The organism is Sphingomonas aliaeris, from assembly GCF_016743815.1.
GTDB classification, from domain to species: Bacteria; Pseudomonadota; Alphaproteobacteria; order Sphingomonadales; family Sphingomonadaceae; genus Sphingomonas; species Sphingomonas aliaeris.
This window is the reverse complement of the sequence record NZ_CP061035.1, coordinates 2,419,046-2,532,210: the sequence shown is the minus strand read 5'-3', so window position 1 is coordinate 2,532,210 and position 113,165 is coordinate 2,419,046. Positions and strand designations below refer to the sequence as shown.

The window sequence follows — 113,165 nt, the reverse complement described above, 5'->3', positions numbered from 1 at the left end:
AACCAGTTCGGGCTGCTCGGCTTCGGCGGAGATCGGAACGACGCGTATAAGGCAAAGTTCGAAGGGTCGGCCGGGATGCTGGTCAGGCGCAACCTGCTGGTGGGGGCGGAATATCGCACGCGGCCGAGCAATCTGGGTTTCGCGCGCGAACAGCGCGGGCTGGATGTGTTCGCCGCATGGTCGGCCTCGAAACACGTCGCGCTCACCGCCGCCTATGTCGATCTGGGCGATGTCGCGACCGTTCGGCGGCAGCGCGGGCTTTTCCTGTCGGTGCAGGGCAGTTTGTGAACATGGAGTGTGAGCAGTGATTTCGTTCTTCCTGGCATCTTTGCTCTCCATGCAGGCTGTTACGCCGCCGAATGAAGATCCGGTCGAACCCTATGAACATAGCAACGCCAATGCCGGCGCGCGCCAGTTCGAAGGCGAGGATATGTTCCGGGCATTTCATGGTAAGGAGGGCATCGCGCGGGTCGTCGACGGGATGGTCGATCGCAATATCGCCGATCCGCGCATCTCCGACATTTTCAAGGGGCAGGATGTCGTGCGGCTGCGCCGGACGCTGAAGGAGCAGTTCTGTTACATCCTGAACGGCGGGTGCGACTATAGTGGGCGCGAAATGAAGTCGTCGCACAAGGACCTCGGGCTGCAGGCCGCGGACTTCAACGCGCTGGTCGAGAATCTGCAAGCGTCGATGCGGGACGAGAAAGTTCCGTATCTCGCGCAGAACCGGATGCTGGCGAAGCTGGCGCCCATGAAGCGGGATACGGTCGTCCGCTGACGCCGATGCATTGCATCCGGGGATGGTTTGCGCTGTGATGCCCGGATGCAGCCACCACTTTCCGACATAGAGATCGAAACGATTGCCAAGGCGCTGATCGGTCTGGACATTCCCGCAGAATGCCTGCCCGGCGTTAGCGGCAATCTGGCCGTATTGCTGGAGCACGCGCGCAGGATTGCCGCCGATGTCGAGTGAATCCGCGCTGGATATCGCCGCGGACGTGCGGGCCGGACGGCGTACCGCGATCGATTTCGCAGAACGCAGCCTGGCGCGGATACGCGAGCGGGACGGAGCGATCGGCGCAATCACGCGCGTGCTGGCCGACCGTGCGCTGGATGAGGCGCGCGCGGTGGATGCGATCGTTGCGGGCGGTGGCGATCCTGGGCCGCTGGCGGGCGTGCCGTACGCAGTGAAGGACCTGTTCGACGTGGCGGGGCTGGCGACGACCGCAGGGGCGGGGATGCTGCGCGATGCGCCACCAGCGACGTGCGATGCGGAGGCCATCGTCCGCATGCGGGCGGCGGGGGCGGTACTGGTCGCGACCTGCAACATGGATGAGTATGCATACGGCTTCGCGACGATCAACGCGACATTCGGCACGACAAAAAATCCATGTGATATTAGCCGCTTGGCAGGGGGTTCTTCCGGCGGGTCTGCAGCGGCGGTGGCAGCGGGAATGGTCCCGGTCGCTTTGGGATCGGACACGAACGGGTCGATCCGCGTGCCGGCGGCCTTGTGCGGACTGTACGGGTACAAGCCCGCGCATGGCAGCCTGCCGATGGCGGGCGTCTATCCGTTCGTCGACAGCTTCGACGATATCGGGCCGTTCGCCGGATCGATCGATGAACTTTCCGCAGTATGTACAGTGCTGGCAGGCAGCACCTTTTCGATTGAGAACGAAAAGAAGATTGCTCGGCTAACTGACTGGTTTGCCGACAATCTTTCGGATGAAATGCAGGGCGCGCTGGCGGTGTTTGGGTCGCTGCCCGAGCTGTCATTGCCGAACGTCGAACAGGCGCGGTCGGCAGCTTTCCTGATGACTGCGGCGGAAGGCGGACGGCGGCATCTGCCGGAATTACGGTGCCGGGCGATGGCGTTCGATCCTGCTACGCGCGACCGGCTGATCGCGGGCGCGATGTTGCCGGCGGCGCATTATCTCGCGGCGCTGGAGGTACGCGAGCGTTTCCGCGCGACAGTCGAGCGGGTGTTCGAGACGTATGACGTGTTGGTAGCACCGTGCGTGGGGGAAGTCGCGCCGACGATCGCCGATCCGGTCGTGACGGTCGATGGCGAACGCGTTCCGGCGCGCGCGCATCTGGGGCGGCTGACGCAGCCGATCAGCTTTATCGGCCTGCCGGTGATCGCCGCGCCGCTCAGCCTCCCGAACGGATTGCCGCTGGGCGTCCAGCTGATCGGATGGCCGGGTCGCGAGGGCGCGCTGTTTGCTTATGCGAAGCGCCTGGAACGCGACGGCGTAATCGGATCAGTGCCCGTCTTTTAAAGGGCTTTCGCTTCGCTGACGGCATGATAGGCTGCGTCGTCGGACCGGCAACGACCGGTTCGACGGGAAGGATGTCTGGCACGATCGGGGGACGACCGCATGCCGACCGACCTACGCCTGACGCCGCCATCGTGCGCATCCGCCGTGCGGATTGCCGGGCGGCCGGGCGATGGGCATGAAGCGGAATGATCCACGACGTGACGAGCCTGAACGGCATGGTGACCGCGCCGCATCATCTGGCGGCGCAGGCAGGACTGAGCATCTTGCGCGACGGCGGGAATGCAGTGGAGGCGACGGTCGCGGTCGCCGCGACGCTGGCAGTGGTCTATCCGCACATGACCGGGATCGGCGGCGACGGGTTCTGGCTGATCGCCGAACCGGACGGGCGGATGCACGCGATCGACGCTTGTGGGGCGGCGGCGCGTTCGGCGGACCTCGGCCTGTATGCGGGACTGGATACGATACCGTGGCGGGGGCCTTTGGCTGCGAATACGGTCGCAGGGACGGTCTCCGGCTGGGCGGCGGCGCTCTCGGGCAGCGGCGGCTCTATGCCGCCCGCCCGATTGCTCCGCGATGCGATCCTCTATGCGGAGCGGGGTGTGCCGGTGACTCGCGGCGGCGCGGCGATCAGCGCTGCGAAGAGCGAGGAATTACGCGATCTTCCAGGGGCTTGGGCTTCGATATTCGAACCGGACGGTAAGCCGCTGAATGAGGGTGACATACTGCGTCAGCCATTGCTGGCGGGCGCTTTGACCTTGCTCGCGCGGGACGGTTTCGGTTCCTTTTACGACGGGCCTTTGGCACGGATGATCGAGGCGGATCTGAAGGCGATGGGCAGTCCGGTGACCGGGCAGGATTTGCGCCTGCATGCCGCCACCCGGCCGGACCCGCTGCACGTCCCGGTCTCCGGCGCGACCCTGTATAACACTGCGCCGCCGACACAGGGCGTGGCATCCCTGCTGATCCTCGCACTGTTCGACCGACTGGCGGCGGCGGAGGCCGAGGGGTTCGATCATATTCACGGTCTTGTCGAGGCGACCAAGCAGGCGTTCCTGTTCCGCGACGACCATGTCGGCGATCTCGCGCACATGACGGTCGATCCACAGCGTTGGCTGGACGATGCGGCGGGGCTGGATGCGATGGCGGTGCGGATCGATCCACGAACTGCCCTGCCCTGGCCGCGACCGGCAAGCGCGGGCGATACGTGCTGGTTCGGTGCGGCCGATCGCGACGGGCGGGTCGTATCCTGCATCCAGAGCACGTATTTCGAATATGGTTCGGGTATCGTTCTTCCGGGGACGGGGATCACATGGCAAAACCGGGGTAGCTCGTTCCGGTTGGCGGAAACGGGGTGGAACGCATTGAAACCCGGGCGAAAACCGTTTCACACGCTCAATCCCGCAATGGCGCGATTCGATGACGGGCGCGTAATGGCGTATGGCACGATGGGGGGTGAGGGACAGCCGCAGACGCAGGCGGCGATCTTCTCGCGCTACGCCCACTACGGCGTACCGTTGCAGGAGGCGATCACCCGGCCCCGTTGGCTGCTGGGCAAGACGTGGGGCGATGCCAGCACCAGCCTGAAAATCGAGGATCGCTTCCCGCCCGCGCTGTACGAGCAGTTGGTCGCGGCCGGGCATCAGGTGGAATTGCTCGACCCGTTCACCGCGACGATGGGGCATGCCGGGGCGATCGTCCGGCATCCATCCGGCGTGCTGGAAGGGGCGACCGACCCGCGCAGCGACGGTGCGGTCGCCGCGTGGTGACTATGGATCATCCGGGTGGCGCACGGGCGGTGGCGCGCTGCGATGCGCTGGGGGTGTCCCCCTATAGCGATGCGCCGGATATGCTGTTCCGCGCGTGGATGACGCCGGCCTTCGGCGCGACGCAGGGGCGCGTGGCGGAATGGATGGCGGAGGCCGGCATGACGGTGCGCATCGATGGGGCGACCAATCTGATCGGCCGCTATGACGCCACCACGCCGGATGCGCCTGCACTGCTGATCGGCAGCCATATCGACAGCGTCCGCGATGCTGGGCGGTATGATGGACCTTTGGGGGTCATGCTGGGAATAGAATGCGTCGCCGCACTGCACCGGTCCGGCCGTCGGATGCCGTTCGCGATCGAGGTGATCGCGTTCGGTGACGAGGAAGGGTCGCGCTTTCCGAGCGCGATGCTGACGAGCCGGGCATTGGTCGGCGATGTGACCGCCGAGGCACTGGCGGTCCGCGACGCGAACGGGGTTTCGGCGGCGGAGGCGCTGGCGGCTTTCTCCGCCGGCGATGTGTATACCGCACGACGCGATCCGGGATCGGTTTTCGCCTATCTGGAGGCGCATATCGAGCAGGGGCCCGCGCTGGATATCGAGGGACTGGCGGTCGGCATCGTCACGGGCATCGCGTCGCAACTGCGATACCGTGTGGTGATCGAGGGGATGGCCGGGCATGCGGGCACGACATCGATGGCCTTGCGCCGCGATGCGCTGGCTGCGGCGGCGGAGATCGTGCTGGCGGTCGAGCAGGCGGGACAGAACGGCCCGGCGGATCTGGTGGCGACGGTCGGGCGGATGATCGTCGCGCCCAATGCGACCAACGTCATCCCCGGGCGGGTAGGATTTTCGATCGATATCCGCGCGCTGGACGGCGCGGTGCGGGACGAAGCGGCGCGCGCGATCCGCGATGCGATCGGCCGGATCGGCGCGGCGCGCGGAATGGGCGTGACGATCGAGCGGACCAATGACCTGCCGGCCAGCCTGTGCGATCCGGTTCTGGTGGAGGCGATGGCCGAGGCGGCGCGGGCAGAGGGCCAGCCCGATCGGCGGCTGGCGAGCGGGGCCGGGCATGACGCCATGATCCTGGCGCGGCTTTGCCCGACGGCGATGTTGTTTATCGCCTGCGCAGGCGGCATCAGTCACAATCGAGCCGAGCAGGTCGCGGTGGGCGATGTCGAGATCGCGCTGCGCGTCATGCTTCGGTTCATAGAAGCATTGGGGTTCATCGAGACGCCGGAGCATCGTGGAATTGGAGCCGCAAGTGACGCCTGACTTGTTCGGAGAGATCGATCCGCCGCAGCGGCTGTTGATGGGGCCGGGGCCGGTCAACGCGCATCCCCGCGTGCTGCGCGCGATGTCCGCCGATCTGCTTGGCCAGTTCGACCCCGAAATGACGGCGTACATGAACCAGGTGATGGCGCTGTATCGGCCGGTGTTCGGGACGGCCAATCGCTGGACGTTCCTGATCGACGGCACGGCACGCTCGGCGATCGAGGCGAGCCTGATCTCGCTGGTCGCGCCGGGCGATACGGTGTTGGTGGTGGATTTCGGCCGGTTCGGGCTGTTGCTGACGGAAATACTCGAACGGATCGGCGCGGTGATCGAAACCGTGAGCGCGCCGTGGGGGCAGGTGGTGCCGCTGGCGGACATCGAAACGGCGATCGCGCGGACCCGTCCCAAGGTGGTCGCGACCGTTCACGGGGATACGTCGACGACGATGGCGCAACCTCTCGCGGGGCTGGGCGATCTGTGCCGCATTAGTGGTGCCTTGTCCTATGTCGATGCGACCGCGACGCTGGGCGGGATGGCGATGCAGGCGGACACCTGGGGTCTGGATGTCGTCACCGGAGGCTTGCAGAAGTGTCTCGGCGGGCCATCCGGCTCCGCGCCGATCACGATTTCGGACGCAGCGGCGGAGCGGATCTTCTCGCGCCGGCATGTCGAGAAGGGGATCCGGCGCGACGATATCGTGGACGGATCGGGCGTGCGGATCGGTTCGAACTATTTCGATCTGGCGATGATCATGGATTACTGGTCGGACAAGCGGCTGAACCACCACACCGAAGCGACGACGATGCTGTACGGCGCGCGGGAATGCGCCCGCGTCGCGCTCGGCGAGGGGCTGGAGGCGCGCTTCGCACGGCATGCGGCGGCGGGTCGCGCGGTCGTCGCGGGCGCGCGCGCGATGGGGCTGACGGTGTTCGGCGACGATGCGCACCGGATGACGAACGTGACCGGCATCCTGATCCCCGAGGGCGTGGACGGCGAACGCGTGCGGGCGCGGATGCGCGAGGATTTCGAGATCGAGATCGGCGCGGCGTTCGGGCCGTTGCAGGGCAAGATCTGGCGGATCGGCGCGATGGGATACAATGCGATGAAGCATAAGGTGTTGATCACGCTGGGCGCGCTGGAGAGCGTATTGCGCGCGGAGGGGTTTGCGGTGCCGGCGGGGGCGGGGGTAGACGCGGCGCTGGAGGCGTGGGGCGCGTGAGGGCGGGCGCCGTCTTGCTTTCCGCGCTGGAAGGGAGGGACCCCTTCTCGCTCCCCTCCCTGAAAGGGAGGGGCTGGGGGTGGGTCGCGTCCGGGCGATGCGTCTGGTCCGGGGGGGCGGCGCGTGTGTCGCCAAGCCTCTACCCACCCCCGACCCCTCCCTTTCAGGGAGGGGAGAATGAACGCTCGCGATCTTGCGGGCTACGGCCAGTCGCCACCGGACGCCGCTTGGCCAGGGGGCGCCCGGATCGCGGTGAACTTCGTCGTCAATTACGAGGAAGGCGCCGAGAACAGCGTCCTGAACGGCGATGCAGGATCCGAGGCGTTCCTGTCCGAAATGATCGGCGCATCGAGCCACAATGCGCGGGCGATGGCGATGGAAAGCCTGTACGAATACGGATCGCGCGCCGGCTTCTGGCGGCTGCACCGGCTGTTCACCGCGCGACGTGTGCCCGTCACGGTGTTCGGCGTAGCGGCGGCGCTGGAGATGAACCCCGAGGCGGTGGCGGCGATGCAGGCCGCGGACTGGGAGATCGCCAGCCACGGCTATCGCTGGATCGACTATCAGACCGTACCCGAAGAGGTCGAGCGCGCGCATATCGCGGAGGCGATCGCGCTGCATACGCGGTTGACGGGCGCGCGGCCGCTCGGCTGGTATCAGGGGCGGACATCGCCGAACACCGCACGGCTGATCGCGGAGGAAGGCGGGTTCCTCTACGATGCCGACAGCTATGCCGATGACCTGCCTTATTACGACCGGCGGCACGGACGCGCGCAATTGATCGTGCCCTATTCGCTGGATGCGAACGACATGAAGATGGTCGCGCTCAATGGTTTTACGGAAGGGGTGCAGTTCTTCCGCTATCTGGTCGATACGTTCGAGCAATTGCGTGAGGAAGGCGGGCGGATGATGTCTGTGGGGCTGCACGGGCGGATCGCCGGGCGGCCCGGACGCGCACTGGCAGTGGCGCAGTTCCTCGATCATGTGCTGGAAAGCGGCGATGCGTGGGTGGCGCGCCGGATCGATATCGCGCGGCACTGGATGCGGGTTCATCCGGCATGAAGGTCGACGATCCCGTGTTGCTGGCCGAGGTGACGGCGGCGTTCCACGAATACGAGCGCGCGCTGATGGCGGACGATATCCCGGCGATGGATGCGCTGTTCCACGATGCGCCGACGACCAACCGCTATGGCGTGGGCGAGGTGCTGTACGGGATCGAGGAAATCCGCGCGTTCCGGAAAGGGCGGGGCGGGTCACCGCAGCGGACCCTCGGACGCGTGGCGATCACCGTGTACGGCGACGTGTTTGCGACTGCCGATGCCGAGTTCCACCGGGCGGGCAGCGCGCGGCGCGGTCGGCAGACGCAGGCTTGGGTGAAGTTCGCGGACGGATGGAAAGTGGTGTCCGCGCATGTCTCGCTGGAGGGGGAGACGTCATGACCGCCGCGACCGATCCGGACGATTTCATTCGCCGCTATGGCGCGCTGTTCGAACACAGCCCGTGGGTGGTGCGACGCGCGGCGGCGCGGTTGCCGTTGGGCGATGCCTATGCCGGGATGATGCAGGTGGTAAACGAGGCGAGCGACGAGGAGCGGCTGTCGCTGATCCGCGCGCATCCCGAACTGGCGGGCAAGGCGGCGGTCGACGGATCGCTGACCGAGGCGTCGGCGGCGGAACAGGCGTCGGCTGGGCTGGACCGGCTGACGCAAGCCGAGTTCGACCGCTTCCATGCATTGAATACGGCATATCGCGCGCGGTTCGACTTCCCCTTCATCATCTGCGTGCGGATGACGGACAAAGCGGGCATCCTCGCGGCGATGGAGGCCCGGCTGGAGAATGATCGTGATACGGAGATCGCCACCGCGATCGCGGAGATCGGCAAGATCGTCCGGCTGCGGATGGATATGGTCGCGTGAGCCTGCACCATCTCGAAGCGCGCGTGACGCACGATCTGGCGATGCTGGATCATGACGCGCCCGATTGGGTGCGTCTGCGGGACGGGGTGATTGACGTCGTTATCGTCGGCGGCGGGCAGAGCGGGCTGGGCGCAGCCTTAGCCTTGCAGCGCGAACGCGTCTCGAACGTGCTGGTGATCGACGAAAATCCTGCCGGATACGAAGGGCCGTGGGATACCTATGCGCGGATGCGGACGCTGCGGACGCCGAAGCAGCTGACCGGGATCGACCTCGGCATCCCGTCGCTGACGTTCCGTGCGTGGTGGGAGGCGCAGCACGGCGCGGACGGCTGGTCGGCGCTTGGCAAGATCGCGCGGCGGGACTGGATGGCCTATCTGCGGTGGTATCGCCGCGTGCTGAAACTGCCGGTGCGGAACGGCGTACGGCTGGACCTGATCACCCCGCTGGCGGACGGGACGTACCGGCTGGACCTTAGCGACGGTTCGTCGTTGATCGCGCGCAAGGTGGTGTTGGCGACGGGCATACAGGGCGGCGGCGGGTGGCACGTGCCGCGCTTCGTCTCGGAGGCGCTGCCCCGCGAGCGCTATGCCCATACGTCGGAAGCGGTCGATTATACCGCGCTGGCGGGCAAGCGGGTCGCGATCCTGGGCGGCGGTGCATCGGCGTTCGACAATGCGGCGGCGGCGCTCGAAAGCGGCGTAGCGGCAGCGCACGTATTTATCCGGCGGGCGGAATTGCCCCGCGTCAACCCGATCCGCTTCATGGAGCGGGCCGGTGTCATGCCACGCTTTCCAGCGCTGGACGATGCGACCAAGTACGAGATCATGGCGAGCTTCTTCGATCGCAACCAGCCGCCGACGAGCGACATGTTCGATCATGCGGCGTCGTTCGCCGGGTTCGCGCTGCACACCGGAAGCGCCTGGACCGACGTCGCCGAGCGGGAAGGGGTGGTGAAGATCACGACGCCGAAGGGTATGTTCGATTACGACTTTCTCGTCCTGTCGACGGGATTGGTGACCGATCCGGCACTGCGGCCCGAACTCGCTCTGGTCGCGGACGGCATCGCGCGGTGGAGCGACCGGTATTCTGCGCCGGTCGGGATCGCCAACGCCGTGATCGACGCGCATCCCTATCTCGGCCCCGACTTCCGTTTTCAGGCGAAACAGGCGGGCGCGGCGGGGGCGTTGCACGGGCTGTTCGCGTTCAATTATTCGGCGCTGATCAGCCACGGACTGTCGGCCTCCGCGCTGTCGGGATTGAAGTTCGCATTGCCGCGACTGGCGCGCGGGGTGGCGGATCAACTGTTCCTCGACGATCGCGATGCGATCCTGTCCGACTATCACGCCTTCGATGAACGCGAATTCGTGTCCGAATGGCCGGCGGTTCAGGGGGTGGCGGCATGACGGGTTTGACGACGCATGTGCTGGACACCGCCAGCGGCCGGCCCGCGGCGGGCGTGGCGGTGCGGCTGTTCCATGCAGGCGAACTGATCGCGTCGGGCACGACCAACCGGGATGGGCGCTGCCCGGAACTGCTCGGCGCGGGCGCGGTGGGGGCCGGGCGCTATGCGCTGGAATTCGGGGTGGCGGACTATTACCGCGCGGCGGGCGTCGTGCTGGCCGACCCGCCGTTCCTAGATGTGGTGCGGATCGACTTCGGCATTGCGGAAACGGGCGGCCATTATCACGTCCCGCTGCTGGTCAGCCCCTATGGCTATTCGACCTACCGTGGCAGCTGAGACCGTGACCAATCCCGGCGGCGGAAACGTCAGCTTTTTGCTGGACGGCGAGATCGTATCGGTCACGGCCGGTGCGACCGACAGCGTGCTCGACCTGCTTCGCTACAAGTTGCGCCGGACGGGGACGAAGGAAGGCTGTGCCGAGGGTGACTGCGGCGCATGCACTGTCCTGCTTGGCGATCCGGACGGCGAGGCGGTAAACTGGCGTGCGGTGAATGCGTGCATCCTGTTCGTGCCGATGCTGGACGGGAAGGCGCTGAAGACGGTCGAGAGCCTGTCGGCCGGCGGTGACCTGCACCCGGTGCAGCGCGAGATGATCGATCGGCACGGCTCGCAATGCGGGTTCTGCACGCCGGGCTTCGTCATGTCGCTCTACGGACGGAGCGTCGGAGCCGCCGGGACGACGGGCGAGCCGGTGGCCGATGTCATCGCCGGCAATCTGTGCCGCTGCACGGGGTACGGCCCGATCCTGGAGGCAGGCGAGGCGGTGCCGGCGGGGCCGGGCGACGATGCCGGAATCGTTGCCGGTCTCCGCACGATCGCGCGGTCGAACGCCGGCCCCGGCTGGTTCGCCCCGGAGACGTCGGACGAACTGGCGGAACTGATGCTGGCGAATCCCGGTGCGCGGATCGTCGCCGGCGCGACCGATGTCGGGCTGTGGGTGACGAAGCAGCACCGTGATCTGGGCGCGGTGATCTTTATCGGCGACATCGCCGACCTGCGGACGATTGAGGAGACGCCGGACGGGCTGAGGATAGGCGCGGGGGTGCGCTATAACGAGACGCGCGCGGCGCTGGCGAGGCTGGACCCGCAGTTGGGCGAACTGGTGCGGCGGATCGGCGGCGTACAGGTGCGCAATTCGGGAACGATCGGCGGCAACATCGCCAACGGATCGCCGATCGGGGACATGCCGCCCGCGCTCATCGCGCTCGGCGCTGTGTTGACGCTGCGGCGCGGGGACGAGCGGCGATCGATGGCGCTGGAGGATTTCTTCCTATCCTACGGCAAGCAGGACCGGGCGGCGGATGAGTTCGTCGAAAGCGTGTTCGTGCCGCGCCCCGCGACCGGCACGATCGTGCGCGTGACCAAGCTGACCAAGAGGTTCGACAGCGATATCTCCGCCGTCTGCGGCGCGTTCGCGATCTCGATCGACCGGGGTGTGGTATCGGCGGCGCGCGTCGCGTTCGGCGGCATGGCGGGCATTCCGGCACGGGCTGCGCGTTGCGAGGCGGCTTTGTTCGGACAGGAATGGAGCGGGGCGACGGTGGAGCACGCGGCGCTGGCGCTGGCAGAGGATTTCCGTCCGCTGGACGATGCGCGTGGTTCCGCCGCATACCGATCGCTGGCGGCGGGCAACCTGTTGCGGCGGCTCTGGGCCGAGCAGTCCGGAGAGAAGGTCAGCGTGCTGGATCTGGTATCCGACCATGACTGAGCGCAGCGTCGGGGCCTCGCGGCGGCACGACAGCGCGGAGGCGCATGTCGCGGGGCGGGCCGTCTATATCGACGATATCGCCGAGCCGCCCGGGTTGCTCCACCTCGCCTTCGGGCTGGCGGCGGACGGGCATGCGCGCTTGCTCGGGATCGATCTGGACGCGGTGCGTGCGGTGCCGGGGGTGGTCGGCGTCTATACGGCGGCGGATATTCCGGGCGTCAACGACGTCAGCCCGGTGAAGGGCGACGACCGCCTGTTTGCGGATGGCGAGATACTCTATCCCGGCCAGCCCTTGTTCGTCGTCGCGGCGACCAGCGTGGAGATCGCCCGGCGTGCTGCGCGCAAGGCGGTGGTGGACGTGGAGCCGCTGCCGGCGCTGACAACGATCGCACAGGCGAAGGCGGCGGGTTCGGTGATCGAGGAGGCGCAGCGTATGGCACGCGGCGATGCCGCTGCCGCGCTGGACGCCGCCCCGCACCGCATTTCCGGCACGCTTGAGATGGGCGGGCAGGAGCATTTCTACCTGGAGGGGCAAGTCGCGCTGGCCGTGCCCGGAGAGGACGGGCAAGTGCACGTCCTGTCCTCCACCCAGCATCCGAGCGAAATCCAGCATCTGATCGCGAAGGTCCTGGGGTGCTCGCATGCCGATGTGACGGTCGAGGTGCGGCGGATGGGCGGTGCGTTCGGCGGGAAGGAGACACAGGCGGCGGCGTTCGCGGTGGCGGCGGCTCTGGTCGCGGCGAAGACCGGGCGTCCGGCGAAGATCCGCGCCGATCGCGACGACGACATGGCAATGACCGGCAAGCGGCACGAATTCTCCGCCGGGTACGATGTCGGTTTCACGCCGGACGGCCGGATTGCGGGAATACGGATCGAACTGGCGTCACGCTGCGGCGCGACGTGGGACCTGTCTTCGGCGATCAACGACCGCGCCATGTTCCATGCGGACAATTGCTATTGGCTGCCCGCGGTTGAGATCGTCAGCCACCGGTTGAAAACGCACACGGTATCGAACACCGCGTTTCGCGGGTTCGGCGGGCCACAGGGCATGTTGGCGATCGAACGCGTGATGGACGCGATCGCGGTGCATCTGGGCCTTGATCCGCTGTCGGTGCGGCAGGTGAACCTGTACGCGCCCGGCCGCGACGTGACGCCCTATCACATGACGGTGACCGATAATGTCGCGCCGGAGATCATCGCCGAACTGGCCGAGCAGGCAGAGTATGCGCGGCGGCAGGCGGCGGTCGCCGAGTTCAACGCGCGGAATACGGTGCTGAAGAAAGGGCTGGCGCTGACGCCGGTAAAGTTCGGCATCAGTTTCACCACGACGCATCTCAATCAGGCAGGCGCGCTAGTGCTCGTCTATGCCGATGGGTCGATCCAGATCAATCATGGCGGCACCGAGATGGGGCAGGGTCTGATGATCAAGGTGGCGCAGGTGGTCGCCGATGTCTTCGCGGTGCCGGTCGATCGTGTCCGCGTCACCTCCACGCGCACGGACAAGGTGCCCAATACGTCGGCCACGGCGGCGTCGTCGGGCGCGGACCTGAACGGCATGGCGGCATTCCGCGCGGCGGACACGGTGCGTGCGCGGCTGGCGGACTTCCTGGGCGACCGGTTCGGTTGTCAGGCGGGGGACGTGCGATTCACGGCGGACGGCGTCGTGGCGGGGGACGAACTTGTCCCGTTCGAGACCGTGTGCCGGATGGCGCATCTGGCGCGCGTATCGTTGTCGTCCACCGGCTTCTATGCGACGCCGCACATCCATTATGATCGCGCGACGCATTCGGGACGGCCGTTCCTGTACTTCGCGTATGGCGCGGCGCTGTCCGAGGTGGTGATCGATACGCTGACCGGCGAACATCGCGTGCTAGCGGTCGATATCCTCCACGATGTCGGCCGGTCGCTGAACCCGGCGATCGATCTCGGGCAGATCGAGGGCGCGTTCGTTCAGGGTATGGGCTGGCTGACGACGGAGGAGCTGGTCTATGACGATCGCGGGCGGCTGCTGACACACGCGCCCTCGACCTACAAGATTCCGACCGCGGGCGACCGGCCGGCGCGGATGGATATCCGTTTGTGGGCGGCAGGGCTTAACGTCGAGGCGACGATCCACCGGTCCAAGGCGGTCGGCGAACCGCCGTTCATGCTGGCCATCTCGGTCTTTTCCGCGCTGACCGCGGCGGTCGCGGCGACGGCTCCGGGGAAGGGCCTTCCCGCGCTGGACGCGCCCGCCACGCCGGAGCGGATCCTGATGGCGGTCGGCGAGCTTCGCGCGCGTGGCTGACTGGGGCGATCTCGTGCGGCGGGCGTTCGGTGCCGAGCCGGTCGCCCTTGTCACGATATTGGCGACGGAGGGTCCGCTCCGCGCGGGGCGGGAACGCGGATGGCGGTGACCGCGGATGCGCTGGGCGGGACGATCGGCGGCGGCGCGCTGGAGCACCGTGTGATCGATCAGGCGCGAGCGATCCTGTCGCATCCGGCCGGTGCGTGGCGCGTGCAGGATTATCCGCTGGGGCCGCTGCTGGGGCAATGCTGTGGCGGGCGGGTGCGCGTGCTGGTGGAGCGGTTGGCGACGGCGGACTGGATCGTCGTGGCCGAGGCGGGCGGCGATATCGTCGGCGAACTGGCGGCGGGCGAGGTGCGGCGAGTGGCTGGCGCGGATGGTGTGACGCCGGCGGCGCGGGGGCGTTGCCGGAGATTGGGTGTCGCTATGCCGAGCCGGTCGAGCGGTCGGGAACACCATTGTTGCTGTTCGGGGCGGGGCATGTCGGGCGAGCGATTGCGGGGATTATGCCCGGCCTGCCGCTGACGCTCGCGTGGTTCGACAGTCGCGCGGCGGAGGCGTCGCATCCGGGCGTGATGCTGGCTGACGAGGCGGGGTTGGTCGCGTGCGCCGCGTCGGCGGGGCCGGATGATGCGGTGGTGATCGTCACGCACGATCATGCGCTGGATTATCACCTGACGGCCGCGGCGTTACGGTCGCCGGCGCGGTTCGTCGGGTTGATCGGTTCGGCGACGAAGCGCGCGCGGTTTCTGACAAGGCTGGCGGCGGACGGGGTGGATGCGTCGCGGCTGGCCTGCCCGATCGGGCTGCCCGGGGTCGTCGGGAAGGAGCCGGGGGTGATCGCGGTGGCGGCTCTGGCGCAAATCTTGTCGTTGCGGCGGGCGGCGGCTTGAGGAGTGAGTTCGCGCGGAGACGCGGAGACGCGGAGGTGGCTCGCTTGCGGTGCGGGCAGGCCCTTCTCCCCTCCCTGGAAGGGAGGGGCACCTTCTTACTCCCCTCCCTGAAAGGGAGGGGCCGGGGGTGGGTCGATGCTCGCGACACCGTGAATGCATGGCGGGCGGCATCGGTACGCCCGGACGCGACCCACCCCCAACCCCTCCCTTTCAGGGAGGGGGAGCGAACAGTACCGACGCTATCCTGCCTACGAAGCCACGTTGATCCGCGACCGGACGGCCTCAGGCAATTCACCTCCGCGTTCCCCGCGTCTCCGCGCGAACAAACCTGCTCAAGCGAGTGCGGCTGAATGACGATCAAAGCCTATCGCGCCGAACTCCTCAGCGTACCGGAAGACCCGTTACAGGGCGGCACGGTCCGGCATCATGCCGACGGTCTGCTGTTGGTCGAAAACGGGCTGGTGATAGCGTTCGGCGATCACCCCGATCTGGCGCCCCGCTTCACCGACGTGCCGGTCGAGCGTATCGACGGCCTGATCGTACCGGGGTTCGTGGATTGCCACGTTCATTACCCGCAGACCGACCGGATCGCGGCGCATGGCGAACAGTTGCTGGAATGGCTGGAGCGGCACATCTTCCCCGCCGAAGCCGCGTTTGCGGACCGCGCGCATGCGGACGGCGTGGCGGCGTTCTTCCTCGACGAACTGCTCCGCAACGGCACGACCAGCGCGCTCGTCTTCGCGACGGTGCATGCCGGATCGGTCGATGCGCTGTTCGAAGCCGCGCTGAAGCGCAACATGCGGATCGTGTCGGGCAAGGTGCTGATGGACCGCGGGCCGGAGACCTTGCGAGACGACGTGGCGGACGGCCGGGCGGATAGCGAGGCGCTCATCGCGCGGTGGCGGGGGCGCGGGCGGTTGGGTTATGCGGTGACGCCGCGCTTTGCCTTGACGTCGTCCGATGCGCAGCTCGCCAGCGCGGGCGATCTGGTCGCGGCGCATCCCGACGTGCTGATGCACACGCATCTGGCGGAGAACGCTGGCGAATGCGCGGCAGTGGCCGAGCGGTTTCCGGACGCGCGGGACTATCTCGACGTCTATGATCGCTTCGGTCTGGTCGGGCCGCGATCGGTGTTCGCGCACTGCATCCATATGGACGATCCGGCGATGGCGCGGATGGCGGAGGCCGGGGCGGGCATCGCATTCTGCCCGACGAGCAACTTCTTCCTCGGCTCCGGCCTGTTCGATCTTGCGCGGGCGGGGGCGTGTGGCGTCAAGACGGGAATCGGCACCGATATCGGCGCGGGCACCAGCTTCTCGATCCTGTCGACGCTGGGGGAGGCGTACAAGGTCTGCCAGTTGCGCGGTACGAGCCTCGATCCGTTCCGCGCGTTGTATCTGGCGACCGCGGGCGGCGCGAAGGTGCTGGGGCTAAGCGACCGGATCGGCGGATTGCAGCCGGGGCAGGAGGCGGACTTCATCGTGCTGGACGGGAAAGCCACGCCGTTGCTCGCACGCCGGATGGCAGGCGCATCCCTGCACGACCGGTTGTTCGGGCTGCAGGTGCTGGGTGACGACCGGGCCATCGCGCGAACCTATGTCGCGGGTGAACTTGCCTGGTCGCGGGACGCCCCGATCCCGATTCTCCGCTTTTCCTGAGCATGTCGATGGGCGGGCACCGCGGACAGGTGCTTCGACAAGCTCAGCACGAACGGGAGGGGGTTGGTCGTACGGGGGTCACCTTAATCCTCACCCCCGCAGCCAGCTTGCCTCGCGGAACCACTTGGTGACGATGTACTTCGTGCCTTTCACGACCGGCATGCCTTCGTGCAGGGTCGCGACGTTGGGGCTGCCATCGGGGTTCATGTTGTTCCACGCGAGCAACAGCCCGCGCTTGGGCGCCACGCGCATGCCCGCCTGCGGAAACCAGGTCGCGCCGCCTTCGGGCACGTCGTTGAGGTAGATCATCGCGGTCCAGGTACGCTGTCCGCCGGCCTCTACCACTTTGTCGTAATAGCTTTCGCCGACATGGAAATAATCGTGATGCGCGCGGAAATGCTGGCCCGGCGCATAGCGTTGACCCTGCATCGTCTCCCCCGTGCTGGGATCGACGCCGAGCAGTTCGGCGATCTTCTCGTCCGTGGGGCGGACGTCGGGGGACCAGCGATCCATGTCGCAGCTTTCGCTGGTGCGGAACTGGGCATCCGCATTGGTGCTGAGCAATGTCGAGGGACGCCGGTTCGCGTCGATCATGCGGATCAGTGCCTGGCACTGCCCCGCGTCGAGGAAATCGGGATGCTGATAGATTTGCGCGACGTCGATCTTCGCGCGCTTGATCGCGGGGTTCGCCTCCAGCCGGCGTGATACGGTGTCGCCGATCTGGCGGCGGACGGGCGATGCTGCCCCGGCTTTTCGAACGGCGGTCATGACGCCGCGCAATGTGCCGCCGACGCCGCAAAGGCAAGGCCCGCCGGATATGATCCGACGGGCCCGACCCTGACGAAACCCCGTATATTACCAGAAAATATCGTACACCGTATCGACGACCTGGCCCGAATAGATATCGACCAGCAGCGCATCGTTATAATAGCGCACCCAGCGATAGGGGCCGTAAGCCTCCGGCAGGCCGTAATAATATGAATCCTCGATCCAGTAATTATTACCGAACAACGACGCGGTCAGCGTGAAGCCGATGTTCAGGCGGCGATAGCCGTCATTCCATCCGCGTGGTGCGTAATAGCGCGGCAGGTGGAAGGCGTTGCGGTTATACTGGCGACGGCTGTTCCAGTCGTAACGACCGTCCCGGCGCCAATCGCGGTTCCACGCGCCGCGATTGTTGTTGCGACCGCGATCGGCGAAGCGATTGTCGTTGCGTCCAGTGTTGCCCCGCCAGTCATTGCCGCGACCGTCATCACCGCGCCAGTCGTTGCGCCGGCCGTCGTTCCGCCGGTCCGCCGTGACGGACTGGCCATTGCCGCCGCGATCGCCGCGCCATTGGCCATTGCCGCCGCGACCATCCGGTCGGCCATCGCGGTTGCGATCGTTGCCGAGCTGCGGCTGCGGCTGCTGCGGAGGCGCAATTTGCTGAACGAAGGGCGGCTGGCGGTTCTGGCCGAAGTCGGTCTGACGACGGTCGCCGCGATCGTCCGGGCGGGCCCCACGGTTCCATCCGCCACCGCCATCCGGCCGGTTGCCACGATCTCGCGCCTGTTCCGCACGGGGCTGTTCGGCACGGGGCTGTTCGATGCGCGGCTGCTCGGCACGGGGCTGCTCGAAACGGGGTTGCTCCGCACGCGGCTGTTGCGCTCGTTCGGCACGGCGTTCCGCCCGCGCCTCGACCCGCGCCTGGCGATCGTCGCCGACGGCGCGCTCCATGCGCTGGGCGCTGGCGGCGGCAGGGATCAGGGCCGTTGCGGCCAACAGGGCCACCAAAAGAGGAGTACGCATCCACAATTCCTTCGACACGCCGGCGCTAAGATTGCCCGGTCGATAGACGGGGTGTGCATCATTGGCGATGAGCCGAGTCTGAACTGCGCTGTCAGCGATCAGAAAGGAATCCTTCTAACGGACCCGGCCTCGTCCCGGCGTAAGCGCGGGCACCTGACGCGCGGCGTCGGCGGGATCGATACCGGGGGCGCACCGGCCGCGATCGTTTCGTCGCCGCGCTGTACCCGCGCTGCCGCAAGCACCGCCTCCACGATCCGCGGATAGGTGCCGCAACGACACAGGTTCGTGATCCCGTCGCGTATATCGTCTTCCGAAGGATTGCGGTTCTTCTTCAGCAGGACGGATGCGGCCATGATCATACCGGGCACGCAGAACCCGCATTGCGGAACGTTGTGCGCGATCCAGGCGAGTTGCACCGGATGGTCACGCTCGCGCGAAAGCCCCTCGATCGTCGTGACGAAGCTGCCCTCGATCGCGCCGATCGCCGTCTGGCACGACAGGACGGCCTGCCCGTCGATATCGACCGTGCACGCGCCGCATTGCCCGTTGCCGCAGCCATATTTGGTACCCGTCAGGTTGGACGCATCGCGAAGTGCCCATAACAACGGGGTATTCGGATCCATGCGATACTGGACCGGCTGGTTGTTGACGGTGAAACGGGTCATCCCGAACAGCTTAGGCGAGGCGGGATGGATCGGGAAAGCGCTTTCGCCCGGACGGTCTGCCGCGCTGCTATTCGCCGCGCGAAACGACCCGTTTCCGTTGGGGTTATTGCCGACTGGGACGCTCGGCCTGATATCCCGGTCATGAAACTTCCCACGATGTTCATCCCGCATGGCGGTGGGCCCTGCTTCTTCATGGATCCGGCCGGTGGACCGCCGGCCCCGATGTGGCAGCCGATGCAAGCCTATCTGGCGGGGCTGATCGCGTCGCTGCCCGAACGACCGCGCGCGATCCTGATGATCTCGGGGCATTGGGAAACGCCGGACGTGACGCTGCATCTCGGCGACGGCCAACCGCTGACGTACGATTATGGAGGCTTCCCGCGGCACACGTATCGCTTGCAATGGCCGTCGCACGGTGATCCCGCGGTGGCGCGACGGGCGGCGGCGCTGCTGGAGGCGGCGGGGTTCGCCACCGTGGAGGACGCTTCGCGCGGATGGGACCACGGCGTGTTCATTCCGATGATGGTGGCGGTGCCCGATGCCGACATTCCGCTGGTGCAGATGTCGTTGCGCGCGGACCTCGATCCCGCGGCCCATATCGCGATGGGGCGTGCGCTGGCGCCGCTGCGCGACGAAGGCGTGCTGATCGTCGGATCGGGAATGAGCTTCCACAATCTTCGCCAGCGCGGCGACCACGTCACCGCGATGGCCGACGAATGGGATGCGGCGTTGACGGACGCGGTGACCGATCCCGACCCCGCCCGCCGCGCCGAGCGCGTGGCGTCATGGGATCGCTTGCCGCACGCCCGCTTCGCCCATCCCGAGGCGGAGCATCTGTTGCCGCTGATGGTCGCATTGGGAGCGGGCGCGGACGATGCCGCGATGCGCGATTACCGCGACGAGGTGATGGGCTGGGTGGTCAGCGGCTATCGGTTCGGCTGACCTGCCACGCAGCAAAAGGCCGCCACCCTTTCGGACGGCGGCTGATGCTGTCGTCGGTCGCGATCAGGCGAAGCGAACGCTGGTCTTGACCTTGCGCCTGCGGGCGGCCGCACCGATCATGCCGAAACCCAGGATCATCATCCCCCAGGTGGCCGGCTCGGGAACGGCCGGTGCTGCGCTGGTGGTGAAGTTGAGGCTCCAGCCGTTCGCGATCGATCCCGTGTCGGCAGGAACGGTATCGATCGCAATCAGCGTCCAAAGGCCGTTGACGTCGCCAGACAGAAAATCGGAGAACGATGTCGCATTACCGGCGCTGGTGAAGGAAAAGTCCAGGTAGTTGGACGGCAGATAGGTTCCAGAAACGAGCTCCGTGTTGCCGACGAAGGATCGGGGTGCCGGAAAGGCTGCGAAGTCGCTGAACGACAGGGTCACGTTGCTGATATCCGCGCGGCCGCCGACACCGCTGAAGAACACGAAGCCAAGATCCTGCGAGGCATTGTAAACGCCGAAAACGAGATCGTCCGGATAGGTGTGGGTCAAACCGTTCAACGACAGCGTAAGGCCGGTCACGTTGCCTGTCACACCGGTGACGTTGATGTCGCTGGTAGTCTCAGCGTCATCAATAATGTCGATCGTACCAGGATTGGTGAAATTCTGTGCAGTGGCTGGTGCCGCGGCGACGGCCGTCAAGACGGCGGCGGCGCACAGTGCACTTGTGTAAGCATTGGTCATTCGCATCGATTCAACCCCAGTGAGCACCTTACCATTGGGCACAAAGCATTAACCATGCCAAGCCCGTATTACCGCGACTTCCTTCACGCTGAAGGACAAAGGTGTAAGCGAGAGCGACGGTTCTCTTGCAGGATAGTCCTGTAATTGGCTGATCTTCAACGACTTTATCACGTACTTTTCCCAATCTCTCGCGAACCGTATGACAAGACCGGCATTTGCATTGGAATCAACCCAGCCGGGCGATCTCCTCCGGCGTAAAGCCCAGTTCCGAAAGAACGGCGCCGTTATCGCGTGGTGTCGTCGCCGGCACGACGGTGGGGCTGGCTGAATAGCGTGGTGCTGGCGCGGGTTGAGTCACTCCGGCGACCTCGACGAACGCCTTGCGCGCGACGTTGTGCGGATCGGCAACCGCTTCGTCGAAGCCCAGGACGGGCGCGAAACAGACTTCGTGTCCGGCAAATGCATCGCACCATTCGTCGCGGGTTTTCGTCCGGAATTGCTCCGTGAGCCGCGCCTTTAGGGTCGGCCAACCGCGCGGATCGAATTGCGCCGACCATTCGTCTCCGTCGAGCTGCATCACGCGGCGAAGGGCGGCGTAGAATTGTGGTTCGATCGCGCCGATCGAGACCCATTTGCTGTCCGCTGTCTCATACGTGTCGTAGAAGTGCGCACCGCCGTCCAGCAGGTTGGTGCCGCGCCGGTCGCTCCACCGTCCCGCGCCGCGAAAGCCCCAGATCATGCTCATCAGCACTGCCGACCCCTCGGTCATCGCGCAATCGACGACCTGTCCTTCGCCGGTGCGCTGCGCATGCAGGATCGCCGCGAGCATGCCGAACGCCAGCATCATCCCGCCGCCGCCGAAATCGCCGACCATGTTGATCGGGAATTGCGGCTTCCCGCCGGCCGCCCCGTAAGCGTGGAGCGCGCCCGACTGCGCGATATAGTTGATGTCGTGCCCCGGCTGCGGCGCCATAGGACCGGTCTGTCCCCATCCGGTCATGCGGCCGTAGACGAGCTTCGGATTGGCGGCGAGCAGGACGTCCGGCCCGAGCCCGAGCCGTTCCATCACGCCGGGCCGGAAACCCTCGATCAGCCCGTCCGCGGTCTCCACAATGCGCTTCACCGCGGCGATGGCGTCCGGGTTCTTCAGGTCCAGCGCAATCGTCCGACGGCTGCGCAACAGCGGATCGGCGGCGATGGCCGTGACCGTCGAGTCAGCGGGACGTTCGATCCGGATCACTTCCGCACCGTGATCCGCCAGCATCATGCCGCAGAAAGGGCCGGGGCCGATCCCGGCAATCTCGACGATGCGGATGCCGTGCAGGGGCGGGGTGGTCATGACGTCTCTCTCCCGTTCTATGTCGTGGCTTTGTGCCCGGCGGCCGGATCAGGGCCGCGGCGGGCTGGCCTTGTCGGATACCATGCGTACGCCGTCGATCACGATCGGGGAAGCGACGCCGGGAATGCCCGCATTGTCGATCGCAAGCCCGCGCGCGACGACCTGCGCATCGGCAAACACTTCGTCGACTCGGTTGATCGGGCCGGCGGGCACGCCCGCTTCCTCCAGCGCCCAGGCAAGATCCGCCTTGCGCCACGTCGCGATCGCGGTGGACAGGATCGGGATCATCTCGGCGCGGTTCTCGACGCGCGCCGGGTTGGTGGCGAAGCGCGCATCGTCCGCTAACGGCAGGTCGAGCACGGTACACAGTTTGCGGAACTGCCCGTCATTCCCGACCGCGATGATCAGGTCGCCATCCGACGCCGCGAACCCCTGATAGGGCGCGAGGTTGGCGTGGCCGTTCCCCATCCGGTGCGGCACCTTGCCCGATGCCATCCAGTTGAGCGCCTGGTTGGCGAGCACCGCGACCTGCGTGTCGAGCAACGCCATGTCGATATGCGCGCCAATCCCGTCCCGGTCGCGCGTGCGCAACGCGGCGAGGATCGCGACCGCGGAATAGACGCCGGTGAAGATATCGGCATAGGCAATGCCCGACTTCTGCGGCGCGCCGTCCGGCTCGCCAGTCAGCGACATGATCCCGCCCATCCCCTGGATGATGAAATCGTATCCCGCCCGGTGCGCATAGGGGCCGGTCTGCCCGAACCCGGTGATGGAACAGGTGATCAGCCGCGAGTTGATCGCGGACAGGCTGGCATGGTCGAGACCGTATTTGACCAGCCCGCCGACCTTGTAATTCTCGATCACGACATCCGCATCCGCCACCAGCGCGCGGATCTCGGACTGGCCCTCCGGCGTGGCAATGTCGATCGCACGGTTGGTCTTGCCGCGGTTGGTGGAGTGGTAATAGGCCGCGTCGAGGTTCTCGCCGTCCGGCCCGTGCATGAACGGCGGGCCCCAGTGCCGCGTATCGTCGCCCGCACCGGGACGCTCGATCTTGATCACATCCGCCCCGAGATCGGCGAGCAACTGCCCGCACCACGGCCCGGCAAGAATGCGTGCCAGCTCGACGACGCGGATCCCGGCGAGCGGCTTCATGCGCGCGCAATCTCCGCGTCACGGCCGATGTCGTAGATGACATGGACGACGGGCCCGTCGGCGAGGACGGCGGTGGATGTCCGATCGCTCAACACGCCGCCGATCTTTTCCATCGCTCGCCGTGACCTGATATTCGTTTCGCCGACATGGAACGTGGCGACATCGAACCATTGCAGGATGTGGCGGATCATCAGCGCTTTCATCTCGCGATTGGTGCCTGCGCCCCAATGATCACGGGCGAGAAACGTCCAGCCGATCTCGCATGCTTGCGGGTTGTCGGGATCGATGCGGTACCGGCTCGCGCCGATGACCCGCCCGGTCGCGCGGTGCCGGATCGTCAAGCCGCCGCCGCTCGCCAGCGCATCGTCGAAATAGCGGCGGAACACGGGTTCCTGCCAGCGATCGTGCGCCGGATGTATCGCCCAAATTCCCGGATCCGAGGCGACGGCGAACAACGCCGTCCAATCCCCGGATACGGTTGGGCGCAACTCGACCGTCTCGCCGATCAGTGTCGGTTGCAGGTCCGGCATGCTCAGAACGCAGCGATCCCGGTGATCGCGCGACCCAGGATAAGAGCGTGGACGTCGTGCGCGCCTTCATAGGTGTTCACGGTTTCAAGGTTCATCATGTGGCGCATGATCTGATATTCGCCGCTGATGCCGTTGCCGCCATGCATGTCGCGCGACATCCGGGCGATATCCAGCGCCTTGCCGACATTGTTGCGCTTCACGATCGAGATCATCTCGGGCGCGAACCGGCCCTCGTCCATCAGCCGACCGACGCGCAGGCTTGCCTGCAGACCGAGCGCGATCTCGGTCTGCATGTCGGCCAGCTTCTTCTGGTACAGCTGGTTCGCGGCGAGCGACTTGCCGAACTGCTTGCGGTCTAGCCCATATTGCCGGGCCGCGTGCATGCAGAATTCCGCCGCGCCCAGACTGCCCCAGGAAATGCCGTAACGCGCGCGATTAAGACAGCCGAACGGACCCTTCAGGCCCTGCACGTCGGGCAGCAGCGCATCGTCGCCGACCTCGACCTCGTCCATCATGATCATGCCGGTGATCGAGGCGCGCAACGACAGCTTGCCCTCGATCTTCGGCGTCGCAAGACCCTTCATGCCCTTTTCGAGGATGAAGCCGCGAATGCCGCCGCCATGCTCGTCGCTCTTTGCCCACACGACGAAGACGTCGGCAATCGGCGCATTGCTGATCCACGTCTTGGCGCCGGAAATGACATATCCGTTCGCGGTCTTCTTCGCGCGCGTCGTCATCCCGCCCGGATCCGATCCGGCATCCGGCTCGGTCAGCCCGAAACACCCGATATATTCGCCCGATGCGAGCTTCGGCAGATACTTCATCTTCTGCGCTTCGGAACCGTAAGCGTAGATCGGGTACATCACGAGGCTGGATTGCACGCTCATCATCGAGCGATACCCGGAATCGATCCGCTCCACCTCGCGCGCGACCAGGCCGTAGGCGACATAGCTGGCGCCGACCCCGCCATATTGTTCGGGCACCGTCGGGCCGAGCAGGCCGAGTTCCCCCATCTCGCGGAAGATCGACACGTCGGTGACCTCGTTCGCGAAGGCGTCGATGATGCGCGGCGCAAGCTTTTCCTGCGCATAGGCGCGCGCCGTATCGCGGATCATGCGTTCGTCGTCGTCCAGCTGGTCGTCCAGCAGGAAGGGATCAGCCCAGTCGAATTGGCCCATGCCGCTCATGATATTCTCCGGTATTTCAACGTGGCCGTTGCCAGCCGCAAGATCAAAGGTCCAGCACCCGGTCGTCGAACAGGCCGAATGCGAGCGTCGAGGCGTAGAAGGCGACGGCCCGATCGCGCGGCATGGTGCTGGCCCATTTTCGCATGTCGAACGCGGCATTCTGAAGCGCCATCAACGCCTGTGCGGCTACCAACGCATCGACTGGCCGGATCGACCCCTCCGCAATTCCGTCGCTCATCGTGCCGGCATAGCGGCGCGCGATGCGGTTCGATCGATCGATCATCGTATTGCGCACGCCGCCGGGCAGGCCGGACAAAGCGGTGGTGCGCAGCAACGGGCCGCGTTCGGAAAACTGGACGTCGAGCAATGTCGCGATGATGCTGGACAGGCGATGCCACTGGCTGCCGCCACGTTCGTCCGCCAGATGCTGGGCGTCGGCGATCGTGTCGAAACTGCGTTTATAGCAGGCGATGACCAGATCGTCCTTGGCATCCAGATGGTGGTAGAAGCTGCCCTTCGTCACGTTCAGTTCGGATGCGATCCGCTGCACCGATGCGCCGCGATAGCCGAGCTGGTTGATCAGGCGCGTGGCGGCGAGCAGGAACGCGGCGCGCCCCGGCTCAGACGTGCCGTGGTCGAGATCGATCAGGTCGGGGGCCCAATTCTCGCCCGGCGCGGCGATGCCGTGTTCGAACACCTCCATCAGCCGCGCCTCGATCCGGTCGAACTGATCGGGTTCGTACCGCGTCAGCCAGATCGGCAACCAAAACGTATTTTCCAGCAGCACGTGCGCGCGCGCGCCGCGCAGGTCGGTTTCGGCGCGGGTGCGGGCGGGGCCCCACAGCGTCCGCGTCTTGCGGAACACGTCGCGCCACCCGGCCATCAACTGGCTGAGCGCAGGCTCCTCCATCGCGCGCAGATCGGACAGGACGGCGAAGGCGGTGGCCTCGCCCTTCTGGATCGCGCCAAGCCGCTGCATGTTGATCGACAGATATTTCGCGACGCGCGCCTGCGGCGTGGCTTCCTTCAGCGCCTCGTCCAGCATCGCCTGCAGCCGTTCGAGCGTATTTTCGAAACAGGCGGTCGCAAGATCTTCCTTGCGCTTGAAGTAATAGGTCACGCTGGTCGTGTTCAGCCCGACGCGGCGCGCGACATCTGCGAAGGTCATGCCTTTCGCACTCTGTTCGTTGATCGCTTGTGCGGCGGCCGCCAGGATGGCGTCGCGCTTCGCGCGAAACCGCTTCGTGCCGCCTTCCTCGTCGATCAAATTCGCTTTGTTCGGCTCCATCGGACACAATCTAACAAGTTCCTTTAGAAGAAACAGTCTTTTCTCTGCGGCCACGCGAAGCCGCAAAATATGTCCTGCCAACGCTTTACCGAAAACGCGGTACGGTCTAACCAGCCTCAAAACCGGGCTGACGGAGAGAGAAGATGGACTTCACGCTGAGCGAGAGAGAATCGTACTTCCGGGATCGCGTTCGCGATTTCATCGATCAGAATATCCGTCCCCGCCAGCACGAATATGAAGAGCAGTCGCACACCGGCGAACGCTGGAAAGTGATCCAGGTGATCGAGGACATGAAGCTCAAGGCAAAGGAGGCTGGGCTGTGGAATTTCTTCATGCCGCCGCATTCCGGCCAGACGCATGTTGACGACACGTTCGAGTTCGAAGGCACGCAGCTCACCAATCTCGAATACGCCTTGTGCGCCGAGGAAATGGGCCGCGTCGGCTGGGCGTCGGAAGTGTTCAATTGCTCGGCGCCGGACACGGGCAATATGGAAGTGTTCCATCGCTACGGCACGCGCGAGCAGAAGGAGCGCTGGCTCCGTCCGCTGATGAACGGTGAGATCCGCTCCGCCTTCCTGATGACCGAGCCCGCGGTGGCGTCGTCGGATGCGACCAATATCGAGACGCGGATGGTGCGCGATGGCGACCATTACGTGATCAACGGCACGAAATGGTGGTCGTCGGGCGTGGGCGATCCGCGCTGCGCGATCGCCATCGTGATGGGCAAGACGAACACGGAAGGCTCGCGCCACAGTCAGCAGAGCCAGATCCTCGTCCCGATGGATACGCCGGGCGTGACGATCAAGCGCATGCTGTCGGTCTATGGCTATGATCATGCGCCGCACGGGCATGGCGAAGTCGTGCTGGAGAACGTCCGCGTTCCGGTCGAGAACGTGTTGCTCGGCGAAGGACGCGGGTTCGAAATCGCTCAGGGGCGTCTCGGGCCGGGCCGTATCCATCACTGCATGCGCACGATCGGCACCGCGGAGGAAGCGATCGAGGCGATGGCCAAGCGCCTCCTGACCCGCGTCGTCTTCGGCAAGCGCATCGCCGACCATTCGGTATGGGAGGAGCGGATCGCCCGCGCCCGCATCGATATCGAGATGACGCGTCTTCTCTGCCTGAAGGCTGCCGACATGATGGATCGTGCCGGCAACAAGAGCGCGCAGCAGGAAATCGCGATGATCAAGGTGCAGGCGCCGAGCATGGCGTTGAAGATCATCGACGATGCGATCCAGGCGCATGGCGGCGGCGGCGTATCGGGCGACTTCCGCCTGGCGCACGACTGGGCGGCGATGCGCACGCTGCGCTTCGCGGACGGCCCGGACGAGGTCCACAACCGTGCGATCGCCCGCAACGAGTTCGGTAAATATGCCGAGCTGCCGGCGGCGGTCGCGGCCAAGGATGCGGTCCGCCGGTAAGTGAAGCAGGCGGGGAGAGGGAAGAACAGTGAAAGCAGCGGTCCTTTACGAAGCGAAGACCGATCTCGTGATCGAGGATATCGCGGTGTCCGATCCCGGCCCGCGCGAGGTGCTCATCCGCACCGTCGCGTGCGGCGTATGCCGGTCGGACTTGCACTTCATCGACGGGGCCTTCCCGCACCCGGTGCCGACAGTGCCGGGGCACGAGGCGGCGGGGATCGTCGAGGCGGTCGGATCCGATGTCGCGCACCTGAAAGTTGGCGATCACGTCATCACCTTCTTCACTGTCTTTTGCGGTTCCTGCGAAATGTGCATCACCGGCCGCCCCAGCCTGTGTGTCGATCCCTCCACCCGCCGTGCAAAGGATGCGCCACCGCGGCTTAGCCTGAAGGACGGAACGCCACTGGCGCCGTTCCTCAACCTGTCGGCCTATGCCGAGATGATGCTGGTGCATGAAAATGCCTGCGTCGCTATCTCGAAAGAGATGCCGCTGGACCGGGCGGCGTTGCTTGGCTGCGCGGTGATCACAGGGGCCGGCGCGATCTTTAACGACAGCCGGTTGCGCCCCGGCGAAACCGTCGCGGTGATTGGCTGCGGCGGCATCGGGCTTGCGGCGATCAATGCGGCGAAGATTGCCGGCGCGGGTGCGATCATCGCGATCGACCCGGTGGCGGACAAGCTTGATCTCGCGAAGAAGCTTGGCGCGACGCACGGGCTGGACGCGTCGGACCCCGATCTGACCAAGAAAGTCATCGCGATGACCGAAGGCGGGGTGAATTACGCGATCGAGGCGGTCGGTCGGCCCAACACCGCCGAACTCGCCTGGAACATCCTCCGTCGCGGCGGCACGGCGACGATCCTCGGCATGATCGCGCCGGGGGGATCGGTGAGCATCGCCGGTCCAACCTTCCTGACGGGCAAGAAGCTCCAAGGCTCGCTGCTCGGCTCGACGCGTTTCCCGATCGACATGCCACGTCTGGTCGAGATGTATCTCGATGGTCGGCTGGACCTGGATACGATGGTCGCTGAGCGTATCAGGCTGGATGACGTCAATGCGGCGATGGCCAAACTGCGTACCGGCGATACGGTTCGCTCGGTGATCGAGTTCGCGTGATGACGATCGATTCCTCCCCGCAGACGATCGCCGTGCCCGAGAAGGACCGGCTCGACGAGGCGAAGCTGACCGCCTGGATGGAGGCGAATGTCGAGGGGTTCGAAGGGCCGCTGACCTATTCGAAATTCGCCGGCGGGCAGTCCAACCCGACCTTCAAGATCGACGCGCCGTCCGGTCAGTATGTCCTGCGCCGCAAGCCGTTCGGCCCGTTATTGCCGTCCGCGCATGCCGTGGATCGCGAGTATCGCGTCATTGCCGGCCTGTATCCGACCGGCTTCCCGGTCGCCAAGCCGTACGGCCTGTGTACCGATCAGGATATCGTCGGCACCGATTTCTACGTCATGGGGTTCGCCGATGGTCGCAACCTGTGGGACGGGACGCTGCCGGATTATACGCCGGATCAGCGGACCGGTGTCTACAATGCGATGTGCGATACACTGGCCGAGCTGCACAATACCGATCATGTCGCGGCGGGGCTCGGCGATTACGGGCGTCCGGGTAATTATTTCGAGCGGCAGGTCGCGCGCTGGACGAAGCAATATCGTGCGTCCGAGACGGAGCATATGGAATCGGTCGAGAAGCTGATCGACTATCTCGGCCGCACGGTGCCGGAACAGACGCGGACGTCCGTCGTCCACGGCGATTTTCGTATCGACAACATGATCTTCCACAAGACCGAGCCACGCGTGATCGCGTTGCTTGACTGGGAATTGTCGACGTTGGGCGATCCGCTGGCCGATTTTTCCTATTTCCTCATGAGCTGGGTGACCGAGCCGGAGGGCCGTTCGGGCGTCAGGGGCGAGACGGGGCCGGAGACGGGTATCCCGACGATCGAGGATATGGTTGTACGCTATTGCGCGGCGACCGGGCGGGACGGGGTCCCGGACCTCAACTGGTATTTCTCGTACAATCTGTTCCGCCTGACGGGCATCGTTCAGGGCATCAAGAAACGCATCGTCGAGGGTACGGCATCCAGCGCGCAGGCCGAAAAATCGGCGGAGGGCGTGTACCGGCTCGCCAATTCGGCATGGGATTTCGCGATGAAGGCCGGGGCTTAACTAAAGCCCTCTCCCCCTGGGGGAGAGGGTTGGGAGAGGGGCAGTCCATCACCAATAGATATAGGGCCGGCGAGGAGAGACTGCCCCTCTCCCCGGCCCTCTCCCCCGAAGGGGAGAGGGAGTTAACATGTCGCTATTCGATCTGACCGGCCAGGTGGCCATCATCACCGGATCCACCAAGGGGATCGGCAAGGCGAGCGCCTTCGAGATGGCGGAGCATGGCGCGAAAGTCGTGATCAGCAGTCGCAAGCAGGATGCGTGCGACGCGGTCGCGGCGGAAATCAACACGAAATTCGGCGAAGGGACCGCGATCGCGGTGGCGGCAAACATCTCCGACAAGGCCGGCCTGCAACATCTGGTCGACGAAACGCGCGCGGCGTTCGGCAAGATCGACGTCTTGGTCTGCAACGCCGCGTCCAACCCCTATTACGGCCCGCAATCGGGGATCAGCGACGAGCAGTTCCGCAAGATTCTCGACAACAATATCGTTAGCAATCATTGGCTGATCGCGATGGTCGCGCCCGAAATGCGCGAGCGGAAGAATGGATCGATCGTCATCGTATCCTCGATCGGCGGCTTGCGCGGGTCGACGATGATCGGCGCCTATTGCATCTCCAAAGCCGCCGACATGCAGTTGGCGCGCAACCTGGCGCACGAATTCGGCCCCGACAATGTCCGCATCAACTGCATCGCCCCCGGCCTGATCCGCACCGATTTCGCCAAGGCGCTATGGGAGGATCCGGAGCGGATCAAGGCGTCGAACGAAACCGTGCCGCTGCGCCGCATCGGCGTGGCGGAGGAAATAGCCGGCGCGGTGGTGTTCCTTGCCAGCCCGGCGAGCGCGTTCATGACCGGCCAGTCGATCGTGATCGACGGCGGCGTGACGATCTGAATTCGGCGAACGGAGAGAGATAATGGCGCGTTTCACGGACAAGTCGATCATCGTCACGGGCGCTGGATCGGGGATCGGGCGCGCTGCATCGCTGCTGTTCGCGGCCGAAGGCGGGCGCGTGCTGTGCGCCGACATATCTGACGCCGCCGAAGAAACCGCGGCGATGATTACCGATGCCGGCGGCACGGCGCGGCACATCAAGATCGACGCCGGCAAGGAGGAAGACGTGATCCGCGCCGTCGCGCTCGCCTGCGAAGCGCATGGCGGGCTGGACGTGATGTTCGCCAATGCCGGAATTTCGGGCGGGATGGCCAACATCTTCGATACCGACGTCGCACTGATCACCGAGGTGCTGCGCGTCAATTTGATCGGACCGTATCTGGCGATCAAGCATGCCGCGCCGAAGATCGCGGAGCGTGGCGGCGGAGCAATCGTATTGACCGCGAGCGTGGCGGGAATTCGGTCGGGCGCCGGGTCACCGGCCTATTCGGCGTCCAAGGCCGGTGTGATCAATCTCGCGATGGTATCGGCGCAGCAGCTTGCCGGATCGAACGTGCGCGTCAATGCGATCTGCCCCGGCCTGACCGAGACGGGCATGACGAAGCCGACCTTCGATTATGCGCGGGATGCAGGCAAGATGGACAAGGTCGGGCGGCTCAACCCGCTACGCCGCGGCGCGCAGCCTGAGGAACTGGCCAACGTTGCCGCCTTCCTGGCATCCGACGAGGCCAGCTATGTCAACGGGCAGGCGATCGCGGTCGATGGCGGATTGTCGTCGAGCCATCCGGTCACGCGTCAGGAATATGGCAAGACGGCAGTGTAACCCCGCAGCTTGGGTGGCACGAGACGGGACCGGACTTGATATACATCTAGGGCCGAATCGGCTGCGTTTTTAGTTGGTTAACCGTTTTCATCTATTCGAATCCCTGGGTTTGGGATTTTCGATGGTGAACGACAGCTTCCGTGATGGTCCGTTGTGGAGCGCGATCGACCAATCGCAAATGATCATCGAATTCCAGCCCGATGGCGTCATCGTCTCGGCGAACCGCAAATTCCTCAATGCGATGGGGTATCACCTTCACGACGTCGTCGGGCGGCATCACTGCATATTCTGCGATCCGGCCTATGCCGCATCGGCCGATTATGCCGCATTCTGGCGCAAGCTGGCGCGTGGCGAACATGATGCCGGGGAATATGTCCGGATGGGCCGGGGCGGTCGCATCGTGCGCCTGCAAGCGACCTACACGCCCATTCTCGATGGCGCGGGCAACGTGGTGCGCGTCGTGAAGTTCGCCAGCGACGTGGGCGACCGCGTCAAGCTGGCGGATGAGGTCGCGAAGCGGCTTAAGGAAAGCCAGCGCTATCAGGCAGAAGCCGATACGCGACGAGTGGTGATGGAAGCCCTCGTCTCGCAGTTGGCGGACGTGGTCGAATCGATTGCAGGTATAGCGGTTCAGACGAACCTGTTGGCGCTGAACGCGACGATCGAGGCTGCGCGGGCGGGCGATGCCGGCCGGGGCTTCGCGGTGGTCGCGAGCGAGGTGAAGAAGCTGGCGTCCGACACGCAGCTTGCCACGGCCAAGGCACGGCGGATGATTGCGGGGTAGGGGCGATGCCCGACTGGACGGAATCAGGACCTTTCAATCCCTACCGTTCGCGCTGAGCCTGTCGAAGCACCCGTCTCAAGTCCACGCCCCCACGACAAGCTCGGCACGAGCGGGTGGGAGGATTCTCGCGCCTCATTCGCGCAGGCGCATCAATCCTTCCTGCGCGACGCTGGCGACGAGCCGACCGTCGCGGCTGAAGATCTTGCCGCGGTTGAAACTGCGGGCATGGCCAGCCCAGGGGCTGTCGCAGGTATAGAGCAGCCAGTCGTCGGCACGGAAATCCTCATGCAGCCAAAGCGAGTGATCCAGGCTGGCGCTTTGCAACTTGTGCGTCATCCAGTTGACGCCGTGCGGCAGCGTGCCTGTGCCGAGCAGCGCCATGTCGGACGCATAGGCCAGGACTGCGCGATGCATCGCCGGATCGTCGCCGATCGGGGCGGAAATCCGGAACCAGCTATCCTGCCGTGGCTCGCTCTTTTCCGGATTGATGAAACTGCGCGGCGCGACTGGGCGGATCTCGATCGGCCGGGGCCGCGTGAAATGTGCACGGAAGCGTTCGGGAATCGAGTCGACCATCCCGGCGCGGACATCGACATCGGATTTCAGATCCTCCGGCGGGGGCACGTCCGGCATCGCATCCTGATGGCGCAGGCCATCCTCGGGCACCTGTAGCGAACAGGCCATGTTGAGGATCGGAAGACCTTTCTGCGTCGCGATCACGCGGCGGGTCGCGAAACTCTTGCCGTCGAAGTCGCGGACGACGCGGAACAGGATGGGATAGTCGTCATTGCCCGGCCGCATGAAATAGGCGTGAAGCGAATGCGCGACCTTCGGAGCGTCCGTCGATTGTTGTGCCGCCTGCAGCGCCTGCGCGATCACCTGGCCGCCGAACACGCGCCCGTGACCTTGGCCGTTGGCGATGCGCCGGCCGCGATACAGATCGGTGTCGATCTCCTCCACGGTCAGCAGGTCGCAAAGATCGGCCGCGAGAGCTTCGGGAGATGGGTTGGTCATGTCGATCATAGTGCTCCCTTAACCCAATCGTGCCGAGCTTGTCGAAGCATGTGCCACAAGCGGCAGCGCGTGTGATACGCCCTTCGACAGGCTCAGGACGAACGGGTTGGGGAGCATCGCGTCCTCAATACCCCGACAGCGTCGCCAGCTTGTGGGCGTGGAAATTCGCGTCGCCGAACATCTCGGCCAGCACGCGGGCGCGCTTCATGTAGAAGCCGATGTCATATTCGTCGGTCATGCCGATGCCGCCATGCATCTGCACGCCTTCCTGCACCGACAGCGTGGTGGCGAGCGCGGTCATCGCCTTGGCGACGGACACGGCGTGGTCGGCCCGGTCCGAACCCTGGTCGAGCAATTGCGCGGCCTTCAGCACGGCGGCGCGGGCGACTTCCATCTCGCTGTACAGATGCGCGGCACGATGTTGCAGCGCCTGGAAACTGCCGATCGTGACGCCGAACTGCTTGCGCTCCTTCAGATAGCCGACGGTCATGTCCATCGCGCCGCCACCCACGCCGAGCAACTCGGCCGAGGCACCGGTGCGCCCTGCGCGCAACAGACGGTCGAGCGGTGTGCGACCGGCATCGATTTCGCCGATCACCGCGTCGGCATCGACTTCCACGCCGTCGAATTCGATCCTCGCGGCAAGGCTGGAGTCGGTCAGGCGCTCCGGATTGGCGGTCAGGCCAGCCGCGTTGCGATCGACCGCGAACAGCGTAATCCCCTCCGCGTCGTCAGCCGAACCGGCGGTACGTGCCGCGACTATCAGCAGATCGGCGACGTGGCCATGCGTGACGAACTGCTTCTTGCCCGACAGCTTGAACCCGTTGCCTGATCGTTCGGCCTTCAGCGCGACCGTATCACGGTGCTTGGCCCCCTCGTCGATCGCGAGCGCAGCGACGGTGTCCCCCGACAGGATGCCTGGGAAATACTTGGCGGCGTGCGGGCTGCCCTTCAATGCCTCGACCGCGGCGACGGCGGTGGTCAGGAACGGGGAGGGGGACAGGTTGCGGCCGATTTCCTCCAGCACGATCCCGGCCTCGACATGGCCGAGCCCGAGCCCGCCTTCGTCTTCACCGATCAGGATGCCGGTGAAGCCCATTTCGGCAAAGGACTTCCACAGATCGCGCGAGAAGCCGGCTTCGTCCTTCTTGTCGCGCAGCGAGCGGAGGTGGCTGACGGGCGCGTGTTCGGCGACGAAATCCTTCGCGGTGTCGCGCAACATCGTCTGTTCGTCGTTCAGGTAGAGTGGCATTCGAAATCTCCCTCTCCCCCTTGGGGAGAGGGCCGGGGAGAGGGGCAGTCTCTCCTCGCCGGCCCGTATCTGTTGGTATTGGACTGCCCCTCTCCCAACCCTCTCCCCGCGGGGGAGAGGGCTTTGATCGCTCAGGCGCTCGGCAGATCCAGAATCCGCTTGGCGATGATGTTGAGCTGGACTTCGCTCGTCCCGCCTTCGATCGAGTTCGCCTTGGTACGCAGCCAGGCGCGCGGGGTGCTGCCGCCGTTCGAACGGTCGCTTTCCCATTCCAGCGCGTCCGACCCGCCCGATGCCATCATCAGTTCGTAGCGGCTCTTGTTCAGCTCGGTACCGTAATATTTCATCATCGAAGGCTGTGCGGGATGCGCGCGTCCGGCTTTCAGTTCGTCGATGAAGCGCTCGCTCATCATCCCGAACGCGTTGGAGCGCACTTCGAACATCGCGATGCTCGCGCGGAGCAGCGGATCGGCGAGCTTACCGTCATGATCGAGACCGACCGTGGCGATCGCGCCGTCGATCAGCGGGTTGCCACCGGTCGAGGCGAGGCCCATGCCGGAGATCATCTCGCGTTCGTGGCCGAGCAGGTACTTCGCGACATCCCAGCCCTTATTTTCCTCATATACGCGGTTCGCCTTGGGCACGCGGACATTGTCGAAGAAGGTTTCGCAGAAGGGCGAGTTGCCCGAAATCAGCAGGATCGGTTTGGTCGAGACACCGGGCGATGCCATGTCGAACAGCAGGAAGCTGATGCCGCCCTGCTTGCTGGTCTTGTCGGTGCGGACGAGACAGAAGATCCAGTCGGCCTTGTCGGCATAGCTGGTCCAGACCTTCTGGCCGTTGACGATATAATCGTCGCCGTCGCTCTCCGCGCTGGTCGCGAGGCTGGCGAGATCGGACCCCGCGTTCGGCTCGCTATAGCCCTGGCACCAACGGATTTCGCCCTTGGCGATCTTCGTCAGGTGGGTAAGCTTCTGTTCCTCGGTGCCGTATTTAAGCAGTGCCGGCCCGAGCATCGAGATGCCGAACGAATTGAGCGGATTGCGCGCGCGGATCGCGGCCATTTCCTCACGCAGGATCTTGGTTTCGGCCGGCGTTAGTCCGCCGCCGCCATACGCCTTGGGCCAGTCCGGAACGGTCCAGCCCTTCGACGCCATCGCGTCCATCCACGATTTCTGCGCCGGCGTCAGGTTGGACTGGTCGCGTCCTCCCCAGACGGCATCCTTTTCGGATCGCACCGGCTCGCGCATTTCGGGCGGGCAATTCTCGGCCAGCCAGGCGCGGGTTTCAGTGCGGAATTGGTCGAGGGTCGTGTCGGTCATGGTCTTTTCTCCACCGTTCGCCCTGAGCTTGTCGAAGGGCGTGTAACGGGCGATGCGCTTAGGTCATGTGCTTCGACAGGCTCAGCACGAACGGTCGAGGGCCGGCCCGGCCAGCCCCCGACCTTCCCGGTTATCTATTGAACTTGCCGCCGCTTTCCGCCTTGCTCTTGAGCAATTCGGCGACCTTGAAGCCATGCTTCTCCAGTCCGGCGACGATCTTGGGGAGGCCTTCGGTATCCGCCCAGAACATCGGGCCGCCGCGATAGACGGGCCAGCCATAGCCGTAGATCCACACGACATCGATATCGGACGCGCGCTGGGCCATCTTCTCTTCCAGGATCAGCGCACCTTCGTTGACCATCGTATACAGCGTCTTCTCGATGATCTCCTCGTCGCTGATCTCGCGCTTCTGCAGGTTCGACTTGCTGCGGAAATTCTCGATGATCTCGGCGACGCGCGGCGACGGGGTCGGGTTCCGCTTCTCGTCGTAATCGTAGAAGCCCTTCTGCGTTTTCTGGCCCCAGCGTCCTTCGGCGGCAAGCGCGTCGCGGATGCTTTCAATGCGGTTCGGGTCACGGTGCCAGCCGATGTCGACACCGGCAAGATCGCTCATCTGGAACGGACCCATCGGCATGCCGAAGGCGACATGGACCTTGTCGATCTGCTCGGGCGTGGCGCCTTCCATCAGCAGCTTCATCGCCTCGACCTGGCGTGGCTTGAGCATGCGATTGCCGATGAAGCCGTCGCACACGCCGGCAACGACCGCGACCTTCTTGATCTTCTTCGACAGCGCCATGACCGTGGCGAGCACGTCGTCCGCGGTCTTCGCACCGCGTACGACCTCCAGCAATTTCATGACGTTGGCGGGCGAGAAGAAGTGCATGCCGACGACATCCTGCGGCCGCTGCGTCGCGGTCGCGATCTCGTCCACGTCCAGATAGCTGGTGTTCGACGCCAGGATCGCGCCCGGCTTGCAGATGCTGTCCAGCTTCGCGAAGATTTCCTTCTTCACGTCCATATTCTCATACACCGCCTCGATGATGAGGTCGCAATCGGCCAGCGCGGAGAAATCGAGCGTCGGGGTCAGGGCGCCCATCGCGGCCTCGACCTGTTCTGGCTTCAGGCGGCCCTTGGCGGCGCTCGCCTCGTAATTCTTGCGGATAACGCCGGCGCCGCGATCGAGCGCTTCCTGCGCCATTTCGACGATCGTCACCGGAATCCCGGCAGACAGGAAGTTCATCGAGATACCGCCGCCCATCGTGCCCGCGCCGATCACGCCGACCTTGTTGATCGGACGCAGCGCGATATCGGACGCGATACCGTCGATCTTCGCCGCCTGACGCTCGGCAAAGAAGATGTGACGCTGTGCCGCGGACTGCGTGCCCATCATCAGCTTCATAAATTCCTGCCGTTCGAACGCGATTCCGTTTTCGAACGACGATCCGTCGGATGCCTTTTCGACGCACGCGATATTGGCAGCAGGCGCATCGAACCCACGGAATTTGCGCGCATTCTCTTTCTTGAACGCAGCGACTGCCTCGGGATCAGCCTGCGCAGTCTTTTTGCTGGCACGCGGAAGGTCGGTCGTCCCGGCCTTTTCACGGGCGAAAGCGATTGCGTCTTCGATCAGGCTGTCTTCACCCGCGATCTTGTCGATCAGCCCCGCCTCGAGCGCCTTCTTGGCGGAGATCGGATCGCCCTTTGCGGTCATTTCCAGGGCTAGCGGGACACCGGCGATGCGCGGAATACGCTGCGTGCCACCAGCGCCGGGCAACAGGCCGAGCTTCACCTCGGGCGTACCGATCTTCGCCGACGGAACGGCAATGCGATAGTGGCAGCCGAGCGTTACCTCGCAGCCGCCGCCGAGTGCGGTGCCGTGGATCGCGGCGATCACCGGCTTGGTAGATGCCTCGATCTGGTCGACCACGGCGGGCAGGCCGGGTTCGACGAAAGGCTTGCCAAATTCGGTGATGTCGGCGCCAGCGAAGAACGTACGGCCTTCGCACCGGATGACCATCGCCTTGATCGAATCGTCGGCAAGGCCTTCCTTGATCCCGGCTTCGAGACCCTGACGGACCGCGGCGCCGAGTGCGTTTACCGGCGGATTGTTCGAGATGATGACAAGAACGTCGTCATGGCGTTCGGTGGTGATCGGACCGGTCATATCTATCTCCTGAAGATTCGTTTCGTTTGCGGGCGCCGTGGCGACGCGCCGTCGGTTAGGTGAGCGCCGAGTAGATCAACGTCTTCAATTCCCGGCGGATAGGGTAGGTGGAACTGGGGGACATCTGGGTCATGAACACCATCGTCAACCGCTCGACCGGATCGACGAAAAACGCGGTCGAGAACATGCCGCCCCAATAATATTCGCCGACCGATCCCGGGATCAGAGAGCGTGCGACATCGATATTGACCGCAAAGCCCAGGCCGAAACCCGTGCCCGCATTCGCCGCTTCGCTGAACAGCGATTTGGACATGGTCGACAGGTCGGCATTCCCCGGCAGGTGGTTCATCGTCATCAGGTCGATCGTCTTGCGCCCGACGATGCGCGCGCCGTCCAGTTCGCCACCGTTCAACAGCATCGTATTGAATCTGTGATAATCGAGCGCGGTCGAGACGAGGCCGCCGCCACCCGAGACAAGCTTCGGCATGCGGCTCCACGCGCTTTCGGCACCGCGATCATACATCACGCGGCCTTTTCCGGGAACGAACGTGTAGCAGTCCGTCAGCCGATCCGTCTTGTCCGCGGGTACGGCGAAGAACGTGTCGTGCATCTTGAGCGGCGCGAAGATGCGCGTTTCGAAAAAACTCGGCGAGCGGCATGCCGGAAACCCGCTGCACCACCGCGCCTAGCACGTCCGTCGCGACCGAATAATTCCACGATGTGCCGGGCGAGAACTCCAGCGGGATCTTGGCAAGCGCGCCGATGAAGCCGTCCAGATCGTGTCCGCCATGCCAATTCTCGATCTTGCCCGCGCGGTAGGCCGCGTCGATGTTCGACCGGTATTGGAAGCCATAGGTCAGGCCCGCGGTGTGCCGCAGCAGGTCGACCATCCGCATCGGTTCCGCGGTCGGCTTCGTCCCGAACGGTGCGTCGCCGCCGCCGCCGTTGAAGACGCCTATGTCCTTAAATTCGGGAAGAACGTGGTGAACGGGCGTATCGACCGCGACCTTACCTTCCTCGACCAACATCATGAAAGCTATGGAGGCTATCGGCTTGGTCATGCTCGCGATGCGGAACAGCGAGCCTTCGTCGATTTGCGCCGAACTTCCCTCCCGCGCCGGTCCCTGGCTGCCGAAATGCACGATCTCGCCATCGCGCGCGAGAAGGATCTGCGTGTTCGCGAGCTTGCCCGTGTCGAGATAGCGATCCTTTAGCAACGCATCGATGCGGGCCAGCCGGCCCGCGTCGAAACCATGCTTTTCCGGCTTTGCGATTTTCATGGTCCGGTCCATACCTCTAATTCGAAGCCGGTCATGGCCGGCGCGCCTGCTATTGCCTTGAGCGGCGCATGAATCAACAGTAAACGGGCGACAAGCGGCAGATAAGCCAAACCCGATGTTCAGATTTGGAGAGACGAGCCTTGCAGACCGAACCCCTGATTTCGCTCGATCCGTCATGGCCGAAGGTCACTTTGCCGCAAGCCGAGGCGCTGCTGACGCCAGCCGGCAGCAAGTTCGAGATCGAGACGGTCGATATTCGCGGCGTACCCACACGCACGTGGAAGAATGCACCGCCGAGTCTGGCCTGGCTGATCCAGGCATCGCGCGCGCATGGGGAGAACGTCTTCACGGTGTATGAGGACGAACGGGTTACGTTCGAGGCGAATTATCGTGCGGTGGCGCACCTGGCGACGAAGTTGCAGGAGATGGGCGTCGTCGCGGGCGATCGGGTCGCGCTGGCGATGCGCAACCTGCCTGAATGGCCGGTGATCTTTTTCGCCGCGGCGAGCATCGGGGCGATTGTCGTGCCGCTCAACGCCTGGTGGACCGCGGGCGAACTGGAATATGGCATCGACGATTCGGGCGCTCGCCTGCTGTTCGTGGACGACGAACGCTATCAGCGCTTCGTCGAGGCGAAGCCTGCGCTGCCCGCACTGGAAAAAATGATCGTCGCGCGCGCATCGGGTACGCTCGAGGGGCGCGCGGAACGGTTGGAGGATCTGATCGGCACGCCGCACGACTATGCCAGCCTGCCCGATATCCCGTTCCCGCAGGTGGCGATCGCGCCGGACGACGATGCGACGATCTTCTACACCAGCGGCACGACCGGGAACCCGAAGGGCGCGTTGGGCACGCATCGCAACCTGATGACCAACATCCTGTCCGGTGGTTATGCTGGTGCGCGCGCGATGTTGCGCCGGGGCGAGGCTGTGCCCGATCCGATTCCGCGCACGATGCTAATAGTCATTCCGCTGTTCCACGTCACGGCGTGCAGCGCGAGCCTGATGGGCGTGATCGCCACGGGATCGAAGGTGATCTTCATGCGCAAATGGGACGTCATCCGCGCGATGGAGTTGATCGAAAGCGAAAAGGTCAACGTCACGGGCGGCGTGCCGACGATCGCCTGGCAGTTGATCGAGCATCCGGAACGGCACAAATACGACCTCTCCTCGATCGAGGCGATCGCTTATGGCGGCGCGCCGTCTGCGCCGGAACTCGTCAGGCGTATCCATGAGGAATTCGGTGCGTTGCCGGGCAATGGCTGGGGCATGACCGAGACGATGGCGACGGTCACCAGTCATTCGGCGGAGGATTATCTCAACCGCCCGACCAGCGCCGGCCCGCCGGTCGCGGTCGCTGATTTGAAGATCATGGACGACGATGGCGTGACCGAGATGCCGGTGGGCGAAGTCGGCGAGTTGTGGGCACGCGGGCCGATGATCGTGAAAGGGTATTGGAACAAGCCCGAGGCGACGGCCGAGACGTTCGTCGACGGCTGGGTCCGCACTGGCGATCTCGCCCGACTGGACGACGAAGGATTCCTGTTCGTCGTGGACCGGGCGAAGGACATGATCATCCGCGGCGGCGAGAATATCTATTCCAGCGAGGTCGAGAACGTGCTGTACGCGCACCCGGCAGTCACCGACTGCGCGCTGATCGGCATCCCGCACCGCACGCTGGGCGAGGAGCCGGCCGCAGTCGTGCATCTGGCACCGGGCATGGAAGCGAGCGAGGCCGAACTCCAGGCGTGGGTGCGATCGAAGCTGGCGGTCTTCAAGACACCTGTGGCGATCCGCTTCGTCGCGGAGACGTTGCCGCGGAACGCCAACGGCAAGATCCTGAAGAAGGATCTGAAAGCGTTGTTCGAGGATCGGGTGGGGGTGCCTGCCTGACCGGGGGGTGGCGATGGGATATCCGGGGCGGACTACAGTCGAATTGTATCCAGTGAAGTGCCGTCACCCCGGACTCGTTCCGGGGTCCGCCCTGCCGCTAACTCATGGCCCATTTTTCATCCGGTTTAAACGCGGAACCGTAGACCCCGGAACAAGTCCGGGGTGACGGGTGAGCTTTAGCACGAGCCAACCATCATCGGCCGAATTAGCTGTTGACCTGGAGTGCGCTCCAACCGGTAGGGCGGGTCCGCAAGGGAGCCTGCCACCGTGAAGATAAGCGATTTCGCCGCACATAGCGGCCTGACCCCGGACACCGTGCGATATTACGAGCGGATCGGGCTTTTGCCGCGATCGGTCCGCGATGCGGGCGGGCGGCGATCCTACGGGATGGCCGATATCGGCTGGGCGTCTTTCCTGCGCAAATTGCAGGCGATGGGAATGCCGATGCGCGACCGGCTGAAGTACAGCCGGTTGCGAACCGAAGGGCCCGCAACGACCGTGGCCCGACGTGAGATGCTGGAGGCGCACCGCGCGGGTCTTGCTGCCCGCGTGGCCGAACTGACCGGCCTGATCACCGCGCTCGATGACAAGATCGACCTGTATCGCACTATGGAAACGGCAATCGGAGGCCAGAACGATGACTATCGACCGCCGAGCGATGATGACAGCGGCGACCGCGCTGCCCTTGAGCACGATACCCTCGACACCGGAGCCGACCATGCAGGATGATCGATATCGTCGCGGGCTGGAGCAACTCGAGATCGTCGCCGGGCCGTACGGTGCCGAAGTGATCCGCAGCCTGGAGGATATCGCGCCCGATCTGGGCCGGTACATCATCGAATTCGCCTATGGCGACATATTCGCACGACCCGGGCTGGACTTGAAGACGCGCGAACTCACGACAGTTGCCGCGCTGACCGCGATGGGGACCGCCGCCCCGCAACTGAAGGTGCACTTGCAGGCTGCGTCGCGTGTCGGCGCGACCCGTCAGGAGATCGTCGAAACGATCCTGCAGGTGATCCCCTATGCCGGCTTTCCGGCGGCGTTGAATGCCGTGGCCATTGCACGGGACGTTTTCGCGGCGGAGTAAGGCGGGGCCGTGTCAGCCGGACGCCGCCACCACCACGCTTTTCACCGCGCGCTGCCACCCGCTCAGCCGGTGCTGGCGGAGATCCTCGTCCATCGACGGCCTGAACGTTTCGACCTTGCCGCGCATCACGCTGGCCGCGTCCAGATCCTTGAACAGGCCGCTGCCGATGCCAGCGAGCATCGCAGCGCCAAGGGCCGTCGTTTCGGCGAATTCGGGGCGCTCGACCTCGATATTCAGGATGTCGGCCATGTCCTGCGCCATCCAGTCGTTGGCGACCATGCCGCCGTCGATCCGCACGCAGTTCCAGTCGACGCCGTCGGCCGCGAAGGCGGTCTTCAGATCATGCGCCTGATGCGCCATCGCCTCCAGCGCGGCGCGGACGATATGCGCCTTGCCGGTCGAGAAGCTGAGGCCGGAAATCGTGCCGCGCGCATCGGGCTCCCACCACGGCGCACCGAGACCGGAAAGGGCAGGGACGAGATACGTTCCGCCATTGTCCTTCACGCTGCGCGCCAGTGCCTCGGTTTCCGCGGCATTGCCGAACAGGCCGAGCGAATCGCGCAGCCATTTGATCAGGCTGCCCGCGACGAAGACCGATCCTTCCAGCGCATAGGCGCGGCGCCCGCCGATCTGCCACGCGATCGTCGAGAGCAGGCGGTTGTGCGACGTCGGCGGGATACGACCGGCCTGAGTCAGCACGAATGCGCCGGTGCCGAACGTCGCCTTGGTATCGCCGACCTGAAGGCAGGACTGGCCGATCGTCGCCGCCTGCTGGTCCCCGGCAATGCCGCAGATCGGGATTGGCGCGCCGAAGAGCGTTGTCTCGCCGAACCGTCCCGCGCAATCGACGATCTCGGGCAACGCCTTTCGCGGCGCGCCGAACAGTTCGATCAGCCCGTCGTCCCAATTGCCGCTGCCGATCGCCATCAAGGCGGTTCGGCTGGCGTTGGTCGCGTCGGTGACGTGTTCGCCTGCGCGGCCTTCCCCGGCGGTGAGTTTCCAGATCAGCCACGATTCGATCGTGCCGATCGCCAGCCGGTCGCCGGCCTCCTTCAACTGCGGCCAGTTCTCCATCGCCCAGCCGATCTTGCTGCCGGAGAAATAGGGATCGAGCAGCAGCCCGGTCTTCGCCTGCACGGTGGGTTCGTGGCCGGCTTCCTTCATTGCGCGGCACGTCGCGGCGGTCCGCCGGTCCTGCCACACGATCGCGGGGGCAAGCGGTTCGCCCGTCTCCTTGTCCCAGAACACCAGGGTCTCGCGCTGGTTGGTGATGCCTATCGCGGCGATCCGGTCCGCGCCGCCCGCCTTGTCGATCACCGCGCGGGCGACGGCGAGCGTCTTCGTCCAGATTTCGGACGGGTCATGTTCGACCCGGCCGGACTCGGGATAATGTTGCGTGAGATCATCGGCTTGCACGGCGACGCAGGTGCCGTCCGGCTTGAAGAGCATTGCGCGGGTGGAGGTGGTGCCTTCGTCGATGACGAGAATGAGATCGGACATCGCGCCACGCTAGCCGGGATTACAAGCGAGGGGAATGCAGCTAGGGTGACGATCAGGGAGCAGGACATTCGATGACGATGGTAACCGACGAGCACGCGAATCCGGTCGAGCCTGCCGCTGCACCGACTCCCGGAGCGCCCCTCGGCGCTTCCGGGGGGCGACCGGTGCGTTCGGACTGCCGATCGATGCGGGTGTCGAGGAAGACGACGCACGGATTGCGTTGCGGCGCGACCGCTTGCTGGCTGCGCTGACGCTGATCGCCGGCATCGGGCTGACGCTGGCCACGCCGTTCGCGTTGAAGGCGGGGGCGGAATTCTTCCTGCCGACGACGACTGCGCTCGTGATCGCGATCGCGCTGATCCCGGTTCTGGAATGGCTGGAGCGGCGGCGCGTGCCGTCCCCGCTCGCGGCGCTGTTCTGCGTGCTGCTGTTCCTGATCGTGGCGAACATCGCGCTCGCCGCGATCGTCGTGCCCGCGACGGAATTCTTCCGCCTGCTGCCGACGCGTATCGACCGCATCCAGAGCAATCTGGCGCCGCTGCTCGATCTGTATTCGAACCTGGAAAAATACGTCAACAAGACGCTGCGTCAGGTCGCGTCCACGCCGATCAAGCCGGCGCCCACCGCCGGGGTCGCGCCGCCCAGTTCGGTGCTCGAACTGGCGGCGACATCCGCGCCTGCGGTCATCATCCAGTTGTTCTTCGGCATCCTCACCGCCTTCTTCTTCCTGTCCGGCTGGACCCGGATGCGGAAGCGGACGATCACCAGCCGCACGAGTTTCGGGGGCGCGATGGCCACCGCCCGGGTGATCCAGGACGTGGTCGACGACGTATCGTCCTATCTGGGCACGATCACCGCGATCAACATCGCGCTCGGCCTGTGCGTGGCGGGGTCTCTCTATGCGCTTGGCATGCCGTTTCCGCTGATGTGGGGCGGGATCGTCGTGCTGCTCAACTATGTGCCGTATTTCGGGCCGGTCGTAGCGGCGCTGCTGCTGGCGGTCGGGGGCTGATGACCTTTTCCGACATCTGGGTCGCATTGGCCCCGCCGGCGATCATGTACGGTTTCCATCTGGTCGAGGCGAACGTCGTCACGCCGCTGATCGTCGGGCACCGGCTGACGATCAATCCGATCATGATTCTCATCTCGATCAGCTTCTGGGGATGGGTGTGGGGGACGACGGGCGCGCTGCTTGCCGTGCCACTGCTGATCATCCTGCAGACGGTCATCGGCGCGGCGGGCAAGCCCGATATTGCGGGTTTCCTGTTCGAACACGGCACGTTGACGCAGCAACGCAAGCGGCGCGGGCGCGGGATCGATACCCGCGCCGACACCGGCAGCTGACCGCTTGGGATAAATGTTCGGGGTCGACGCAGAAACCGCGTTGACAGGGTGCGGCCGCCCGCATAGTGAGCCGCCTCCACGCTTTACAAGCGGGTGTAGCTCAGTTGGTTAGAGCGCCGGCCTGTCACGCCGGAGGTCGCGGGTTCGAGCCCCGTCACTCGCGCCATCCCCTTCATGCGGGATCGGCGATGTGGGTTTTACAGAATTATGAGCTCGGGTTTTCTCCCATCCGCCGTTCGTTTTCGAGCGACGTCGAGAAGCCTTGTCCGCAGGCCCTGAGGTCTGTTTCTCGACTACGCTCGAAACGAACGGGCGGGGACGTACCCCGTCACCGCCAGCGACCGGTTTCCATCCATTGCAGCATGCGACGCATCGGCAGCACCCACAGCCAGGCGATCCCGGCAACGAGGTAGAACGCCAGTTGCAAGACCCAGTGCCATGTCGCGACCGTGTTCGACAGGCTCGCCACGCCGATCACCCAGATCGCGATCAGCAGCAGGATCGCCAATGCGCCCACGGGTTTGCGCCAGCTTGGCGTCATGCGAATATCCAGTCGGTTTCAGTGGCGATGGCGTGCAGTGGCACGTCCCACGGGTCGGCGGGGAGCGCGTCGACCTGCTGGACGCTCCAGGCAACGCCGACCCGCCACGCATCGGGGAAGGCGGCGAAGGCGCGGTCGTAATGGCCGGCACCCTGGCCCAGCCGGTTGAGCGCGGCGTCGAAGGCGACTAGCGGCGTAAGGATGATGTCCGGCGCGCGTTCGTCCGCCGTCTCGACGGGCTGGTGCAGGCCGAACGGGCCGGCGATCAGTGCCGCTTCGGTATCCCAGGCTAGGAAACGCAGCGGGGGTTTCGGTCCGGTGACGTGCGGCAGGACGATCTCGCAGCCGGCCTCGACCGCGGCGCGCGCGAGCGGGGAGGGATCGGCCTCGCCACCCATCGGTACATAGGATGCGACGGTCAGCCCATGCGCCAGGCGGTCGCGAAACTCGGGCGGGACCAGGATCGCGGGTTTCTTGTCCGGGAACGAAGCGACGAAGCGGTCGCGTTCCGCGCGCATCCGGGCGCGCAGGACCTTCTTGTCCAGGATCATGTCGGACGGCCGGGTCGGGTGGCGGGACCGCCGTGGCCGTATGCCTGAATATCCTCTGACGCCAAAAGCATCAGGTGGGGATCATGTACGACAGGCCAGGACCTGCGCAGGGACAACCCCCTAGGAAGAAGAATCGCCTCAGGGATAATCGGTAAGGCTCGTACCGGGCAGTGCCCGCCACGAGGATATATAGCGCGGGGGCGGTTAATTCTCAAGGCTCGCGGCAAGCGCTTCGAGCCGATCCGCAAGCTTTTCGAGCTGCGCGTCGGACACGCTGGCGGGGGCGGCTTCGGGCGGGCGGTTCTGCGCGTCGTGCAGGTCGTCGGCGAGCATCAAGGCGACGAACAACATAGCCCGCTCGCCGCCCAATCCACCCGCCGCACGCTTTGCCGCAGACCAGCGCGCGTCGAGCAGCGCGCCGATCGTCAGCAGCTGATCCTCTTCCCCGTCGCGGCAGGCAACGATGTGGCGGCTGCCGCCGATGGTTAGCGTGACATCAGCCATCGTGCGCATCCTCGGCGTCCGTCTCGTCGACTGCGGAAGGCTCGTCGGAAGCGTCGTTTTCGGTCTGCACGATGAGTTCGTCCAGCGCGGCGATCGCGTCGGCCATCCGCGTGCGCAACGCCGCGTGACGGCGCGTCAGCGCGTCGGCTGCCGTGGCGCGGTTGGCGCTGGCAGCTTCGATCCGTGTGATGGCGGCGCTGATGCGGTCGATGGTGGAAACGGCCATCGCGTTCAGATAGCACGCCTTGTCCCGGCGACAACATGCATTTGCCCCGACGCAGTTGACGCGCGGGACGCGCCACAGCAAAGACCGCGCATATTATCGACCGCCGGTGCGGTGCCGCCCGGCCTATATTTAGGAAATGCGCGCTAAAATGGCCGTTTCAGCATCCGATCCTGCGCCTGCGATTCGTGCAGATGTGGCGGATGCGGCCACCGCGCGCCGGAATTCGGCCCGATCGGGCCTGCATCTAACGGGAGACGGGAAATGACGGTCAAGGTAGCGATCAACGGGTTCGGGCGCATCGGTCGCCTGGTGGCGCGCGCGGTTCTGGAACGCGGCGATACGGGGCTGGAGCTGGTCGCGATCAACGATCTCGCCGATGCCAAGTCGAACGCGTGGCTGTTCAGCCGCGACAGCGTTCACGGCAAGTATCCGGGCAAGGTTTCGGCCGAGGGCCAGGATCTGGTCGTCGACGGCAAGCGTATCCGCGTCACCGCAGAGCGCGATCCCGCAAACCTGCCGCACAAGGAACTGGGCGTCGATATCGTCCTGGAATGCACCGGCTTCTTCACCGATCGCGAGAGCGCGCAGAAGCATATCGATGCCGGTGCCAAGAAGGTGCTGATCTCCGCCCCTGCAAAGGGCGTCGACCTGACCGTCGTCTACGGCGTGAACAACGACAAGCTCGAGGCGGGGCACCACATCGTCTCCAACGCATCCTGCACCACGAACTGCCTCGCCCCGGTGGCGAAGGTGCTGAACGACGCGATCGGTATCGAACGCGGCCTGATGACGACGGTTCATGCCTACACCAACGACCAGAAGATTCTCGACCAGATCCACCCGGACCTGCGTCGTGCGCGTGCCGCGGGCATGTCGATGATCCCGACCACGACCGGTGCGGCGCGTGCCGTCGGTGAAGTGCTGCCCGAATTGAAGGGCAAGCTGGACGGCTCGGCGATCCGCGTGCCGACCCCCGACGTGTCGCTGATCGACCTGACCTTCACTCCGTCGCGCGATACGACGAAGGACGAGGTCAATGCGATCCTGAAGGCGGCGTCGGAAAGCGGCCCGCTGAAGGGCATCCTCGATTATACCGACGAACCACTCGTTTCGATCGACCTGATGCACACGTCCGCCTCTTCGACCGTGGATAGCCTGGAAACGGCAGTGCTGGACGGCAAGCTGGTTCGCGTCGTCAGCTGGTACGACAATGAATGGGGCTTTTCGAACCGTATGGTCGATACCGCGGGTGCGATGGGCAAGTTCCTCTGATGGATTCTGCCGTCACGCTGGCCCGTCCGGGATCGTCTTCCAAGCGCGCCGAGAATGCGCGCAAGGAAGCCTTTCTGGAGGGGCGGCTTGACGGCACCGTTGGAACGCTGGCCGGCATCGCCCGGCACATGCGGCCCAAGGCGCCGATGGAAACCGTCGATCACGCCGCGGTCACGCTGGAGCGCGGCATCGTCGGCGACTTCCGCGGCGCGATGAAGGGCAAGCCGTACCGGCGCCAGGTCACGCTGATGGAACGGGGCGATTGGGAAGCGGCGACGGCTGAGGTCGGCCATGTCATTCCGTGGGAGGAACGCCGTTCCAACCTGTTGATCGATGGCTTCGATCTGCCGCAGGTTCGGGGCATACGCGTCCGCATCGGCGACGATGTCGTGCTGGAAATCACGCGCGAGACCGATCCGTGCGAGCGGATGGAAGTTCTGGCGGATGGATTGCGTGCGGCGCTGCTACCGGACTGGCGCGGCGGGGCCTGCGCGATGGTGATAACGGGCGGCACGATTGCCGTCGGCGATGAGATCAGGATCGAACGATGACGACGAGAGCCTTCAAGACGCTGGACGATATGGGCGATGTCGCGGGCAAGCGCGTGCTCGTTCGCGAAGACCTGAACGTACCGATGGCGGATGGTGCGGTGACCGACGATACGCGGTTGCGTGCAACGCTCGCGACCGTCGGCGAACTGGCCGACAAGGGTGCGATCGTGCTCGTACTGGCGCATTTCGGACGTCCGAAGGGCGAACGCAATCCGGCCATGTCGCTTGCTCTTGTTACCAAGCCTTACGAGGCCGTGCTGGGCCGCCCCGTGCGCTTCATCGATTGGGACGGCGCCGAAGCCGCCGTCGCCACCTTGCAGCCGGGCGATGTCGCCGTGCTGGAAAATACGCGCTTCTTCGGTGGCGAGGAAAAGAACGACGCCGACCTGACCGCGCAGATCGCGAAGCTGGGCGATTTGTACGTCAACGATGCCTTTTCCGCCGCGCATCGCGCGCACGTCTCGACCGAAGGGCTCGCACATGTCCTGCCCGCCTTTGCGGGCCGCGCGATGGAGGCGGAACTCGACGCGCTGGACAAGGCACTGGGCAATCCAGAGCATCCCGTCGCGGCCGTGGTCGGCGGTGCGAAGGTGTCGTCCAAGCTCGACGTGCTCAAGCATCTGGTGACCAAGGTCGATCACCTGATCATCGGCGGTGGGATGGCGAATACGTTCCTCGCGGCGCGCGGCGTGGATGTCGGCAAGTCGTTGTGCGAACATGACCTGACCGGCACGGCGGACGAGATATTCGACGCGGCGGAGCGCGCCAACTGCACGATCCACCTTCCGTACGACGTGGTCGTCGCAAAGGAATTCGCCGCCAATCCGCCCAGCGTCCGGACGTGCAACGTGCACGAGGTCGCCGCGGACGAGATGATCCTGGACGTCGGTCCGGCCGCGGTCGAGGCGCTGGCGGACGTGCTGAAGAATTGCCGCACGCTGGTCTGGAATGGCCCGATGGGCGCGTTCGAGACGCCGCCATTCGACACGGCGACGGTCGCGCTCGCCAGAACGGCGGCGGCGCTGACCCGCGATGGATCGCTGGTTTCCGTGGCGGGCGGCGGCGATACGGTCGCCGCGCTCAATCAGGCGGGGGCAGGAGGCGACTTCACCTTCGTGTCCACTGCCGGCGGCGCGTTCCTGGAGTGGATGGAAGGCAAGGAACTGCCCGGCGTGGCTGCGCTAGCGCGGTAGGATCGCGGCTGGATTTGTCGCGCCGCCCCCAGCTCCGTTCGTTTCGAGCGTAGTCGAGAAACCGCTTGCGACCTGCAAGGCCCATGTTTTTCGACTTCGCTCGAAAACAAACGGAGGTGTGAAGCCGGGGCGATAGGATCGCGCTACTTCGCCTTGAGCAGCGGCCCCAATACCCGCTCGAGCGACCGCGCATCGAACGCCTGCCGTCCCACATGTTCGAGCCGCCCGCTTTTCGCGAAGACGTAGCTCGTCGGTACGGACGAAACGGTGAGGTCCCGGCCGTGGACATGGCGCGCCTGCAGGTACGCGATTGCAGGTGAAACCAACTGGTCGGCGGGTGTTTTGCCCTCATCGACCGCGATGCCGATAACGACCAGACCTTCCCCGCGATGCCGGCGGTAATAGGCATTCAACAGCGGAAGCTCTGCGCGGCATGGCACGCACCAGGTCGCCCAGATATTGAGCATCACTACCCTGCCGCGGAGTTGGTCGAGGGTCGTCCGTACCCCGTTGGACAGGGTAAAATCGCGCGGAATATCGGCCGATCGCGGTGCAGGCGCGGCGATCGTCATCCCGCCTGCAAGCGCGACGAACGGAATGAGGATTCGCGGGCCGGGCAAAGACATTGAGGGACGCTGCCGCGGCGCGCCGGTCGGGTCAATGCGCCGCAGATGGACGTCTGGCCCGGACTGATACAGTGTCGTTTGCCCGACCCATGAGCGATTACGCGTCGTAATGGGGCATCCGTGCCGCTCGCCGATGTTGCTCCGGCGGGGTGCGACCGCTAACAGCGCGGACAACGAAGTCGAAACGCATAGGAACCAAGATGACGCCGATCGTGAAGGCCATTCTCGACAAGTACGAGTCCGACAATTCCGCAACCAAGGCGAACATCGCGCGCATCCTGATGCAGGGCAAGCTGGGCGGCACGGGCAAGCTGATCATCCTGCCGGTCGACCAGGGTTTCGAACATGGCCCGGCCCGCAGCTTCGCGATCAATCCAGCGGGTTACGATCCGCATTACCATTATCAGCTTGCGATCGACGCGGGTCTGTCCGCCTTCGCCGCGCCGCTCGGCATGATCGAGGCCGGCGCCACGACCTTCGCGGGCCAGGTGCCGACGATCCTGAAGGTCAACAGCTCGAACAGCTGGGCGCAGGGTGCGAATCAGGCGATCACCGGATCGGTCGAGGATGCGGTGCGTCTTGGCTGCGCGGCGATCGGCTTCACGATCTATCCGGGATCGGACGATCTGTTCGACATGATCGGTCAGATCCGCGAAATGTCGGCAGAGGCCAAGACGCTCGGCATCGCGACGGTCATCTGGTCCTATCCGCGCGGCGGCATGCTGCCCAAGTCGGGTGAACTCGCGCTCGACGTTGGCGCCTATGCCGCGCACATGGCGGCACTGCTCGGCGCGCACATCATCAAGGTGAAGCTGCCGAGCGATCATATCGAACAGGCCGAAGCCAAGCCGATGTACGAAGGCACGGATTGGTCGAAGCAGTCCGACCGGGTGAAGCATGTCGTGCAGGCGAGCTTCGCCGGGCGTCGCATCGTGGTGTTTTCGGGCGGCGCGGCCAAGGGTGCCGATGCGGTCTATCAGGACGCGCGCGACATTCGCGACGGCGGCGGCAACGGCTCGATCATCGGCCGCAACACGTTCCAGCGTCCGCGCGACGAGGCGCTGGCGATGCTCGACAAGCTGGTGCGCATCTACAAGAACGAGGAATAATCCCGCGTCATCGCTTCTTTCGCGGGCATGACGTAACGGCTAGGGGGTCGGTATGAACGATATCGATCCCCTCGGCCCGCTCGATCCGAATTTCGCGGCGCAATTCTCGCGCGATATGCGCCGGCCGCCGTGCCAATTGTATCTCGTGTCGCCGCTGGACGTCGGCGGCGCCTTTCCCGATCGGTTGCGCCGCGCGCTGGATGCGGGGCCGGTGGCGGCGTTCCAGTTCCGCGTGAAGGATGTGGACCAGCATGCGGCGGCGGTGCTGGCCGAGCCGTTGCAGCGCATTTGCGCCGATGCAGACGTCGCGTTCATCATCAACGACAGTATCTCGCTGGCAAAGCGTCTCGGCGCGGATGGCGTGCATCTGGGGCAGGAGGACGGCGACCCGCGCGACGCACGCGAGGCGCTGGGTCCGAATGCGCAGATCGGCGTCACCTGCCATGACAGCCGCCACCTTGCGATGGAAGCGGGCGAGGCCGGGGCGGACTATGTCGCTTTCGGTGCCTTCTACCCCACCAGCACGAAGGCGGTGCTCCACCATGCCGAGCCGGTGCTGCTGAGCTGGTGGTCGACGATGTTCGAGATACCCTGCGTCGCGATCGGTGGCATCACCCCCGCCAATGCCGCGCCTTTGGTCGCGGCCGGCGCGGACTTCCTGGCGGTGTCGCATGCCGTATGGGGCGGGGACGAGGCCGCGGCGGTCCGCGCGTTTGCCGAGGCGATGGCCTGACGGCTCACCAGTGGCGGACACGTCCCGTGTCGACATGGACGAACCCGTCGCGCGGATAATAGCCGACCCCGCCGCCGCCCAGCGCAAGCGCCGCGCCGCGTAGTTTGTCGAGCGAAATGCCGGGGACCATGATGTCGGTCGCCTTGCCCAACATATGCTGGCTGCGCGTCGCGACGCCGGTATGCTCGCCGCCCCTCGCGCGCAGCGCGGCGTTGGTATGCGGCGATCGGTAGCCCGAGATCAGATCGATCTTCTGCCGCCCGGGCAGGTCGAGCTTCGCGCGCAGGTTCGCCAGCAAGGCAAGCAGCCGGCGGTCCATCTGGAACACTTCGCCAGTGCGCCAGTCGCGCAGGCCGTGGTTCAGTTCAGCCAGCCCCTCCGGCACGAAGCGACCGGCGCGTGCGAATACCGCATCGACGCTTTCGTTATTGTGCACGTTGCGGATCGCAAGCCGCCATTCCGCACCGGCCGCCATTGCGGGGAAGGGCATCAACGCCGCCGCTCCGGCGACCAGGCCGCCGCCCATCAGCGCGCGGCGGGAAATATCGGGAATTCGTGACGGCTCGGAAACAAGCTGCGCGTCTGTCGTTGTCTGCATGATCGGATATGTAGGAGTTTGGGTTCGTGCAGAAAACGCTTTGGGGTGCAGCCTGTCTGGCCCTCGTCTCGCTTGGTCCGATCTCCGTCAGCGCGCAGGGAACAAAGGCGGCGCCGACGACGAGTAGCGGCGTCGATCTGTCGACGATGCATGTACAGGTGATCCTGGATCATCTCGGTTTCTCGCCGGGCGTGATAGACGGGAAGCCGGGCAAGTCGCTCGTTGCGGCGCTGAAGGGATTTCAGGAAGCGAACGGGCTGAAAGTCTCCGGAGAGATGGACAAGGCGACGCTTCGCGCGCTGTATCCGTCGCGTGCCTTTCGTCCGACCGTAACGATCGCGCTGACGGACGAGATGCTTGCGGGTCCCTACACCAATCCGCTGCCGAAGGATCCGGCACAGCAGGCCAAGCTGCCGGGCCTGGGCTATCGCACCGCGATGGAAAAACTGGCCGAGATGTTCCACACGACGCCGGGAACGCTGATGGCGCTGAACAGCCCTTCCACCCCGGTCAGCGCGGGAACGAAGGTCGTATTTCCCAATGTCGTGGCCCAGTCGCGTGCGTATGACGCCAAGCTGCCGGATCACTGGCGCAAGACGCTGTCGGACCTGAACATCAATGCGGATCAGCCGCAGGGCGTGAGGGTCGTCGTCGACAAGTCGGACGAGGTTCTGCGTGTGCTCGACAAGAATGACAAGCTGATCGCGCAATTCACGGCGACGATGGGCAGCAGCCACGATCCGCTGCCGATCGGGAAATGGACGATCAAGGGCGCGTCCTACAATCCGCCGTTCCACTATAATCCCGACCTGTTCTGGGACGCGAAGGATAGTGCCAAGGCGGCCAAGCTTCCGCCGGGGCCGAACGGACCGGTGGGTGTCATCTGGCTCGATCTGTCGAAGCCGCATTACGGCATTCACGGCACGCCCGAACCCAGCACGATAGGCCGGGCGGAGAGCCACGGTTGTATCCGCCTGACCAACTGGGATGCGGCACGGCTGTCGATGATGATCAAGCCGGGCACGCCTGCGGTGTTCCAGAACTGAGCATGGCGCGGCGATTGGGTGTCGGGCTGCTGGTCGCGGTCCTGTTGCTGCTCGGCGCGTGGATCGCGGCGCTGAAATTGCTGCCCGATGCCCCCGCGTCGGTGTCGGTGTCGGCCCCCGAGGCCCGGCCGGTCGCAGATGCCGGGCGAGCGGGGCCGCTCGCCATGCCGGTTGCGGGTCTGCCGCGTGAGGCGGTGCGCGAAAGCTGGGGCGACCCGCGCGAGAACGGCCTGCGCGAGCATCATGGCACCGATATCCCTGCGCCACTCGGCACGCCGGTGGTCGCGGCGGCTCCTGGTGTGGTCGAGAAACTCTGGAACAGCGCGGCTGGCGGAACGACGGTCTATGTCCGGTCGCCCAAAAAGGACTGGATCTATTATTATGCGCATCTGAGCGGCTATGCCCCCGGCTTACGCGAGCGGCAGGTCGTAAAAACCGGCGATCCGATCGGCTTTGTCGGTGATACGGGGAATGCCGGCGCCGGGAATTATCACCTGCATTTCGGTCTGACGCGTACCACGCCGGACCAGCATTGGTATGAAGGCCGCGACGTCGATCCTTATCCCTATCTTGTCGGGTCCTGAATCCGGCCCCTATCTTGCCGGAACGCGCGCCGGGCGCTAAGGGCCGCGCCTTCGCTCTTTCCCACGCACAGGTTCAGCCATGAAGATCAACGCGGTCGAGATTCGTCCCGGCAACATCCTCGAATATGAAGGCGGCATCTGGAAGACCGTCAAGATCCAGCATACCCAGCCGGGCAAGGGCGGGGCGTATATGCAGGTCGAAATGAAGAACCTGATCGATGGCCGGAAGACCAACGTGCGTTTCCGCTCCGCCGAAAGCGTCGAGCGGGTCCGGCTGGATACCGTCGATTTCCAGTTCCTGTTCCGCGAAGGCGATACGCTGACGTTCATGGACAAGATCAATTACGAGCAGGTCTCGCTCGACGCTGGCATCCTGGGCGACGCCGCCGCGTTCCTGCAGGACGGCATGGATGTCGTGATGGAATTGTGGGACGAACGTCCGATCTCGGTCCAGTTGCCCGACACGATCGAGGCGATGATCGTCGAGGCGGATGCCGTTGTGAAGGGGCAGACCGCATCGTCTTCCTATAAGCCGGCGATCCTCGAAAACGGCGTGCGCGTGATGGTGCCGCCGCATATCGGCGCCGGCACGCGCATCGTGGTCGACGTGTACGAACAGACGTACGTGCGCCGCGCCGACTGATACTTGCTCCCCTCCCGTTTGCGGGAGGGGTTGGGGGAGGGTAGTTCCTCCTCCGTCAACGTCCGACGTTGCGGACACGCCCTCCCCGGCCCCTCCCGCGAGCGGGAGGGTGAGGAGTTTAGAACATGGTTTCCCATTCCGGCCTGATGACGATCATGGATCGCGCTGCGCGCAAGGCGGGGCCGCGGCTGCGTCGCGACTTCAACGAAGTTCAGCAGTTGCAGGTCAGTCGCAAGGGGCCGGCCGACTTCGTGTCGATGGCCGACCAGCGCGCCGAACAGACCTTGTTCGAGGAATTGTCGCGCGGCCGACCCGATTGGGGTTTCCTGATGGAGGAACGCGGCGAGGTTGCCGGCGATCCGAACAAGCCGCGCTTCATCGTCGATCCGCTGGATGGCACGTCGAACTTCCTGCACGGCATCCCGCACTTCGCCATTTCGATCGCGGTCGAGGAGATGCTGGCCAACGGCAAGCGCGAGATCACGGCCGGTCTGATCTACCAGCCGCTGACCGACGAAAGCTTCTGGGCGGAAAAGGGCAAGGGGGCCTGGGTACAGTCCGAACGGCTGCGCGTGTCCGCCCGCCGCGACATGGCGGATGCCCTGATCGCGACCGGTATCCCGTTCCTCGGCCACGGTAATTTCGCGCAGTGGAGCCGGATCTTCGGCGCTGTGGCCCCGGAAGTTGCGGGGATCCGCCGCTTCGGCGCAGCATCGCTGGATCTCGCCTGGGTCGCCGCGGGGCGGTTCGACGGGTTCTGGGAATCGGACCTGAAGTATTGGGATGTCGCTGCGGGCATGCTGCTGATCAAGGAAGCCGGTGGGTTCGTCACCGACTATCGCGGCGGAGACCAGATGGTCGCGCGGAAGGAATTTCTGGCGGCGAACGACGTGCTTCAGTCGAAAATGCACAAGCTGATCGCCGGGGCGCTACGATAGCGCTAAGTTCGCGCCGGCCGCGTGTTTAGTGGCCGGCCGTGGCAAACGTGTTTCCGTCGAGGTCGCACCGGTGCGCTGGTTCCGTAATGAACCGCGCGCCGCGATCTGATCGCCATCTGCAGGACGGGCAGGGGCTGCGCGCCGGGCGAACGCGATTAACGCATGCCAATTGCGAGTCATTCTCATGGCTCCAACCCTTGCCCGTGCAGGCCCAGAGGCCTAAAGCCCGGGTCATCCCCTTCGCAGTTGCGAGATACCCTTGGTCGACCTGTCGCAATATCTTCCGATCCTGCTTTTCCTGGGCGTCGCACTCGTCCTGTCGAGCGCGTTCGTGTTCCTGCCGATGATCGCGGCGCGCTTTACGGGCGCGCACAAGCCGACGGCGGAAAAGCTTACCGAATATGAATGCGGCTTCCCCGCCTTCGAGGATAGCCGCAGCCAGTTCGACGTGCGTTTCTATCTCGTCGCCATCCTCTTCATCATCTTCGATCTGGAGGCGGCGTTCCTGTATCCGTGGGCCGTTTCGGTGTTCAAGCTGGGCTGGCTCGCCTGGGGATCGATGATGGTGTTCATCGCCGAACTCGCGCTGGGCCTGGTCTATGCGTGGAAGAAGGGAGCCCTGGAATGGGAGTAGAACTCGTCGCACCGGAACGTCCGGGCACGCTGCCCGACGTCGCGTTCCTCAACGATATCAACAGCGAACTCGGCGACAAGGGCTTCCTGGTCACCTCGACCGAGGAACTGTTCCAGTGGGCGCGTACCGGTTCCCTGTGGTGGATGACGTTCGGCCTGGCGTGCTGCGCGGTCGAGATGATCCACGTCAACATGCCGCGTTACGATCTCGAGCGCTTCGGCGCCGCGCCGCGTGCGTCTCCGCGCCAGTCGGACGTGATGATCGTCGCGGGTACGCTGTGCAACAAGATGGCCCCGGCGCTGCGCAAGGTCTACGACCAGATGTCGGAGCCCAAATACGTCATCTCGATGGGCTCGTGCGCCAATGGCGGCGGCTATTATCACTATAGCTACAGCGTCGTTCGCGGGTGTGACCGGATCGTGCCGGTCGACATCTACGTGCCCGGTTGCCCGCCGACTGCCGAGGCGCTGCTGTACGGCATCATGCAGTTGCAGCGGAAGATCCGCCGCGTCGGGACGATCGAGCGATGAGAGCGCCGGCGCCTGCCTATTCGCCCAACGATGGCGTGATCGACACCGCCGAGCGCGCGCTTGGCGGCAAGGTGCTGTCGAGCCTGGAGGCGGTGAACGAAGTATCGTTCACGGTCGATCGCGCGAGCTTGGTCGAGACGATGACCCTGCTGCGCGATACGCCGGGGCTGGAATATCAGCAGCTGATGGAAATTGCGGGCGTCGATTACCCGGACCGGGCCGACCGGTTCGAGGTCGTTTATTGCCTGCTCAGCCTGACGCGCAATCATCGGATCCGCGTGCATGTGCAGGCCGACGACGAAAAGCCGGTGCCGTCGGTGACGGGCATCTGGCCGGTCGCCGGCTGGCTGGAGCGCGAAGTGTACGACATGTACGGCGTGCTGTTCTCGGGGAACCCCGATCTGCGTCGTATCCTGACCGACTATGGCTTTCGCGGTCATCCGCAGCGCAAGGACTTCCCGCTCTCCGGGTTCGTCGAACTGCGCTATTCGGAAGAGGCCAAGCGCGTCGTGTACGAGCCGGTCAAGCTGGCGCAGGATTTTCGCACGTTCGACTTCACCTCGCCCTGGGAAGGGGCGGAGTACGTCCTGCCGGGAGACGAAAAGGCCAAGCTGCCGGAAGCCAAGGGCGCGCCGACGCCGCTGAAGGCGGACGAGATCGTCAAGGCCGATGCCGCGCAAACGCCGGCCGGCGCCGCAAAGGCGCCGAGCGAACCGTACGGCAAGACCACCGACAAGACCTCGCAGACCGGGGCGGGCGAGCCGCATCCCGGTAACAAGGCCGACAGCAAGCCGGCCGATCCCGATGTCGTGCCCACGCCGGGCAAGGGGCAGAACCAGTGAGCGATCATATCGAAGCGGTCGAGCGCCGCACGGATCACACGGACGCCGCGCAGGCCGATGTGGAAATCCAGAACTACACGATCAATTTCGGCCCGCAGCATCCCGCGGCGCACGGCGTTTTGCGCCTCGTCATGGAGCTGGACGGCGAGATTGTGGAGCGGGTCGATCCGCATGTCGGGCTGCTTCACCGCGGCACCGAAAAGCTGATCGAATACAAGACGTATCTGCAGGCGCTGCCGTATTTCGACCGGCTCGATTACTGCTCGCCCATGTGCATGGAGCATAGCTACGTGCTCGCGGTCGAGAAGCTGCTCGACCTGGAAGTGCCGATCCGTGCGCAATATCTGCGGGTGTTCTTCGCCGAACTGACGCGCATCATGAATCACATGCTCAATCTTGGTTCGCACGTCATGGACGTTGGCGCGATGACGCCGAACCTGTGGCTGTTCGAACTGCGCGAAGACACGATGGGCTTCTACGAACGCGCATCGGGCGCGCGCATGCATGCTGCCTATCTGCGTCCTGGCGGCGTGCATCAGGATGTGCCCCTCAAGCTGCTGACTGACATCGCCGACTGGCTCGACACGCGCCTGCCGCGACTGTTCGAGGATGCCATCTCGCTCGTCGCGGACAACCGCATCTTCAAGCAGCGCAATGTCGATATCGCCACGGTCAGCCGCGAAGATGCGATCAAATGGGGCTTTTCCGGCCCGATGATCCGCGGGTCCGGCATTCCTTGGGATTTGCGCAAGTCGCAGCCGTACGACGTCTACGCCAAGATGGATTTCGACGTGCCGGTCGGCACGCGTGGCGATTGCTACGACCGGTTCATGGTGCGCGTCGAGGAAGTGCGCCAGTCCGCGCGGATCATGAAGCAGTGCCTGAACGAAATGCCCGACGGGCCGATCTCCAGCCTGGATCGCAAGGTCGTGCCGCCGAAGCGTGGCGAGATGAAGCGGTCGATGGAGGCGCTGATCCATCACTTCAAGCTGTATACCGAAGGCTTCCACGTGCCGGCAGGCGACGTCTATGTCGCAACCGAAAGCCCGAAGGGTGAGTTCGGCGTGTATCTTGTCGCGGATGGCACGAACAAGCCGTATCGCTGCAAGATCCGCCCGACCGCGTTCAGCCATTTGCAGGCGATGGATTTCATGGCGAAGGGGCATATGCTGGCGGATACGACAGCCATTCTGGGCGCGATGGATATCGTGTTCGGGGAGTGCGACCGTTGAGTGGTGCAGGCTTTCCGCTTTGGATTTACGGCGCCGTGGCGGCGATGATTGCCGGCTGTGCTTTCGGCGCCGGATCGATCGCACCGGGTTTGGGGATGGTCGTCGTGATCGGCGCGTCCCTGATTTGGGTCGCGTATAACGTACGCCGGTTCGGCAAGGTTAAGACACATGGCTGAAGCACCCCAGATTCCTGACGAGGCAGAGACCCGCGCACGCTGGGGCGCATTCGCGTGGTCGGACGAAAACCAGACGAAGGCGAACGAGATCCTCGGCCGCTATCCCAAAGGCCGCGAGCAGTCGGCGTCGATCCCGTTCCTCGATCTGGCGCAACGTCAGGTCGGCGCTGAAACCCAGACGCAGGGCTGGCTGCCCGTCCCGGTGATTGAATTCGTCGCGCGCCAGATCGGCGTGCCGTACATGCGCGTCTACGAGGTCGCGACCTTCTACACGATGTTCAATCTGGCGCCGGTCGGCCGTTATCATGTGCAGGTGTGCGGCACGACGCCGTGCATGCTCGCGGGCAGCGACGACGTACTCGCCGCGTGCAAGAATCATGGCCTGATCAAGGGACGAACAACGCCTGACGGCCTGTTCACGCTGACCGAAGTCGAATGCCTCGGCACCTGCGCGAACGCGCCGATGGTACAGATCAACGACGATAATTACGAAGACCTGGATTACGATCGCACGACCGCCGTGCTGGAGGCGCTCGCGGCCGGCAAGTCGCCGCCGCCGGGTTCGACCACCGGCCGCAAGTCGAGCGAGCCTGTCGGCGGGCCTACGTCGCTGAAGGCGATGGTCGACGAAAATCACGATTATCGCGGGGAATGGGCATGAACCCGGCCGTGTGGATCGCCTTGCTCGCGGTGTTCATGGGCGCTGGCCTGATGATGTTCATTGCAATCTCGGGCGCGAAGAAGGGCAAGAAGTAATGCTCGCCGATAAGGATCGCATCTTCACCAACGTGTACGGGTTCCAGCCATGGAATCTGAAGGCGGCGATGGCGCGCGGCGATTGGGACAAGACCGCCGACCTGATGAAGATCGGGCAGGACGGGCTGATCGACAAGGTCAAGGCATCGGGCCTGCGCGGGCGCGGTGGGGCAGGCTTCCCGACCGGTATGAAGTGGAGCTTCATGCCAAAGGAACCGAAGCCGGACCGTCCGAACTTCCTCGTCATCAACGCGGACGAATCTGAGCCCGGATCGTGCAAGGATCGCGAGATTATCCGGCACGATCCGCACAAGCTGATCGAAGGCGCGTTGATCGCCGGCTTCGCGATGCGCGCGCGCGCCGCGTACATCTACATCCGCGGCGAATATATCCGGGAGGCGGAGACGCTTTTCGCTGCCGTGGCCGAGGCTTATGCGGCCGGTCTGATCGGCAAGAATGCGTGCAAGTCCGGCTACGACTTCGACGTCTTCGTCCATCGCGGCGCGGGCGCGTATATCTGCGGCGAAGAGACGGCGATGCTCGAAAGCCTGGAGGGCAAGAAGGGCCAGCCGCGCCTCAAGCCGCCTTTCCCGGCGGGCGCGGGGCTGTACGGCTGCCCGACCACGGTGAACAACGTCGAGATCGATCGCGGTCGTGCCGACGATCCTGCGCCGGTCGCCGGAATGGTTCGCCAGCTTCGGTCGCGAAAAGAACGAAGGCACGAAGCTCTTCCAGATTAGCGGCCATGTGAACACGCCGTGCGTCGTGGAAGAGGCGATGAGCATCACCTTCCGCGAACTGATCGAGACGCATTGCGGCGGCATCCGTGGTGGCTGGGACAATCTGCTCGCCGTCATCCCGGGCGGGTCGTCCGTGCCTTTGGTGCCGGCCGCCGAGATCATGGACGTCCCGATGGATTTCGACGGCCTGAAGGCGGTCGGATCCGGTCTCGGCACTGCGGCCGTGATCGTGATGGACAAGTCCACTGATATCGTCCGCGCGATCAGCCGGATCTCCTACTTCTACAAGCATGAAAGCTGCGGCCAGTGCACGCCGTGCCGCGAAGGTACCGGCTGGATGTGGCGCGTGATGGAGCGGATGCGCACCGGCGATGCCGACATCAGCGAGATCGACATGCTCCAGCAGGTCACCAAGCAGGTCGAGGGTCATTCGATCTGCGCGCTCGGCGATGCTGCGGCATGGCCGATCCAGGGGCTAATCAAGCATTTCCGTCCGGAAATGGAGCGGCGGATACTCGAACGAAACGGCGGCGGCGATCTGTCGCCGATGATGGAAGCGGCGGAATAATGAAGCGCACGTTTCTATTTCCGGCCGGGATGATGCTGTGCTTTCCCACCCCGTCCTTGGCAGCGACAAAGCCAAGTCTCGATGGCGAGAAGGTCCTCGCTGATTTTGCGCGATGTGCTGTGCGTGAAGCGCCGCAACAGTCACGCCGGGTGATCGAATCCATGCCAGAGAGTGCGGATGAGCAGACACAAATCGATCGTCTGTTTCAAAAGCATAGCAAATGCATGAGATTGGGCACTTCGATCCAGAGTGCGGGGTTGGCGGCGTCGGTGAACCTCGGACAAACGTCGCTCGGGGCGGCTGCTGCCCAAATGGCGAACGATCGACGACAAATGATTTTTTCCCGGCGGGCGCTTCGAGGCGCTATCGTGACGCGTCTTTATTTGGGGTCCGGTGAGACGTCAGGTACCGCCTCGCAAAACTTCGCCTCAGTCGATCGGGCGGATCGTTTGCTGCCAGTTGGGTATGTGGTGGTTCGTTGCGCCGTTGATCGCGAGCCGCTCGCGGCCGATCGACTTGTGCGTGCCAAGCGTATGTCCGTTGCAGAAAGTGATGCCGGACGGGCGCTGGCACCGGCGCTCAATGCGTGCGGACGGGGCAAGGGCAGGGTCGATATTAGCGGTACTGCAATTCATGGCTGGGCTGCAGAGGCTTTGTATAAACGGCGGCATCCTGTCGCCACGGCGGAATCCAATTAATGCCTAAAGTCAAAGTAGACGGCGTCGAGGTCGAAGTTCCTGCCGGCGCCACCGTGCTGCAGGCTTGCGAAATCGCGGGTAAGGAAATTCCGCGTTTCTGCTATCACGAGCGTCTGAGCATCGCCGGCAATTGCCGCATGTGCCTGGTCGAGGTGAAGCCTGGTCCGCCCAAGCCGCAGGCGTCGTGCGCGTTGCCGGCCGCGGACAATCAGGAAATCTTCACCAACACGCCGATGGTGAAGAATGCCCGCGAAGGCATCATGGAATTCCTGCTGATCAACCACCCGCTCGATTGCCCGATCTGCGATCAGGGCGGCGAATGCGATCTGCAGGACCAGTCGGTCGCTTATGGTCGTGGCCAGTCGCGTTATGCCGAGAACAAGCGCGCGGTGACCGAGAAGTATATGGGACCGATCGTGAAGACGATCATGACGCGGTGCATCCAGTGCACGCGTTGCATCCGCTTCGCCGAGGAGGTTTCGGGCGTGGAGGAAATCGGCGCGATCTATCGCGGCGAGGACATGCAGATCACGTCCTATCTCGAAAATGCCGTGAAGAGCGAATTGTCGGGTAACGTAGTGGATCTGTGCCCGGTCGGTGCGCTGACGTCCAAGCCTTACGCTTTCGAGGCGCGGCCGTGGGAGCTCAAGAAGACGCTGACGATCGACGTGATGGATGCAGTCGGCACCAACATCCGGCTCGACAGCCGCGGGCGCCAGGTGCTGCGCGCGCTCCCCGTGATCAACGAGGACGTCAACGAGGAATGGGCGTCGGACAAGACGCGGCATGCGGTCGATGGCCTGGTTCGCGGCCGGCTCGATACGCCGTACGTTCGCGTGAACGGCAAACTGCAAAAAGCGACCTGGGACGAGGCATTCGCCGCGATCAAGGCGGTCGATGCAGGTGACAGCGTCGCCGCGGTGCATGGCGATCTGGTCGATTGCGAAACCTTGTACGCGGCGAAGGCCTTGCTCGCGTCGATGGGCTCCACATTGCTGGAGGGCCGTCAGACGGGGATGGATTACGACGCGACGAACATCGCCGCGGTCAATTTCAACACGACGATCGCCGGCACCGAAGACGCGGACGTGATCCTGCTCGTCGGTACCAACGTTCGTTGGGAAGCGCCCTTGGTCAACACGCGCATTCGCAAGGCGATCAAGAAGGGCGCGAAGGTCTTTGCGATCGGGCCGGAGACGGACCTGACCTACAAGGCGGAGTGGATCGGCAGCGATCTGGCCTTGCTCGGCAATCTGCCGGATGCCGTGACGGAGGCGTTCAAGGACGCCAAGGCGCCGATGGTCATCGTCGGCGGCGCGGCGTTGAAGGGCGGGCATGGCGCCGCACTGGCATTGGCCACGTCGCTGAACCTGGTGCGCGATGGCTGGAACGGGTTCAACGTACTGCACATGGCGGCATCGCGCATGGGCGGGCTGATGCTCGGTTGGGCGCAGAAGGGCGGCATCGCTGATGTCGCCGCTGCCAAGCCGAAGCTGACCTTCTTCCTCGGCGCCGACGAAGTAGATTTCTCGGCCTTCTCGGGCAGTTTCAAGGTGTTCATCGGACATCACGGCGATCGCGGCGCGGCGCAGGCGGACGTTATCCTGCCGGGCGCAAGCTATGCGGAGAAGTCGGGGACCTGGGTCAATCTGGAAGGTCGCGTGCAGCGTGGCGAACGCGCCGTATTCCCACCCGGCGATGCTCGCGAGGATTGGACGATCCTGCGCGCACTGTCGGCAGTGCTCGGCAAGACGTTGCCGTTCGACACGATCGACGAACTGCGCGCGGCGATGGGCGGCGATACGCCCAATCTTGCCACGCTGGGGCTGAAGACGTTCGCGTGGAACCCTCCGGCGCTGGGCGAGACTGGATCCGGCGAGCTTTCCGGCTATCCGATCAAAGACTTCTACCTGACCAATGCGATCTGCCGGGCTAGCCCGACGATGCAGCGCTGTTCGGCCGAACTGATCCACGGCGAAGATTATGCGGAGGCGGCGGAATGACCGCATTCTTCCAGAACACTGTCGGTATGCCGTTCGAATGGGCGTGGTTCACGTCCACGATCGTCGGCATTCTCGTCATCGCACTGCCGCTGATGCTGGCCGTGGCAATGATCATCTATGCCGATCGAAAGATCTGGGCGGCGATGGCGCTGCGTCGCGGCCCCAACGTCGTGGGCCCGTTCGGACTGCTGCAATCCTTTGCCGATGGTCTGAAGGTCTTCCTTCAGGAAACGATCGTGCCGACGGCGGCGAACAAGGGCCTGTTCCTGCTTGCGCCGATCATCACCTTCACCGTCGCGCTGATCGTATGGGCGGTGGTGCCGTTCCAGGTCGGCGTCGTGCTCGCCAACATCAATGTCGGCTTGCTTTACGTCCTCGCGGCGTCGTCGCTCGGCGTTTACGGCATCATCCTGGCCGGTTGGTCGTCCAACTCGAAATATCCGTTCTTCTCGGCGATCCGTGCCGCGGCGCAGATGGTCAGTTATGAAGTGGCGATCGGGTTCGTGCTGATCTCGATCGTGCTGTGGACCGGCAGCTTCAACCTGACCGCGATCGTCGAAGGTCAGAAGGGCCTGTACGGCTTCATCAACGGCTATGCGTTCAATCCGTTGCTGTTCCCGATGTCGATCGTGTTCTTCATCTCCTCGCTTGCCGAAACCCAGCGTGCGCCGTTCGATCTGACCGAGGCGGAAAGCGAGTTGGTCGCGGGGTATCAGACAGAATATTCGTCCATGTCGTTCGCGCTCTACTGGCTGGGCGAATATGCCAACGTCATCCTGATGTGCACGCTGAACGCGACGTTATTCTGGGGCGGATATCTGCCTCCGTTCGACTGGGCGCCGCTGTATCTGGTACCGGGGATCATCTGGCTGTTCGCCAAGATCCTGTTCTTCTTCTTCCTGTTCAGCTGGGTGAAGGCGACCGTGCCGCGGTATCGCTACGACCAGTTGATGCGGTTGGGTTGGAAGGTATTTCTGCCGCTGTCGCTCTTCTGGGTGTTCCTGGTGTCCGGGTTCCTCATGCTGACGCGCGTCGGCACGGACTGCGCTCCGGCCGATCGCGTGTATCTCAAGCGATATGCGACGCCATCGGGCCTGTACGATGCCCAGCGTCCGACCTACCCGACCGACGGCGTGTGCCGCGACCGGGTCGTCACCAGAACGGAGGCCAGCCTGTGAGCATTGGTCAGTACATCAAGGCCTTCACCCTGTGGGAGTTCGTCAAGGCACACGCTTTGACGCTGAAATACTTCTTCAAGACCAAGGCGACGATCAACTATCCGTACGAAAAGAACCCGCTATCGCCGCGTTTCCGGGGTGAGCATGTGCTGCGGCGCTATCCCAATGGCGAAGAGCGGTGCATCGCGTGCAAATTGTGCGAGGCCGTGTGCCCTGCGCTGGCGATAACGATCGAGGCCGAACCGCGCGAGGACGGCAGCCGTCGTACGACGCGCTACGACATCGACATGACCAAGTGCATCTTCTGCGGCCTGTGCCAGGAAGCCTGCCCGGTCGATGCCGTGGTCGAAGGTCCGAACCTGGAATATGCGACCGAGACGCGCGAGGAACTGATCTACGACAAGGCGAAACTGCTCGCCAATGGCGACCGGTGGGAAAGCGCGATCGCGGCCAACCTTGCCGCCGATGCGCCGTACCGTTAAGCGCGCGACAACTCTGAGGGGCACACAGATTCCGTGATCCAAGCAATCGCCTTCTATCTCTTCGCGATCATGGTGATCGTATCGGGAGCGCTGACCATTACGGCGCGCAACCCGGTGCATGCCGTGCTGTGGCTGATCCTGGCCTTCTTCAACGCCGCCGGGCTGATGGTCCTGGTCGGCGCCGAATTTATCGCGATGCTGCTGGTCATCGTGTATGTTGGGGCGGTCGCGGTGTTGTTCCTGTTCGTCGTGATGATGCTCAACATCGACTTTGCCGAGCTCCGCGCCGGCTTTGCGCGCTACGCCGCGATCGGCCTCGTCCTGGCGATCGCGCTGGCGGCGGAGATCATGATCGCGTTCGGTGCGTGGAGCGCAGGCGGGATTGAACTCGGCCGCCGCGCCGCGCCGATCGACGCCGCTGTGCCCAATATCGAGGCAATCGGCATGCTATTGTACACGCGCTACCTGTTCGTGTTCGAAGGTGCCGGTCTGGTGCTGCTGGTCGCGATGATCGGGGCGATCGTGCTGACGCATCGCGAGCGTGGTGGCGTGCGTGGCCAGAATATCTCGCGCCAGGTTGCGCGCCGTCCGCAGGATGCGACGCGCAACACGCAGCCGGGCGTCGGGCAGGGGGTGGAATTGTGATCGGGTTGACGCACTATCTGGTCGTGGCGGCGATCCTGTTCGCGCTGGGCGTGGTCGGCATCATCGCCAATCGCAAGAATTTGATCGTCATGCTGATGGCGGTCGAACTGATCCTGCTGTCGGTGAACCTGAACTTCGTCGCCTTTTCCAGCTACCTGCACGATCTCGTGGGACAGGTGTTCGCGATGTTCGTGCTGACCGTCGCTGCGGGCGAGGCAGCGATCGGGCTGGCTATTCTGGTGATATATTTCCGTGGACGCGGGACCATTTCGGTCGACGACGTCAACCGGATGAAGGGGTGATCGACCAGTGAACGCGATCCTCTTCGTCGTCTTCCTGCCGCTGCTCGCCGCGATCGTGGCGGGGCTCGGCCGCAACGTCATCGGTCTGGTGCCCTCCAAGGTCGTCACGACCGGGGCGCTCTTCCTGTCCTGCGCGCTCAGCTGGCCGATCTTCCTGTCGTTTATCGGCGGGGAAGCGGAGGCCTATGTCGTGCCGGTGCTGCACTTCATCCATTCCGGCGACATGGACGTGTCCTGGGCATTGAAGGTGGATTCTGCTGACCGCCGTAATGCTCGTCGTGGTCACCAGCGTGTCCGCGCTCGTCCATCTGTATAGCTGGGGCTATATGTCGGAAGACGACAGCCAGCCGCGCTTCTTCGCCTATCTATCGCTGTTCACCTTCGCGATGTTGATGCTGGTGACGGCGAACAACCTCGTCCAGATGTTCTTTGGCTGGGAAGGCGTCGGTCTCGCAAGCTATCTGCTGATCGGCTTCTGGTTCAAGAAACCGAGCGCGAACGCCGCGGCGATCAAGGCGTTCGTCGTCAACCGCGTCGGCGATCTGGGCTTCATGCTCGGCATCTTCGGCACGTTCCTGGTGTTCAATACTGTCTCGATCCCGGAAATCCTCGCTGCCGCACCGGGTATGGCCGGATCGACGATCGGCTTTCTCGGATACCGATCTCGACACGATGACGGTCCTGTGCCTGCTGCTGTTCGTCGGCGCGATGGGCAAGTCGGCGCAGCTCGGGCTGCACACCTGGTTGCCGGACGCGATGGAGGGGCCGACCCCGGTGTCGGCGCTGATCCACGCGGCGACGATGGTCACTGCGGGCGTGTTCATGGTCTGCCGTCTGTCGCCGATGTTCGAGACGAGCCCGGTCGCCCTGAGCGTGGTTACCACGATCGGCGCCGCGACATGCCTGTTCGCCGCGACGTGCGGGCTGGTGCAGACCGACATCAAGCGCGTGATCGCCTATTCGACCTGCTCGCAGCTTGGCTATATGTTCTTCGCAGCGGGCGTCGGCGCTTACGGCGCGGCGATGTTCCACCTGTTCACGCATGCCTTCTTCAAGGCCTTGCTGTTCCTGGGCGCCGGTTCGGTGATTCACGCAATGCATCACGAACAGGATATGCGCTATTATGGCGGCCTGCGGAAAAGCATTCCGGTGACGTTCTGGGCGATGATGGCCGGTACCTTGGCGATCACCGGCGTCGGGCTTCCCGCTGTGTTCGGCAACCATCTGGCGATCGGTTTTGCCGGTTTCCATTCGAAGGACGCGATCATCGAAGGCGCATGGGCCGCGGGCCAGCCCGGCGTGTGGTTCGTCGGCGTGCTCGTCGCATTGCTGACCAGCTTCTATTCGTGGCGGCTGATGTTCCTCACCTTCTACGGCAAGCCGCGTTGGGCGCGGTCCGAGCATATCCAGCACGCGATCCACGAGGCGCATGGTCATGGCGATCATGGCCATGACGGCCATCATGCCGCACACGATGCGCATCACGCTGCGGACGACGCGCACCCGGCCGTCGAAGATGCCGGGCATACGCCCGATACGCATTCGGCCGGCGCGCACGAACTGCCGGCAGGGACGGGTGGCTATCACCCGCACGAAAGCCCGCTGCCGATGTTGATCCCGCTGATCGTCCTGTCGATCGGCGCGATCGCGGCCGGTTTCGCGTTCCACAGCTTCTTCATCGAGCCGGAAGCGGGCGAACGGTTCTGGCACAATGCCATCGCCTTCCGCGAACATCTAATGCACGAAATGCACGGCGTCCCGACGATCATCAAACTATCGGCGACGATCGCGATGTTGCTCGGTCTGTGGACGGCCTGGCTCGCTTATATCCGGAACCCGGGCTTCCCGGCGACGCTGGCGGCACAGTTCAGCGTGATCTACGACTTTCTGCTGCACAAATGGTATTTCGACGAATTGTACCATCTCATCTTCGTGCGGCCGGCCTTCGCGATCGGGAGGTTCTTCTGGCACCGCGGGGACGAGAGGACGATCGATCGCTTCGGCCCGAACGGGTCGGCCTGGCTGGTACAGCAGGGCACGCGAGTCACCGCCAGGGTTCAAACGGGGTATCTCTATAGCTATGCGTTCGTCATGCTGATCGGCCTGACCGCCGCGATTACCTGGGCGATCTCGAAGTGAGCGGCTTTCCCATCCTGAGCGTCATGCTGGCGGTCCCCGCGATCGCGGCAGTGAGCTGCCTGTTCGTGTCGGCGAACACCGCGCGCTGGCTCGCGCTGGCCGCGACCCTGGTCGATTTCGTGCTCGGCATCGGCCTGTGGACGCAGTTCGATATCGGCGGTCCGCAATGGCAGTTCGTGGAATATCCCGGTAGCCTGGGCGTGTTCGACTGGAAACTCGGCATCGACGGGTTCGCGCTGCTCCTGATCATGCTCAGCGTGTTCCTGATGCCGATCTGCATCGGCGCCAGCTGGTCGGCGATCACCAAGCGCGTGCCCGAATATATGGCTGCGTTCCTGCTGACCGAAGTGCTGATGATCGGCACGTTCGCGGCGCAGGACCTGTTCCTGTTCTACATCTTCTTCGAAGCCGGCCTGATCCCGATGTACCTGATCATCGGTATCTGGGGCGGCGCGAACCGGATCTACGCCAGCTATAAATTCTTTCTCTACACGCTGCTCGGCTCGGTGCTGATGCTCGTCGCGATGCTGTGGATGACCAACTATGCGGGCACCAGCGACATTCCGACGCTGATGAACACCGACTTCCCGGTCCATGCGCAATTCTGGCTGTGGCTCGCCTTCTTCGCGTCCTTCGCGGTGAAGATGCCGATGTGGCCCGTCCACACCTGGCTGCCCGACGCGCACGTCCAGGCGCCGACCGCGGGGTCGGTCATCCTGGCGGGCGTGCTGCTCAAGCTGGGTGGCTACGGCTTCCTGCGCTTCAGCCTGCCGATGTTCCCGGAAGCATCTTCGGAACTGACCTGGCTGGTCCTCGGCCTCTCGGCGGTCGCGGTGATCTACACCTCGCTCGTCGCGCTGGTTCAGAACGACATGAAGAAGCTGATCGCCTATTCGTCGGTCGCCCACATGGCGATCGTCACGATCGGCCTGTTCGCGTTCAACCAGCAGGGTATCGAAGGCGCGATGATGGTCATGCTGTCGCATGGTCTCGCTTCGGGCGCGTTGTTCCTTTGCGTCGGCGTCATCTACGATCGCCTGCACACGCGCGAGATCGACCGGTACGGCGGCCTTGCGATCAACATGCCGCGCTATGCGCTCTTCTTCCTGCTGTTCACGATGGCCTCGATCGGCCTGCCGGGCACCAGTGGCTTCGTGGGTGAATTCCTGTCGTTGATGGGCACGTACAAGGTGTCGACTTGGGCGGCATTGCTCTGCACCACGGGCATCATCCTCGGCGCGGCGTACATGCTGTATCTGTACCGCCGCGTCGTGTTCGGCGAGCTGGTGAAGGACGACGTAAAGGCGATGAGCGACCTCAGCCTGCGCGAGATCACATTGCTCGCGCCGATCGCTGCCGTGATCTTGTGGATGGGCGTCTATCCCGAGAGCTTCATGGCACCAATGCGCGGAGACGTATCGACCCTGGTCGCGCGCGTCGCCCACGCGGCGCCCGCCGGGGATAGCAAGCCGACGATAGGGAAGGCAGCGCCGCCGGCCACGGCCGCGCATGCCGGGGATCATAAATGAGCACGTCCGCCAATCTTATCTTGACCCTGCCGGAGGTCGTTCTGGCGATCGGCGCGCTGGTGCTGATGCTGGTTTCCGCCTGGGGTGGTCAGGCCTCGACCCGCGCGGTATCGTGGACCGCGGTCGCGATCCTCGCCGGTGCGGGCATCGCGCTGACCGGGCCGTCCGCCAATGGTGGCCTCGCGTTCGACGGGCTCTATCATGCGGACGCGTTCGGCGCGTTCGCCAAGGTGTTGATCTATATCGCGGCCGCCGTTGCGATCATCATGGCGCCCCGTTTCTTCGAGCGCACGACGGGTGACGATCTGCGACCCGAATATCCCGTTCTCATCCTGCTCTCGTCGGCCGGCATGGGGATGATGGTGTCGGCGGGCGACCTGCTGACATTGTATGTCGGTCTGGAACTGCAGAGCCTTGCTGCCTATGTCCTCGCCAGCTTCATGCGGCGCGATACGCGGTCGGCCGAAGCGGGGCTGAAGTATTTCGTGCTCGGCGCGCTGGCGAGCGGTATTCTGCTGTATGGCATTTCGCTGGTCTATGGCTTTAGCGGATCGACCACGTTCAACCAGATCTCCACCGCCTATGCTGGCACCAATTCGCTCGGCCTGACCTTCGGTCTCGTCTTCGTCTTCGCCGGCATGGCCTTCAAGATCAGCGCCGTGCCGTTTCACATGTGGACGCCGGACGTATATGAAGGCGCTCCCACGCCGGTGACTGCGTTCTTCGCCAGCGCTCCCAAAGTGGCGGCAATGGCGATGGCGGTCCGTGTCGCCATCGAGGCGATGGGCCCGGCGACCGACGCGTGGCGCCAGATCGTGATCTTCGCGGCGCTCGCCTCGATCATCCTCGGTGCGGTCGCAGCGATCGGACAGAGCAACATCAAGCGCCTGCTGGCCTATTCGTCGATCAACAATGTCGGCTTCGTACTGGTCGGCCTCGCCGCCGGTACGCCGGACGGTGTGGCGTCGGTGCTGTTCTACCTGACCGTCTATGTCGTCATGACGCTGGGCAGCTTCCTCGTCGTGCTGCAGATGCGCGATGCGAGCGGTGAACCGGTCGAGACGATTTCCAGCCTGTCCGGCCTGTCGCAGACGCGTCCGGGGCTCGCGGCGGCGCTTGCGATCTTCATGTTCTCGCTGGCGGGCATACCGCCGCTGCTGGGGTTCAATGCCAAGCTGGCCGTGTTCAAGGCGGCGGTCGATGCGGGTCTGTACCCGTTGGCGGTCGCCGGGTTCGTCGCCTCCGTCATCGGCGCCTATTATTACCTTCGTGTCGTCAAGGTAATGTACTTCGATGAGCCTGCGCCGGAATTTCAACGCGGCGGTAGCGTGGTCGAGGGCGGCTTGATCGCCGCGGCGGCTGTGTTCGTCTCGCCAGTGGGTTGGGTGTTGCTCGCGCCGCTGGGCGTTCTCACACTCAACGCCGCACGGTCGCTCTTCTGACCACCATCCGCACTGTCGCGGAGACCGGATCGACGAACGCGGACGTGCTGGCGCTCGCCGGAACGGGCGCAGCGGAAGGGTTGTGGCTTCGCGCCGAACGCCAGTCCAGCGGGCGCGGGCGGCAGGGTAGGGCCTGGGTATCGCCGGTCGGTAATTACAGTGCCTCGACACTCGTCCGGTTGCGGCCGACCGATCCCGCCGCGGCGACGCTGGCGCTGGTCGCGGCGGTTGCCGTCGAAGAGGCGGTCCGGGTCTACCTTCCGGCCGATCCGCTTTGCCTGGAAGCTGCATTGAAATGGCCGAACGACCTGCTCATCGCAGGCGCGAAAGTGTCGGGCATCCTTCTGGAACGCAATGCCGATGCCGTCGTGATCGGGATCGGCGTCAACCTGGCGCACCACCCCGAGGGACTGGATCGGCCGACGACGAGCCTGTCCGCGCACGGCGTCACCCCCGACCCGGCCGATTTTGCCGAAACGCTCGCGGAAAGCTTTGCCCGCTGGCTCGCGCGTTGGCGCGGCGAGGGGATCGCCCCCATTCGTCAGCGCTGGATGGACCGGGCGCACCCGGTGGGCACCGCACTGAACGCCGCTTTGCCCGATGGAAGCGTGGTCGAAGGCCTGTTTCAGGGGCTCGATTCAGACGGCGCACTCATCCTCCGCTTGGCGGATGGATCGACCCGTGTCATTCACGCCGCCGATATCTTCCTGATCTAGCGCTAGGACAAAGACCAATGCTGCTCGCGATCGATGCCGGCAATACCAATGTCGTATTCGCGCTCGTCGACCCGAGCGATCGGGCCAATGGGATCAAGGCGCGCTGGCGCATCGCCACCGACCCACGTCGCACCGCGGACGAATATGCCGTCTGGCTCAGCCAGTTGCTGAGCCTGGAGGGCTATGATCGCAGCCAAGTGACCGGCGTGATCATCGCCACCGTCGTGCCCCGCGCGTTGCACAATCTGCAAACGCTGGCCCGCAAGTATTTCGGTGGCGAACCGCTGATCGCCGGACAGGCTCCGGTCGAATGGGGCATCCAGCTCGACGTGGACGAACCGAGCCAGGTCGGGGCGGACCGCGCCGTCAACGTCATCGCTGCGCATGCGCTGCATCCCGGCGACCTGATCGTCATCGATTTCGGAACCGCGACGACGTTCGACGTCGTAGATTATTCCGGCGCTTATAAGGGTGGGATCATCGCGCCCGGTATCAACCTGTCGCTTGATGCTCTTGTCACCGCCGCCGCCAAGCTCCCCCGTATCGCGATCGAGGCACCCGTCAGCACCAGCGTGATCGGCCGCGATACCGTCAGCCAGATGCATATCGGCATCTATTGGGGCTATGTCGCGATGATCGAGGGACTCGTCGGCCGGATGAAGGCCGAGGTCGGACGGCCGGTGAAGGTCATCGCAACGGGCGGTCTCGCGACCCTGTTCGAGAAACAAACCGATGTTTTCGACGTCATCGAGGGCGACCTGACGATTCAGGGGCTGGCGATGATGTGGGATCGCGCCCATATATAGTTCCAAGAGTTTCGAGTGCGCGCTCGTCCCCGCCAGGTGCGGATGGCGCCCCGCTCTTCCTCACGAGATCATCCGCGCTTTACCGCGCACCACTTTGCCGCCCGCATATTGCGCACAAGCGGCTGAATACGAAAGACAATAGTGAAAAGCTCAAAGAAAGAACTCCTCTACGTCGCGCTTGGCGGCTCCGGTGAAATCGGCATGAACGTCAACCTGTACGGGTGTGACGGCAAATGGGTGATGGTGGATTGCGGCGTGACCTTTGCCGATCCGCAATATCCGGGCATCGACCTGATCCTGCCCGATCTCGCCTTTATCGAAGAACGGCTGGACGACCTGGTGGGTATCGTCCTGACCCACGGGCACGAGGACCATATCGGCGCATTGCCGTATCTCGCCGAGGATCTGGGCGTGCCGTTGTACGCGACGCCGTTCACCGCGGGGCTGATCCGCGGCAAGCTGGACGAGGAAGGCAATGCCGATCGCGTAAAGCTGAAGGTTATCCCGGTCGGCGAAGGCTTCGACCTCGCGCCGTTTCGCTTCACCTTCGTGCCCATGGCGCATTCGATCCCCGAGCCGAGCGCGCTGCTGATCGACACGCCTTACGGCCGCATCTTCCACACCGGCGACTGGAAGCTGGACGCAGCACCGCAGGTCGGCACGCCCGCCACGCCGGAGCAGCTGACCGCGATCGGCGACGAGGGTATCCTCGCCCTGGTCTGCGATTCGACCAACGTTTTCAACGAGGATGCGTCGGGATCGGAGGCGGATGTCCGTATCGGCCTGATGGAGACGGTCGGCAAGGCGCGCGGTCGCGTGCTGGTCACCTCGTTCGCGTCCAACGCCGCGCGTCTGCACACGCTGGGTGAGGTCGCGCGCGAGACGGGGCGCCAATTGTGCGTCGCCGGCCGGTCGCTGGATCGTATCCTGAAGGTCGCCAAGGCAACGGGGTATCTCAAGGATTTCCCGAACACGATCGATCCGGATGCGGCGATGCGCCTGCCGGCGAACAAGGTGATGATCATCGCCACGGGCGGGCAGGGCGAGGAACGTGCCGCGCTCGGCCGCGTCGCGGCGGGATCCCACCCGATCAGCCTGGATGCAGGCGACACGGTGATCTTCTCGTCGAAGCAGATTCCCGGCAACGAAGTCGCGATCGGCCTGATCCAGAACAAGCTCGCGGCGAAGGGCGTAGTGATGATCACCGATCGTCAGGCGCACGTCCACGTATCGGGTCACCCCGGCCGTCCCGAACTCGCGCAGATGTACCGCTGGATGCGTCCCGAGGTGCTGATCCCGGTTCACGGCGAGATGCGTCACCTGATGGAGCAGGCACGCTATGGCCTGTCGCAGGGCGTGCCGCGCGCTTTGGTGCAGACCAATGGCGACATCGTTCGTCTGGCGCCCGGCGATCCGGCTAAGATCGGCCATGCACAGGTCGGGCGGCTCGTGCTCGACGGCGACGTCATCCTGCCGGGTGACGGCCAAACCATCAACGAGCGCCGCAAGCTGGCAGTCAACGGGCAGATCTCCGTTGCGGTCGCTATCGACAAGGGCGGCCGGATGATCGGCCAGCCTCAGGTCCGTTTGCAGGGTATTCCGGTCGAGGAGGATCGCGATCCCTTCGTCGACGAGGCGACCGATGCGCTTGTCCAGGCGGTCCGCCAAAGCGGGCGCGATCGCGCCAAGCTGCGTGAGTCGCTGCGCCTTGCGGTCCGCCGCGTCGCGACGCGCTGGACCGGCAAGAAGCCGATCGTCGATGTCCTGCTGATCGAGGCCTGACGCCATGATGAAGTGGACCTCCGCGCTGGCGATCTACTTCCTGTTCTGGTCGCTGTCCGTGTTCCTCGTCCTGCCGTTCGGTGTCCGAACGACGGACGAGGCCGGGGCGGCCCGCGTCCCCGGCCAGGCCGAGAGCGCACCGCACGAATTCCGCCCCGGACGCATCGCGCTGCGCGTGACGGTCGTGGCGACCGTGTTGTTCCTGCTGTTCCAGCTGAATTATATCTACGGCTGGATCACGCCGCAGATCATCGATCGGCTTATCCCGGCCGAGTGATCGGGCAGGGGCCCGGCGTCCGCGTGGGTCGGGTTAATTTGCTTTAGGCCCGATCGACATTCAGCTGCTAAAGGCGTGTGCGCTTCCACACCGCCCCGGCCGAGGCCGGGGTCCGGTTGGGAAAGCTGCGGTATCAAGGGGCTGTAGCTCGTTACGGACCTTCCCCGCGACTGAGCTCCGGTCTTCGCCGGAGCGGCAGGGGTGAATGTCGATACGCCCAGGACCGGCATGGTGATGCTTCGAGGGGATGCGGCGGCGGGATATCCTTACGCTTCCGGGCATAAGACGTGGCAGCTACCCCCGACCCGTTCGTGCTGAGCCTGTCGAAGCACCTTCACAGCGGACACGGACACGCCCGGCAACAAGCTCAGGGCGAACGGAAGTCTGTCGCGTTGAGTCACCTGTCCCAGGCTGCTCTTGAAATATTCCAGCAGGTTACTCAGCTTTTAAAGCCTGCTCGCAACGCATCTGCGGCGGGATATCCCGCTGATACGATCCTCGATACGACTGACGTCCGAACCGCCGCCAGACGTTTGCACCCGAGGGGCGCTCGTATCCCCACGCGTTCCCCCATTCGTTTGGAGCGAAGTCGAGAAACGACGTTAGCGGACCATCGCTAAGGTTTCTCAACTTCGCTCGAAACGAACGGGGGCGGAAGTGCTTTGCGGGAAGGCGTTCGTTCGGCAGCGAGAAGATATCGGGCTTCGACCCAGAACCGCGACAGGCGACGCTTTCCCGTCGGACTGGATGCACGCTCGATACGACGTCAAGTGAGGCAACTGCCGCGCCCCGTTTTCACGGTCGTATCTCTGCCCGGCTTGGCTTGGGACGCAACTGCAAATGACAGGAAAAAAGCGCCGGCTCGGAATCGCCTCCCGCAACCCGGGCCCAAAACGCCTTACCCTTCCGACCTAAGCACGCGATCCGCGGCCCAACCCAGCCGAAACCGCCTCAGGTCCGCAACCGCTCGATCGCCTGAGCCAAGGCGACGTACAGCTTACCCATGTCGGACGACAGCAACGTCACCCCAAGCGGCGAGCCATCGCGCTGCGACAGGATCGCGCGGAGCATCGCCTCGAAGTCGTGGATGTAGCGATTGACCTGTTCGCGGAACGCCATGTCCTCGTCATACAGGCGCAGGATGTCGCGGGCGTCGCTGGCGTCGACCAGACGGACGGCGCGGCGTGTGAAGACGCCCCGGTCGCCCTTCAGGTACGCGGCCCAGGCGCTGTCGGTCACTTCGGTCGAGAAGGTCTTGGTAATATCGATCGATGCCGAATTCAGCGCCTCGATCAGCAGCGAAACCCGCTTGGCGATGCTGTCCTTATCCGCGGCCTCGCGTTCGACGCGAGCTTCCTCGATCCGACTTTCCACCACGGCGGTCGAATCGGCGATGTTGAGCATCTGGTGCGTCAGGCGTTCGGAAGCGCGTTGCGCGGCGTTCGCGGCATCGTCGGCGGCCCGACCGATCGCGGCGATCTGCTGCTCCAGCGCGGCGTCCGTTGCGCGGCGCATCGCCTCTCCACTGGCGGCTTCCAATGCTTCGGCAGCTTCGGGGATGACGCTCGCCAGCGTCTCGCGCGCCCGGTCGGCGGCGGCGCTGGCGGTATCGCGGACGCGCAGCAGCGCCTCGACCAGCCGGGGCGCTGCCTCTTCGGCGAACAAGTTGGTCCGGTCGATCGTGTCGTCGACCATCTGGCCGATTTCGTCCGCCTTGATACGCCCGTTATTCAGCGTCGCGATCATCGTGCCGGACAATTTGTCGACCAGATCGCGTTGTCCGGAAATGACCTGAGCGATTGCCTCGATCGCATCGTGCGTGCTCTCGGCCGCAGTCACCAAGGCGAGCAGCTCCGGCTTGGCTTCCGTCACGACGCGGCGGCTCCCCGCGATACGGTCGTCCAGTCGGGCGAGCGCATCCGGCAGCGTCTCGTCGATCTCGCGCGCCGCAGCGTCCAGCGCGAGCAGCAGGTGTTCGGTCGTGGAGATGGTCGCGCGCGCCATTTCCTCGCCCGTCTTCAACGCTTCCGTCATCGCGTCGGCCGATCCGCCGAGCGCACTGATCGAGGCAGCGAGCGTCTGCGTCCGTTCGATGCCATTGCTGTGCATCGTGTCGAGCCGGCCCGAGACGTGCGAGATGCCCGTGTCCAGTTCGTGGATGATCGCATCGCTCGCCGTCCGCTGGTCGCTCAGCCTGTCGGCGATGCGGTCGATCAGCGTTTCGATCGTCGTGATGCGTGCGGACAACGCCTCGGCGCTGTCGTGTCCGGCGCGGTCGAGCGCGGCCTGGTTCGTGCCGAGCATCGCCAGCATCGCATCGCCCTGTGCGGCAATGCCCTTGCGTGCCTCATCGACGGCATCGGCGGTGCGGCCGAGCAGTCCGTCGACCGCTTCGGACATCTTGCCGGTAACCTGTTCGAGCCGGGCGCCTGCGGTCTCGCCGGTCGCTTCCATCCGCGTGATGTGCGCGGCGAGCCGTTGTGCGGCACCGCTGGCCAGTGCATCCGCCTCGCGCCCGCGGTCCGCGAGGGCGGTCAATTGCGCGTCCAGTGCCGCGGCATGCGACGCTGCGGTCAGCCCAGTGCGTTCCAGCGACTGCGCGAGATCGTCCGTTTCCTGATGCGCGCGCGGCAACATCGTCGTCAGCACGTCCAGCTTAACATGCGCGGCCGTCGCGGCTTCCGCGAGCGTCCGGGCATGCGCCTCGGTTTGGACGACCTGGTCCGCCAGGCCGGCGCCGATCGTGCCGAGCTTCACGGCCGCGCCGTCGCCCAATGCGATGAGCGTCGTGACTTGTTCGGCGAGCCGCGTGCGGTTTGCCTCGATCGAATCGGACAGCAGGGCCACGGTGCGCTCAAGGCTTGCCGCCTCATCGCGCATCGCCTGCGCGGTGCGACCGAAACGCCGCGCCTCCGCCGTGCTGTTGCGCAGGCCAAGCAGCAGCAGGATACCGATCAGCGCGGGCGGAACGCACAAGGCTGCGATGAACCCCGCCAGCGTCACGGGGCTGACATTCCCTAACGTCGGCCAGGCCAGGAACAGCGCCCCGCCGACCCATGCGAGCGACACGACGACGCCCAGCGCCGCCAGCACCTTGCCCAGCGTGCCGGACGATTCTTCATAATCGATCATGTCGGTATCGAATTGGGAAGGGCGGGCAATATCGTGGCCGGCCCGTTCGCCGATAGGGTCTGGCAGCAGTTCATCCTCCGGCACACCGTCCGAGCGATCCGATTTGAAATCGACGATGCGAGAACCCCCGTTCATCCGCATCGTGTACCACGAAACGCGCGCCGGGGAAGCGAATAGCGAAACGTTGCGTTAAGCAATTCGGCTTTAGAAAGGGGCATGGCATATGATCCCGGTGCAATCGATGCGGCCCTTGCGGCGGCGGTGGGCGACGAACCCGCGCTGATCGCGGAACTACGTGGCGCGTTTATAGAAAGCGTGCAGCGCGGTGTAGAGGGTCTGGAGGCCGCGCAGGACCATGATGGCTGGCAGGCCGCCGCCTTTCGCCTGAAGGGGTTGGCGGCCAGTTTCGGTGCGGTCCGGCTGATGGCGCTGGCGATCGAGGCATCGGACGCGCCCGCCTGCGATCAGGAGGTTCTCCGCAGGATCAAGCGCGCGGTGGAGCGGCTGTAACGGCGAACCGCCGGACTTGCGCCGGACACCCGAAAACTCCATCTCGTGGCCATGAGCGACCAGCAACCCGGCGTCCCGCAGACGCTTGAACCCCGTGTCGTTCGGCTTCTCGCGCCCAACGCCTCGCCTTATACCTATACCGGCACGCAGACTTATATCGTCGGAACGGCGGATCTCGCCGTTATCGATCCCGGACCGGACGATGCCGTGCATATCCAGGCAATACTGGATGCACTGGGCGCCCGCCCGCTTCGCGCGATCGTCATCACGCACACGCACCGTGATCACAGCCCCGGCGCACGCCCGCTGAAACGGGCGACCGGCGCCCTGATCGTCGGTTGCGCACCGCTTGCGCTGGACGATGCGGGGCTACGGTCCGATGCGGCATTCGATCGGGACTATGCGCCCGACACCATATTGGCGGACGGCGATTCGGTCGGCGGGGAAGGATGGGCGCTGACCGCGATCGCCACGCCGGGCCACACCTCGAATCATTTGTGTTTCGCACTGTCCGGCGGAACGTCGGAAGAGGACGGCGCGCTGTTTAGCGGCGACCATGTCATGGGCTGGTCGACCAGCATCGTCTCCCCGCCCGACGGCGACATGGGTGATTACATGCGCAGCCTGGAAAAACTTCAGGCGCGCGACGACCGCGTCTATTATCCGGGCCACGGCGACCCGGTCGACAATCCCAAGCGGCTGTTGCGCGGCATGATCGGCCATCGCAAGCAACGCGAGGGGCAGATCCTGCGGCTCCTGCGCGATGAGCCTCGCACGATCCCCGATATGGTCGGGCGCATGTATGTCGGTATCGATCCCCGCCTGTTTCCCGCCGCCGAACGTTCCGTGCTCGCGCATCTGATCGATCTGCGGTCGCGCGGTCTGGCAATCGAACGCGGTGAGACCTGGCATGTCGTGGACGCGGCCTGATGGGCAATAAGGGCATCGCAAGGATCGTCGTCGCGATCATTGTCATCATCGCGGCAATGGTCGCGGGCAGGATCGCGTGGGACAAATATAACGAAAGCTATGCGATCACCACGGAAGCGGATGGTCGCGCGATCACCCGTATCGTCAGCGCGAAGTTTGCGGGCGCGAGCGCGATCAAGGTCGGCGCGCTGACCGGGACCGTCCAGGCCAGCGCGACCGACACGCGGGGTTTCGGCATGTTTACTTCCGACAAGGTGGTGAAGGCGCCGTTCTCGATCGACTATTTCGTCGATATGTCGAAGCTTCCGGCCGACGCCTATGTCTGGGACGCGGAACGCCGCGTCCTGACGATCGAGGCGCCCGATATCGTACCGGCCGCGCCAAATATCGATTGGGCGGCGCAGACCGCCAATCGCACGCGGGGACTCGTCGTGACGCGCGACGCCGCCGATCAACTCAACCGCCAGACCAGCGTCAACGCCCGGCGTGCCGCCGTCGCGGAAGGGATCAGGCCCGAACACATGGCGGCTGCGCGGGAGAATGCGCGCCGGGTGCTCGCCGATCTCGCCAGCGCGCCGATCGCGGCGACGGGCGAACAGGACATTCGCGTCGTCGTCCGCTTTCCGTTCGACGCACGCGGTCCCGGCGAGCAGATGGATCGATCCCGCACCCCGGAGGAAGTCCTCGCCAACCAGCGTTGAGTGACTCGATAGAATCGGGTATGAACGCCCGACTTCTATTGTCGGGGGCGACGATGGCTACGGTGACCGAATCTATCGAGATCGCTCCGCGCGGCGAGCGGTTCTTTCTCTACACTTCGATCGCGATGGCGCTGACTATCGTCGCCGGGTTCGGCCTGCAACTTGGCATGGGGCGGTCCAGCTTCGCCTCGCCCGCCATCGTCCATGCACATGCGATCGTCTTCATGGGCTGGACCGCTTTGTATCTTGCGCAGAACGTCCTCGTGGCACGGCGAGCGCGGACGCTGCACCGCTGGCTGGGCTGGATCGGTGCGGGATGGATGATCGCGATGGTCGTGCTGGGCACGCTCGTCACGGTGCGGCTGGTCCGCGCGGGGCACGCGCCGTTCTTCTTTCAGCCGTGAAGTTCCTGCTACTCAACCCGGTATCGATCCTGGCGTTTGCCGGGCTAACCGCGGCGGCGATCGTCTATCGCAAGCAGACGGCGTGGCATGCGCGGCTGCATTATTGCGGAATGGCATTGTTGCTCGGCCCTGCATTCGGCCGGCTGATGCCGCTGCCGCTCTTCATCCCCTATGCCTATGAAGCGACGTTCGCCGCGGTGCTGATCTTCCCGGCGATCGGCGTCGCGGCCGACCTGCGCCGCCGCCGCAAGGTGCATCCGGCATGGCTCTGGGGCATCGGCGTGATCGTCGGATCGACCGTACTGGTCGAGGTAGTGACTTACAGTCCCGCCGGCCCGGCGCTGTACCGCGGCGTGGTCGCGGGATCCCCCGGGGCATCGGTCGATCCGCTCGCCTATCCACCGTTCCCGGGGCCGCCGCCCGCCGTCCGCCCTTGATCCTTCGCGCGCCGCCGTCCATCTACGACCCGCACTGCAAGGGTTTGACGAATGGACGCGAGACAAGGCATCGGCGGAACACTCACCGGGCTGGACCTGAGGGCCGAGATTGATCGGCTGCGCAAGGATCGCAACGCCGTCATCCTCGCGCATTATTACCAGAAGCCGGAAATTCAGGACATTGCCGATTTCGTCGGCGACAGCCTCGACCTTTCGAAAAAGGCGGCGGCGACCGATGCCGACGTGATCGCGTTCTGCGGCGTGAAGTTTATGGCGGAAACGGCAAAGATCCTGTCGCCGGACAAGATCGTCGTGCTTCCCGATCTCAATGCCGGCTGTTCGCTGGAGGATAGCTGCCCGCCGGACCAGTTCGCCGAATTCCGTGCGCAACACCCGGATCACATCGCGCTGACGTACATCAACTGCTCGACCGAGGTGAAGGCGCTGAGCGACGTGATCGTCACGTCCTCCTCCGCCGAAAAGATCCTCAGCCAGATTCCGCTCGACCAGAAGATCATCTTCGGACCGGACAAGAACCTCGGCGGCTATCTCGCGCGGAAGACGGGGCGCGACATGCTGCTGTGGCCCGGCGTGTGCATCGTGCACGAGGCGTTCAGCGAGACGGAATTGCTTAAGCTGCAGCTCAAGCACCCTGGCGCGCCGGTCGCGGCGCACCCCGAATGCCCGCCCTACATCCTCGATCATGCGGATTATGTCGGATCGACCAGCGGTATTCTCGCATATGCCGACCAGATGGCGGGCGACACGCTGATCGTCGCCACCGAACCGCACATCATCCATCAGATGGAAAAGGCCGCGCCGCTCAAGAACTTCATCGGTGCGCCGGGCGCGGACGGAAACTGCAACTGCAACATCTGCCCGTACATGGCGCTCAACACGATGGAAAAGCTGTACATCGCGTTGCGCGATCTGGAGCCGCGGATCGAGATCGAGGAAGGCCTTCGCCTGCAAGCCAAGAAGAGCCTGGATGCGATGCTGGCGATGGCGAGCGGAACGGTCGGCATGGGCGACCTCGGGCCGGTGCGCGTCACCGGGGATTGATCGCCCCGGTGCCTGACCGCTCCTTCGGTCCGTTTCCGGCATAGTCGAGAAACATGCCGATCATCCTGCAATCGGCAGCTTCTCGACCGAGACGGGAGAGGAGTTAAGCCGCCTCCACCAAAGCAATCGCGATCGCGCTCGCCAGTGCGTTGCGATTGGCCTCCGAATTCGCGCCGCACAAAAGCGTATCGACAGCCTTCGTGTCGATGAAATCCACTTCGAGCAGTGCCGCCCGGCACCGGTTTGCAGCCGTTCCCAACGTCGCATCGCGAAGGACACCAAGCCCCTTCATCTTTACCCCGGCTGGCGGCGCATAGGCCTCGCCATTCGTTTCTTCAGCGTAAGAGTCGGATCGCAAGGCGGCCTTCGGGTCCATATCCTTCAGCGCCATATAGGTCGCTTGCGCGACCGCACCTGCCAGCGCGGCATCAGCTGCGACGTTGACGTTTCGCAAGCCCGACAACGGCACGCCCGGCCCCTCGCTACCCACGCCCGGCCGGACATATTTCCGGTCGATCCACGCCTCCGTCCCGCGCGCGGTGTGGGTGTTCGATGCGTTGAAATGCAGGCTTAGGAAGATGGCGGCGCGGTGCTGGACGACGAAGCCACCGCGTGCCTTGAAACTCAGATTGACGTCGCTCTCGCGCGTCAGCACCACGGTCACCTTCTTGCCCAAGGCCGTTGCTCGCTGCTTGCCGCTACCCGCCTGCAACGACCACCGTATTCGTCTCGCCAGATCAAGCGTCAGGTCCTTTTCCCGCACGCCGCTGATCGATGTCGCATTGTTCCAGCTACTGTCGTTCGAAATGGACTTCGTGCCGCCGTGCCCCGGATCGATTACGATGACGCTCATAGACTTGCCTCCCCCGAGTTCAGTCGGGTCTTGCTCGCGGGAATTTTCCAACAATACAAGGCCGAACCGGCAAGTTACTGATCCCTATACTATAGTATGGCGGAATTGGCAGCGACGCGGGCCGAATGTACTGGCCCGCTCACCCGATCGGCAGGTCGAACAACAATTGACGGGTATAGCGAGCGGGCGGCGATCCATGCGCGAGCACGGCGTCGTTATAGGTCTTCAGGTCGAACTTCGCACCCCAACGCTTCTTGGCCTCGTCGCGCATCGCCACATGCTCGCTATATCCGGTGAAATAGCTGAGCAGTTGCGTCGATCCCAGGCTCGCGCGTACCCACTTGCCCGATGCCTCGCGCTCCTGCTGGAACGCACCCTTCATCATCATGGTCATCGCCTGATCGCGCGTCAGCCCTTCCGTCTGGATACCGATGTCGAGCAGCGAATTGGTGATCGATCGCAACCGCATCTTCAGGACGGTCAGCTTGAACAACGGATCGTCGTTCAGATACCCTGCGTCCATCATCATGCCCTCGGCATAGACTGCCCATCCCTCGACGAACGGCCCGGATCCCAGCACCGCGCGCAGGACCGACTTGTACTGGTTGCCATGCGCAATCTGCAGATAATGGCCCGGCATCGCTTCGTGGATGCTCAGATCGTGAATCATGTAATCGTTATATTCCGACAGGAACGACGTCGCCTGCGCATCGGTCCAGTCTTCCGGAATCGGGGAGATCGCGTAGAACGTCTCCAACTGCGTCTCCAGCGGACCGGGGCTGTCGCAATAGGCCACGGCGACACCCTGCTGGAACTTGGGCATGGTGATGATCCGCACCGGTCCGTCGGGCATCGTGACCAAATTCTTCGCCCGTACGAAATCGGTCGCCTGCGCCAATGTCTGCTTGGCCTTCGCCATCAGCCCGTCGCGCGCCGGGCGCTGCGCGTAGGACAGGGCCAGGGCCGCCTCGATCGCGGATTGCTGTTCGGCGGCACTCGGCCGGTCTGGCAAGGCGGGGGCGCCCGGCTTGCCTGCCAGAACCTGCTTCGACAGCGCGTACATCTGCGCCCTCGTATCGGCCAGCGCGGCGGTGGCGCGCGCCTTGATCTCGGGACGCTTCAGGTTCGACACTAGAGCGAACTTCATCTTCTGATCGTACAATTTGGCACCTAGGCGGAACTCCCCCTTCGCCTGCGGGACCAGCACGGTGTCCAGCCACTTCTGATGCTCGGCCACCGCCTTTTTCAGCGTCACCAACGCGGCGTCGAAGCGTTTCGCGTCGGCGGCGTTCAACTCCCCTTTATGCGGCGCAAGCATGCCTTCCGCGATCTCCACCATGCCGCCATTCTGTTTGGCGACGGTGGTCGCGAACACCGCGGGCACGCGTGCGGGAACGATTTCGGCGCGCGCCTGCGCCAGGAAAGCGGGCATCCGCTCCATGCGGGCGGTTGCGGATTTCAGCCGTTTCTCCCACGGCGCGAAGTCCCGCGCGGCAAGGCCATAGAGCGCGCCGCCGCCCAGATCGTTGTAGATCTGGATATCCCACTGCCAATTCTTGAGAACCTCGGTCTGCCACAGGTCGTACCGCAAGGCGTTATCCAGCAACGCGGCATCCACCTGCGCCTCGCGGGTCAATTTGCGCCGGTCGATCTTCGCCAGATCGGCCAGCAATGCCCGGTCGTGCGCCACCACTGCGGCTCGTCCGGCAGCGGAGACGTCGCCGATCTGGTCGTCATAGCGATGATCGCCAAGGGTGGTGCCATAAACCGGCGCGAACTTCGCTATGCCGTCGATGTAGCGCTGGCCGATCGCGGCGAAACGCGCATTCTCGTCTGACTTCACGACGGGCTTCGCTTGCGGTTGGGCCATGATCGGCGTGCCGGGCAGCACCGCGAGAGCAAGCAGCAGAGTCAGGGTGCGGCGCATATATGTTCCTCATATCGTTCGGCCGTAGTCTTAGCCCGGCGTATCGGCGGAGCAAGCGATACGCACGATCGGATCCGCTGTGATCGGACGGGATAAACAAGGCCCTGTCCTACTGGTCCGGTTTCATGCCACAGGTCGTCGCATGTCCAGCTTCAGACCTTTTTCCAACATGGCTTCGACGCCCCCGGGCGGCGCGGTTTCGCCATCGCAAAATCGGCGGATGGGGGGCCAAAGGGCCGTACGTAGCGTCAACTTCGTCAACTTGGGCCGTTCGAAATGACTTTTCAGCTCGACGGGTTCGACCTCGAATCGTTCGTCGCATCGACGCTCGCGGAGGATCTGGGGCGGGGCGGCGACATCACCTCGGCCGCCGTCATTCCGGCCGATGCGCGTTTTAAAGGAACGATGGACAGTCGCGATGCTATCGTCGTCGCGGGCCTCGGTATTGCGCAGGCGTTCTTCCGCGCGCTGGATCCCGACGTTCGGATCGAGTTGCTGGTGGAAGACGGTCAGCGCGTCGCGGCGGGAACCGACCTGATGCGGCTGGAGGGGCTGGCGCGCGCGATGCTGACGGCGGAGCGGTCAGCGCTCAACACCGTGCAACACCTGTCCGGCATCGCGACGATGACCCGCGGCTATGTCGACAAGATCGCGGGCACCGGTGCGACACTTCTGGACACGCGCAAGACCATACCGGGCCTTCGGCGGCTGGAAAAATACGCGACCAGAATGGGCGGCGCGACCAATCATCGCATGGGCCTGTGGGATGCCGCGATGATCAAGGACAATCACGTCGCCGTCGCCGGCAATGTCGGGGAGGCGGTAGCGCGTGCCAAAACGGCGGGGATCGCGAACATCATCGTCGAGGTCGATCGCATCGACCAGATCGAGCCGGCTTTGTCGGCAGGTGCGACGCATCTGCTGCTCGACAATATGGACGCGCCGACCCTGCGCGGCGCGGTGACGTTGGTCGGCGGACGCGTGCCGACCGAGGCATCCGGCGGCGTGCGGCTCGACACGATCCGCGCGCTGGCCGAAACGGGCGTAACCTATGTCAGCGTCGGCCGCTTGACCCAATCCGCCCCCGCCACCGATATCGGTCTGGATTTCACGGAGAGCCCGAAATGACGTTGAAGATCCTCGCCGGTCTCGCGCTGGCCATCCCCGGCATTGCGCAGGCGCAGGCCAATCAATGCGTCATTCCGCGCAACGTTGCCACGCCGCGCCCGGACTTGCCCTCTCCAGATCAGCCGAAGCGTGTCCTGCCGATCGGCAGCTACACGCTGGCGATCACCTGGGCTCCGGAATATTGCCGCAACAAGGCGAACGACCGATCTGCGCGCTTCCAGTGTGGGGGCGGCAATCGCTTCGGCTTCACACTGCACGGGCTATGGCCGGACGGCGTGGGCAAGGAATGGCCACAATATTGCACAGCCACTGCGATCGTGCCCAAAAAGGTCATCCGCGACACGCTGTGTTCGACGCCGTCGCCGCAACTGATCCAGCACGAATGGGCGAAGCATGGCACCTGCATGCAGACCACGCCGGCCAATTACTTCCGGACATCGACGCGGCTATATTACGCCCTTCGCTATCCGGACATGAACGCTCTTTCTCGCAAGTCACTGACCGTTGGCGATTTTTCCGCAGCGCTCTCGCGCGCCAACCCGCGCTTGCCGGTAACCTCGATCCGCGTCACGGAGACGCGTCAGGGGTGGCTGGACGAGGTGTGGCTCTGCATGGACAAGGCCTTCCGGTACGAGCGTTGCCAGCCGAATTCCGGCGGTCTGCCCGCAACGGCGGACCTGAAGATCTGGCGCGGACGCCGATAGAATCGACGGCGGTCGTCAGCCCTGAACGGTTACCGTCGCGGGGTGATGCTTGTCGAGATGCTTCTTGATGATCCGGAGGTTGCGAGTGTTCGAGCGGAAGAAGAAGTCGGGAACAGCGCCGATGAAGGGGATTAGTCCGAGCATGAAGTCGGTGCCGACATTGCCGAACATCCGCGCCATCTGGAGCTTCGACATGCCCAGGTTGCGTGCTTCCCACACGATCCACGACCCCATCGCCGCGGCGATCACGTCGCCGCCGATCGGGACGACGTTCAGGATCACGTCCAGGCCGACCTTCCGGTTGGTGCCGGGGATCGTGAATAGCCCCTCCAGCAAATGCTCCATCGCCTCCAACCGCTGACGAACCGCGGCGGGCTCCTTGCCGAGTGGGACCATGCCGGCAATGCGGCGGAGCGGGTCATTATCGATGCGGGTCGTGTTGGCCATGAATATCAATTGGGTACGGCACGCAGATGATTCAACGGGTGCCACCCGCGTGTGTTCGGCTCCCACTGCCGCAACCGAATAGCGACCAACGACCAACGTAGCGGCCGGGCGATCGGAATGAATGCCGCATCGGCCGCCAGCGCGAAATCCGCCTCGGCCAGACGTTGCCCTCGCGACGCCATGTCGGGGGCATCGCGCGCCGCCTCGATCGCCGCCGTGGCTTCCTCTCCGCAGGGCGCACAAGCGGTCGCAAGATACCACCGGGCGCTGTCATAGGGGGCGACGGCATCAATCAATCGCAGGTCGGCGGGATCATCCATCCCGACCCGCTGCAGCCGAATGCCCATCGTCGCGAGGCTTGCGCCGACCAGGCCATATAGCATCGTCGACCCGGGACCGGCCGGCACCGCAAGCCGCAGCGTTAACGGCCCCGGATGCACCGATCGCCAAGCGCCGACCAACGCGCGGACGGCCTGCAATCGCTCCTCGGGCCTGGGTGCGAACCAGTCGGGGATGATCGGACCCGCGCCGGAATCGAGCTGCTCGGGCAAGATCTGCGATACCGGCGTCCATTCAGGAAGAAACGCGGAGACGATCGACTGCCGGTCGAGCGCCGCCGAAATCGCGGCGCGCGCCTTGGCATCCGCAAGAAACCCCGTGCGGTTCGTGACGACCAGCCCGAACAGCCCGGCCGCCGGATCCAGCTTGCGATTGACCGGCGCGATGGTCGTGGTGGCAAGGAGCGGCCAGTCGGCGAAGGTCCCTCCGGTGACGAGATCGGACTGCCCCGCCGCGAACCGGGCGATGGCGCGCGCCGCTCGCTCCCCGATCAAGCGAACATCGTCTTCCGGAATGGGGTCGGCGACATCGTCGGGCGACCGCGCTGGATCGACGGCGGGTCGCAGGAGCGCTTCGTCCCGCGTCGCCCGCAGGACGCGCATCGGCCCGCTGCCGACGACCGGTCTGGCGCGGAACACGGCCAATTCCGGCTGGGCGAACAGCTTCAAAAGATCGGGGCGTGGCCGCTTCAGGCGGACCTCGATCACTTCTGGGGTCATCTCGACGATTTCGTCGATCGCGCTGAGATAAGGGGCGAGGGGGTTACGGGAGCGCGGCGCGATCTGGCGGCGAAGGACGGCAACGACCTCGGCAGCGGTGACAGGCTCGCCGTTGCTCCATTCCGCATCGCGCAGGCGAAAGATATAGCTCATGCCGTCGTCGATGACGATCCAGCGTTCCGCGATGCCCGGCTCGATCTGACCGGAAGCGTCGAAGCGGACCAAGCCTTGTGCCGTTGCGTCCATCATCAGGCGCGCGGCGTGGCCGAGCGGCGTGCGGGACGGATCGCCGATGACGAGATCGCCGCCGATTGCGCTGACGACGACGCGGCCGGCATCGCGGCGCTTGTCGCAGGCTGTCGTCAGCAGCAGCGCGGCGATAAGCGGGGCGGTCACGCGCGGGTTGAGGCGGATCGTCATGTCACTCACCTTGCACCCGGAGGGGCGGGGCCACCACCGGCAAAGTGCGCGCCACCGGAAAAGTACAATGGTGCGGACGGCGGGACTCGAACCCGCACACCCGAAGGGCGAGGGATTTTAAGTCCCGTGCGTCTACCAATTTCGCCACGTCCGCGTTGCGGCTCTGGTGGCGTGGCGAGCGATTGGCGTCAACCGCTAACCCGTCTCTGTCCGCCGGCGATCAACCACCGTGATCGCAGGCGGACAAGTTCGTTAAATATTACAATAGATTAGACGTTCAGGCGCGCGCGCATTTCCTTGCCGGGCTTGAAATACGGTACGCGCTTCGCCTCGACATCGACGGTTTCGCCGGTGCGCGGGTTGCGGCCGGTGCGGGCATCACGGGCCCGGGTGGAAAATGCGCCAAAGCCGCGCAATTCGACGCGGCCGTCCTGCGCCAAGCGCTTGGTGATTTCGTCGAAGAACGTCCCCACGATCGCTTCGATATCACGGACGGAAAGATCGGGATTGTCTTGTGCAAGCGTATCTACGAGTTCGGACCGGATCATTGTAGCGCCCCCCAAGGCATTTCTAAATGAGACACATCGTGTCGTATGCGAAACGAGAATCGGTCATCCTCGAGGATGCCGGGGGTGCAATAACTTGATCTGCCTCAATCTTCCAGAAGAGACTCGGCGATCGGGGCGGCAAAAACGCCCAAAACGAACCACATGATCGAAAATAAAGGCGGGAGGCCCATCAGGACCTCCCGCCAGTCGGTATCTTACTTCTTGTCTTCGCTCTGTGCCTTCAACGCGGCACCGAGGATGTCGCCCAGCGACGCGCCCGAATCGGATGAACCATACTGCGCAACGGCCTGCTTCTCTTCCGAGATCTGCATCGCCTTGATCGAGAAGGTCGGCTTCTTGGACCGATCGAAACCGGTGACCATCGCGTCGAACTTCTGACCGACCTGGAAACGCTCCGGACGCTGCTCGTCGCGGTCGCGGCCGAGATCGGTACGCTTGATGAAGCCGGTAGCGCCATCGTCGCCGACCTGAACTTCGAGACCTGCGTCGCGAACTTCGAGCACGGTGACCGTGACGACCTGGTTCTTGTTGAGACCCGAACCCGCCGCTGCCGTGCCGCCTGCGGCAACGCCGCCGGCTGCCGGTGCGCCACGCTCAAGCTGCTTCATGCCGAGCGAGATGCGCTCCTTCTCGGCGTCTATATCGAGCACGATGGCCTGAACCGTCTCACCCTTGCGATGCAGGTTGAGCGCGTCCTCGCCCGAAACGCCCCAGGCGATGTCGGACATGTGGACCATGCCGTCGACATCGTTGTCGAGGCCGATGAACAGACCGAATTCGGTCGCGTTCTTGACTTCGCCTTCGACGGTCGAACCGATCGGATGCGCTTCCAGGAAGGCTTCCCAAGGATTGGCCTGAGCCTGCTTGAGGCCGAGCGAGATGCGACGCTTTTCCGAATCGACCTCGAGCACGATGACGTCGACTTCCTGCGAAGTGCTGACGATCTTGCCCGGATGGACGTTCTTCTTGGTCCAGCTCATTTCCGACACGTGGACGAGGCCTTCGATGCCCGGCTCCAGTTCGACGAACGCACCATATTCGGTGATGTTCGTGACGCGGCCCGACAGCTTCGCGCCGATCGGATACTTCGCCATCGCGCCATCCCACGGATCGCTCTCCAGCTGCTTCATGCCGAGGCTGATGCGCTGCGTGTCCTTGTTGATGCGTATGATCTGCACCTTCACGACGTCGCCGATGTTCAGCACTTCGCTCGGGTGACCGACGCGCTTGTAGCTGAGATCGGTGACGTGCAGCAGGCCGTCGATGCCGCCGAGGTCCACGAACGCACCGTAATCGGTGATGTTCTTGACCACGCCGTCGATGATCTGGCCTTCCGCCAGCGACAGGATGAGGCCCGAACGCTGTTCTGCGCGCGTCTCTTCGAGGATCGCACGGCGCGAAACGACGATGTTGCCGCGCTTGCGGTCCATCTTCAGGATCTGGAACGGCTGCGGGATGTCCATCAGCGGGGTCACGTCGCGGACCGGGCGGATATCGACCTGCGAACCGGGCAGGAACGCCACGGCGCCGTTCAGGTCGACGGTGAAGCCACCCTTCACGCGACCGAAGATCGTGCCTTCGACACGCGCCGTCTTAGCGAATTCGGTTTCCAGCTTGTCCCATGCGGCTTCGCGGCGTGCGCGATCGCGCGACAGCATCGCTTCGCCATGAACGTTCTCGACGCGATCGACATAGACTTCGACTTCGTCACCGATCTTCAGATCGGCCTTCTGGCCCGGCGCTGCGAATTCGCGAAGCGGCACGCGGCCTTCCGACTTCAGGCCGACGTCGATGACGGCGAGGTCGTTTTCAATTCCGGTAACGGTGCCCTTGACGACGCGGCCTTCGAAGCTGTCGGCGCCGCCGAACTGCTCGTCGAGCATGGCTGCGAAATCGTCACGGGTGGGATGTGCCTGAGTGGCCATAAAATGTATCAGTCCTAAATTCTGTTTCCGGCCAACCGGTTGTCTCCGGTGGTCTTGGCCAAAACGCCGCGGCGGCCGAATGCCGGACGCGACATCCGTTCGGACAGTGATGGAGGAGTCTCAACGCGGGAAGTATGCGAAAAGGGCGAGGGGGACATGCCACCAAAGCCTTCCTCCGAGAGCATAGCCCGCCGGACGGACGCGCCCCTAGCGTAAAGGGACGTAAAACGCAAGGTTATCTGCGCGTTTGGAAGGATCGCATCCGATCGCCGTTTTTTTTCGTTGGGGCGCGTGCCGGGCGGAAGCGATGCCCGTTTGATCGTTAGTAGCGAACAGTTCGATAGATATCCGTCCGGCCGAGTCGCGACAGGCCAAGTTGACGAAGTTGACGACACGTACGCCTTACTTGCCACCCCTGCGCGCCGGAGAAGGCGGCGTGGGAGGAGGCGTCGACAAGCGGTTTCCATGACCGGAAAGCGAAGCAGGCGATTCCCAACATTGCAAGTCGCAGACGGCAGGTGTCGCTTATGACGAGCGGTAGGCGTCTCGTTCGGCACGAAGCGCCACCTGCCGATCGACCAGTTCGATCGCGCGTTGCAGCGAGGCTTCGATCGACAGGAAGCTGGTGTCGAGCAGGGCCGCGTCGTTCGCCGCCACGAGCGGCGCCGCGCTGCGTGTCGAATCGCGCAGGTCGCGGGCGCGGATGTCCGCAAGCACCTTGTCCAGGCTGACGCTGGAGCCGTTGTCGCGCAGTTCGGCGTGGCGGCGCTTGGCGCGGATCGTGGGCGTGGCGCGGACGAACAGCTTGGCGTCGGCCTCAGGCGCGATTACGGTGCCGATATCGCGTCCGTCGAGCACCGCGCCGCCGGGCTGGTTGGCGAAGCGGCGCTGGCGGTGGAACAAGGCGGCGCGCACCAGCGGGTGGACGGACGCGATGGACGCCATCTTGCCGACGTCGTCGGTGCGCAGGACCGGATCGTCAAGCAGCGCATCCTCGAAATCGCAGGCGGCGACGGCGTCGGCCTCGATCTCCGGGTTCAATTCCATGCGGCGGACGTTCTCGGCAACCGCACGGTACAGCAGGCCGGTATCCAGATAGGGCAGGCCGTAGTGACGCGCGAGCGAGCGGGCGATCGTGCCCTTGCCCGACGCGGCGGGTCCGTCGACGGCGATGATCATGCGGCGGCCACGTCGTTGGTTCCTCTGAGCGCGTCAAGGGACGCGAAGAATATAGGGTAACTGGTTGCGATGGGCGACGCATCATCGATTTCGACGGGGCGATCGGACACCAGAGCTGCGACCGACAGGCTCATCGCGATACGGTGATCGAGTTTCGTCGCGATCGTGCCGCCGCCGGGCAGGCCCGCGCCGCCGCTGCCGTGGATCGCGAGGCCGTCGTCATATTCCTCGGTCCGCACGCCGATCTCGCCGAGCGCCGCGGCCATTGCGGCGATACGGTCCGATTCCTTGACGCGCAGCTCGTGCGCGCCGCGGGCCACTGTCGTGCCGGTGGCGCAGGCGGCGGCGACGAACAGGATGGGATATTCGTCGATCATGCTGGGTGCGAGATCGGCCGGTACCTCGATCGCGGTAAGCTTCGCATGGCGTACGCGCAGGTCGGCGACCGGCTCGCCACCGACCGTGCGGGGATCGAGTTCGGTGATGTCCGCGCCCATCATACGCAGCGCGGTGAAGATGCCGGCGCGGGTCGGGTTCAGGCCGACATTGGCGACGACCACGTCGGACCCGGGGACGATCGTCGCGGCGACGACGAGGAAAGCGGCGGAGGACGGATCGCCCGGCACGACGATCTGCTGTGGCTTCAACTCGGCCTCGCCGACCAGAGATATGACGCGGCCCTCCGGCGTTTGCTCGACGGTCAGGTCCGCGCCGAACCCTGCCAGCATCCGTTCGCTATGATCGCGGGTGGCGACGGGTTCGATCACGCGGGTGGTGCCGGGCGTGTTGAGCCCGGCGAGCAGGATGGCGGACTTGACCTGGGCCGAGGCGACCGGGAGCGTATAGGTGATCGGTACGGCGGGGTTCAGCCCGCGCACCATCAGCGGCAGGCGCCCGCCGGGCGAGGCGGTTATATCCGCGCCCATCTGCGACAGCGGATCGATGACGCGCGCCATCGGCCGGGATGTCAGCGATGCGTCGCCGATAAAGGTGACGGTGATGTCGTGACTGGCGACGAGACCCATTAGCAGGCGTGTAGAGGTGCCGGAATTGCCCATGTCCAGCGCGGTCGCGGGTTGCATCAGCCCGCCGACGCCGACGCCGTGAACGGTCCAGATGCCGTCGTCGCCGCGCGTGATCGTCGCCCCCATCGCGCGCATCGCGGCGGCGGTGGCGAGCACGTCCTCGCCCTCCAGCAGCCCTTCGATGCGGCTTTCGCCGACCGCAAGCGCGGACAGCATCAGCGCGCGGTGGCTGATCGATTTGTCGCCCGGCACCGCGACGCGACCGCGCAAGGGGCCGGAGGCGTGGATCTGGCGGGGGCGGGGGTTGAGTGCGACATGAGCGCCGGGCTTTTGACAGTGCGCTTGTGCTATGGCAAGGCGCGCCCCACTTTGCAGCGATGCGGGGCAGTTCCTATCCTGCAAACCCGAAAAATTCGAAAGGTTGGACCAAGGCTATGATCAAGGCCGAATGGGGCACGAAGAGAACGTGCCCGAAATGCGCAACGCGCTTCTACGATCTCGAGAAGGACGATCCCGTCACGTGCATCGAGTGCGGATCGACCTGGACGCCCGAACCGATCCTGAAGTCGAAGCAGCCGCTGCCGTTCGAGGCGGCCAAGCCCGACCTGGTCAAGAAGGATGACGATCTGGCCGGCGACGACGAGGATATCGACACCGGCGAGGACGAGGAAATCTCGCCCGACGACGAAGTCGATCTGGGCGGCGACGACGATATCGGCGTGGAAGCGCCGGTGGAAGACGACGAGCATTGATCGTTCGCCCCGGTTTTCCGGGGCCAGGTTGAATAAAGTGGCAGGCGGCGTTCGAACGCCGCTTGCCAAACCTGCGGAGCCCCGGTAGGGGCGACGCCTTCCCGGGCCAACCAGACGGGGACGATGGGGCCGTAGCTCAGCTGGGAGAGCGTTCGCATGGCATGCGAAAGGTCAGGGGTTCGATCCCCCTCGGCTCCACCATTTTCTTGAAATTGCTGATATGCGCGCCGTCGCCGAGATCTGCGGATCGGGGGAGCGGGCACGTTCGGGCTTTAGCGTAGCGCCTCGGCAATCCTGTCGGCGAGGCGGGCGGCGACGTCTTCCTTCGGCAATCGTTCCCAACTCTCGACGCCGTGCGCCGTGACGATGTGCACGGTATTGGCGCTGCCGCCCATGACATCGCCGGAGACGTCGTTGGCGACGATCCAGTCGACGTTCTTGCGCGCGCGTTTGGCGGTGGCGTGTTCGACGACCTTTTCGGTCTCCGCGGCGAATCCGATCAACAATCCGGGGCGGCGGGGGCTTTTTGCCAGGCCGGCGAGGATGTCGGGATTCTCAACCAGTGTCAGCACTGGCGGTGCACCGGATTTCTTGATCTTCTGCGGCATGCCTTCGACGCGCCAGTCGGCGACGGCTGCTACCATCACCGCAGCGTGGGCGGGCAGGGCGGCGTCTACGGCGGCAGACATCTGGAGCGCGGTTTCGACGTCGATACGCCGTACGCCGGGCGGCGTATCGAGCGTGACCGGTCCCGCGACCAGCGTCACGCGGGCGCCGCGCTCGGCCAGAGCGGCGGCGATCGCGAAGCCTTGCCGGCCCGAGGACCGGTTGGCGATGTAGCGGACGGGATCGATCGGTTCGTGGGTCGGCCCGGCGGTGACGAGGATATGCTTGCCGGCGAGTGCGGTCCGATCGGGCGCGGAGATCATGTCGCCAGTGCGGCCCGGATCACTGCGAGGATCGCGTCCGGTTCGGGGAGGCGGCCGGGGCCATATTCGCCGCACGCCATGGCGCCTTCATCGGGTTCCATGACGGTGATGCCGTCGCCGCGCAGGGTCGCGACGTTGCGCTGTGTGGCGGGATGCAGCCACATGCGGACGTTCATCGCGGGCGCGGCGAGCACCGGCTTGTCGGTCGCGAGCAGCAACGTCGTGGCGAGGTCGTCCGCGATACCGGCGGCCATCTTTGCAAGGATGTTCGCGGTGGCGGGCGCGACGACGACGAGATCGGCTTCGCGGCTGAGCTGGATATGGCCCATCTCCGTCTCGTCCTTCAGGTCCCACAAGGTGGTGTAGACCTGATTTTCGGATAGAGCGGCGAGCGTCATCGGGGTGACGAAATGATGGGCGCTGTCGGTCATGACGCACTTCACCGATATGCCGGCCTTGCGGCAGAGGCGGATCAGTTCGGCGGATTTGTACGCGGCGATGCCGCCCGCGACGATAAGGAGGATCTTCATAGCGTCAGCCGGGTCACGGTGATCTTGCGCCGGTCGCGGGCGGCCGCGGCGAGATCTCGCAGCGCGTCGGGCACGAACGCCAAGCCGATCAGGATCGTGGGCGCGATCATCAATCCCCAGTAGAAGGTATCGACGCGGCCGAACAGCGCGAGCAGCGCCGCATAGCCGCAGAACATGGCGAGCGCGCGCAACGCCAGCATGTCGCGCCACGCCGACCATCCGAACAGGGCGAGCCCGACGAGCAAGGCGGCGATCCAGCCGGGGGCGAGGTTCAGCGCGGTCGAAAGGCCCATCGTCTTCACGAAGAAACCGAAGCCGAGCATCCCCGACCAGCCGGGCGACGCTGGATCGAGCGGGCGGACGACTTGTCCGACGGCACGCGCATGCAGGATGACGACGATCGCGAGCATGGCCAGCGTGCCCGCCCAAGCCCAGGATTCGCGACGCCGACCCTCGGCGAACGCCATGACGGCCATGATCGCCACATATAGCGCGGCGGTTTCGCGAATCAGCATCGCGACCATCCCGATCGCGACCGCCTCGACCCAGCGACCCGGACGGCGGAGCGCGAGTGACAGAGCGACGAGCAGGCCGGCCCAGACTTCGTGGAAGCCGGCGAGATCGGACTGGACGAACACCACCATTCCCGCGGCAAGCAGGATGAGCGCGATGAGACGGGGCGGGGGCGCGCGAATGCATTGCGCAACCGCCCATACCAGGCGAGCAGGACGCCGGCCGCGAGCAGGTAGAGCAAGGCGATCGTCACCGGTTCGGGCAGGTGCGACTGGATCACCGCGAGCGTCGGCAGACGGAAGGTGACGAACGGGCGCAGCGGATAATCGCCCGCCCGCAAGGCCGCGGCGGTGACGGCATAGTAATTGCCGCCCGCGCGAAGCCCCGCGACGATCGATTCTGTATAGCACGACATCGGCCTGGTCGTCGGCGCGGCTGGCGGTGCTCGCATCCTGGCTGACCGGCGGCGGTCCGGGCGCGATAATTGCGGTGAGGCTGGCGGCAAGCAGCAGGGCGAGCGCGGCGAAGACCCAGCGGGCGCGCGTCGGGGCGATGCCCGCATAGCGGCTCGGCGCGGACAGCCATACGGGCTTGAGTGCGCGGCCGATCACGGCTGGACCGCCAGGGGAAGCGTCGCCAGATCCTTTGGCTCGATGAACTGGATGCGCGTGACTCCGCGATCGGCCAGCTGGAAGGCGATCTTCGCGAGGCACTTTATGTCGGTGCTGGCGCGCGCGACGACGCGGAGCGGCTTGCCCGCGGCCCATTCCTCCGACCGGCGGCGCAATTCCGTGTCGTTCATGTCGCGATCGGCAAATCGCACGCGGCATTTCTTCTTGTCGATCGCGGTGACGACGATCTCGTCCACCGCCTCCTGCGGCGGCGCGGCGGGCAGCGCCTGCGACAAAGCGAGCAGGACGCCGGCGATCATCCGAGCAACGCCCAGGTGGCGGCGACTGCGGCGCCCGCGCTCAGAATCGCGACCGCGAGATAGCGCCAGCCACCGCCGATGCGTACGATCTCGATCTCCTGCAGCGGTGGAGCCGGGGGAGCGCCGCCGGGCGAGGGGTAGCGCGCCTCGATATTGCGGATCAGTTCCGGCAATCGGGCGAAGGTGCGCAGATCGGTGATCAGGCGGTCGGCGACGAACGCCTCGGGACCCAGTTCGGTACGGATCCATTCGCGGACGAACGGCGCCGCCGTGTCCCACAGGTTGATGTCCGGATCGAGGCTGGTCGCCACGCCTTCGACCATCACCATCGTCTTTTGCAGCAGCAGCAGATGCGGCTGCGTCTGCATGTCGAAGTCACGCGTGATGTTGAACAGGCCGTCCAGCATCATGCCGATCGACATGTCCTTCACTGCCAGCCCGCGCATCGGTTCGCCGACCGCACGCAGAGCCGTGGCGAATTCCTCCACATTGTGATGCGCCGGGACGTAGCCCGCCTCGAAGTGGATTTCCGCGACGCGCTTATAATTGCCGGTGATCAGACCGTAGAGGATCTCGGCCAACCAGACGCGGGCGCGGCGATCGATCCGCCCCATAATGCCGAAATCGATCGCGGCGATGCGGTTGCCGGGCAAGGCGAACAGATTGCCCTGATGCATGTCGGCGTGGAAGAATCCCTCCGCGATCGCCTGGCGCAGGAACGCATGGACGAGCGTGTTGGCGATCGCGGGGACGTCGTACCCCGCCTCGATCAGCGCCGCGCGATTACTGAGCTTGATCCCGTCGACCCATTCGAGTGTCAACACCTTGCCGCTGGTCCGCTGCCAGTCGATCTTCGGCACGACGAAATCGGGTTCTGCGGCCATCGAATCGGCGAGTTCGGACGCGGAGGCGGCTTCGCGACGCAGATCGAGTTCGCGCGCGGTCCAGCGCTTGAACGTCTCGATCACCAGTCGCGGGCGCAGGCGGGAGAGTTCGCCGCCCATCCCTTCGACCTGTGCGGCGGCCCATTGATACGTATCGATCGCGCGCGCGAAATCCTCCTCCACGCCGGGGCGGAGGACCTTCACGGCGACGGTGCGCCCGTCGGTCGTGACCGCGCGGTGGACCTGCGCGATCGAGGCGGCGCCGACGGGGACGGGATCAATCGACCGGAACAGCGCGCTGGGGTCGCGCCCGAACGCGCGCGTCATCGCGGCGTGGATCGTTTCGTACGGAACCGGGGGCAGCGCGTCCTGCAGCCGCAGCAGGTCCAAAGTCGCCGCCTCGCCGACAATATCGGGGCGGGTGGCGAGCGACTGGCCGAGCTTGATCGCGGCGGGCCCGATCGCCTGGAGCGCGTCGGCATAAGCGGGGATTTTGGGAACGCGGGCGCCGAAGCGGGCGACGCGGGCGAGGCGGCGGATCGTGGGTGGCGTGTTCGGATCGCGCTCGATCCCGCTCAGCGCACCGTGGCGCGCGAGGATGCGGCCCCATTTCAGCAGGCGCCAGAGATGCGTGGCGGACGATGTCACTTAGGCTCCCCTCCCGCTTGCGGGAGGGGGTGGGGGAGGGGGTGTCTGCCACGGGGCGACGGAGATTGGATCAGGCCCTCCCCGACCCCTCCCGCAAGCGGGAGGGGAGTAGAAGGAAGGTGCCCTGCCGGACGCGGGAAGGGTTGGGGCGGAGAAGGCCACAAAGGATGATCTCGGTGAGACTTCCCCCACCCCAACCCCTCCCCTGAAGGGGAGGGGCTTTACATGGGAGGGCCATCAAATCTTCCAGCCGCTGTGGATCGCCACCAGTCCGCCGAGCATCGGTTCGACGCGCGTCTGGACGAAGCCCGCATCGGCGATCATGCCCTTGAACTTCTCCATGTCCGGGAAGCGGCGGATCGATTCGATTAGATAGCGGTACGAACCCGCATCGCCCGCGAGCAATTGGCCGAGTTTGGGCACGACCTTGTGCGAATAGGCGTCGTATATCTCGCCGAAGCCGGGCCACAATGTGGTCGAGAATTCAAGGCAATAGAAACGCCCGCCGCGACGCAGCACACGGTGCGCCTCCTTCAGGGCGGCCGGAATGTCGGTGACGTTCCGGATGCCGAAGGCGATCGTATAGGCGTCGAAGAAGCGATCCGGGAATTGCAGGACCTCGGCATTCGCCTCGGTCCAGACGAGACCGTCGATCCCGCGCTTCTGGGCGCGGTCCATGCCCACTTCGAGCATCGCGGGATTGATGTCCGCAACGGTGATTGATGCGCCATGTTCGGCCAGGCGGAAGGCGATGTCGCCCGTGCCGCCCGCCATGTCGAGAATCTGTTCGCCATCGCGCGGTTTCACGCGGCGCACGAAGCGGTCCTTCCACAGGCGGTGCATGCCGCCGGACATCGCGTCGTTCATCAAATCGTATTTCGACGCGACGTTGGTGAAGACGCCGCCGACGCGGGCGGTCTTTTCGGAAGCGGCGATATCTTCGTACCCGAAGGAGACGGTGTCTGGCGTGGTCATGTCCTGCGCTCTAGCCAAGGCTTGTGGCAGGGGCAAACGCAACCTAGCTCGGGTAACAACCTCCGTTCGTTCGGTATGTGTCGCGGTCGCGCCCGTTCGTGCGAATCCGGGGATGCGGAACGATCCGCCGCGCAAGGACCAGCATGCCCGAACTGCCCGAAGTGGAGACGACCGTTCGCGGCCTGCGGCCCGTGCTGGACGGTGCGCGGGTGGCATCGGTGGAGACGCGGCGCGGCGATTTGCGGCGGCCATTTCCGGTCGACCTGCGCCAGCGGATGACCGGAGCGACGATCACCGGACTGAGCCGGCGTGCGAAATATGGGCTGATCGGGACGGATCGCGGCGATACGATGATCTTCCATCTTGGCATGTCGGGGCGGTGGCGGGTCGATCCGGCGGAGGTGCTGCCGCACGACCACCTGCTGATCGCCACCGAGGCGGGGCGGCACCTGGCGCTGAACGATCCGCGGCGATTCGGCTCGGTCGATCTGTGGCCGACCGACGCGCTGGACGCGTATCCCCCGTTCGGCGCGATGGGGCCGGAGCCGCTGGGACCGAACCTGACCGCGGAGCACCTGCTCACGGCGCTGGCGGGGCGCAAGGCATCGATCAAGCTGATGCTGCTCGACCAGCGGATCGTCGCGGGGCTGGGCAATATCTACGTCTGCGAGGCTTTGTTCCTGTCGCGGATCTCGCCAAAGACCGCCGCGGGGCGGATATCGCTGCCGCGGCTGGAGCGACTCGTCGTCGCGATCCGGGAGGTGTTGCTGGCGGCGATCGAGGCAGGCGGATCCTCCCTACGCGACTATGCGCGCCCGGACGGCGAGCTGGGATATTTTTCCAAGCAATTCGCAGTCTATGGTCGCGAGGGCGAGCCATGTGCCTGCGGCGGCAAGGTAAAGCGGTATAGCGAGGGCGGACGTTCGACCTTCTGGTGCCCCAAATGCCAACGTTGAAGGTTGACCGGATCGCGCGTCCTCGGTAAGGGCGACGCTTTCCGGGGCCGGAGCGATTCCGCGCCCCTTTCTATTTCAAAGTCGAGGATATCATGGCGAACACGCCACAGGCGAAAAAGCGTATCCGTCGTAACGCGGCGCGCACCATTGTGAACGGCAACCGCGTCGGCCGCATCCGTACCTTCGTGAAGAAGTGCGAAAATGCCCTGACGGCTGGCGACAAGGAAGCTGCCGCTGCAGCGCTTGCGCAGGTTCAGCCGGAGTTGGCTCGCGGCGTCGCGAAGGGCGTGTTCCACAAGAACACCGCATCGCGGAAATTCTCGCGCCTGACAAAGGCGCTGTCCGCACTCGCCTGATTTCGGCGATATCGTTTAGGCATCACGCCCGTCGGGACCCGTCCCGGCGGGCTTTTTGTCGTGTGCATTTCCCGCACGTTTCGCACCCGCAACATCGCGCACGATCAGTGAAATGGCCGATCTGGGACGGTCCCCGGAAAACGTAGGATTCGTCGCGATTCGCACGTACCGGATCGAACGGGGATAGTTAATCCACCGCGATATCTAAGTGTTTTCAGGCACTTGTGAGAAATACGACGGGAATCCTTGGCCCGTTCCCTGTCAAGGTCACAAATCGGAAATATTGAGGTTGATCGACTCCCGCCGATCTCCCTAATTGATCTGACGCGGCGGCGGACTCGCCACCGCATTCCAATGCAAAAGCTTCGGCGTCAGGCGGACTCGATTCCGGCTGCGGGAGTTTTTTGTCTTTTTTCAATCGACCGGCGAGGGGGCAAAATCCTCGCTGTGCGGCAAGAGGGTGCACGATAGATGGCGTCTGCGACCAACCGACCGGGCGATGCTGTGCGCGCATGGGCGACCGTGCGGGGGCATCTGCGTGAGTCGGCGGGCGCACGCCTGTTCGATCAGTGGCTGAAGCCGATGGAGCTGATCGACGACGGCGCCGTCGACGCGATCCGCCTCGCGCTGCCATCCGCCTTTATGACCAATTGGGTGCGCAATCATTATGCGGACCGGCTGGTGGCTGAATTCCGGGCGATCCTGCCCGACGTCCGCAGCGTATCGATCGAGACGCGCGCGGCATCGGTGGCGCAGCCGACCGTGCTGACGGTCGAGACGTCCGAGGCGCCGGTCGCCGCCGCTGTAATGGTATCGGAGCGCCCGCCGCTCGACGCGCGCTTCACCTTCGACCGGTTCGTCGTGGATGCGTCGAACAAGGTGGCGTTCAACGCCGGCAAGGCGCTTGCCGAGCCGGGTGTGCCGCGGTTCAGCCCCTTGTTCCTGCATGGCGGGACCGGGCAGGGCAAGACGCATCTGATGCACGCGATCGGTGCGGCCTATCTGGAGGCGGTGCCCGAGGCGCGCGTCATCCTGATGTCGGCCGAGCGGTTCATGTTCGAATTCGTCGCGGCGATGCGCGCGCGCGACACGCATACGTTCAAGACGCGGCTGCGCTCCGCCGACCTGTTGCTGATCGACGACCTGCAATTCATCGCCGGCAAGGATTCGACGCAGGAAGAATTCTTCCACACGATCAACGAGGTCATGGCGGCCGGCAAGCGGCTGGTGATCTGTGCCGATCGCTGCCCGCAGGGTCTGGACGGAGTCGAGGCGCGCATAACGTCGCGGCTGTCGGTCGGGCTGGTGGCGGATATCAAGGCGCCGGACCTGACGCTGCGCCGCGCGATCCTGACCCGCAAGCTGGCGGACATGCCGGGCGCCAACGTGCCGGGCGAGGTGCTGGACCTGCTCGCCGGGCGGATCACGCAGAGCATTCGCGATCTGGAAGGCGCGCTGGGCCGTGTGGTCGCCTATGCGCAGCTGACCGGGGACCGGATCGACCTGGATTTCGCCGTGGCGACGCTTGGCGACGTACTGCGCGGGGCCGAACGCCGCGTCACGATCGACGAGATCCAGAAGGCGGTCTCGGCGCATTTCGAGCTGAAGACGATCGATCTGGTGTCTGCCCGGCGTGCGGTGGTGGTGGCGCGGCCACGCCAGATCGCGATGTACCTCGCCAAGCGGCTGACCACCCGGTCGCTGCCCGAGATCGGACGGAAGTTCGGCGGGCGCGACCATTCGACCGTGATCCACGCAGTGCGCCGGATCGAGCAACTGCGCGATACGGATCGCGATATCGACGGTGCGGTGCGGACGTTGCTGCGCGAACTCGAGGGCTGACTTCGTTCTGCGCCAAAGGGCCGGGTTCGATCCGCTTCCAATGTTAGTCCTGCGCTTGTCAAAGGGCGGGGCAGGACAGGTGCTTCGACAGGCTCAGCACGAACGGTTGGGATAAAGGGGCGCTCTAGCGGTTGGCGAACCAGTGGCGGTATCCGCCGCGCCGTAGTCCGATGACGAGCGACAGAATGACCAATATCACCGCGACGACCACGGCGACCGCGACCGGCTGCGATTGCCGGCCACCGGCGACGTAGATTGCCGACAGCGCCCAGAGCATCACCAGTGCATAGGGCGGGTTGCCGCGTCCGGATACGATTGCCGCCGCCGCGATCATTCCCGCCACAATCAACACTGCCGCAGAGATCATCGGCGTCGCGTCGCCGCCCTCCACGCCGTGGAAGCGCAACGCAGCGGCGATATTGACGATCGATGCGACGGTCAGCCAGCTTGCCAGCGCGGTGAGCGGCAGGACGACACACCACCGCTCCCCCGCGGTGAAGGGCGAGGGCCAGGCCGCGACGATGCGGTAGATGACGAGCAGGCAGGCCAGAGTACCGAGAATGATGATTACCGAAATCGCGGTCAGGCTGAAACTCTGGGTATAGAGCGCCCATAGCCCGTTGCCGAGGAACGCCCCGGCGGCGGGCCAGCGGATGCGGGCGAGCAGTGCGTCGTCGCGGTGCTTCGGCAGCGCCTGATAGATCGCGAAGACGATCGTGCCCGTGTAGAGCGCGCCCCAGATCGCAAACGCCCATCCGGCGGGCGTAATCAGTGTGCGGACGCTGTCCGACTGGTCGCCGATCGGACGGCCGAAGCCGAGCAGGGGCAGAGTCGGTGTCAGGATCTGGAAGATCGCGCAGGCGATCGGCGCGATCCAGGCGAGCGTCGTGGTTCTGGATGAGCTGTGTGCGTTGGCTGGCATCGACGCATAACCAGCGGCGAGCGGAACGGTTGCCCCGCTGGATCTGCGCCGGCGATCAGATATGCAGGCCCATCGCGCGCTGCGCCTGAAGCAGCGTCGGCGCAGCGAGCGCACGTGCCTTTTCCGCGCCATCATCGAGCAGCTTGGCGACCGCCGTCCGGTCGTCAAGCAGGCGCAGCATGCGGTCGCGGATCGGGCCGAGCTTGGCGACCGCGAGATCGGCGAGCGCGGGCTTGAACGCGCCGAAACCCTGCCCGGCATAGTCCGCGATCACGGCATCGGGAGTCATGTCGGCCAGCGCCGCGAAGATCGTGACGAGGTTCTTCGCTTCCGGCCGATCCGCCAGCGCGGCGACGGTGTCGGGCAGCGGCTCCGCGTCGGTCTTGGCCTTGCGGAACTTGGCGGCGATCGTGTCGTCGTCGTCGACCAGATTGACGCGCGCCTGTTCGGACGGATTGGACTTCGACATCTTCATGCTCGCGTCGCGCAGGCTCATGATGCGGGGGCCTCGGCGCTCACCATCGGCTCGGGTTGGGTGAACAGGTCGATATCGTAATCGAGATTGAACTTCGCCGCGATGTCGCGGGCGAGTTCGAGATGCTGCTTCTGATCCTCGCCGACGGGGACGTGCGTCGTGTTGTACAGCAGGACGTCGGCGGCCATCAGCACGGGATAATCGTACAGCCCGACGCTGGCGCCTTCGCGGTTCTTGCCCGCCTTGTCCTTGAACTGGGTCATCCGGTTGAGCCACCCGACGCGGGCGACGTTGTTCAGCAACCAGGCCAGTTCGCTATGCTGTGGAACGCGGGTCTGGTTGAACAGGATCGAGCGCTCGGGATCGATCCCCGCGGCGACGATCGTGGCGGTCATCTCGATCGTATTGGCGTGCAGTTCGGCAGGCGGGATCCATTCCGTCAGCCCGTGCAGATCGGCGATGAAATACAAAGTCTCGCCACCCTGCGCCTGGATCGCATCCTGCATCGCGACCCACTGCTTCACGGCGCCGAGATAGTTGCCGAGGTGAAGGTTGCCGGTGGGCTTGATGCCGGAGAGAACGCGCATGTCGATGGGAACTCGTGTCATGCGGCGCGGCGGCGCCGGAGGAAGGCGAGGTCGTCGCGGGTGAACGCGCCGAGGACGAAGGTTGCGATCGCATAGACCAGCCCGCCTGCCGCGACCAGCACGACCATCGCGGTCGAGCGGACGGCCCAGGTGCCGTGCGTATACGGCATGACGTACCCCTGCAGCAGCCACAGCACGGCACCCATCGCCAGCGCGGACAAGGCCAGTCGCCAAACGCGGCGGAGCAATCGCGCGTCCGGCACGAATTGCCCGCGTTTCCGCAGCATCCGGTATAACAATGCGACGTTCACGGTGGAGGCCAGCGCGGTGGCGAGCGGCGGGCCCATATGTTTCAGCGGGGCGATCAAAGCGAGGTTGAGGACGAGGTTCACGACCATCGAGATCGTGGCGTAGCGAACCGGCGTCCGGGTGTCGGCGCGGGCGTAGAAGCCCGGCGTCAGCACCTTCACCAGAATATAGCTGGGTAAGCCGACTGAGAATGCGGCGAGCGCCTGTGCGGTGAAATACGTGTCCTCCGGCGTGAACTTGCCATGCTGGAAGAGCGCGGCGACGATAGGGCCGCCGCACAGGACCAATGCGACGGTGGCGGGCAGGGTAAGCAGCAGCGCCAGTTCCAGCCCGCGATTCTGCGTTTCCATCGCCGCCGCTTCATCGCCAGACGCGAGTTGCCGGGAGATGAGCGGGAGCAGGACGGTGCCGAGCCCGATGCCGATCAGCCCGAGCGGCAACTGATTCACGCGGTCGGCCATATAGATATAGGTCACCGACCCGTGCGCGAGCAAGGAGGCGGCAAGCGCGGTCGAGACGACGAGGTTGATCTGCACCGCACCCGCGCCGGCGGCGGCGGGCAGGATGAGCGCGAGCAGCCGCTTCACGTCGGGACCGAAGCGCGGCAGTTTCAGGCGCAGGCGGATGCCGTTCGCCCGGCACGCCCAGATCAGCCAGAGCAGTTGCAGCGCGCCCGAAATGGTGACCGCCAGCGCCTGGTTGCGCGCGGTGCCGTACGGATCGGCGGCATGGAAGAACAGCAACGCGGCAATCAGCGTCAGGTTGAGCAGGATCGGCGCGGCGGCGTTTACCCAGAATTTATGCATCGAATTGAGGATGCTGCCGAGCAACGACACGAGGCTGATCAGCATCAGATACGGTATCGTCAGCCGCGACAACATCACCGCGAAGGCGAACTGATCGTGGCTGACCCCGTTGAACTTGCCCGACAAGGCCAGAGTAACGGGCCAGGCGAGCAGTTCCAGCATGACCGTCATGACGATCAGGATCGGGAACAGGACGGACAAGACGTCCTGCGCGAAAACTATCCCGTCGGGCAGGCCGGCGCCAGCCTTGTCCCCGACCTTGCGATTGAACATCGGGACGAATGCGGCGGAAAAGGCACCCTCCGCAAACAGGGCGCGGAACAGGTTGGGCAGGCGGAAAGCGACGAGAAACGCGTCCGACGCGAACCCCGCCCCGACGAAGCGCGCAAAGAGCGAATCGCGGACGAGCCCCAGCACGCGGCTGGCGAGGGTGAGGCCCCCCACCGATCCGAGCGCGCGTGTGAGGTTCATGCGATTACCCTGTTGATGGTTGCCCCTCGTCCGCCGTCATTCCCGCACAGGCGGGAATCCATACTGGCTGAGGCGTGCCGCACCGACACTGAGGCCGGTGACTATGGATCCCCGCCTGCGCGGTGATGACGAGATATCAGGTAACGGCCGGATCAGGCGTGGCCGGTTTCACCCGTGGTGACGGCAGGCTGGCCGGCGGCCTGCTGCTGATACATCGCCGCGAAATCGATCGGCTCCAGCAGCAGCGGCGGGAAGCCGCCGTCGCGGACGGCGTCGGCCAGCACGCGGCGGGCGAACGGGAAGATCAGGCGCGGTGCCTCGCCGAGCAGGAACGGCTGGATATGTTCGGCGGGCACGTTGCGGATGCCGAACAGGCCAGCATAGGAAAGGTCGACGATGAAGGCGACGGTCGTGTCGGTTTCCGCGCGGACTTCGACCTTCAGCACGACTTCGTACACGTCTTCGCCGACCTGGCTGGACGCGATGTTGAACTGCACGTCGATCTGCGGTGCTTCCTGGCTCTGGTAGATGGCCGGAGCGTTCGGGTTCTCGAAGGACAAGTCCTTGATGTACTGAGAAATGAGCCCAACCGCCGGCAACGTGTCTTCGCCGTTGCTATAGGGTTCGCCGGTCACGCCGTTGTCCTGCTCTGCCATGAGAAGTCGTCCTCTAGAATTTCGGATTGTGGAATTTTTAGGAGATGCGCGCGCCTAGCAGGCGGCGTCGCCATGTTCAACGGTGGCATGTCCGGACGGCCCGGGCGCGTGACCGCAGACCCCTTGCCACCGAACAGCCGTGCGGAACAATCGAGGTTCGCGTGGCATTTGAAACATTCCCACGTTGGGCCTATGTAACTGTAGCGGCCGGATGCAGCGGCCAGTATCGGAGAACCGGGTGCCTTACGTTGTTATTCTTGCGATGATCGCCGGGTTCGTGGCGCTCCGGCTCTATATGGTGCTGGGCAAGCGCACCGGGCACGAACAGCCATTGTCCAAGCCGGTCGAGGAACGCGCGCCGATCACGACGCTGCCGCGCCCGATCGAGAATGCGGCCGAACCGCGCGATATCGCCAATCGCAACGTCGACGCGAAGGCCGAACCGGGCCTGCGTCAGATCGTTCAGGCGGAACCGGGTTTCGACGTCGGGCAGTTCGTGGATGGCGCTCAATCCGCCTACCGGATGATCCTGGAAGCGTATTGGAAGGGTGACGAGGACGCGCTGGACTGGCTGGTCGAGGCCGACGTGAAGCAGGCCTTTGCCGACGCGATCGCGGCGCGCACGGAATCCGGTCATGTGCTGGACAATCGTCTGGTGTCGATCGAACGGGCGGTGATTGCCGACGCGTCGCTGGATGGAAAGCTCGCGCGGATCACGGTGCGTTTTGACGCCGATATCGCCGCAGTGACCCGCGACAGCGAGGGCAATGTGGTCGCCGGGTCGATGAGCGACGCGGTCGAGACTCACGACGTCTGGACCTTCGCGCGGACGCTGCGCAGCAGCGACCCGAATTGGAAGCTTGCCGACACCGACGAAGCCTGATGCCGATGGTCGGGGGGCTAGGGGGTAGGGCGCGGCTTGCGCTGACTACGGGACTCGCGTTTTTATTGAGCGCGTGCGGCGGCGGGATCGTGCCGCCGTCTTCGCTGTCGCGGTCGACGCCCGTGCAGAGCAGCGGACCCAGCCGGACCAATATTCCGCCCCAACGCTATGTCCCGGTGCGTCAGCCGGTTGCCGCGACTCCGATCGCGCCAATGCCGGCGATCTCGGCGCCGGGTGCGCAGACCGCGGCCACCGCCGGCGTCACGGCGGGGCCGCCGATCGCCAGCCTGCCGATTACGGATGATCAGGCGACGCGGGCGCTCGCCGCATTCCGGTTATCCTGTCCATCCGTCATGCGGCGTGCCGATACGTCGGGCCTGACGCGTGGCGCGGATTGGCAGCCCGCCTGCGCGGCGGCTGCGTCGGTGCGGCCGGGGGATGCGCGGGCGTTCTTCGCGTCCTGGTTCGAAAGCGTGCAGGTCGGCGACGGCAAGGCGTTCGCGACGGGATATTACGAGCCGGAGATTGCCGGTTCGCACGACCGTCGGCCGGGATATGACGTGCCGGTCTATGGCCGGCCGACCGATCTGCTCGAGGCGGATCTCGGGCTGTTCTCGGACGACCTGAAGGGCAAGAAAATCCGCGGTCGCGTCGATGGGCGTGCGTTCGTGCCCTATTTCGACCGGACCGCGATCGAACAAGGCGCACTCGCCAACCGCGCGCCGGTCATCGCGTGGGCGGCGGACGAGATCGAGATGTTCTTCCTGCAGATACAGGGATCGGGGCGGCTTCGGCTGCCTGACGGATCGGTGATGCGGATCGGCTACGACACGCAGAACGGGCGGGGCTATACCGGGATCGGCGCGTTGATGAAGGCGCGCGGGTTGATCGGGGCGGGGCAGACGTCGATGCAGGGGATCGTGCAATGGCTGCGCGATCATCCGGTGGAAGGCCGTGACATCATGCGCGAGAACAAGAGCTTCGTCTTCTTCCGCGAATTGCCGAGTGCGCCGCTCGGGGCACTTGGGCTTGCCGTAACCGGCGGCGTCAGCGCGGCGGCGGATGTGAAGTTCGTGCCGCTGGGCGCGCCGGTCTTCCTGTCGCTCGACCGGACGGATGCGACCGGATTGTGGGTCGCGCAGGATACGGGCGGCGCGATCAAGGGCACGAACCGGTTCGATACGTTCTGGGGCGCAGGCGACGATGCGCGCGCGACGGCGGGCGGGATGGGGGCGCGAGGAACGGCGTTCCTGTTGCTGCCGGTCGGTACGGTCGCGCGGCTGAACGCAGGTCGCGGCGTGCCCACGCCCTGATGCATGGACCACCCACTTTCCCCTGAAGAAGCGGCATTGTGGGAACGCGTGCTGACGACCGTGCGCCCCTTGCGCGTCGCGCCGAAGCCGGTGGCGAAAGTGCCGGTCGCCAAGGTCTCGGCGGTAAAATCGGTCGTCGGGCCGGCCCGGACGGCGGTGCGGCCTGCGTCGCAGCCAGCACCGGCAGCCAAGCCGCCGGGCGACGATCGTGGCCTGTTCGCGAAGCTGCTGGAGATCGGGGTCGGCGGCAAGGATGCGTCGAAACGGCCGGGATCGCGCAGTCGTGCCGCGCCGGTTGCGCCTCCGCCCGTGAGCCGGGGACCAGCCAACACTCTGGACGGATCGTGGGACAAGAAGCTGGCGCGGGGACTGGTATCGCCGGATTGCTCGATCGACCTGCACGGCCATAACCTGTCGACCGCCTATGCGACGCTGGACAGGGCACTGGAGCAATCGATCCGGATGGGCGACCGCGTCGTGTTGCTGGTGACGGGAAAGCCGCCGCGTCCGACGAGCGAGCGGCCGCACGCGCGCGGTGCGATCCGTGCCGCGATCGGCGACTGGCTGGCTGGATCGCGGCATGCCTCCGCGATTGCCGCCGTCCGCAACGCGCATCCGCGCCACGGCGGGGCGGGCGCGCTGTACATCATTCTCCGCCGGAACGATCCGAACCGAAATTTTTAACCTTTTCCGGGCATGTTTCCGCGATGGACCGGCGCGTCCCGTTTCGAGCCGGTGAGTTTTTTGCGGGGATTGTGAACGCGATGGAAGGAGTGACGCTTAAAAGTCGCGCTGTCGTGTTCGCCCTTTGCGCCGGTGCGGTCGCGTTCGTCCTTGCGGTCGCCGCGACGACGAACGGCCATGTCGGAATCGACAACATCGCCCGCGCGATCATCCCCGCGATCGTATGTGCCGCCATGTGCTGGGCATCGGCCGAGCGCGCGATTTCGGGCACCGCGGGCGCGATCGATTCGGCGATCGTGCGGCTGTCGCGTGCGGGTCACGGCGATCTGGACGGAGAAATTCCGGCGGAAATCGACGAACAGGTGCCGCAACTGGCCAATGCGATGCGCGGGCTGTTCCAGCAGCTCGGCAGCAATCTGGAAAGCGTGCACCGTCTGGCGATGTTCGATTCCGTCACGGCGTTGCCCAACCGGACCAATTTCCGCCGGACGTGCGAACGCGTGCTGAGCGAGTTGCCGCGCGGCAATATCGCGGCATTGTTCTTCATCGACCTCGACCGGTTCAAGGCGGTGAACGACACGCTGGGCCATGCGATGGGCGACCTGCTGCTCGGCATGGTGGCGAACCGGTTGCGTGCGGTGGCCGACCGGGTGCAGGCCGAGGCGCGTATCGCGGCGCCGTTGATCGGACGATTGGCCGGCGACGAATTCACCATGTTCGTCAGCGATATGAAGGATATCGGAGAAGCCGCGCGGATCGGCCGGGCGATGCTGTTCGCTTTGTCCGAACCATTCGACCTGATGGGGCATGAGGTCGAGATCGGCGCGTCGATCGGCATCGCGCTGCGCCCCGATCATGGGCTGAACCTGACGGATCTGATGCGCTCGGCAGATGCCGCGATGTATCATGCCAAGGCGAACGGGCGCGGCCGCGCGGAATATTTCACGCAGGAACTGGCGGACGAGATGGCCGACCGCGCGCAACTGGAAGCCGATCTGCGCGGTGCGATCGACAATGATCAGTTCGCTTTGGTCTTCCAACCACAGGTCAGCCTGCCGGCCGGGCGGATCGTGGCAGCGGAGGCGCTGTTGCGCTGGCAGCATCCGATCCACGGGCTGAAATCCGCAGGCACGTTCATCCAGCGCGCGGAGGAAACCGGGCTGATCGTCGAGATCGGCGAATGGGTCATCCAGACCGTCGCCGAGACGATAGCGCGGTGGGGGCGCATGGGCGTCGAGCAGCGGCTGGCGATCAACATTTCGCAGCGCGAGCTGGATCATGCGGCCTTTTTCAACCGGTTGCGTGCGGCGATGATGGCGGCGAATGCGCCGTCGCGGCTGCTGGAACTGGAGATTACCGAGACGCTGGCGATGCATTGTTCGTCCGAAGTGGTCGCGATGCTCGAATTGCTGCGAGCGGACGGAGCGACGATTTCGATCGACGATTTCGGCACGGGCTATTCGAACATCGCACGGTTGCGCGCGCTGCCGATCGATCGGATCAAGATGGATCACAGTCTGGTCGCGCACGTCGCCGACAGCGCCGAGGCACGGACGATCGCGCATGCCGTTATCGGTTTGATCCATGGCTTGGGCTGCGAGGCGGTGGGCGAGGGAATCGAAACGCAGGCGCAGGCGGATGTTTTGCGCGTTATCGGCTGCGACGTGATTCAGGGCTATGCGATCGCCGAGCCGATGGACGAGGCCGCGTTCATCGCTTGGTCGCGAACCGACGAGCGGCGCGCGCTGGCGGGATAAGGTCCGGGCCGGGATTGCGACGACGCAATCAAGTTCTTTTCTGCAACCGATAAATGGAATATCGGGTATGCAGGAGAGACAATATGCCGGTGGAACATTTCGACGTCGTCGTGGTCGGGGCAGGGATATCGGGGATCGGCGCGGGCTATCACCTGCAGACGCTCAGCCCGGATCGCACCTACGTCATTCTTGAAGGACGGCCGCAGCTTGGCGGGACGTGGGATCTGTTTCGCTATCCCGGGATCCGGTCGGATTCCGACATGTATACGCTGGGGTATTCGTTCAAGCCGTGGACCGATGCGAAAGCGATTGCGGACGGCCCTTCGATCCTGCGGTATCTTACCGAGACGGCGCGCGAACATGGCATCGACCGGCACATCCGCTATCGCCAGCACGTAAAGTCGGCGGCCTGGTCCAGCGACGACGCGCGCTGGACGGTGAGGGTCGAGGGCGAGGACGGCCCGGTCGACTATACGTGCAACTTCCTCTTCATGTGCTCCGGCTATTACAATTACGCGCAGGGGCACACGCCGGAATTTCCGGGCGCAGGAGACTTTGCCGGGCGGATCGTGCATCCGCAGCATTGGCCGGCCGATCTCGATTATTCCGACAAGAACGTGGTGGTGATCGGTAGCGGCGCGACTGCGGTCACGCTCGTTCCGGCGATGGCCGCGCGCGCGAAACACGTCACGATGCTGCAGCGATCGCCCACCTATGTCGTATCGCGGCCGAGTGAGGACGGGGTGGCGAATTGGCTGCGAGCGAAGTTACCTGCGAAGACCGCATACGGAATAACGCGCTGGAAGAATGTGTTGTGGGGAATGTTCTTCTTCAACATGGCGCGCAAAAGGCCGGAAAAGGTGAAGGAGCGGATCATCGGCATGGTCCGCGACCAGTTGGGGCCGGATTACGACATCGCGACGCACTTCACGCCGCGGTACAA

105 protein-coding genes, 3 tRNA genes and 7 pseudogenes (2 of these 115 running past the window's edge) are annotated in these 113,165 nt (G+C 64.8%); 75 read left to right on the top strand and 40 right to left on the bottom strand.

The genetic code is table 11. The features are described from left to right. The 17 genes from H5J25_RS11950 to guaD all read left to right on the top strand — a co-directional run. On the top strand, positions 1 to 288 hold the 3' portion of the coding sequence (locus H5J25_RS11950; protein ID WP_202091254.1) for a DUF3034 family protein. 567 nt of this gene lie to the left of the window's left edge; the window shows 288 of its 855 coding nt (coding positions 568–855); its start codon lies off the left edge, out of view; it ends in the stop codon at positions 286 to 288. 16 nt (positions 289 to 304) lie between these two features. Further along, complete coding sequence (locus H5J25_RS11945) at positions 305 to 778, top strand: group I truncated hemoglobin (RefSeq protein WP_225883084.1); 474 nt, start codon at positions 305 to 307, stop codon at positions 776 to 778. Between the two features lie 45 nt (positions 779 to 823). Further along, entirely contained in the window at positions 824 to 973 is a 150-nt protein-coding gene (locus H5J25_RS11940; RefSeq protein WP_202091252.1) for an AtzG-like protein, read from the top strand. Further along, complete coding sequence (locus H5J25_RS11935; RefSeq protein WP_202091250.1) at positions 963 to 2,279, top strand: AtzE family amidohydrolase; 1,317 nt, start codon at positions 963 to 965, stop codon at positions 2,277 to 2,279. Before H5J25_RS11940 ends, H5J25_RS11935 begins: the two co-directional genes overlap by 11 nt. Positions 2,280 to 2,464: 185 nt before the next feature. Beyond that, positions 2,465 to 4,045, top strand: coding sequence for a gamma-glutamyltransferase family protein (locus tag H5J25_RS11930; RefSeq protein WP_202091248.1), 1,581 nt, complete (start codon positions 2,465 to 2,467; stop codon positions 4,043 to 4,045). A gap of 2 nt (positions 4,046 to 4,047) precedes the next feature. Further along, positions 4,048 to 5,322 (top strand): allantoate amidohydrolase, encoded by a 1,275-nt coding sequence (locus tag H5J25_RS11925; protein ID WP_202096337.1) that lies wholly within the window; start codon positions 4,048 to 4,050, stop codon positions 5,320 to 5,322. 37 nt (positions 5,323 to 5,359) lie between these two features. Next, positions 5,360 to 6,541: a pyridoxal-phosphate-dependent aminotransferase family protein gene (locus tag H5J25_RS11920; RefSeq protein ID WP_202096336.1), complete on the top strand. Its 1,182-nt coding sequence runs from the start codon at positions 5,360 to 5,362 to the stop codon at positions 6,539 to 6,541. Between the two features lie 177 nt (positions 6,542 to 6,718). Next, positions 6,719 to 7,603, top strand: a complete 885-nt coding sequence (gene puuE / locus H5J25_RS11915; RefSeq protein WP_202091246.1) for an allantoinase PuuE — start codon at positions 6,719 to 6,721, stop codon at positions 7,601 to 7,603. Beyond that, complete coding sequence (gene hpxZ, locus H5J25_RS11910; protein ID WP_202091240.1) at positions 7,600 to 7,980, top strand: oxalurate catabolism protein HpxZ; 381 nt, start codon at positions 7,600 to 7,602, stop codon at positions 7,978 to 7,980. The genes puuE and hpxZ overlap by 4 nt, the downstream gene beginning before the upstream one ends. Then, the gene (gene uraD / locus H5J25_RS11905; protein ID WP_202091235.1) at positions 7,977 to 8,456 is read left to right on the top strand and encodes a 2-oxo-4-hydroxy-4-carboxy-5-ureidoimidazoline decarboxylase; all 480 of its coding nucleotides are present in this window, start codon (positions 7,977 to 7,979) and stop codon (positions 8,454 to 8,456) included. Before hpxZ ends, uraD begins: the two co-directional genes overlap by 4 nt. Then, positions 8,453 to 9,859 (top strand): FAD-dependent oxidoreductase, encoded by a 1,407-nt coding sequence (locus H5J25_RS11900; RefSeq protein WP_202091233.1) that lies wholly within the window; start codon positions 8,453 to 8,455, stop codon positions 9,857 to 9,859. Before uraD ends, H5J25_RS11900 begins: the two co-directional genes overlap by 4 nt. Further along, on the top strand, positions 9,856 to 10,194 hold the full coding sequence (gene uraH / locus H5J25_RS11895) for a hydroxyisourate hydrolase (protein WP_202091231.1): 339 nt from the start codon (positions 9,856 to 9,858) through the stop codon (positions 10,192 to 10,194). The genes H5J25_RS11900 and uraH overlap by 4 nt, the downstream gene beginning before the upstream one ends. Beyond that, the gene (gene xdhA / locus H5J25_RS11890; RefSeq protein WP_225883083.1) at positions 10,184 to 11,626 is read left to right on the top strand and encodes a xanthine dehydrogenase small subunit; all 1,443 of its coding nucleotides are present in this window, start codon (positions 10,184 to 10,186) and stop codon (positions 11,624 to 11,626) included. Before uraH ends, xdhA begins: the two co-directional genes overlap by 11 nt. Beyond that, a complete protein-coding gene (gene xdhB / locus H5J25_RS11885) occupies positions 11,619 to 13,913 on the top strand; it encodes a xanthine dehydrogenase molybdopterin binding subunit (protein ID WP_202091218.1) in 2,295 nt (764 codons plus the stop codon). The genes xdhA and xdhB overlap by 8 nt, the downstream gene beginning before the upstream one ends. Before the next feature lie 99 nt (positions 13,914 to 14,012). Continuing rightward, positions 14,013 to 14,438, top strand: a complete 426-nt coding sequence (locus tag H5J25_RS20750) for an XdhC family protein (RefSeq protein WP_263973930.1) — start codon at positions 14,013 to 14,015, stop codon at positions 14,436 to 14,438. Continuing rightward, positions 14,420 to 14,806 (top strand): XdhC family protein, encoded by a 387-nt coding sequence (locus tag H5J25_RS20745; RefSeq protein WP_263973929.1) that lies wholly within the window; start codon positions 14,420 to 14,422, stop codon positions 14,804 to 14,806. Before H5J25_RS20750 ends, H5J25_RS20745 begins: the two co-directional genes overlap by 19 nt. Positions 14,807 to 15,156: 350 nt before the next feature. Continuing rightward, a complete protein-coding gene (guaD, locus tag H5J25_RS11875; RefSeq protein ID WP_202091216.1) occupies positions 15,157 to 16,464 on the top strand; it encodes a guanine deaminase in 1,308 nt (435 codons plus the stop codon). Between the two features lie 90 nt (positions 16,465 to 16,554). Here guaD and H5J25_RS11870 read toward each other — a convergent pair whose 3' ends face one another. The 3 genes and pseudogenes from H5J25_RS11870 to H5J25_RS11860 all read right to left on the bottom strand — a co-directional run bounded on the left by H5J25_RS11870 (position 16,555) and on the right by H5J25_RS11860 (position 18,917). Further along, entirely contained in the window at positions 16,555 to 17,232 is a 678-nt protein-coding gene (locus H5J25_RS11870; RefSeq protein WP_202091214.1) for a prolyl hydroxylase family protein, read from the bottom strand. An 87-nt stretch (positions 17,233 to 17,319) separates the two neighbouring features. Then, the gene (locus H5J25_RS11865) at positions 17,320 to 18,252 is read right to left on the bottom strand and encodes an RcnB family protein (RefSeq protein WP_202091212.1); all 933 of its coding nucleotides are present in this window, start codon (positions 18,250 to 18,252) and stop codon (positions 17,320 to 17,322) included. A 114-nt stretch (positions 18,253 to 18,366) separates the two neighbouring features. Beyond that, a pseudogene (locus H5J25_RS11860) lies at positions 18,367 to 18,917 on the bottom strand ((2Fe-2S)-binding protein). Between the two features lie 141 nt (positions 18,918 to 19,058). Here H5J25_RS11860 and H5J25_RS11855 point away from each other — a divergent pair. Next, positions 19,059 to 19,859 carry a DODA-type extradiol aromatic ring-opening family dioxygenase gene (locus H5J25_RS11855; RefSeq protein ID WP_202091203.1) on the top strand — a complete coding sequence of 267 codons (801 nt, stop codon included), beginning with the start codon at positions 19,059 to 19,061 and terminating at the stop codon, positions 19,857 to 19,859. A gap of 63 nt (positions 19,860 to 19,922) precedes the next feature. On the opposite strand, the gene H5J25_RS11850 is transcribed toward H5J25_RS11855, so the two are convergent. The 6 genes from H5J25_RS11850 to H5J25_RS11825 form a co-directional block, all read right to left on the bottom strand. Continuing rightward, positions 19,923 to 20,633, bottom strand: coding sequence for a PEPxxWA-CTERM sorting domain-containing protein (locus H5J25_RS11850; RefSeq protein WP_225883081.1), 711 nt, complete (start codon positions 20,631 to 20,633; stop codon positions 19,923 to 19,925). A gap of 184 nt (positions 20,634 to 20,817) precedes the next feature. Next, a complete protein-coding gene (locus H5J25_RS11845; RefSeq protein WP_202091202.1) occupies positions 20,818 to 21,930 on the bottom strand; it encodes a CaiB/BaiF CoA transferase family protein in 1,113 nt (370 codons plus the stop codon). 48 nt (positions 21,931 to 21,978) lie between these two features. After that, positions 21,979 to 23,085 (bottom strand): CaiB/BaiF CoA transferase family protein, encoded by a 1,107-nt coding sequence (locus H5J25_RS11840; protein ID WP_202091200.1) that lies wholly within the window; start codon positions 23,083 to 23,085, stop codon positions 21,979 to 21,981. Continuing rightward, a complete protein-coding gene (locus H5J25_RS11835; RefSeq protein ID WP_202091198.1) occupies positions 23,082 to 23,615 on the bottom strand; it encodes a GNAT family N-acetyltransferase in 534 nt (177 codons plus the stop codon). The genes H5J25_RS11840 and H5J25_RS11835 overlap by 4 nt, the downstream gene beginning before the upstream one ends. A 2-nt stretch (positions 23,616 to 23,617) precedes the next feature. Continuing rightward, positions 23,618 to 24,802 (bottom strand): acyl-CoA dehydrogenase, encoded by a 1,185-nt coding sequence (locus H5J25_RS11830; protein WP_202091196.1) that lies wholly within the window; start codon positions 24,800 to 24,802, stop codon positions 23,618 to 23,620. Positions 24,803 to 24,845: 43 nt separating this feature from the next. Beyond that, the gene (locus H5J25_RS11825) at positions 24,846 to 26,090 is read right to left on the bottom strand and encodes a TetR/AcrR family transcriptional regulator (RefSeq protein WP_202091194.1); all 1,245 of its coding nucleotides are present in this window, start codon (positions 26,088 to 26,090) and stop codon (positions 24,846 to 24,848) included. Between the two features lie 143 nt (positions 26,091 to 26,233). Between H5J25_RS11825 and H5J25_RS11820 the strand changes: the two genes are divergently transcribed. The 6 genes from H5J25_RS11820 (at position 26,234) to H5J25_RS21380 (ending at position 32,182) form a co-directional block, all read left to right on the top strand. After that, a complete protein-coding gene (locus tag H5J25_RS11820) occupies positions 26,234 to 27,511 on the top strand; it encodes an acyl-CoA dehydrogenase family protein (protein WP_202091192.1) in 1,278 nt (425 codons plus the stop codon). 28 nt (positions 27,512 to 27,539) lie between these two features. Next, positions 27,540 to 28,625 (top strand): Zn-dependent alcohol dehydrogenase, encoded by a 1,086-nt coding sequence (locus H5J25_RS11815; RefSeq protein WP_202091190.1) that lies wholly within the window; start codon positions 27,540 to 27,542, stop codon positions 28,623 to 28,625. After that, entirely contained in the window at positions 28,625 to 29,683 is a 1,059-nt protein-coding gene (locus H5J25_RS11810; RefSeq protein WP_404829533.1) for a phosphotransferase family protein, read from the top strand. The genes H5J25_RS11815 and H5J25_RS11810 overlap by 1 nt, the downstream gene beginning before the upstream one ends. A 127-nt stretch (positions 29,684 to 29,810) precedes the next feature. Next, the gene (locus H5J25_RS11805; protein ID WP_202091188.1) at positions 29,811 to 30,575 is read left to right on the top strand and encodes an SDR family NAD(P)-dependent oxidoreductase; all 765 of its coding nucleotides are present in this window, start codon (positions 29,811 to 29,813) and stop codon (positions 30,573 to 30,575) included. A 22-nt stretch (positions 30,576 to 30,597) separates the two neighbouring features. Beyond that, positions 30,598 to 31,398: an SDR family NAD(P)-dependent oxidoreductase gene (locus H5J25_RS11800; protein ID WP_202091187.1), complete on the top strand. Its 801-nt coding sequence runs from the start codon at positions 30,598 to 30,600 to the stop codon at positions 31,396 to 31,398. A gap of 124 nt (positions 31,399 to 31,522) precedes the next feature. Then, entirely contained in the window at positions 31,523 to 32,182 is a 660-nt protein-coding gene (locus H5J25_RS21380) for a methyl-accepting chemotaxis protein (protein ID WP_318781298.1), read from the top strand. Between the two features lie 132 nt (positions 32,183 to 32,314). Here H5J25_RS21380 and H5J25_RS11790 read toward each other — a convergent pair whose 3' ends face one another. From H5J25_RS11790 to H5J25_RS11770, 5 genes and pseudogenes are all read right to left on the bottom strand, one after another. Further along, positions 32,315 to 33,196 carry an acyl-CoA thioesterase gene (locus tag H5J25_RS11790; protein WP_202096333.1) on the bottom strand — a complete coding sequence of 294 codons (882 nt, stop codon included), beginning with the start codon at positions 33,194 to 33,196 and terminating at the stop codon, positions 32,315 to 32,317. A gap of 124 nt (positions 33,197 to 33,320) precedes the next feature. Further along, positions 33,321 to 34,448 carry an acyl-CoA dehydrogenase family protein gene (locus H5J25_RS11785; RefSeq protein WP_202091183.1) on the bottom strand — a complete coding sequence of 376 codons (1,128 nt, stop codon included), beginning with the start codon at positions 34,446 to 34,448 and terminating at the stop codon, positions 33,321 to 33,323. 131 nt (positions 34,449 to 34,579) lie between these two features. After that, complete coding sequence (locus tag H5J25_RS11780) at positions 34,580 to 35,770, bottom strand: acyl-CoA dehydrogenase family protein (protein ID WP_202091181.1); 1,191 nt, start codon at positions 35,768 to 35,770, stop codon at positions 34,580 to 34,582. 130 nt (positions 35,771 to 35,900) lie between these two features. Beyond that, on the bottom strand, positions 35,901 to 37,934 hold the full coding sequence (locus tag H5J25_RS11775; protein ID WP_202091179.1) for a 3-hydroxyacyl-CoA dehydrogenase NAD-binding domain-containing protein: 2,034 nt from the start codon (positions 37,932 to 37,934) through the stop codon (positions 35,901 to 35,903). Positions 37,935 to 37,989: 55 nt separating this feature from the next. Continuing rightward, positions 37,990 to 39,214, bottom strand: a pseudogene (locus H5J25_RS11770) (serine hydrolase domain-containing protein). A gap of 140 nt (positions 39,215 to 39,354) precedes the next feature. Between H5J25_RS11770 and H5J25_RS11765 the strand changes: the two are divergent. From H5J25_RS11765 to H5J25_RS11755, 3 genes are all read left to right on the top strand, one after another. Next, the gene (locus tag H5J25_RS11765) at positions 39,355 to 41,106 is read left to right on the top strand and encodes a class I adenylate-forming enzyme family protein (RefSeq protein ID WP_202091177.1); all 1,752 of its coding nucleotides are present in this window, start codon (positions 39,355 to 39,357) and stop codon (positions 41,104 to 41,106) included. Between the two features lie 267 nt (positions 41,107 to 41,373). Beyond that, a complete protein-coding gene (locus tag H5J25_RS11760; protein WP_202091175.1) occupies positions 41,374 to 41,835 on the top strand; it encodes a MerR family transcriptional regulator in 462 nt (153 codons plus the stop codon). After that, the gene (locus H5J25_RS11755; RefSeq protein WP_202091173.1) at positions 41,825 to 42,196 is read left to right on the top strand and encodes a carboxymuconolactone decarboxylase family protein; all 372 of its coding nucleotides are present in this window, start codon (positions 41,825 to 41,827) and stop codon (positions 42,194 to 42,196) included. Before H5J25_RS11760 ends, H5J25_RS11755 begins: the two co-directional genes overlap by 11 nt. A 12-nt stretch (positions 42,197 to 42,208) precedes the next feature. Here the strand turns inward: H5J25_RS11755 and glpK are convergent, their stop codons facing one another. Then, complete coding sequence (gene glpK, locus H5J25_RS11750; RefSeq protein ID WP_202091171.1) at positions 42,209 to 43,696, bottom strand: glycerol kinase GlpK; 1,488 nt, start codon at positions 43,694 to 43,696, stop codon at positions 42,209 to 42,211. Positions 43,697 to 43,871: 175 nt separating this feature from the next. Here glpK and H5J25_RS11745 point away from each other — a divergent pair. Both H5J25_RS11745 and H5J25_RS11740 read left to right on the top strand, forming a co-directional pair. Then, positions 43,872 to 45,040 (top strand): annotated as a pseudogene (locus H5J25_RS11745) (AI-2E family transporter). An 89-nt stretch (positions 45,041 to 45,129) separates the two neighbouring features. Then, positions 45,130 to 45,206: transfer RNA gene (locus H5J25_RS11740), tRNA-Asp, on the top strand. Positions 45,207 to 45,368: 162 nt separating this feature from the next. Here the strand turns inward: H5J25_RS11740 and H5J25_RS11735 are convergent. The 4 genes from H5J25_RS11735 to H5J25_RS11720 all read right to left on the bottom strand — a co-directional run bounded on the left by H5J25_RS11735 (position 45,369) and on the right by H5J25_RS11720 (position 46,862). Then, complete coding sequence (locus H5J25_RS11735) at positions 45,369 to 45,581, bottom strand: DUF2842 domain-containing protein (protein WP_202091169.1); 213 nt, start codon at positions 45,579 to 45,581, stop codon at positions 45,369 to 45,371. Next, positions 45,578 to 46,132: a 5-formyltetrahydrofolate cyclo-ligase gene (locus H5J25_RS11730; protein ID WP_202091167.1), complete on the bottom strand. Its 555-nt coding sequence runs from the start codon at positions 46,130 to 46,132 to the stop codon at positions 45,578 to 45,580. Before H5J25_RS11730 ends, H5J25_RS11735 begins: the two co-directional genes overlap by 4 nt. Positions 46,133 to 46,336: 204 nt before the next feature. Then, entirely contained in the window at positions 46,337 to 46,636 is a 300-nt protein-coding gene (locus H5J25_RS11725) for a cell division protein ZapA (RefSeq protein WP_202091165.1), read from the bottom strand. Further along, positions 46,629 to 46,862, bottom strand: a complete 234-nt coding sequence (locus H5J25_RS11720; protein ID WP_202091163.1) for a hypothetical protein — start codon at positions 46,860 to 46,862, stop codon at positions 46,629 to 46,631. The genes H5J25_RS11725 and H5J25_RS11720 overlap by 8 nt, the downstream gene beginning before the upstream one ends. Positions 46,863 to 47,123: 261 nt before the next feature. Here H5J25_RS11720 and gap point away from each other — a divergent pair, with 261 nt between their 5' ends. The 3 genes from gap to H5J25_RS11705 are packed head-to-tail and all read left to right on the top strand — an operon-like array spanning position 47,124 to position 49,878. Beyond that, a complete protein-coding gene (gene gap, locus H5J25_RS11715) occupies positions 47,124 to 48,134 on the top strand; it encodes a type I glyceraldehyde-3-phosphate dehydrogenase (protein WP_202091161.1) in 1,011 nt (336 codons plus the stop codon). Next, positions 48,134 to 48,685 (top strand): MOSC domain-containing protein, encoded by a 552-nt coding sequence (locus H5J25_RS11710; protein ID WP_404829532.1) that lies wholly within the window; start codon positions 48,134 to 48,136, stop codon positions 48,683 to 48,685. The genes gap and H5J25_RS11710 overlap by 1 nt, the downstream gene beginning before the upstream one ends. Beyond that, positions 48,682 to 49,878, top strand: a complete 1,197-nt coding sequence (locus tag H5J25_RS11705) for a phosphoglycerate kinase (protein WP_225883080.1) — start codon at positions 48,682 to 48,684, stop codon at positions 49,876 to 49,878. Before H5J25_RS11710 ends, H5J25_RS11705 begins: the two co-directional genes overlap by 4 nt. Before the next feature lie 143 nt (positions 49,879 to 50,021). Here the strand turns inward: H5J25_RS11705 and H5J25_RS11700 are convergent, their stop codons facing one another. Beyond that, on the bottom strand, positions 50,022 to 50,504 hold the full coding sequence (locus H5J25_RS11700) for a TlpA disulfide reductase family protein (RefSeq protein ID WP_202091153.1): 483 nt from the start codon (positions 50,502 to 50,504) through the stop codon (positions 50,022 to 50,024). 200 nt (positions 50,505 to 50,704) lie between these two features. Here H5J25_RS11700 and H5J25_RS11695 point away from each other — a divergent pair, with 200 nt between their 5' ends. Together H5J25_RS11695 and thiE are read left to right on the top strand one after the other, a co-directional pair. Beyond that, positions 50,705 to 51,613 (top strand): class I fructose-bisphosphate aldolase, encoded by a 909-nt coding sequence (locus H5J25_RS11695; RefSeq protein WP_202091151.1) that lies wholly within the window; start codon positions 50,705 to 50,707, stop codon positions 51,611 to 51,613. Positions 51,614 to 51,665: 52 nt separating this feature from the next. After that, the gene (gene thiE, locus H5J25_RS11690) at positions 51,666 to 52,346 is read left to right on the top strand and encodes a thiamine phosphate synthase (RefSeq protein WP_202091149.1); all 681 of its coding nucleotides are present in this window, start codon (positions 51,666 to 51,668) and stop codon (positions 52,344 to 52,346) included. 4 nt (positions 52,347 to 52,350) lie between these two features. Here the strand turns inward: thiE and H5J25_RS11685 are convergent, their stop codons facing one another. Next, positions 52,351 to 52,944, bottom strand: a complete 594-nt coding sequence (locus H5J25_RS11685; protein WP_202091147.1) for a DUF882 domain-containing protein — start codon at positions 52,942 to 52,944, stop codon at positions 52,351 to 52,353. Positions 52,945 to 52,970: 26 nt separating this feature from the next. Between H5J25_RS11685 and H5J25_RS11680 the strand changes: the two genes are divergently transcribed. The 23 genes and pseudogenes from H5J25_RS11680 to H5J25_RS11570 all read left to right on the top strand — a co-directional run bounded on the left by H5J25_RS11680 (position 52,971) and on the right by H5J25_RS11570 (position 75,632). Then, positions 52,971 to 53,990: a L,D-transpeptidase family protein gene (locus tag H5J25_RS11680; protein ID WP_225883079.1), complete on the top strand. Its 1,020-nt coding sequence runs from the start codon at positions 52,971 to 52,973 to the stop codon at positions 53,988 to 53,990. Between the two features lie 2 nt (positions 53,991 to 53,992). Then, positions 53,993 to 54,574, top strand: coding sequence for a M23 family metallopeptidase (locus H5J25_RS11675; RefSeq protein ID WP_202091145.1), 582 nt, complete (start codon positions 53,993 to 53,995; stop codon positions 54,572 to 54,574). Between the two features lie 79 nt (positions 54,575 to 54,653). Then, positions 54,654 to 55,217 (top strand): elongation factor P, encoded by a 564-nt coding sequence (efp, locus tag H5J25_RS11670; protein ID WP_202091140.1) that lies wholly within the window; start codon positions 54,654 to 54,656, stop codon positions 55,215 to 55,217. A 125-nt stretch (positions 55,218 to 55,342) separates the two neighbouring features. After that, positions 55,343 to 56,155: an inositol monophosphatase family protein gene (locus H5J25_RS11665; RefSeq protein ID WP_202091138.1), complete on the top strand. Its 813-nt coding sequence runs from the start codon at positions 55,343 to 55,345 to the stop codon at positions 56,153 to 56,155. A 259-nt stretch (positions 56,156 to 56,414) separates the two neighbouring features. Beyond that, positions 56,415 to 56,789 (top strand): NADH-quinone oxidoreductase subunit A, encoded by a 375-nt coding sequence (ndhC, locus tag H5J25_RS11660; protein WP_202091136.1) that lies wholly within the window; start codon positions 56,415 to 56,417, stop codon positions 56,787 to 56,789. After that, a complete protein-coding gene (locus H5J25_RS11655) occupies positions 56,780 to 57,319 on the top strand; it encodes a NuoB/complex I 20 kDa subunit family protein (RefSeq protein ID WP_202091129.1) in 540 nt (179 codons plus the stop codon). The genes ndhC and H5J25_RS11655 overlap by 10 nt, the downstream gene beginning before the upstream one ends. Continuing rightward, the gene (locus tag H5J25_RS11650; RefSeq protein ID WP_202091128.1) at positions 57,316 to 58,161 is read left to right on the top strand and encodes an NADH-quinone oxidoreductase subunit C; all 846 of its coding nucleotides are present in this window, start codon (positions 57,316 to 57,318) and stop codon (positions 58,159 to 58,161) included. The genes H5J25_RS11655 and H5J25_RS11650 overlap by 4 nt, the downstream gene beginning before the upstream one ends. Beyond that, a complete protein-coding gene (locus H5J25_RS11645; RefSeq protein WP_202091126.1) occupies positions 58,158 to 59,393 on the top strand; it encodes an NADH-quinone oxidoreductase subunit D in 1,236 nt (411 codons plus the stop codon). Before H5J25_RS11650 ends, H5J25_RS11645 begins: the two co-directional genes overlap by 4 nt. A 168-nt stretch (positions 59,394 to 59,561) precedes the next feature. Then, positions 59,562 to 60,230, top strand: a complete 669-nt coding sequence (locus tag H5J25_RS11640) for a complex I 24 kDa subunit family protein (protein WP_202091124.1) — start codon at positions 59,562 to 59,564, stop codon at positions 60,228 to 60,230. Between the two features lie 94 nt (positions 60,231 to 60,324). Next, a pseudogene (nuoF, locus tag H5J25_RS11635) lies at positions 60,325 to 61,633 on the top strand (NADH-quinone oxidoreductase subunit NuoF). After that, positions 61,633 to 62,331, top strand: a complete 699-nt coding sequence (locus H5J25_RS11630; RefSeq protein ID WP_202091122.1) for a hypothetical protein — start codon at positions 61,633 to 61,635, stop codon at positions 62,329 to 62,331. Before nuoF ends, H5J25_RS11630 begins: the two are co-directional and overlap by 1 nt. Continuing rightward, a complete protein-coding gene (gene nuoG / locus H5J25_RS11625; RefSeq protein ID WP_202091120.1) occupies positions 62,331 to 64,334 on the top strand; it encodes an NADH-quinone oxidoreductase subunit NuoG in 2,004 nt (667 codons plus the stop codon). The genes H5J25_RS11630 and nuoG overlap by 1 nt, the downstream gene beginning before the upstream one ends. Beyond that, on the top strand, positions 64,331 to 65,512 hold the full coding sequence (nuoH, locus tag H5J25_RS11620) for an NADH-quinone oxidoreductase subunit NuoH (protein ID WP_202091114.1): 1,182 nt from the start codon (positions 64,331 to 64,333) through the stop codon (positions 65,510 to 65,512). The genes nuoG and nuoH overlap by 4 nt, the downstream gene beginning before the upstream one ends. Next, positions 65,509 to 65,994 carry an NADH-quinone oxidoreductase subunit NuoI gene (gene nuoI, locus H5J25_RS11615; RefSeq protein WP_202091111.1) on the top strand — a complete coding sequence of 162 codons (486 nt, stop codon included), beginning with the start codon at positions 65,509 to 65,511 and terminating at the stop codon, positions 65,992 to 65,994. The genes nuoH and nuoI overlap by 4 nt, the downstream gene beginning before the upstream one ends. A gap of 33 nt (positions 65,995 to 66,027) precedes the next feature. Beyond that, positions 66,028 to 66,639, top strand: a complete 612-nt coding sequence (locus H5J25_RS11610; protein WP_202091109.1) for an NADH-quinone oxidoreductase subunit J — start codon at positions 66,028 to 66,030, stop codon at positions 66,637 to 66,639. After that, on the top strand, positions 66,636 to 66,941 hold the full coding sequence (gene nuoK, locus H5J25_RS11605; RefSeq protein ID WP_055778679.1) for an NADH-quinone oxidoreductase subunit NuoK: 306 nt from the start codon (positions 66,636 to 66,638) through the stop codon (positions 66,939 to 66,941). The genes H5J25_RS11610 and nuoK overlap by 4 nt, the downstream gene beginning before the upstream one ends. A gap of 7 nt (positions 66,942 to 66,948) precedes the next feature. Further along, positions 66,949 to 69,080, top strand: a pseudogene (gene nuoL / locus H5J25_RS11600) (NADH-quinone oxidoreductase subunit L). Further along, on the top strand, positions 69,077 to 70,609 hold the full coding sequence (locus H5J25_RS11595) for an NADH-quinone oxidoreductase subunit M (protein ID WP_202091107.1): 1,533 nt from the start codon (positions 69,077 to 69,079) through the stop codon (positions 70,607 to 70,609). The pseudogene nuoL and the gene H5J25_RS11595 overlap by 4 nt, the downstream one beginning before the upstream one ends. Next, positions 70,606 to 72,051 (top strand): NADH-quinone oxidoreductase subunit NuoN, encoded by a 1,446-nt coding sequence (gene nuoN, locus H5J25_RS11590; protein WP_202091106.1) that lies wholly within the window; start codon positions 70,606 to 70,608, stop codon positions 72,049 to 72,051. Before H5J25_RS11595 ends, nuoN begins: the two co-directional genes overlap by 4 nt. A gap of 5 nt (positions 72,052 to 72,056) precedes the next feature. Beyond that, entirely contained in the window at positions 72,057 to 72,767 is a 711-nt protein-coding gene (locus H5J25_RS11585; RefSeq protein ID WP_202096329.1) for a biotin--[acetyl-CoA-carboxylase] ligase, read from the top strand. A gap of 17 nt (positions 72,768 to 72,784) precedes the next feature. Continuing rightward, positions 72,785 to 73,573, top strand: a complete 789-nt coding sequence (locus tag H5J25_RS11580; RefSeq protein ID WP_202091104.1) for a type III pantothenate kinase — start codon at positions 72,785 to 72,787, stop codon at positions 73,571 to 73,573. 201 nt (positions 73,574 to 73,774) lie between these two features. Continuing rightward, on the top strand, positions 73,775 to 75,355 hold the full coding sequence (locus H5J25_RS11575) for a ribonuclease J (protein WP_202096328.1): 1,581 nt from the start codon (positions 73,775 to 73,777) through the stop codon (positions 75,353 to 75,355). A gap of 7 nt (positions 75,356 to 75,362) precedes the next feature. Continuing rightward, a complete protein-coding gene (locus H5J25_RS11570) occupies positions 75,363 to 75,632 on the top strand; it encodes a DUF1467 family protein (RefSeq protein ID WP_202096327.1) in 270 nt (89 codons plus the stop codon). 951 nt (positions 75,633 to 76,583) lie between these two features. On the opposite strand, the gene H5J25_RS11565 is transcribed toward H5J25_RS11570, so the two are convergent. After that, the gene (locus H5J25_RS11565; RefSeq protein WP_202091102.1) at positions 76,584 to 78,899 is read right to left on the bottom strand and encodes a coiled-coil domain-containing protein; all 2,316 of its coding nucleotides are present in this window, start codon (positions 78,897 to 78,899) and stop codon (positions 76,584 to 76,586) included. A gap of 81 nt (positions 78,900 to 78,980) precedes the next feature. Here H5J25_RS11565 and H5J25_RS11560 point away from each other — a divergent pair, with 81 nt between their 5' ends. The 6 genes from H5J25_RS11560 (at position 78,981) to nadA (ending at position 82,808) form a co-directional block, all read left to right on the top strand. Next, positions 78,981 to 79,274 carry an Hpt domain-containing protein gene (locus H5J25_RS11560; RefSeq protein ID WP_202091099.1) on the top strand — a complete coding sequence of 98 codons (294 nt, stop codon included), beginning with the start codon at positions 78,981 to 78,983 and terminating at the stop codon, positions 79,272 to 79,274. Between the two features lie 51 nt (positions 79,275 to 79,325). Further along, positions 79,326 to 80,204 carry an MBL fold metallo-hydrolase gene (locus H5J25_RS11555; protein WP_202091098.1) on the top strand — a complete coding sequence of 293 codons (879 nt, stop codon included), beginning with the start codon at positions 79,326 to 79,328 and terminating at the stop codon, positions 80,202 to 80,204. After that, the gene (locus H5J25_RS11550; protein ID WP_202091096.1) at positions 80,204 to 80,905 is read left to right on the top strand and encodes a hypothetical protein; all 702 of its coding nucleotides are present in this window, start codon (positions 80,204 to 80,206) and stop codon (positions 80,903 to 80,905) included. Before H5J25_RS11555 ends, H5J25_RS11550 begins: the two co-directional genes overlap by 1 nt. 62 nt (positions 80,906 to 80,967) lie before the next feature. Continuing rightward, positions 80,968 to 81,309: a hypothetical protein gene (locus H5J25_RS20730; RefSeq protein ID WP_225883078.1), complete on the top strand. Its 342-nt coding sequence runs from the start codon at positions 80,968 to 80,970 to the stop codon at positions 81,307 to 81,309. Beyond that, positions 81,306 to 81,746, top strand: coding sequence for a hypothetical protein (locus H5J25_RS20725; protein WP_225883077.1), 441 nt, complete (start codon positions 81,306 to 81,308; stop codon positions 81,744 to 81,746). Before H5J25_RS20730 ends, H5J25_RS20725 begins: the two co-directional genes overlap by 4 nt. Positions 81,747 to 81,797: 51 nt before the next feature. Then, complete coding sequence (gene nadA, locus H5J25_RS11540) at positions 81,798 to 82,808, top strand: quinolinate synthase NadA (protein WP_202091094.1); 1,011 nt, start codon at positions 81,798 to 81,800, stop codon at positions 82,806 to 82,808. 103 nt (positions 82,809 to 82,911) lie between these two features. Here nadA and H5J25_RS11535 read toward each other — a convergent pair whose 3' ends face one another. Both H5J25_RS11535 and H5J25_RS11530 read right to left on the bottom strand, forming a co-directional pair. Beyond that, on the bottom strand, positions 82,912 to 83,661 hold the full coding sequence (locus H5J25_RS11535) for an N-acetylmuramoyl-L-alanine amidase (RefSeq protein ID WP_202091092.1): 750 nt from the start codon (positions 83,659 to 83,661) through the stop codon (positions 82,912 to 82,914). A gap of 139 nt (positions 83,662 to 83,800) precedes the next feature. Continuing rightward, positions 83,801 to 85,588: a DUF885 domain-containing protein gene (locus H5J25_RS11530; protein WP_202091090.1), complete on the bottom strand. Its 1,788-nt coding sequence runs from the start codon at positions 85,586 to 85,588 to the stop codon at positions 83,801 to 83,803. 276 nt (positions 85,589 to 85,864) lie between these two features. Between H5J25_RS11530 and nadC the strand changes: the two genes are divergently transcribed. Both nadC and H5J25_RS11520 read left to right on the top strand, forming a co-directional pair. Further along, positions 85,865 to 86,716, top strand: a complete 852-nt coding sequence (gene nadC, locus H5J25_RS11525) for a carboxylating nicotinate-nucleotide diphosphorylase (protein ID WP_202091088.1) — start codon at positions 85,865 to 85,867, stop codon at positions 86,714 to 86,716. Beyond that, entirely contained in the window at positions 86,713 to 87,420 is a 708-nt protein-coding gene (locus H5J25_RS11520; RefSeq protein WP_202091086.1) for a ribonuclease T2 family protein, read from the top strand. Before nadC ends, H5J25_RS11520 begins: the two co-directional genes overlap by 4 nt. Positions 87,421 to 87,435: 15 nt before the next feature. On the opposite strand, the gene H5J25_RS11515 is transcribed toward H5J25_RS11520, so the two are convergent. The 7 genes from H5J25_RS11515 to aroA all read right to left on the bottom strand — a co-directional run bounded on the left by H5J25_RS11515 (position 87,436) and on the right by aroA (position 94,313). Continuing rightward, positions 87,436 to 87,867, bottom strand: coding sequence for a DUF4112 domain-containing protein (locus H5J25_RS11515; RefSeq protein WP_202091084.1), 432 nt, complete (start codon positions 87,865 to 87,867; stop codon positions 87,436 to 87,438). Positions 87,868 to 87,872: 5 nt separating this feature from the next. Next, on the bottom strand, positions 87,873 to 89,345 hold the full coding sequence (locus H5J25_RS11510) for an ABC transporter substrate-binding protein (RefSeq protein WP_202091082.1): 1,473 nt from the start codon (positions 89,343 to 89,345) through the stop codon (positions 87,873 to 87,875). 68 nt (positions 89,346 to 89,413) lie between these two features. Continuing rightward, positions 89,414 to 89,499: transfer RNA gene (locus tag H5J25_RS11505), tRNA-Leu, on the bottom strand. A 115-nt stretch (positions 89,500 to 89,614) separates the two neighbouring features. Beyond that, positions 89,615 to 89,893 (bottom strand): integration host factor subunit beta, encoded by a 279-nt coding sequence (locus tag H5J25_RS11500; protein WP_202091080.1) that lies wholly within the window; start codon positions 89,891 to 89,893, stop codon positions 89,615 to 89,617. 215 nt (positions 89,894 to 90,108) lie between these two features. Beyond that, the gene (rpsA, locus tag H5J25_RS11495) at positions 90,109 to 91,839 is read right to left on the bottom strand and encodes a 30S ribosomal protein S1 (protein WP_202091078.1); all 1,731 of its coding nucleotides are present in this window, start codon (positions 91,837 to 91,839) and stop codon (positions 90,109 to 90,111) included. A 525-nt stretch (positions 91,840 to 92,364) separates the two neighbouring features. Continuing rightward, positions 92,365 to 93,018: a (d)CMP kinase gene (gene cmk / locus H5J25_RS11490; RefSeq protein ID WP_202091076.1), complete on the bottom strand. Its 654-nt coding sequence runs from the start codon at positions 93,016 to 93,018 to the stop codon at positions 92,365 to 92,367. Next, complete coding sequence (aroA, locus tag H5J25_RS11485; RefSeq protein ID WP_225883076.1) at positions 93,015 to 94,313, bottom strand: 3-phosphoshikimate 1-carboxyvinyltransferase; 1,299 nt, start codon at positions 94,311 to 94,313, stop codon at positions 93,015 to 93,017. The genes cmk and aroA overlap by 4 nt, the downstream gene beginning before the upstream one ends. 164 nt (positions 94,314 to 94,477) lie before the next feature. On the opposite strand from aroA, the gene H5J25_RS11480 reads away from it, so the two are divergent. Next, entirely contained in the window at positions 94,478 to 94,795 is a 318-nt protein-coding gene (locus H5J25_RS11480) for an FYDLN acid domain-containing protein (protein ID WP_202091074.1), read from the top strand. Positions 94,796 to 94,920: 125 nt separating this feature from the next. Next, positions 94,921 to 94,996: transfer RNA gene (locus H5J25_RS11475), tRNA-Ala, on the top strand. 71 nt (positions 94,997 to 95,067) lie between these two features. Here H5J25_RS11475 and coaBC read toward each other — a convergent pair. The 5 genes and pseudogenes from coaBC to H5J25_RS11450 all read right to left on the bottom strand — a co-directional run bounded on the left by coaBC (position 95,068) and on the right by H5J25_RS11450 (position 100,205). Beyond that, a pseudogene (gene coaBC / locus H5J25_RS11470) lies at positions 95,068 to 96,254 on the bottom strand (bifunctional phosphopantothenoylcysteine decarboxylase/phosphopantothenate--cysteine ligase CoaBC). After that, the gene (locus H5J25_RS11465; protein ID WP_225883075.1) at positions 96,251 to 97,378 is read right to left on the bottom strand and encodes a glycosyltransferase family protein; all 1,128 of its coding nucleotides are present in this window, start codon (positions 97,376 to 97,378) and stop codon (positions 96,251 to 96,253) included. Before H5J25_RS11465 ends, coaBC begins: the two are co-directional and overlap by 4 nt. Next, a complete protein-coding gene (locus H5J25_RS11460; RefSeq protein ID WP_202091067.1) occupies positions 97,375 to 97,698 on the bottom strand; it encodes a hypothetical protein in 324 nt (107 codons plus the stop codon). Before H5J25_RS11460 ends, H5J25_RS11465 begins: the two co-directional genes overlap by 4 nt. Next, positions 97,695 to 99,230 carry a 2-polyprenylphenol 6-hydroxylase gene (gene ubiB / locus H5J25_RS11455; RefSeq protein ID WP_202091065.1) on the bottom strand — a complete coding sequence of 512 codons (1,536 nt, stop codon included), beginning with the start codon at positions 99,228 to 99,230 and terminating at the stop codon, positions 97,695 to 97,697. The genes H5J25_RS11460 and ubiB overlap by 4 nt, the downstream gene beginning before the upstream one ends. A 237-nt stretch (positions 99,231 to 99,467) precedes the next feature. Further along, complete coding sequence (locus tag H5J25_RS11450) at positions 99,468 to 100,205, bottom strand: class I SAM-dependent methyltransferase (RefSeq protein WP_202091063.1); 738 nt, start codon at positions 100,203 to 100,205, stop codon at positions 99,468 to 99,470. A 143-nt stretch (positions 100,206 to 100,348) separates the two neighbouring features. Here H5J25_RS11450 and mutM point away from each other — a divergent pair, with 143 nt between their 5' ends. The 3 genes from mutM (at position 100,349) to dnaA (ending at position 103,359) form a co-directional block, all read left to right on the top strand. Further along, on the top strand, positions 100,349 to 101,161 hold the full coding sequence (mutM, locus tag H5J25_RS11445) for a bifunctional DNA-formamidopyrimidine glycosylase/DNA-(apurinic or apyrimidinic site) lyase (RefSeq protein ID WP_202091061.1): 813 nt from the start codon (positions 100,349 to 100,351) through the stop codon (positions 101,159 to 101,161). Positions 101,162 to 101,253: 92 nt separating this feature from the next. After that, on the top strand, positions 101,254 to 101,517 hold the full coding sequence (gene rpsT / locus H5J25_RS11440) for a 30S ribosomal protein S20 (protein ID WP_202091059.1): 264 nt from the start codon (positions 101,254 to 101,256) through the stop codon (positions 101,515 to 101,517). A 471-nt stretch (positions 101,518 to 101,988) separates the two neighbouring features. Beyond that, positions 101,989 to 103,359, top strand: coding sequence for a chromosomal replication initiator protein DnaA (gene dnaA / locus H5J25_RS11435; protein ID WP_202091057.1), 1,371 nt, complete (start codon positions 101,989 to 101,991; stop codon positions 103,357 to 103,359). A gap of 124 nt (positions 103,360 to 103,483) precedes the next feature. Here dnaA and H5J25_RS11430 read toward each other — a convergent pair whose 3' ends face one another. The 4 genes and pseudogenes from H5J25_RS11430 to secB form a co-directional block, all read right to left on the bottom strand. After that, entirely contained in the window at positions 103,484 to 104,281 is a 798-nt protein-coding gene (locus tag H5J25_RS11430; protein ID WP_202091055.1) for a hypothetical protein, read from the bottom strand. A 55-nt stretch (positions 104,282 to 104,336) separates the two neighbouring features. After that, positions 104,337 to 105,343 (bottom strand): annotated as a pseudogene (trpS, locus tag H5J25_RS11425) (tryptophan--tRNA ligase). A gap of 17 nt (positions 105,344 to 105,360) precedes the next feature. Then, complete coding sequence (gene murJ, locus H5J25_RS11420) at positions 105,361 to 106,929, bottom strand: murein biosynthesis integral membrane protein MurJ (RefSeq protein ID WP_202091053.1); 1,569 nt, start codon at positions 106,927 to 106,929, stop codon at positions 105,361 to 105,363. A gap of 152 nt (positions 106,930 to 107,081) precedes the next feature. Continuing rightward, positions 107,082 to 107,585 carry a protein-export chaperone SecB gene (gene secB, locus H5J25_RS11415; protein WP_202091051.1) on the bottom strand — a complete coding sequence of 168 codons (504 nt, stop codon included), beginning with the start codon at positions 107,583 to 107,585 and terminating at the stop codon, positions 107,082 to 107,084. A gap of 238 nt (positions 107,586 to 107,823) precedes the next feature. On the opposite strand from secB, the gene H5J25_RS11410 reads away from it, so the two are divergent. The 5 genes from H5J25_RS11410 to H5J25_RS11390 form a co-directional block, all read left to right on the top strand. Then, on the top strand, positions 107,824 to 108,468 hold the full coding sequence (locus H5J25_RS11410; protein ID WP_202091049.1) for a Tim44/TimA family putative adaptor protein: 645 nt from the start codon (positions 107,824 to 107,826) through the stop codon (positions 108,466 to 108,468). Positions 108,469 to 108,680: 212 nt separating this feature from the next. Then, on the top strand, positions 108,681 to 109,781 hold the full coding sequence (gene mltA / locus H5J25_RS11405; protein WP_225883521.1) for a murein transglycosylase A: 1,101 nt from the start codon (positions 108,681 to 108,683) through the stop codon (positions 109,779 to 109,781). 3 nt (positions 109,782 to 109,784) lie between these two features. Then, entirely contained in the window at positions 109,785 to 110,465 is a 681-nt protein-coding gene (locus H5J25_RS11400) for a Smr/MutS family protein (RefSeq protein WP_202091047.1), read from the top strand. Positions 110,466 to 110,545: 80 nt separating this feature from the next. Next, complete coding sequence (locus H5J25_RS11395) at positions 110,546 to 112,222, top strand: putative bifunctional diguanylate cyclase/phosphodiesterase (protein ID WP_202096324.1); 1,677 nt, start codon at positions 110,546 to 110,548, stop codon at positions 112,220 to 112,222. Between the two features lie 83 nt (positions 112,223 to 112,305). After that, a protein-coding gene (locus H5J25_RS11390; protein ID WP_202091046.1) for a flavin-containing monooxygenase crosses the window boundary here: on the top strand, positions 112,306 to 113,165 show its 5' portion. It continues 628 nt past the right edge of the window; only the first 860 of its 1,488 coding nucleotides appear in the window; the start codon lies at positions 112,306 to 112,308; the stop codon falls past the right edge of the window.

What these genes read in the sequence shown, in the direction of transcription:
- H5J25_RS11940 (WP_202091252.1), top strand. Translation starts at nt 824, where the DNA reads ATGCAGCCACCACTTTCCGACATAGAGATCGAAACGATTGCCAAGGCG.
- H5J25_RS11935 (WP_202091250.1), top strand. Translation starts at nt 963, where the DNA reads ATGTCGAGTGAATCCGCGCTGGATATCGCCGCGGACGTGCGGGCCGGA.
- H5J25_RS11930 (WP_202091248.1), top strand. Translation starts at nt 2,465, where the DNA reads ATGATCCACGACGTGACGAGCCTGAACGGCATGGTGACCGCGCCGCAT.
- H5J25_RS11925 (WP_202096337.1), top strand. Translation starts at nt 4,048, where the DNA reads ATGGATCATCCGGGTGGCGCACGGGCGGTGGCGCGCTGCGATGCGCTG.
- H5J25_RS11920 (WP_202096336.1), top strand. Translation starts at nt 5,360, where the DNA reads ATGGGGCCGGGGCCGGTCAACGCGCATCCCCGCGTGCTGCGCGCGATG.
- puuE (WP_202091246.1), top strand. Translation starts at nt 6,719, where the DNA reads ATGAACGCTCGCGATCTTGCGGGCTACGGCCAGTCGCCACCGGACGCC.
- hpxZ (WP_202091240.1), top strand. Translation starts at nt 7,600, where the DNA reads ATGAAGGTCGACGATCCCGTGTTGCTGGCCGAGGTGACGGCGGCGTTC.
- uraD (WP_202091235.1), top strand. Translation starts at nt 7,977, where the DNA reads ATGACCGCCGCGACCGATCCGGACGATTTCATTCGCCGCTATGGCGCG.
- uraH (WP_202091231.1), top strand. Translation starts at nt 9,856, where the DNA reads ATGACGGGTTTGACGACGCATGTGCTGGACACCGCCAGCGGCCGGCCC.
- xdhB (WP_202091218.1), top strand. Translation starts at nt 11,619, where the DNA reads ATGACTGAGCGCAGCGTCGGGGCCTCGCGGCGGCACGACAGCGCGGAG.
- H5J25_RS20750 (WP_263973930.1), top strand. Translation starts at nt 14,013, where the DNA reads ATGGCGGTGACCGCGGATGCGCTGGGCGGGACGATCGGCGGCGGCGCG.
- H5J25_RS20745 (WP_263973929.1), top strand. Translation starts at nt 14,420, where the DNA reads ATGCCCGGCCTGCCGCTGACGCTCGCGTGGTTCGACAGTCGCGCGGCG.
- guaD (WP_202091216.1), top strand. Translation starts at nt 15,157, where the DNA reads ATGACGATCAAAGCCTATCGCGCCGAACTCCTCAGCGTACCGGAAGAC.
- H5J25_RS11870 (WP_202091214.1), bottom strand. Translation starts at nt 17,232, where the DNA reads ATGACCGCCGTTCGAAAAGCCGGGGCAGCATCGCCCGTCCGCCGCCAG.
- H5J25_RS11865 (WP_202091212.1), bottom strand. Translation starts at nt 18,252, where the DNA reads ATGCGTACTCCTCTTTTGGTGGCCCTGTTGGCCGCAACGGCCCTGATC.
- H5J25_RS11855 (WP_202091203.1), top strand. Translation starts at nt 19,059, where the DNA reads ATGAAACTTCCCACGATGTTCATCCCGCATGGCGGTGGGCCCTGCTTC.
- H5J25_RS11845 (WP_202091202.1), bottom strand. Translation starts at nt 21,930, where the DNA reads ATGACCACCCCGCCCCTGCACGGCATCCGCATCGTCGAGATTGCCGGG.
- H5J25_RS11840 (WP_202091200.1), bottom strand. Translation starts at nt 23,085, where the DNA reads ATGAAGCCGCTCGCCGGGATCCGCGTCGTCGAGCTGGCACGCATTCTT.
- H5J25_RS11835 (WP_202091198.1), bottom strand. Translation starts at nt 23,615, where the DNA reads ATGCCGGACCTGCAACCGACACTGATCGGCGAGACGGTCGAGTTGCGC.
- H5J25_RS11830 (WP_202091196.1), bottom strand. Translation starts at nt 24,802, where the DNA reads ATGAGCGGCATGGGCCAATTCGACTGGGCTGATCCCTTCCTGCTGGAC.
- H5J25_RS11825 (WP_202091194.1), bottom strand. Translation starts at nt 26,090, where the DNA reads ATGGAGCCGAACAAAGCGAATTTGATCGACGAGGAAGGCGGCACGAAG.
- H5J25_RS11820 (WP_202091192.1), top strand. Translation starts at nt 26,234, where the DNA reads ATGGACTTCACGCTGAGCGAGAGAGAATCGTACTTCCGGGATCGCGTT.
- H5J25_RS11810 (WP_404829533.1), top strand. Translation starts at nt 28,625, where the DNA reads ATGACGATCGATTCCTCCCCGCAGACGATCGCCGTGCCCGAGAAGGAC.
- H5J25_RS11805 (WP_202091188.1), top strand. Translation starts at nt 29,811, where the DNA reads ATGTCGCTATTCGATCTGACCGGCCAGGTGGCCATCATCACCGGATCC.
- H5J25_RS11800 (WP_202091187.1), top strand. Translation starts at nt 30,598, where the DNA reads ATGGCGCGTTTCACGGACAAGTCGATCATCGTCACGGGCGCTGGATCG.
- H5J25_RS11790 (WP_202096333.1), bottom strand. Translation starts at nt 33,196, where the DNA reads ATGACCAACCCATCTCCCGAAGCTCTCGCGGCCGATCTTTGCGACCTG.
- H5J25_RS11785 (WP_202091183.1), bottom strand. Translation starts at nt 34,448, where the DNA reads ATGCCACTCTACCTGAACGACGAACAGACGATGTTGCGCGACACCGCG.
- H5J25_RS11780 (WP_202091181.1), bottom strand. Translation starts at nt 35,770, where the DNA reads ATGACCGACACGACCCTCGACCAATTCCGCACTGAAACCCGCGCCTGG.
- H5J25_RS11775 (WP_202091179.1), bottom strand. Translation starts at nt 37,934, where the DNA reads ATGACCGGTCCGATCACCACCGAACGCCATGACGACGTTCTTGTCATC.
- H5J25_RS11755 (WP_202091173.1), top strand. Translation starts at nt 41,825, where the DNA reads ATGCAGGATGATCGATATCGTCGCGGGCTGGAGCAACTCGAGATCGTC.
- glpK (WP_202091171.1), bottom strand. Translation starts at nt 43,696, where the DNA reads ATGTCCGATCTCATTCTCGTCATCGACGAAGGCACCACCTCCACCCGC.
- H5J25_RS11735 (WP_202091169.1), bottom strand. Translation starts at nt 45,581, where the DNA reads ATGACGCCAAGCTGGCGCAAACCCGTGGGCGCATTGGCGATCCTGCTG.
- H5J25_RS11730 (WP_202091167.1), bottom strand. Translation starts at nt 46,132, where the DNA reads ATGATCCTGGACAAGAAGGTCCTGCGCGCCCGGATGCGCGCGGAACGC.
- H5J25_RS11725 (WP_202091165.1), bottom strand. Translation starts at nt 46,636, where the DNA reads ATGGCTGATGTCACGCTAACCATCGGCGGCAGCCGCCACATCGTTGCC.
- H5J25_RS11720 (WP_202091163.1), bottom strand. Translation starts at nt 46,862, where the DNA reads ATGGCCGTTTCCACCATCGACCGCATCAGCGCCGCCATCACACGGATC.
- gap (WP_202091161.1), top strand. Translation starts at nt 47,124, where the DNA reads ATGACGGTCAAGGTAGCGATCAACGGGTTCGGGCGCATCGGTCGCCTG.
- H5J25_RS11710 (WP_404829532.1), top strand. Translation starts at nt 48,134, where the DNA reads ATGGATTCTGCCGTCACGCTGGCCCGTCCGGGATCGTCTTCCAAGCGC.
- H5J25_RS11705 (WP_225883080.1), top strand. Translation starts at nt 48,682, where the DNA reads ATGACGACGAGAGCCTTCAAGACGCTGGACGATATGGGCGATGTCGCG.
- H5J25_RS11700 (WP_202091153.1), bottom strand. Translation starts at nt 50,504, where the DNA reads ATGTCTTTGCCCGGCCCGCGAATCCTCATTCCGTTCGTCGCGCTTGCA.
- H5J25_RS11695 (WP_202091151.1), top strand. Translation starts at nt 50,705, where the DNA reads ATGACGCCGATCGTGAAGGCCATTCTCGACAAGTACGAGTCCGACAAT.
- thiE (WP_202091149.1), top strand. Translation starts at nt 51,666, where the DNA reads ATGAACGATATCGATCCCCTCGGCCCGCTCGATCCGAATTTCGCGGCG.
- H5J25_RS11685 (WP_202091147.1), bottom strand. Translation starts at nt 52,944, where the DNA reads ATGCAGACAACGACAGACGCGCAGCTTGTTTCCGAGCCGTCACGAATT.
- H5J25_RS11675 (WP_202091145.1), top strand. Translation starts at nt 53,993, where the DNA reads ATGGCGCGGCGATTGGGTGTCGGGCTGCTGGTCGCGGTCCTGTTGCTG.
- efp (WP_202091140.1), top strand. Translation starts at nt 54,654, where the DNA reads ATGAAGATCAACGCGGTCGAGATTCGTCCCGGCAACATCCTCGAATAT.
- H5J25_RS11665 (WP_202091138.1), top strand. Translation starts at nt 55,343, where the DNA reads ATGGTTTCCCATTCCGGCCTGATGACGATCATGGATCGCGCTGCGCGC.
- H5J25_RS11655 (WP_202091129.1), top strand. Translation starts at nt 56,780, where the DNA reads ATGGGAGTAGAACTCGTCGCACCGGAACGTCCGGGCACGCTGCCCGAC.
- H5J25_RS11650 (WP_202091128.1), top strand. Translation starts at nt 57,316, where the DNA reads ATGAGAGCGCCGGCGCCTGCCTATTCGCCCAACGATGGCGTGATCGAC.
- H5J25_RS11640 (WP_202091124.1), top strand. Translation starts at nt 59,562, where the DNA reads ATGGCTGAAGCACCCCAGATTCCTGACGAGGCAGAGACCCGCGCACGC.
- H5J25_RS11630 (WP_202091122.1), top strand. Translation starts at nt 61,633, where the DNA reads ATGAAGCGCACGTTTCTATTTCCGGCCGGGATGATGCTGTGCTTTCCC.
- nuoG (WP_202091120.1), top strand. Translation starts at nt 62,331, where the DNA reads ATGCCTAAAGTCAAAGTAGACGGCGTCGAGGTCGAAGTTCCTGCCGGC.
- nuoH (WP_202091114.1), top strand. Translation starts at nt 64,331, where the DNA reads ATGACCGCATTCTTCCAGAACACTGTCGGTATGCCGTTCGAATGGGCG.
- nuoN (WP_202091106.1), top strand. Translation starts at nt 70,606, where the DNA reads ATGAGCACGTCCGCCAATCTTATCTTGACCCTGCCGGAGGTCGTTCTG.
- H5J25_RS11580 (WP_202091104.1), top strand. Translation starts at nt 72,785, where the DNA reads ATGCTGCTCGCGATCGATGCCGGCAATACCAATGTCGTATTCGCGCTC.
- H5J25_RS11575 (WP_202096328.1), top strand. Translation starts at nt 73,775, where the DNA reads ATGAACGTCAACCTGTACGGGTGTGACGGCAAATGGGTGATGGTGGAT.
- H5J25_RS11570 (WP_202096327.1), top strand. Translation starts at nt 75,363, where the DNA reads ATGAAGTGGACCTCCGCGCTGGCGATCTACTTCCTGTTCTGGTCGCTG.
- H5J25_RS11565 (WP_202091102.1), bottom strand. Translation starts at nt 78,899, where the DNA reads ATGAACGGGGGTTCTCGCATCGTCGATTTCAAATCGGATCGCTCGGAC.
- H5J25_RS11560 (WP_202091099.1), top strand. Translation starts at nt 78,981, where the DNA reads ATGGCATATGATCCCGGTGCAATCGATGCGGCCCTTGCGGCGGCGGTG.
- H5J25_RS11555 (WP_202091098.1), top strand. Translation starts at nt 79,326, where the DNA reads ATGAGCGACCAGCAACCCGGCGTCCCGCAGACGCTTGAACCCCGTGTC.
- H5J25_RS11550 (WP_202091096.1), top strand. Translation starts at nt 80,204, where the DNA reads ATGGGCAATAAGGGCATCGCAAGGATCGTCGTCGCGATCATTGTCATC.
- nadA (WP_202091094.1), top strand. Translation starts at nt 81,798, where the DNA reads ATGGACGCGAGACAAGGCATCGGCGGAACACTCACCGGGCTGGACCTG.
- H5J25_RS11535 (WP_202091092.1), bottom strand. Translation starts at nt 83,661, where the DNA reads ATGAGCGTCATCGTAATCGATCCGGGGCACGGCGGCACGAAGTCCATT.
- H5J25_RS11530 (WP_202091090.1), bottom strand. Translation starts at nt 85,588, where the DNA reads ATGCGCCGCACCCTGACTCTGCTGCTTGCTCTCGCGGTGCTGCCCGGC.
- nadC (WP_202091088.1), top strand. Translation starts at nt 85,865, where the DNA reads ATGACTTTTCAGCTCGACGGGTTCGACCTCGAATCGTTCGTCGCATCG.
- H5J25_RS11520 (WP_202091086.1), top strand. Translation starts at nt 86,713, where the DNA reads ATGACGTTGAAGATCCTCGCCGGTCTCGCGCTGGCCATCCCCGGCATT.
- H5J25_RS11515 (WP_202091084.1), bottom strand. Translation starts at nt 87,867, where the DNA reads ATGGCCAACACGACCCGCATCGATAATGACCCGCTCCGCCGCATTGCC.
- H5J25_RS11510 (WP_202091082.1), bottom strand. Translation starts at nt 89,345, where the DNA reads ATGACGATCCGCCTCAACCCGCGCGTGACCGCCCCGCTTATCGCCGCG.
- H5J25_RS11500 (WP_202091080.1), bottom strand. Translation starts at nt 89,893, where the DNA reads ATGATCCGGTCCGAACTCGTAGATACGCTTGCACAAGACAATCCCGAT.
- rpsA (WP_202091078.1), bottom strand. Translation starts at nt 91,839, where the DNA reads ATGGCCACTCAGGCACATCCCACCCGTGACGATTTCGCAGCCATGCTC.
- cmk (WP_202091076.1), bottom strand. Translation starts at nt 93,018, where the DNA reads ATGATCATCGCCGTCGACGGACCCGCCGCGTCGGGCAAGGGCACGATC.
- H5J25_RS11480 (WP_202091074.1), top strand. Translation starts at nt 94,478, where the DNA reads ATGATCAAGGCCGAATGGGGCACGAAGAGAACGTGCCCGAAATGCGCA.
- H5J25_RS11460 (WP_202091067.1), bottom strand. Translation starts at nt 97,698, where the DNA reads ATGATCGCCGGCGTCCTGCTCGCTTTGTCGCAGGCGCTGCCCGCCGCG.
- H5J25_RS11450 (WP_202091063.1), bottom strand. Translation starts at nt 100,205, where the DNA reads ATGACCACGCCAGACACCGTCTCCTTCGGGTACGAAGATATCGCCGCT.
- mutM (WP_202091061.1), top strand. Translation starts at nt 100,349, where the DNA reads ATGCCCGAACTGCCCGAAGTGGAGACGACCGTTCGCGGCCTGCGGCCC.
- rpsT (WP_202091059.1), top strand. Translation starts at nt 101,254, where the DNA reads ATGGCGAACACGCCACAGGCGAAAAAGCGTATCCGTCGTAACGCGGCG.
- dnaA (WP_202091057.1), top strand. Translation starts at nt 101,989, where the DNA reads ATGGCGTCTGCGACCAACCGACCGGGCGATGCTGTGCGCGCATGGGCG.
- H5J25_RS11430 (WP_202091055.1), bottom strand. Translation starts at nt 104,281, where the DNA reads ATGCCAGCCAACGCACACAGCTCATCCAGAACCACGACGCTCGCCTGG.
- murJ (WP_202091053.1), bottom strand. Translation starts at nt 106,929, where the DNA reads ATGAACCTCACACGCGCGCTCGGATCGGTGGGGGGCCTCACCCTCGCC.
- secB (WP_202091051.1), bottom strand. Translation starts at nt 107,585, where the DNA reads ATGGCAGAGCAGGACAACGGCGTGACCGGCGAACCCTATAGCAACGGC.
- mltA (WP_225883521.1), top strand. Translation starts at nt 108,681, where the DNA reads ATGCCGGCGATCTCGGCGCCGGGTGCGCAGACCGCGGCCACCGCCGGC.
- H5J25_RS11400 (WP_202091047.1), top strand. Translation starts at nt 109,785, where the DNA reads ATGGACCACCCACTTTCCCCTGAAGAAGCGGCATTGTGGGAACGCGTG.
- H5J25_RS11395 (WP_202096324.1), top strand. Translation starts at nt 110,546, where the DNA reads ATGGAAGGAGTGACGCTTAAAAGTCGCGCTGTCGTGTTCGCCCTTTGC.